Consider the following 102,131-nt stretch of genomic DNA (forward strand, 5'->3'; position numbering starts at 1 on the left):
CATCGTCCCCGAACTCCCCAAAACCCGCAGCGGCAAAATCATGCGCCGCCTCCTGCGAGACGTCGCCGAAGGACGCGAACTCGGCGACACCTCCACCCTCGTCGACCCGAGCGTCTTCGAAGCGATCCGGGCGAGCAAGGACTGACCGCGCGGCGCTGGGCACGGCTGGTGGCGGGCTCCGTCACCAGCCGTGCCCGTTAAGATTGCGTCAGGTGTGCCGGGAAGTCTGGTCGGCGAGCGGTCGCGCACGCGTACGCCGGCTCCGGCCGAGTGCAGCGTCCACTCGGCCCGACCACCGCCCGAAAGGTTTCCCGTGATCATCCAAGTGCGCTCGGAACTGTCTCGCTACCTGCGCACGGAAACCGTCGGAGGCACACTGCTTCTGATCGCCGCGGCGACGGCGTTGCTGTGGGTGAACTCGCCGTGGGGAGCGAGCTACCTGACGATGACCGAGACGGTCGTCGCGATCCCACGACTGCATTTGGAACTGACCCTGGCCGACTGGACCAAGGACGGTCTGCTCGCGGTCTTCTTCTTCGTCGCGGGCCTTGAACTCAAACGCGAACTGGTCGTCGGCGAACTCGCCGACCGCAGGCGCGCCGCGCTGCCGGTCATCGCGGCGATCGGCGGTGTGGTGACCCCCGCCCTGATCGCGGCCGTCGTCGGCTTCGGCGTCCCCGGCATGGAGCGCGGCTGGGCCATCCCGGTCGCCACCGACATCGCGTTCGCGCTCGCCGTGCTCGCGCTGACCGGTTCGCGCATCCCGGCGGGCGCGCGCGTGTTCCTGCTGAGCCTCGCGGTGGTCGACGACCTGATGGCGATCATCCTGATCGCGGTCCTGTTCACCACGACGGTGTCGCTGCTGTGGCTGCTCGCCGCGGCCGGATGCTTCGCAGGCTGGGCGCTGGGGCAGCGCGCTCGAATCGGTACACCGTTGCTCTATGTTCCGCTGGCGCTGGTGTCCTGGTACGCGCTGCACGAGGCGGGCATCCATCCCACCTTGGCCGGCGTCACGCTCGGCCTGCTCACCCGGGTGCGCCCGGATCCCGGAGAACGACAAGCGCCCGCCACCCGGCTGGAGCACCTCTTCCAGCCGGTCTCCGCCGGGCTGTGCGTTCCGCTGTTCGCCCTGTTCGCCTCCGGAGTCCCGTTGAATCCCACGGTGTTCGGCGAGTTGTTCACCGACCGGCTCGCCCTCGCCGTGATTCTCGGGCTCCTGATCGGCAAACCGCTCGGCATCTTCGGGATGAGCTGGATGGCAATCCGGTTGGGCATCGCGACCCGCCCCAGCGGGCTCGGCTGGCGGGACATGTTCGCCCTGTCGGTGCTCGGCGCGATCGGGTTCACGGTTAGCCTTCTCGTGGCGGAACTCGCGCTCGCCGATGTCGCGGACGGATCCGCCGTCGAGTTGGCGAAAGCCGCTGTGTTGGTCACATCAATGGCGGCGTCGCTCGCCGGTTCGGCGCTACTGTTGCGGCGTGGGCGTGTCCACCAGGCTCGGCGGGACGCCCGTGCGCTACAACGTGAACAATACGGCGGCGCGAGCGATTCGCCCGGAGGCGGTAGCCTGCGTGACCACGGAGGGCACCGGGAGCGCCGCCCATCGAACGGGAGTTTCAGCAGTGCCGGGACAGGGAGAAGGGTCGACCAAGTGAGTTTCAACCACGGCGGTAACGGGAGCGACGCGGAGCGCGGTCGTACGGTCACCTCCATTCCTCTCACGGACGCCGATCCGCTCGGCTCCGCGAGTTTCGGAACCCTGGTCCGTGACGCAGCCGAGCAGATGTCGACCCTGGTCCGCGCCGAGGTCGAGCTGGCCAAGGCCGAGGTCACCGGCGAGATCAAGAAGGGCCTGCAGGGCAGCGTCTTCTTCATCCTCGCGCTCACCGTGCTGTTGTTCAGCACCTTCTTCTTTTTCTTCTTCCTCGGCGAGCTGCTCGACGTGTGGCTGGCGCGCTGGGCGGCCTTCCTGATCGTCTTCCTGCTGATGATCGCGGCGACCGCGGTGCTGGCGTTCCTCGGGTACCGGCGGGTGAAGAAACTGCGCGCGCCGGAGAAGACGATCGACTCGCTCAAGCAGGCGCGCACGGTACTGCCGCACGGGCTGGGCGCTTCCGCGCACGAGGATCGCCTCGTGCTGGAGAAGCGGACTTCCTAGGCGCGTTCACGAGCCGATACGGCGGCTACTAGGCTCGATCGGCGTGTCGGCGAACTTGCTTCCGGATCCGTCCAGCGTCCGTTACGACGGACGGTGGACCCATCGGGACGTGCACGCCAACGGCATTCGATTCCACGTCGTGGACGCGGCGCCCGAGCGCTCCGATGCCCCGCTGGTCGTGCTGCTGCACGGCTTCGCCGACTTCTGGTGGTCCTGGCGTCACCAATTGACCGGCCTGGCCGAGCTCGGCTACCGAAGCGTGGCCGTCGACCTGCGCGGCTACGGCGACAGCGACAAGCCGCCGCGCGGTTACGACGGCTGGACGCTCGCCGGTGACGTCGCCGGGCTCATCCGGGCGCTCGGCTACACCGAGGCGACGCTGGTCGGGCACGCCGAAGGCGGATTGGTCTGCTGGACCACCGCGGTGCTGCATCCGCGACTGGTGCGTTCCATCGCGCTGGTCGGCTCGCCGCATCCGTCGGCGCTCAAGAGCGCCGTGCTGCGCAACCGCCGCCAGCGCGCGGCCTGGCTGCCGAACTTCCTTCGCTACCAGTTGCCCCGCTACGGCGAGCATCTACTGACCACCGCCGACGGCTTCGAAGTGGAACGACTGCTACGGCAGCGGGTGAGCGCGGGATGGGCGGGCACCGCCGAGTTCGTCGACACCGCACGACGCATGCGGTCGGCGATTCGCGTTCCCGGGGCCGCGCATTGCGCGCTGGAATACCAGCGCTGGGCCTTCCGCAGTCAATGGCGTCCGGACGGCCGCCGGTTCATGGCGACCATGCGCGAACCCATCCACATTCCGGTACTGGCGATGCGCGGCGAGCTGGACGCGTACGTGCTGCCGGGGACCTTCCGCCGCGACCTCCATCTCTCGCCGGAACGGCGGCTGGCCGGTATCCCGGCGGCGGGCCACTTCGCTCACCAGGAGAACCCGGACGCCGTGACCACGGAGCTGGCCAAGCTTCTCGCCTGAGCCGCTGACACCCGCCCCGGCCACGCGGATGCGTGGCCAGGGCCAGCGATTCAGCTGAGTACGCAGGCGCCGGTATCCACCGGGGCGCCGACTCGTTCGGCCGCGTCGAGCTGGGCGCGGACCTCCGCCAGCGTGAGCACGTACCCGGTGTCGTCGTCGGTGACGGCGGCTCCGAACACAACGCCGAGCACCTGCCCTTCCGTATCCACCAGCGGGCCACCGGAATTGCCCGCCCTGACCTGGCCGCGAACGGTGTAGACCTCACGCTCGACGGTGCCGTTGCGGTAGATGGTCGGGCCGGTGAGATCCAGCGTCTCGCGTACCCGGGCCGCGCTCGCGGTGTACGGTCCGCCGCCCGGGTACCCGAGCACGACCGCGCTGTCACCCGAGCGGGCGGGTGCGGGCGCACGCGGCACCACCGGGGCGGTGAGACCGGGCACGGCGAGCACCGCGACGTCCTTGGACGGATCGAACAGCACGACGTTGGCGTCCAGCGGGCCGCGCGGGGTGTCCACCGCGACGCTCGTGGTGCCCGCGACGACGTGGGCGTTGGTCATCACGCGCTCCGGCGCGATCACGAAGCCCGAACCTTCCAGCGCCCGCTGGCAACTCGGCGCGACGCCCCGGATGCGCAGCACGCTCTGCTGCAGGGACGCGGCGACAGGGCTGGCCAGCACGCTCGGATCCGGCGGTTCGACGGCCGCGATCGGCGCCCGCCCGAACGGCCCGATCACGTCCGGCAGGCCGGAGGTGTTGAGCAGCTTGGAGAACTCGTTGGGCAGCTTGCGCAGCCAGTTCGGCGCGACGTCGTTGACGTCGGCGAGCACCCGCGAGCCGTTGATCGCGGTCGCGATGGCCGGCTGCGAGGAGGTGGCCAGCGGCAGCGCCAGCAGCCACGCGGTGACCAGCACGGCGACCGCCTGCAGCACCGCGCCGACCACGCTGTCCACGCTGCGCGTGAACGGATGACGCATGCCGCTGCGCGCGGCGCGTCCCAGCACCATGCCCGCGACTTCACCGACGATCACCAGCACCACGATGAGCAGCACACCGGTGAGCACCCTGGTGCGGCCCTCGTCGACGTGCAGCAGGATGTGCGGCGCGATCAGGATGCCGGCGACCGCGCCCAGCACCACGCCGAGAAAGGCCAGCGCCGAGGCCACCGCGCCCTGCCGCCACCCCGAGGAGGCGGCCAGCAGCGCGAGCAGCACGACGGCGATGTCGAGCCACGCCGATGAGCTCATAACGTCATCCCCACGGCGGCCAAGGCGGTCTCCAAATCACGAACGTCGTCGTGGTCCCACTCGCGGTCCCAACCGGAGGCCTTGCTGATCCCGGCGAGGATCCCGCCGGTCAGGCCCCAGACCAGCATCCCGTCCACCTGGAACGCCGGGCTCTGGTAGCCGAGGGTGCTGCGGACCAGGAAGCGGTTGGCGGGATCGAGCAGCTGCGCCAACGGGACGCGCACGACCCGCTCGGTCTCGCCCTGATCGACGACCCGCACCGCGCCCGGCGTGCGCCAGTACGCGAGGACCGGCGAAACGTCGAAACGGGACGGCGGCACGAACAGCTTCGGCAGCACCGCGTACGGCTCCACGCCGAACCGGTCGAGACCGGTCTCCTCGCAGGCCTCGCGCAGCGCGGTGTCTATCGGCCCGGCGTCGTCCGGGTCCACCGCACCGCCGGGGAAGGCGACCTGCCCGCGATGCTGGCGCATGGTGGAGGCGCGCTGGGTGAGCAGCACTTCCGCGTCGGCGGGCAATCCGCCGGGTGCGGCCGGGTCCGGCTCGGGCGAGCCGCCGAACAGCACGAGCACCGCGGCTTGACGCGGCTTCGAAGTCAGGGTCATGGCGCGGCGCAGCGCCCGCGCCCTGGTCAGGGTGTCAGCGCTGTCGGCGACCGGCTCGGCCGAGCGGGTCAGCCATTTCGGGATGTCGGGCGGCATTTCGATGCTCATCGCACACCTCCCCCGCGCATTCGCCCACCGAGCCGCGTGCTCGCCCGCACCGTCACCTCCACCATCGATTCGTCCACCCGCGTTGTCATGCGGCCACTCCGAGCTTGCCCGCCACCGTGTTCGCGATGTCATCCACCCCGTCGAACGCCCGCACCACGACGTCGGCGACCGAGCCGTCGGCCCGCACCAGCACCGAAATCGGTAACACCGCGGGAGCGCCGACGGCCGTGCGTACCCGCGCGTCGGCGTCGAGCACGCCGGGCAACTGAACGTCCAGTCCGCGCAGCCGCGACAGGGCCTTGGCCTCATCAGGGTCGCTGTGCACGGTCAGCACGGTAATCGCGTTCCCGGCGCGTCGCGCGTATTGCTGCAAATACGGCAACTCCTCAGCGCACGGTGCGCACCAGTAGGCCCACAGGTTCAGCAGGGCGGGCTTGCCCGCCAGCGCGGCGGCCAGGTCGACGGGCCTGCCGTCCGCCAGGCAGTCCAGAGTCATCCCGGCCAGCGGACCGGTTCCGGTGGCGGCGCCGCTCGGGCAGGCGGGCAGACCGGCGGCGGCGCGCACGTCATCGGAAACGCCGGGGGTGCTGGGAGGCGACTGCCGCCCCGTCGTCTCGTCGTCGTCGCCGCGCGGCCACACCGCGACCGCCAGCGCCACCACCACGATCAGACCGGCCAGTGCCCACCGCCACGCATGCCCCGCACTCCTTCGGCCCGAGGGCTCCGGGCTCACCGGCCCACCAGCTCGAGCAGATGCTCCCGCTCCGGCCCTTTCACCAGCTTGGCCGCCGCATCCGGATCGGTCGGCCCGATCCCGAACGACGGGCAGTCTTTGGCCAGGACGCACGCGCCGCACGCGGGCTTGCGGGAATGGCACACGCGCCTGCCGTGGAAGATCACCCGGTGGGAGAGCATCGTCCATTCCTTGCGCTCGATCAGCGCGCCGACGATGTGCTCGACCTTCACCGGATCTTCCTCGTCGGTCCATCCCCAGCGGCGCACCAGGCGGCCGAAATGAGTGTCGACCGTGATGCCGGGCACCCCGAACGCGTTGCCGAGGATGACGTTGGCCGTCTTGCGCCCGATGCCCGGCAACCGCACCAGTTCGGTCAGGGTGTGAGGCAATTCACCGTCGTACTGCTCCAGCAGTGCTTGGCCGAGGCCGATCAGCGAGGCGGCCTTGTTCCGGAAGAACCCGGTGGGCCGGATGTATTCCTCCAGCTCCGCGCGGTTTGCCTCGGCGTATGCGCGGGCGTCCGGGTAGCGGGCGAACAACGCGGGCGTGGTGAGATTCACGCGCTCGTCGGTGCACTGGGCGGAAAGTATTGTCGCCACCGCCAATTCGAGCGGTGTGGTGAAATCCAGCTCACAGTGCGCGTCGGGGAAAGCGGTCGCCAGTTCGCGGTTCATCCGGCGCGCGCGGCGGACCAGCCCGAGCCGGGTTTCCGCCTGTCGCGCCCTGATTTTCCGTTTCGGAGCCGCGGCGGTGGCCGGCGGCGTTTCGGAGGGCTCGGAGCCGGGCGGAAGCCCGTTCCCGGCGGCGGTGGAGGGGGAGACGCGCACGCGTCCACCATACGGAACCGCCGGACAACGTTGCCCTTCCAGTTCAGTTGCCGTGTTCCATCTGAGACCTCGACGGTGTTTACTGCTCGTCATGCAAGGACTCGCTGTGGTGCTCTTCCCAGTGGTGCTGATGCTGTTCGCACTGGGTATGGAGCGGGTCGAGAACCGGCTCCGCAAGCTTCTCGAACCCGACGAAGAGGTTCAGCAGTACCTGGACAAGGCAAGCAATGCCGAGGTGAAGGAGCTGACGAAGCTCGGTTTGCCTGCCGCTGTGGCGCGGATGCGCAAGCGTCGCTCTCGCGGCGAGGAGCTGGACGTGGCCCGCGCGAGCTGACGTGGCGCGAGCGTCGCGCAATCCACTCGTTACGTGGTGTCCGTCACTACGCTGTAGTGACGCCGCGTAGACTGCGCTGTTGGCCGAGTCGCTTCGGTCCAGTACAGAGCCATTTCCCATAAGGAGCACATTCGTGGACGAGGCCCTCGCCAGAGCAGGCATCTTCCAGGGCGTCGAGCCCACTGCGGTGGCCGCCCTCGCCAAGCAACTTCAGCCGGTGGATTTCCCGCGCGGCCACGTCATCTTCAACGAGGGCGAGCCGGGCGACCGGCTGTACATCATCACGGCGGGCAAGGTGAAGATCGGACGCCGCTCGCCGGATGGCCGCGAGAACCTGCTGACCATCATGGGCCCGTCCGACATGTTCGGCGAGCTGTCGATCTTCGACCCGGGCCCGCGTACCTCCACCGCCACCACGGTGACCGAGGTGCGCGCGGTGACGATGGACCGCGACGCCCTCAAGACCTGGATCGATCAGCGGCCCGAGATCGCCGAGCAACTGCTGCGCGTTCTCGCCCGCCGCCTGCGCCGCACCAACAACAACCTGGCCGACCTGATCTTCACCGACGTCCCGGGCCGGGTCGCCAAGGCGCTGCTGCAGCTCGCGCAGCGCTTCGGCACCCAGGAGGCGGGTGCGCTGCGGGTCACCCACGACCTGACCCAGGAGGAGATCGCCCAACTGGTGGGCGCCTCCCGCGAGACCGTGAACAAGGCGCTCGCCGACTTCGCGCATCGCGGCTGGCTGCGTCTGGAGGGCAAGAGCGTGCTCATCTCCGACTCCGAGCGCCTCGCGCGCCGCGCACGGTAACGCACGGAACCTATACGGCGACGCCGGGTTCAGCGCTCCACTGAACCCGGCGTTCTGTCGTTCTGCTATCCCTGCGCGCGCAGGTAATTCAGCTGAGCCTGCACCGAACTGCGCGCGGCAGGCCACAGCCGCTTGTCCACGTCCGAGTACACCCGCCGCACCACCGCCATCGCACCCGCATCCGGGCCGAGCGTCCGCAGCGCCTCCCGCACCTGATCGAGGCGCTCGTGCCGATGAGCGATGTAGTAGCGGGCGACCGGCTCCAGATCCGGGTGATCCGGACCGTGGGCGGGCAGCAACGCCTTGCCCTTGCCCGCCTCGACCAGCCGGTCCAGCGAGGACAGATAGTCGGCCAGGGTGCCGTCGCTGGAGTCCAGCACGGTGGTTCCCGCGCCGAGGATGGTATCGCCGGTCAGCACCGCGTCGTCGAGGAGGAAACTCACCGAGTCGGCGGTGTGGCCCGGCGTGTGCAGCACGGTGATCCGCAAGCCCGCCGCCTCGATCACCTCACCGTCCTCGAGGCGGGCGTCCGAGCCCCGCAGGAAGGCGGGATCCTTGGCTCGCACCGGCGTGCCGGTCAGCGAGACCAGCCGATCTATACCGCCGGTGTGGTCGTGATGGCGGTGGGTGATCAAGGTGAGGGCGATCCGGCCACCGGTGGCGTCGGTGATCGCGGCGCTGTGCGCTTTGTCTTTCGGCCCCGGGTCCACGACCACACAATCCGACCGTCCGGGGGCGCGAAGGATCCAGGTGTTGGTTCCCTCCAGGGTCATCTGCCCCGGATTGTCGGCGAGCAGCACCGCCGCCGTTTCGGTGACCTGCCGGAGCTGCCCGTAGGCGGGGTGTGTCAACGTCATCGCAAACCTCGGATAGAGATGGAGCCGGTAGTTCCGGTCTAGCGCACCTCGGCGATGAGTTCGACTTCGACCGGGGTGTCGCGCGGAAGTTCGGCGACGCCGACGGCCGAGCGCGCGTGCTTGCCCGCGTCACCGAAGACCTGCCCCAGGAACTCCGACGCGCCGTTGATCACCACCGGCTGATCGCCGAAGCCCGGCGCCGATGCGACGAACCCGACCACCTTCACGATCCGCACCACCGCGTCCAGCCCGACCAGGTCGTGCACCGCCGCCAGCGCGTTCAGCGCGCACAACCGCGCGGCCTCCTTGGCCGCCTCGACCGAAACCTCCGCGCCGACCTTGCCGACCGCGGACAATCGACCGTCTACGAACGGCAGCTGGCCGGAGGTGTAGACGAGCGACCCGGTACGGATCGCGGGAATGTAGGCCGCGACCGGGGCCACGACCGGAGGCAGGGTGAGTCCGAGTTCGGCGAGATTTTTCTCCCACTGGGTCACTGCGTCACCCTCCTCTACTTGGGCCGCTTGAGGTAGGCGACGTGCTGCTCACCGGTCGGGCCGGGCAGCACCGTGACCAGCTCCCAGCCGTCGGCTCCCCACTGGTCGAGGATCTGCTTCGTCGCGTGCGTCAGCAGCGGCACGGTCGCGTACTCCCACAAGGTCGTATCACTCATGTGCGAGAGCGTAGCTCTGTTGAATTGCGGCGACTGCGTCGCGGCGTGTTCGCGGCCTTCGTGTGGCTGGAGGCACAGGTGGGAGCCGGATTCTGTCTGGTACAGCGGCGCGCCGGGACCGGGGAGTAGCTGGAGCCCTCGGACGGCATCGGGTAACGAGTTATAGGCTCGCGATCGTGGGAGTACCAACAGCAGTGCCGCTTTCGGCGGAGCCGGGACTGGACACAAGGTGGCCGAAGCGCGCTGAGCAGGCCCGCTTGCACTACGTCTCCGGCAAGGGAGGCACGGGCAAGTCGACGGTGGCCGGGGCCCTGGCCCTGGCGCTCGCCGCGGGCGGACGGCGCGTGCTGTTGGTCGAGGTGGAGAGCAGACAATCGATCGCGCAGCTGTTCGACCTGCCGCCGCTGCCACCGACCGAGACACGAATCGCCACCGCGGACGGCGGCGGTGAGGTGGTCGCACTGGCGCTGGACATCGAGCACGCGTTTCTCGAATACCTCGACATGTTCTACAACCTCGGCTTCGCGGGGCGGGCGATGCGCAGGATGGGCGCCATCGAGTTCGTCACCACGATCGCGCCCGGTCTACGCGACGTCATCCTGACCGGCAAGATCAAGGAATGCGCGGTTCGCGTGGACAAGTCCGGCAGGCGGGTCTACGACGAGATCGTGGTCGATGCCCCGCCCACCGGCCGGATCGCCGGGTTCCTCGACGTCACCAAGGCGATGGCCGAAGTAGCCAAGGGCGGGCCGATCGCCTCGCAGGCCGAGGGCGTGTCCAAACTGCTGCACTCCGACCAGACCATGATTCATCTGGTCACGCTGCTGGAAGCGCTGCCGGTGCAGGAAACCACGGACGCCATCGCCGAGCTCACCGCCGCCGACCTACGCATCGGCACCGTCATCGTAAACCGGGCGACCGAAGGCCAGCTCCCAGCGGACCTGCGCGCCCGGGCCGCTCGGGGTGAGCTGGACGCCGACGCCGTCCGCGCGGGCTTGGCCGCCGCGGGGATCGACCTCTCCGACAGCGATTTCCAGGGCCTGCTCACCGAGACGTTCGAGCACTCCGCCACTCTGCAAGCACAGGACGACAGCGCCGAGGAACTGGCCAAGGTCGACATCTCCCGGCTCTACCTGCCCGCCCTTCCCGACGGAATGGATCTGGGCGGACTCTACGAACTAGCCGAACACCTCACCGCACAGGGAGTCCGATGAGCACGCCGACCCACCCCCCGGCTGCCTCGCTCGATGTTTCGCGGATCCTGGCCGACCCCTCCGCCCGCGTGGTGGTCTGCTGCGGCTCCGGTGGCGTCGGCAAGACGACCACCGCCGCCGCCATCGCGCTGCGCGCCGCCGAGCAGGGACGCAAGGTCGTGGTGCTCACCATCGACCCCGCGCGCAGGCTGGCCCAGTCACTGGGCGTCGCCGACCTGGGCAACAACCCCCAACGGGTGGCGCTGGGTCCCGAGGCCAAGGGCGAGTTGTACGCGATGATGCTCAACATGCGCCGCACGTTCGACGACATGGTGCTCGAGCACACCAGCGGGGAGAAAGCGGAGCAGATCTTCGCCAACCCCTTCTATCAGACGGTCGCTTCCTCCTTCGGCGGCACACAGGAATACATGGCGATGGAGAAGCTGGGCCAGCTGGCCCACCGAGGCGAGTGGGACCTGATCGTGGTCGACACCCCGCCCTCGCGCAATGCCCTCGACTTCCTGGACGCTCCCAAGCGACTGGGCAATTTCCTCAACGGCCGGATGATCCGGGTGATCATGGCTCCCGGCCGCGGCGTCACCCGGTTGGTGACCGGCGCGATGAGCTTGGCGGTGCGCGGTGTGTCCACCGTCGTCGGTGGTCAGATGCTCAAGGACGCGTCCAACTTCCTGCAATCGCTGGAGTCGCTGTTCGGTGGCTTCCAGGAACGGGCGGAGCGGACCTTCGCGATGCTGTCGAAGCCGGGCACGCACTTTCTCGTGGTGGCGGCGCCGGAACCGGACGCGCTGCGGGAGGCCTCGTTCTTCGTCGATCGCCTCTCGACCGAGAGAATGCCGCTGGCGGGTCTGGTGCTCAACCGCACGCATCCGGCGCTGAGCACGCTGCCGGCCGATCACGCCCTCACCGCCGCCGACCAGGTGGCGGACTCCGATCCGCTCACCGCGGCGGTGCTGCGTGTGCACGCCCGCCGGGTCGCCACCGACAAGCGGGAGCAACACCTGCTCCACCGCTTCACGGGCGCGCACCCGCGCGTGCCGATCGTCTCGGTCACCGCGCTTCCGTTCGAGGTGTCCGACCTCGACGCGCTGCGCGTCGTCGGCGATCAGCTCACCGGCACGACCCGCGCGACCGCCTGATACTTAGGCGAATCCGCTATTGCTCCGAACGAAAATAGTGGTCCTGAAACGAAACTGAGCCCGCTCGCGCGGGCTCCGTTTCGGTTTTGCCGGTCTACATCGACCTCCATCGACCTACATCGCCACTTGATGCTGACGCTGGGCCTGGAAGAAATCGGCCCACGAGGTCACTTCCGGATGCTGCTTCAACAGGGCGCGGCGCTGCCGCTCCGTCATGCCGCCCCACACACCGAACTCGACGCGGTTGTCGAGCGCGTCGGCACCGCACTGCATGAGCACTGGGCAGTGCCTGCAGATCGTCGCCGCTTTGCGCTGCGCCGCGCCGCGGACGAACAACTGATCGGGATCCACTTCCTTGCATCGGGCCTGGGCTACCCAGGCGATCCTTGCTTCGGCCTGCTCCACGTCCAATCGAGCGATGGGGGTTGTCATGTGCATTTGGTGTGCCCCTTTGCAGTCCGAACACCGGGTCAACGGCGCTCCAGAATCGCGTTGTCACCACGCAGCACCCAAACCCCGCTGCGAAGTGCACCACATTCCACTTTGAGTGTTAGCTCTATCACACTGGGTTCTCAATCTAGGTAAAGGTATGGCGCTTGCGCAAGACCACCTCGAGATTTTTTGGTACGTCCGTCCCTGCAAAGCCGGGCCCGCACTGGACGGGCAGGCAGATTGCCCATGGGCCGTCGTACGACACGCCGAGCGCGATCGCGCGACACGCCCATTCCGGTTCGCGAACAAGCAGTTCCGGGCTCCGGACAAACGCCGCCAAGAACGCTCGAATGGCAACCCGTAGTCTTGTTTCGTGCCGATCACACATACGCTCGCGCGGCTGGCCGGCAGCTGCGTGCTGGCCTCCGTGCTCGTCGCCGGGTTGTTGTTCCCGCTCGCCGGCGGCTTCGGGTTCGTCTCCAACCGTGCCGCCGACGCCGTCGACAACGTCTCCGCGGAGCTGGTCGAGGGAACGGTGCCCGCGGTCTCGACCATGGTCGACGCGGCGGGCAATCCGATCGCCTGGCTGTACGAGCAGCGCCGATTCGAGGTCCCCAGCGACCGGATCTCCAACGACATGAAACTGGCGATCGTGTCCATCGAGGACCGCCGCTTCGCCGAGCACGAGGGCGTCGACTGGCAGGGCACGCTGCGCGCATTCCTCACCAACACCACCAGCGGCGAGGTCCAGCAAGGCGCCTCGACACTGGATCAGCAGTATGTGAAGAATTTCCAGCTACTGGTGGTCGCCAAAACCGACGCCGAGCGCCGGGCCGCCATCGAGACCACTCCGGCCCGCAAGATCCGGGAGATCCGGATGGCCCTGACGCTGGACCGCGAGCTGACCAAGGACGAGATCTTGACCAGGTACCTCAACCTGGTCCCGTTCGGTAACTCCTCCTACGGCATCCAGGACGCCGCGAAGACCTACTTCGGCATCGACGCGGCCGAGCTGAACGTGTCGCAGGCCGCGATGCTGGCGGGCATGGTGCAGAGCTCGTCCAAGCTCAACCCCTACACCAACCCGGACGGCGTGCTGGCCAGGCGCAACACGGTGCTGGACACGATGATCCAGAACATCCCCAGCCGCGCCGAGGAGTTCCGCGAGGCCAAGACCAAGCCGCTGGGCGTGCTGCCGGAGCCCAAGGGCCTGCCGCGCGGCTGCATCGCGGCCAACGACCGTGGCTTCTTCTGCGACTACGCGCTGCAGTATCTGGCCAATTCGGGCATCAGTCGCGAGCAGATCGAAAAGGGCGGCTACCTGATCAGGACGACCCTCGACCCGGCCGTGCAGGACTCGGTGAAGCGAGCGGTGACCGACGCGGCGAACCCCGATCTGGACAACATCGCAGAGGTCATGTCCGTGGTCGCGCCGGGGCAGGACTCGCATCCGGTGCTCGCGATGGCCAGCAGTCGCACCTACGGCCTCAACCGGGACGCGAGCGAGACCGTGCAGCCGCAGCCGTACTCGATGGTCGGTGACGGCGCGGGCTCGATCTTCAAGGTGTTCACGACCGCCGCGGCCATGGAGAAAGGGCTCGGCATCGACGCCCAGCTGGAGGTGCCCGGCCGGTTCGAGGCCAAGGGCATGGGTAACGGTGGTGCGCGCGGATGCCCGCCCGCCACCTACTGCGTCGAGAACGCGGGCCGGTACAAGTCGCCCATGTCGGTGACCGAAGCGCTGGCAACCTCGCCGAACACCGCCTTCGTCAAGCTGATCCAGGCCGTCGGCGTCACCCCGACCGTGGACATGGCGGTCCGGCTCGGTATGCGCTCGTTCACCGAAGCGGGCAGCTCGGGCCACGGCAACCAGAGCCTGGCCGACATGATCAAGGACCAGAACCTCGGCTCGTTCACCCTGGGCCCGGTCGCGATCAACCCGCTCGAGCTGTCCAACGTCGCCGCGACGCTGGGTTCCGGCGGCCGATGGTGCCCGCCGAACCCGATCAAGGAGGTCATCGACCGCCAGGGCAAGCAGGTGCCGCTGACGCAGCAGGCTTGCGAACAGGTCGTCGAGCCCGGTCTGGCGAACACCCTCGCCAACGCCATGAGCAAGGACGACACCTCGGGTACGGCGGCGGCCGCGGCCCAGTCGGTGGGCTGGAACCTTCCGATGGCGGGCAAGACCGGTACCACCGAGAGTCACCGCTCCTCGGCCTTCCTCGGGTTCACGAACTCGCTCGCCGCCGCGGTGTACGTCTACGGTGACAGCCCGACTCCCGGTGAGATCTGCTCCTTCCCGCTGCGCAACTGCGGCGACGGCAACCTGTTCGGCGGTAACGAACCGGCGCGCACCTGGTTCAACGCGGTCAAACCGGTGATACCGCTGTTCCCGCCGCCCGCACTGCCGCCGCTGGACGACAAGTACGTGCGCGGCGCGAACAACGCCCAGGTGCCCGACGTCGTCGGCATGCCCCAGGGTGAGGCGACCGCCAAGCTGGTCGCGGCGGGCTTCCAGGTGTCGCCGGTGACCGGCGCGGGCGATCGTCCCAAGGGCACCGTGATGGGTACCGCGCCGAACGGGTCGGCGATTCCCGGCTCGGTGATCACGCTGTACATCAGCGACGGCACCGTCCGGGCCGCGCCGCCGCCGGGCCCGCCGCCACCGCCGCCGGGATTGCCGGGGCTGCCGCTACCGCCGCGGCTGCCGCCGATCCCGATCCCGATCCCGATTCCGCGCTGAGCATGAGAAAGGGGCCGCGAACCACATGGTTCGCGGCCCCTTTCTCGCTGTTGTCCTACAGCCGCGCTTTCACTGCGGCCGAAACGCGTGAGCCGTCGGCCTTGCCCGCGGCGAGCCCGGTGGCGATCTTCATGACCTGGCCCATCTGGCGCATCCCGGGACGCTCACCGATCTCCTCGGCGACCTGCGCGATGGCGGTGTCGGCGAGATCGGCCACCTCGGCGTCGGTCAGCTGGGTGGGCAGATACTCTTCGATGATGCGCGACTCGGCATGCTCGTTCGCCGCCAGTTCGCCGCGCCCGGCCTGCGTGTACACCTCGGCGGATTCGTTGCGCTTCTTCGCCTCCTTCTGCAGCACGGAGACGACCTCGGCGTCGGTGAGTTCACGCGCCTGAGCGCCGGCGACCTCAGCGGTCTGGATCGCCGACAGCAGCATCCGCAATGTGGAAAGGCGCAGCGTGTCCTTGGCTTTCATCGCGGCGGTCAAGTCCGCGCGCAGCTGCGATTTGAGTTCCGACATGCCGCTCACGGTAGCCGCTGCGGCGCGGCGGTCCCACTACATTTGCCGCGTCGCGCGAATTCCCGTCGCGAACGGGGCGCTTGTGCGTAAACACACTCGGCGCTCCCGCGTGAGGTCACCTATGCTGGGCAAATGCCCGTGATCTCGACCTCTGCTGTCCGCACGACCGCGCTGGGAGCCGCCGGGGCCGCGGTGGCCGGAATCGGCTACGCCTCGCTGGTCGAACGCAACGCCTTCGTCCTACGGGAGGCGACCATGCCCGTGCTGGCGCCGGGGTCGTCGTCGCTGCGGATGCTCCACCTCAGTGACCTGCACATGATGCCGGGGCAGAAGCTCAAGCAGCAGTGGCTGCGGGAGCTGGACCGGCTGGAACCCGACCTGGTGGTCAACACCGGCGACAACCTCTCGCACCAGAAGTCGGTGCCCGCGGTGGTCCAGGCCCTCGGCGGATTGCTCTCCCGCCCAGGCCTTTTCGTTTTCGGCAGCAACGATTACTTCGCGCCGGTGGCGAAGAACCCGCTGAAGTACTTCAAGAAGGATCACCGCCGCACCTACGGCGCGCCGCTGCCCTGGAAAGACCTGCGCGCGGCCTTCACCGAGCGCGGTTGGCTCGATCTCACGCACGTGCGCCGCGATCTGGAGGTGGCGGGCATCCGCATCGCCACCGCCGGTGTCGATGATCCGCACTTGCAACGCGACCGCTACGACACCGTCGCGGGCGCCCCGAACCCGCTGGCCGATCTGCGGATCGGCCTCACCCACTCCCCCGAGCCCCGAGTGCTGGATCGCTTCGCCGAGGACGGCTACGACCTGGTGCTGGCCGGGCACACCCACGGCGGCCAGCTGTGCCTGCCCGGCTACGGCGCACTGGTCACCAACTGCGGGATCGACCGGTCCCGGGTGAAGGGTCCGTCGAAGTGGGGTGCGCACACCCAGCTGCACGTCTCCGCGGGCGTCGGCACCTCCCCGTGGGCGCCGTACCGATTCTGCTGCCGCCCGGAGGCGACCTTGTTGACGCTGGTGGCCGCGCCTCCGAAGCGGCCGGTGGCCGACACGGGCCACGGGGTGTCGGCATCGGAGGCCGTGGCCCGCTAAGGTCCCCTGCCGAGACGTGTGGCAGGTAGGGGACAACTGTGAGTGGATTCGACGACCGGCGCGGCCCGACGAACCCGGGGCGGCCCGCCGGGCCACCCACGGCAGGGCAGCAACCCATCGACCGCCCGCATCTCGTGCCCGTACCCGCCCCGGACGACGCCGATGCCACGTGGCGGCCGAACCTCGTGACGCCTCCGATCGCACCGGACCGATCCGACGTCCCGCCACCGTCGTCGCAGTGGCAGCCGGGCGGGTACGACGAACCCCCGCACCCCGCTGTCACGCCCTGGCAGCGTGGTGGGCAGGAACAATCCTCCGGCCATGATGCTGGGCAGCGTCCTGTGGATCCGAACGAGCATGCCCCGACGTCCCGGTGGCAGCCGGAAGCCGGAGGCGCGCCGTCTCATCCTCGGCAGCCCGACCCCACCATGCAGTGGCCACCGAACGACGAGACCGCGCCCACCCTTCAGTGGCGACCCGGCGGGCAGAGTGACCCCGCCACGTCATGGGCAGGTGGTCCGGCGTCGAACACTTCCGGACAGGCCGATCCGACCATGCTCTCCCAGTCACTGGAGGGCCCGCAGCCCGGACGCGACGACCCGACCGTGCTCCGCCCGTCTCTCCGACCGGCCGGGCAGTGGCCGCCGCAGTCCGAGCCGACTCCCGTCGCGCCCGGGCGCGACGATCCGACCATGCTCGGGCAGCCGCTCGGCGCGCTCGACCAGCCCGCTCCGTTCGGGGGGCGGGGGCCGAGTCCCGGCGACGCCGCGCCGACCCTGCTCGGCTATCCGAGCGCCGACCGGTTCGGCCGACCGGCGCAGACCTTGCAGTGGCAACCACCGGGAGGACCAGGGCAGTACGGCGCCGCGCCAGGTGGTCGGTATCAGCCCTACGGCCCCCATGACGGCTTCGGCGGACCGCCGCCACAGCCGAACCGTCCGGGCGGGAGCGGCAAGGGGAAGATCGTTCTGTCGGCCGGTCTGGCCGTACTGCTGGTGGCGGGTCTCGTCGCCGGCGCGGTGGCCTTGACCACTATGAAGACAGACGATCCCGCACAGGCCGGCTCGCCCTCGATGGTGAACGCGCTCACCACTACGGCGGGCTCGCCCGCCCGGACGACGACGACCAAACCAGCCCCGACGACGACCGCGCGGGGGCAAGGCGACAAAACCCCGCTCATACCCGGCTACCAGGTCGTACGAGCGCCCGACAGCGGCGCCGCCTACGACGTGCCCGCCGACTGGACGATCGCCCCGCAGAACACCATCGGCGGCTTCGGTGAACCGCCGAACGCCGTCGTGGGTAAGGGCTTGGCCAGCGAAGGCAAGGGCTACTGCCCCGGCTCCACGCGAACCGTCGCTTTCCTCACCGGCTCCGACACCTCCGACCCGGGTCGAGCGGCAACCGAGCTCGGCACGCGGACCGCCACGCTCGCCTACAAGGCCACGCCCGGCGGCACACCGGGCCTGCCCATGCCGTTGGCGTCGCTGGACGGATCCCAGCACGGCATGTTCGTGGAAACCAAAGGCACCGTCGCCGACGCCAAGCCGGGTTGCGCGAAGGCGTACTCCGTCTACACCGCCGCGTTCCCCAACGACAACGGCACCTTCGTCATGGTGATCGCCGCCGACACCGGCGTCCCGAACGCACTCGACGCCGAGACCGCCAAGCGCATCTTCACCAGCATCCGCCCCCTCGCAGGCTGACTGACCTGCCGGTTTAACGTCTCGCGTCCCCCTGTTGTAAGCTACTCCAGGTTCGCATCACGGGGTGTGGCGCAGCTTGGTAGCGCGCTTCGTTCGGGACGAAGAGGTCGCAGGTTCAAATCCTGTCACCCCGACTCGTGGTTGAGACGACGGGAAGGCCCCTGACCAGTACGCATGGTCAGGGGCCTTCTCCGTTGCCAGGGACACCCGGAGTGATGCCGATGCCGGTAGGCAGCGAAAAGGCAGCATCAGCCCGGAATCAGCTCACCAGGACGCCATCGGAGCCCTTCTGTGGACGGACGGTGCGGAGGCAGCGAACTCGCGGCACTCCGCGCGGCGTGGATCGACCGGTGCAGACCGGCCGCCGCTGTGGCCGCCGAACCGCTCCCGCTTCCCTTGAACGCCGGTTAGCCTCGGAGCACGATCGACCCAGAACCGAAGGGCAGCAACAGCTATGAACGGACCCAGCCGTCCATCCGCCGCAGTCGAGGGTCTGCTCACCGGCAAGACCGCCGTGATCACCGGCGCCAGCCGAGGTATCGGCCTGGCGATCGCGATCAGGTTCGCGGCGGAGGGCGCGAACGTCGCGATGGTCGCCCGCACGCAGGAGCCGCACCCAAAACTGCCCGGCACCATCCACACCGCCGCGGCTCGGGTCGAGGCCGCCGGCGGCGACGTACTGCCGCTGGTGGCGGACGTCCGCGACGACAGGGCGATGACCGAGGTGGTCGACCAGGTCGTCGATCGGTTCGGCGGCATCGACATCTTGGTCAACAACGCCGGATCGGTCGATCTGACCAACGCCGAGCAGATCGGCATGCAGCGCTACGACCACATGCAAGCCGTGAACCTTCGCGCCCCGTTCCTGCTGTCGAAGCTGGCTCTCCCGCATCTGCGCGTCTCGGCCGGGGCCGGTCGGAACCCGCATATCGTCACGCTCTCCCCGCCGCTCAACATGAATCCCGAATGGGTCGGCAACGGCGTCGCCTACACCGTCTCCAAATACGGTGTCAGCATCGCCACCATCGGTTTGGCGCACGAATTCCGGCCATACGGCATCGCCGTCAACTCGCTGTGGCCACGCACGAAGATCGACACCGCCGCGGTGCGCAATCTGCTCGGCGGCGAGGAAGCCGTCGCCGCGTCCCGCACCGCCCACATCTGCGCCGACGCCGCCCTGCTCATGGTGACCAGCCCCGCCGCGACACATACCGGTCAGCTTCTGCTCGATGAGGACGTCCTCACTGCCAACGGCATCACCGATCTCGACCGTTACCGCGTGGTTCCCGGTGACGGTGCGCTGGCCAACGACCTTTTCGTCGACGCGTAGGCAATACGGCGGCGATCGCGGCCGCCGGTTCTGCTCTCGAAACCGAGAAAGTACCGACGACACGAAGAGGATCAATGGTCGTCCGGAGGGGTCATCGGTCCGTGAGCGGGAATACCATCGCTGAAACAGGATTCCCCGCAATCGACGAAAGGTCGGCAGATGAGCAAGCCCGTCGATAGCCTGCCCGCGGACAAACCGCTGTCCGGGAAAACCGCGCTGGTTACGGCGGCCTACACCGGAATCGGCAGGTCGATCGCGAAAACGCTTGCCGCGCAAGGCGCTGTGGTAGTGATTCACCATCCACACTTCCCGGAGCCTGCCGCGGAGGTGGTCGGCGAGATCACCGAAGCCGGCGGCAAGGCGCTGGCCCTCGCGGCGGACGTCGCCGATCGCGGCGAGTACGAGGAGCTGGTGCAGGCGCTGCTCGACGAATGCGGCGGCTGGCACCTGCTGGTCAACACCGCGGCGGTGCCGGAGTCCGAGCCGTTCCCCAAGCTGACCTCGGAAGCATTCGACAGCGGCTTCGCGGCGACGGTGAAGGGCGTGTTCCACGGCTTGCAGGTGGCCTCGCAGCACCTGGCCGACGAAGGCCGGATCATCAACGTCTGTGATCCCGCCGACCCGGGCGGCGCGGTGCACGACGCGACGCGCGGCGCGGTCGAGCAACTCGGCCAGGCCGTGGCCCCGGACTTCGTGCCGCGGCGGATCACCGTCAACACGGTCAGCTACGGCGTCGGCACGACCGACAACGCGGAACTCGAGACCGCACTCGCCGCGCTGAGCCCGGCCGATCCGGCGGCGGTGGTCGCCTACCTGGCCGGAGACGGGGCGAGCACCGTGAACGCGCAAGTCATCCGGATCAACGAGACCGGCTCGCCGCGATAGACCCCCGCCTACGCGCCCGCCGCCGACAGCGGGCGCGTAGGCACACGATCACGCCGTGACCGTACCGCCGTAGGAAGTGAACCCGCGGCCCATCGCCGTACAGCCGAAGCTCCCGTGGAAGCCGACTTGGCAGGACACTCCCGCGTGCTCGATGATCGGACCCCACTGCCCCGAGCCGGTCTTCAGGTCGTGGATGCTGGGATTGCCGCCCGGCAGCGTGTAGGGCGTGCCCGGGTCGAAGGTGGGATGCGCGGGCAGCCAGGGCTGGTCGATCACCATCTCGCTGACGCGCACCGGCACCGGAATGTAGGTGTTGCCGACGTAGTAGCTCAGGTGCAGGGGATAACCGAAATCACACCCGACGGAGCCGTTCCCGAAAATGGCGCAGTTCGTGCTGCCCGTAGCGAAGTAGACCGTGCCGGGGTCGGCTTGCGCGTTACCGGCCGCGATGACCGGCGCGACTGCCACGGCGGCGAGTGCTCCGGCGAACTTCGTGCTGCGCTTCATACCGTCTCCTTGGTGCTTCACTGATCGATGACCGGTTCGACAACTCTGTCGGTCCGGCACCGGATTCCGTTTCGCGGCGCCCCGCCCGCCGGGCACAGCGCTGCGACCTGCGCGGTGAGCAGACCCTAACGCGGCGATAACTTCCGGACACGTCACCGAAATTCGAGGTCAATAGCGTATACAGCCATGTCGACACGGATAGCCACTCTGGCGGACGCGGCGGGCAGACCGCTGCGCGACGTGGTGTACGCGGCCCTGCGCAGCGAGCTCATGAACGGGGACATCAAGTTCGGTGAGCGGCTGACCGAGCCGAAACTCTCGGCCAGATTCGGCATCTCGCGCACGCCGATCCGCGAAGCGCTGACCGTCCTGTGCTCGGATGGACTACTACAGCGAGAAGAATACGGCTTCAGCCCCGTGCGGCCCAGCATTCCACTGATCCGCGACCTGTACGAGCTGCGAATCACGTTGGAGCTGGGCGGTCTTCAGCGCGTGATGACCAATCCCGCGGTCACGCACGATCGGGAGCTGCTGGAGTCCGAGCGCGCCGCGTGGCTGGAGCTGCGCGCCGACCCGCCCGAACAGGAGCCCGGTTTCGTGGTTCGCGACGAGGAATTCCACGTCACGCTGCTCACCGCGGCGGGCAACACCGAGATGGTGCGGGCGCTGAAAGCGGTGAACTCCCGCATTCGTCACGTGCGCATGTACGACTTCATGGTCAACAACCGGATCGAGACCACCATCGCCGAGCATCTGGGCATCCTGGAGGCCGTTCTGGCCGACGACCTCCCGCTCGCCTATCGGCTGCTGCACACGCACATCGGTGAATCGCTGGATGTGGTGCTCGAACGGGTCACCCGCGCGATCGCGGCCATGTCGCTGGCCACGGACTAGCAAGGAGCGGTTGTGGGGCTCAGCTTCGATACGGTGCTCGTCGCCAACCGCGGCGAGATCGCCTGCCGCGTCATGCGGACGGCCCAGGCGCTCGGCCTGAAGACGGTCGCCGTGTACTCCGATGCCGACGTCGGTGGCGCGCACGTCGAAATGGCCGACGTCGCGGTGCATCTGGGTCCGGGCCCGGCGGCGGAGTCCTATCTGCGGGCCGACCTGGTGGTCGAGGCGGCGCTGGCGACCGGAGCGGGCGCCATTCACCCCGGCTACGGTTTTCTCTCGGAGAACGCGGATTTCGCCGCCGCGGTGTCCGGCGCGGGAATCGCGTTCGTCGGACCGACGCCCCAGCAACTGCGCGTTTTCGGTGACAAGCACACCGCCCGAGCGGCCGCACGCGCCGTCGGCGTGCCGCTGGTGCCGGGCAGCGACCTGCTCGATTCGGCCGATCACGCGGTGGCGCAGGCGCATCGGATCGGGTTCCCGGTGATGCTCAAGGCGGTCGGCGGCGGTGGCGGCATCGGTATGCGGGCGTGCTTCGGCGCGGACGAGGTGCGCGCGGCCTACGAGCGCGTGCGGCGCATCGCGGCGGCCAACTTCGGTTCGACCGGTGTCTTCCTGGAACGTTTCGTCGCACGGGCCAGACACGTCGAGGTGCAACTGTTCGGCGACGGGCACGGCCGCGTCATCAGCCTCGGCACCCGGGACTGCTCGCTGCAACGCCGCAACCAGAAGGTGATCGAGGAGGCGCCCGCGCCGGGACTGCCCGCGGAACTGTCCGAGCACCTGCTCTCCGTGTCCCGGGAACTCGCCCGTTCGGTCGGGTACCGCTCGGCCGGAACGGTGGAGTTCGTCTACGACGCCGACGACGGCACCGCCTCGTTCCTGGAGATGAACACCCGCCTTCAGGTCGAGCACCCGGTCACCGAGGCGGTCACCGGCGTCGACCTGGTGGAATGGATGCTGCGCCTGGCCGGTGGCGACACTTCGATGGTGGACGAACAGCCCGACAGCGGGCCGCCGATCACCGGCCATGCCGTGGAGGCGCGCGTCTACGCGGAAGATCCCGGCCACGATTACCGCCCGAGCGCGGGTCTGGTCACGGCAGCGCGGTTCCCGGACGACGTCCGGGTCGACACGTGGATCGCCACCGGCTCGGATGTCAGTCCGTATTACGATCCGCTCCTGGCCAAGGTGATCAGCTCCGGCGCGAGCCGCACGGACGCCTTCGCGGCGTTACGCACCGCGCTCACCGCGACCCGTGTCTACGGCGTGCAGACGAATCTGCCGCAACTGCGCCGAGCCGCCCGCGACGGCCGGGTGCTGCGTATCGAGCACACCACCACCACACTCGCCGACATCCGCCCGGTCGGCCGCCGCATCGACGTGCTCCGCGGCGGAACCATGACCACGGTGCAGGACTACCCCGGCCGAATCGGACTGTGGCAGGTCGGCATTCCGCCGTCCGGTCCGATGGACGATCTCTCCTTCACCCTCGCCAACAGCGCGGTCGGCAATCCGATCGGTGTCCCAGCACTCGAATGCACTCTGCAGGGGCCGCGATTGCACTTTTCCGACACCACCGTCGTGTGCGTCACCGGTGCGCCGACGCCCGTCACGGTGGACGGCCATCCGGTGGCCATGTGGGAGCCCGTCACCGTGGCCGCGGGCGCGGTGCTGGATATCGGCGCACCCACCGACACCGGTCTGCGCACCTATCTGGCGGTGCGCGGCGGCATCGATGCGCCGCTCTATCACGGCAGTGCGGCCACCTTCACCCTCGGCGGCTTCGGCGGTGTGACCGGCAAAGCGGTGGCCACCGGCGACGTACTCGGCATCGACCCGACCGACGCACTCGGCACTCCCGCCGCCGTGCCGCCGGGTGACCGGCCGCGATTCACCCACGACTGGCAGCTGGCGGTCGGTGTCGGTCCGCAGACCTCGCCCGCGTACTTCACCGACGCCGACATGACTCAGTTCTGCACGCACCCGTGGCGGGTCGGCAGCCATGCCAACCGCACCGGCATCCGGCTGGAAGGCCCGAAGCCGGCCTGGTCGCGCACCGACGGCGGCGAAGCCGGGCTGCACCCGTCCAATCTGCACGACAACCCCTACAGCGTGGGCGCGCTGAACGTCTCCGGCGACACGCCCATCCTGCTCGGACCCGACGGCCCCAGCCTCGGTGGCTTCGCCTGCCCGCTGACCGTGGTGTCCGCGCATCGCTGGCGGATGGGCCAGTTGCGTCCCGGCGACTCGGTGCGCTTCGTACCGGTCGACGACGAGAAGGCGGCGGCGTTGCGGGCGTCCGGCAGCAGCCGCGTGCCGGATCTGGTCACCGACTCCCGCGCGGCCCTGCGTGACCGAGGCATTCTCGGCGGCGTCGAAGCGCGACAGGACCGTCCACGGGTGCGGTACCTGCGCGGCGGGGACGACAACATCCTGGTCGAATACGGCGAGATGGTGCTCGATCTCGGGCTGCGCATGCGGGTGCACGCGCTGGCCGAAGCCCTCGCGGGCGCCCGGCTGCCCGGCATACTCGACGTGACCCCCGGCGTCCGCTCCCTGCACATCCACTTCGACCCCGAGGTGCTGCCGCGGTATCGCTTGCTCGGTGCGTTGGCCGAACTCGAACTCGCGCTGCCCGCCACGACCGATCTGGTGGTGCCGAGCCGCACCATCCGGCTACCGCTGTCGTTCGACGACCCGTCCATCGCCGAAGCGATCGACCGCTACCGCAGCGGTGTGCGCGACACGGCGCCCTGGCTGCCGTCCAACATCGAATTCATCCGGCGCGTCAACGGGCTCGACAGCGTCGAGGACGTGCGTACCGCCGTGTTCGACGCCGAATATCTGGTGCTGGGGCTGGGTGACGTGTATCTCGGTGCGCCGCTGGCGATTCCACTCGATCCGCGACACCGCCTGGTCACCACGAAATACAACCCGGCGCGCACCTGGACCCCGTCCGACGCCGTCGGCATCGGCGGCAAGTACCTGTGCGTCTACGGCATGGCCTCCCCGGGCGGTTACCAGCTGATCGGCCGCACGGTGCCGATCTGGTCCAGCTACCGGCAGTCCGCGCCGTTCGAAGCGGGCACGCCCTGGCTGTTCCGATTCTTCGATCGCGTCGTATGGGAGCCGGTCGGCGCGGATCAGTTACTCGAATATCGCGCGGCGGCCGAGGCGGGCAGGTTCGACGCCGAGGTGAGCGAGGGCAATTTCGCGCTCGCCGACCATATGCGGCTGCTGCGGAACGAGGCCGACTCCATCGCCGAGTTCGAGACCAGGCAGGCCGCCGCGTTCGAGGCGGAGAAGGCCGCGTGGCGGGCAGCGGGAGAATTCGAACGCACCACCGTCGCACCCGTCGCCGCACCGATCGATGACCCTTTGGCCGACCTGCCCGCCGACGCGACCGTGGTGACCGCGCCGATGATCGGCAATGTCTGGCGGGTGGAAGTGCGGCCGGGGCAAAAGGTCACGGCCGGTGCGCCGGTCGCGGTCCTGGAGGCGATGAAACTCGAACTACCAGTGCACAGTCCCCGCGCGGGCACCGTGCTGAAGGTTTTGACCGCCCCCGGGGCCAAGGTGGAGCCGGGGACGCCACTAGTGATGATCGGAGTCGACTGAATGGCCGCAGGCGTCCTGGGCAGCACGTCAACCGACCCCGTCGCACGCGTCGCGGCCGCCTATCGGCGGATCGCCGAAGTCGATCGGCCGGAGGTGTGGATCACGCTGCGACCGCAAGCCGAGGTCGCCGCCGAAGCGGCCGCCCTCGCCCGGCGGCTCGCCGCCGGAGATTCCTTGCCGCTGGCCGGACTCCTGGTGGCGGTCAAGGACAACATCGATGTGGCAGGCCTGCCCACCACCGCGGCCTGCCCGGAGTTCGCCTACCTGCCGGAGGTCACCGCGGCGGCGATCGAACGGCTGACCGCGGCGGGCGCGCTGGTGCTGGGCAAGACGAACCTGGACCAGTTCGCCACCGGGCTGGTCGGCACGCGCAGCCCGTACGGCGCGGTTCGCAACGCCCTCGACCCGGAACTGGTGTCGGGCGGGTCGAGTTCCGGTTCCGCCGCGGCGGTGGCGCTCGGCGTCGCCGACATCGGAATCGGCACCGACACGGCGGGTTCCGGCCGCGTGCCGGCCGCATTGCACGGGATAGTCGGCATCAAGGCCACGCTGGGGGTGATCCCCGCGCACGGAACCGTGCCCGCCTGTGCGGATTTCGACGCCGTGACAGTCTTCGCGGCCGATCTCGACCTGGCAGTGGCCGCGGCCGCGGTGATGGTGGGACCGGAACCGCGCGACCCGCGCAGCCGGACCTGGCCCGCCGACGTCCTGCTGGCCGCCCCGCTCGCGCCGCGCATCGCCGTACCGCGTGCCGACGATCTGGTCACGCTCAGCGCGCCGTATCGGGATGCGTTCGCCCGCACCGTCGCCGCGGTAGCCGACACCGGCGCGAAAGCCGAGGAAATCGACATCTCCGTCCTGCTCGATGCGGCGCTGATGCTCTACGACGGCGCGATCGTCGCCGAACGCTACGCCGCGGTCGGCGCGTTCCTGGATACCGGACCCGCGGGAGCCGATCCCACGGTTGCCGCCATCATCGGCGCGGCGCGGAACAAGACCGGCCCGTCATTCGCCGCCGACCTCGATACGCTGGCCCGCGCGAAGGCGGCGGCGGCCGAACTGCTGCACGGCTTCGACGCACTGCTGTTGCCGACGACCACCGAGCATCCGAGTATCGCCGCGGTGCGAGCCGATCCGATCGGGATCAACCGCCGGATGGGCACCTATACCAACTTCTGCAATCTGCTGGACATGGCCGCCGTCGCCGTGCCCGGCGCACCGACCGCCGACGCCGCGCCGTTCGGAGTCATGGTGGTCACCCCCGCCTTCGCCGATCAGGTCGCCGTCGACCTCGCCGCCCGCCTGGTGGGCCTCGAGAGCGCGCCGCTGCTGGTCGAGCGGGGCGTCGACCTGGCCGTCTTCGGGGCGCACTTGAGGGGGCAGCCACTGCACTGGCAGCTCGAGCGACTCGGGGCCCGCTTCCTCGGCGGCATCCGAACCACCGACGCCTACCGCCTGACCGCGTTGGACACCAGCCCGCCCAAGCCCGGACTGGTGCGGCACGGGCCGGGCCGGGGCGCTGCGATCGAGGGCGAACTCTTCCGCCTCTCCACCGCCGGATTGGGCGCCTTCCTCGCCGAGCTTCCCGCACCCATGGCGCTGACCAGCATCGAACTCGCCGACGGCCGCGACGTGGTCGGTTTCACCTGCACCCACGATGCCGCCGGCGCCGCCACCGACATCACCCACTACGCGAGCTGGCGGAGGTATTTGCGGCAGAGCGCGTAGTTTCCGCGCCGCGCCATGGCCCATGGTCGCGAGGAGTTTCCTCGCCACCATGGGCCATTTTTCGGTCCGCCTGATTAGACATTTGTACTAGACATTTGTGCCAGTTCATGTTAGACATATGTCTGAGACATTCGGTCAACCCAGTGGGAGTCGAGGAAGCCATGAGCCCCAAGTCCGTAAGCAGCCAGCTCCGCGTGCTCGTCGCAGGCGGTGGCATCGGCGGCAATGCCGTTGCGCTGCAACTGCTCCGGTCCGGTATCACGGCCACCGTGGTGGAGCGGGCCGCGGCGCCGCGGCCCGGTGGACAGGCCGTCGACCTGCGCGGGCCGAGCCGGGAGGTGGCCGAGCGGATGGGCATGATGCCCGGCATCCGCGGATATCAGCTCGACGAGCGCGGCATGAGGTACGTCGACGACGAGGGCCGCGAGATCCTCCGCATGTCCGCCGAGTTGTTCGAGGGCAAAGGCGGGGTCGCCGAAATCGAGATCACCCGCGGGGATCTCAGCCAGGTGCTGCTCGACCTGCTCGCCGCCGAGGGCGGGGTGGACTACCGGTACGGCGAGTGGATCACCGCGCTGCGGCAGGACGACGCGGGTGTCGACGTGACATTCGCCTCCGGCGCCGTCGAGCGGTTCGACGTCGTGATCGGCGCGGACGGTCTGCACTCCGCCACCCGCCGGATGGCTTTCGGGCCCGAGGAGCAGTTCTCGACGTATCTCGGCGGATACATGTCGTTCTTCACGCTGCCGCGGCCGGAAGATTTGGAGCCGCACTGGTTCACGATGCATTCGCTGCTAGGGGCCACCGGCGTGGGTATGCGCCCTGACGCCGACACGGCCACTTGCAAAGCTCTCGTCGTGATCCGCGCCGCGGCGAACCCGGCGCTGCGCCGAGACGTCGCAGCCCAGCAGAGGTTCATCCGCGACCGCTTGGCCGGCGGCGGCTGGGAGTCCGCTCGCATCGCGGCGGCGATGTCCGAGGCGCCCGACTTCTACTTCGACGAACTGGCCCGGATCGACATGCCGAGCTGGTCCCGTGGCCGGGTGGTCCTGCTCGGCGACGCGGGATACTGCGGTTCACCGCTCACCGGGCAGGGAACAGCGATGGCGCTGGTGGGCGCGTATGTTCTCGCCGGTGAACTCGCCGCGCGCGCCGACAATCCCGGAGCGGGCCTGGCACGCTACGAAGAGGTGCTGCGCCCCTTCGTGACGACGGCCCAGCAGTTGCCGCCCGGCGGCCTGAGGGCGATGACGCCCAAGTCCCGCCTGGGCATTCGCGCGGGCTACACCCTCAGCAGGCTGATGATGTCCAAGGCGATGCGACCGGTCATGATGCGAATGCTGAGCAAGACCGAGAGCTACGATCTGCCCGACTACGCGGTGGTGACCGCAGGCAGCTGAGTCCCGCGAGCAGTCGGGCTCGTGTTTCGACCGGAGTTCCGCGCGGCTCCGGTCGATGACGTTACCGGGATCCACACTGTGGACGCGAAGGTCCGAGCCCCAGGAGCGGAGAATCGTGCGGCGCGACCGATCAGTCGACAACGGTCCGCTCATCCAGCAGGAACGGCAGCACGAAGCTGCGCAGCATCGCTCGTTCCTCGTCCTCGTCCGCGCCGGGCAGCGTCAGCAGCGAGACCATCGCCCGCACCACCCACTGACCGACCCTTCTGGCGGAGAGCGCGGGCAGCCCGGGACGGAACCCGGCGACGAAGTCCGTGGCGAGCGCGTCGACCACCCCAGGCGAATTCGCCAGCCGAGCCACGATCCCCGCGTTGGACGGCTCGAACCAGACCGCCAAGTGCGGCGTCTTGCGAACCTCTGCCAGCAGCGCGGTCAACACGTCGAGCAACCGCTCCCCCGGCTCCGCGCTGGTCGGGACCGCCTGAGCGCGCCACACCCACTCGACCAGCTGACGCGCCTCCCGGCCCGCGAAGGCCAGGTAGAGCGCCTGCCGATTTTCGAAGTAGCGATACAGCGTCGCCCTGGAACAGCCCGCGGCGTCGGCGACTTCGGCCATGCCGACTCCGCTGACGCCCCTGTCGATGAACAACGCGCGCACCGCGTCGAGGATGCGCTCACCGGCCAACTCGGCGCGGCCGTCGGCCAGCCAATCGCCCCTCATGCGGGTGGTCACGCCGTGCACCGGAACGGCACAGTGGTCGGCCTGCGAACGTAGGGGCCGTTCGCGTACTCGACCGCGTCGATGTCGACCACGTACTCGGGGAACCGATCGAGCAGTTCCTCCAATGCCACCCGGGCCTGCATCCGCGCGGCGGCCGCGCCGAGACAGTGGTGCGGTCCGTGCCCGAAGGTGAGGATGCGCTGCGGATACCGATCGATGTCCAGGTGGGCGGCGTCGGCGCCGAACGCCTCTTCGTCCCGGTTGGCCGACCCGAACACCAGCAGCACCTTGCGCCCGGCGGGCACCGTCCTTCCGGCCAGTTCGACATCGCGCGTCGCGGTGCGCGCGAGCCCTTGCACCGGCGATGTGAGCCGGGCGAACTCCTCCACCGCGACGCGAATCCGGTCCGGTTCCGCGGCGAGCGCGGCACGCTGGTCCGGATGTTGCTGCAGCAGTTGCACGGCGCCGCCCAGCAAGCCGGTCGTAGTGTCGTTTCCGCCCGCGACCATGGTCCAGGTGTAGGCGAGAATCTGCACCAGCCCGCGCACGTCCTCGTCGTCGGCGGCCATCCCCGCCTGGACCAGCAGTGACACGGTGTCCTCGCCCGGTTCGGCGCGCCTGCGTTTGATCAGCTCGGCGAAGTAACCCATCATCTCCGCCGATGCCGCCTGCGCTGTGGCGTTCGTCCGCTCGATGCTGCCTGCGACGACGGCGTCGGTCCACCCGTCGAACCTCGCCCGATCCCGCTCGGGCACTCCGAGGTAGTAGGCCACCACCATGCTCGGCAGCGGCTTGAACAGCAGCTCGACGATGTCACCGCCGCCTCGGGCCGCGATGTCGTCCAGCCGTTCGCGGACGAATCGGCGCACGACCGGTTCCACCTCCTCGACCTGGCGCGGCGTGAACCCGCGAGCGACCAACCGGCGAAAGTCGGTGTGCTGCGGCGGATCCTGCATCACGAGCGGAGGATTGTCGGTCAGGCCGAGTTCGTCGAGTTCGCCGTATTCCACCGTCAGCCCGTCGCGCGAGGAATACGTCTCGCTGTCGCGCGCCGCCGCGTACACGTGCTCGTGCCGGGTGAGCACCCAGTAGTCGTTCTCCGGTCGCGCGGCCGGTACCACGTGCTGCACCGGATCGTGCGCACGCAGCGCCGCGTACATCTCCCACGGCGATACCCAGGTGGGTCCGGAACGAAGTTCGAAAACCGGAGCCGTCCGATACGCCACGTTAACCATGTATCGACAATAAGACAAAATACGACAACTGTCTAGAACAGGTTTCAGATGGGCCCGGCCGATGCCCTCCAGTCGGCCCAGCTGATTCCATACCCCTTCGGACCCGGTGCCGCCCGCTCGTGGGTTACCTTCGGCAGCGGCAACTCGTTGCCGGTCAGCTCCAGGAAGAGCCGGCGTGAGCGACCGCTCCGCGACCCGGGCCCGCCGGGCCGGCCACCCCTCGTAGACCGGCCCGGCGGACACCGCCCCCGAAGTCCGACCTGTCACCCCTCGAGACAGGTCGTTCCCCGGTTCGCACCTGTGGTGCTGGGCATGTCCCGCCCGTGGGACAAACAATGCAGGCGCGGGCTTAGCGCGCACTTAAAAACACCTTGCAAGATCAAATCCGCAGGTGAGAGAGCTTTACCAACTGGTGACCCGCCCAACGCCTACCGCACGGCCCCGGATCACGGGATGATGGTGACAAGTGCGCCAAGGAGATTGGGAGCGACGATGGAAACCGTGGTGGTCTGGATTCTGGCCAGCCTGCTCTACTGGTGGGGCCTGCTGTAGGTGAGCGAACCTGGCCGCCGGTCCGGCCAGGTCCACTACATAAGGTCGTAGAAATTCTCGCTCGACTGCGCGCCGTGACGGAATCCGTCATGTCGACCGCGTTGCGTGCCGGATCCCGGCGTATTCCCCGGCAGCAAGGCCCACACGCACGGGGGTGGCTCCATACTCGGTCCCGAGTGTTCCGAGAAGGAGTGGTGAAGATGCTCAGGGTCCTGCCCATCAGGTACGTCGCGGACGTGGAAGCGTGTCGGAAGTTCTACGCCGGTCTCGGACTGGCGCTCGATCCGGACGCGAGCCTCGACGTCTGGGCTGAACTCTCGGGCGACGCCGGCGCGGTCGGGTTGCACGATTTCAGGGTGTCGAAGGGGCGACCGGCCGGATCCGTCGAACTCGGATTCGCGACCGACGAGAAGCTGGAAGTGGTCGCGAAACGCCTGCACGATCGAGGCTACGACTACGAGATCCATGACGAGGACTTCGGTCGCAGCGTGCGGGTCGTCGATCCGGACGGCGTGACACTCCAGATTCAGGAGATCGACATGGAGGTCGCCAAGGCGTCCGAGTCCGCCTTGGCGGCGCCCACGCACAACGCGTGACACCGCGGCTGGGCCCGATCGGCAAGGCGGATGCGGGCGCGACGCCGAGTCGCGGTTTCGGTCGGGCGATTCACCGGAGATTGTCTACGGCTATCTCCGGTCCGGCCGGACACGCCGAAGGCAGGTGCACGCTTCGGCGCACCTGCCTTCGGTGGATGGATCAGCCCTTCGAGCTCTCGAGCCCGGCGCGCACGCCCTCCTCGACGCGCTTGCCGAGGTCGGTGTCCACGTTTTTCCAGTATTCGAAGACCCGGCTGAGCACCGGTTCCCGCACACCGCCGAGTACGTGGCCGACGATGTTGTTCACCAGCCGCTCGCGCTGCGCCTCGTCGAGCACCTCGCGCACGAGGGTGCCCGCCTGGGTGAAGTCACCGTCCTCGGCGTGCTGGATGTAGCCCGCCCGCACGATGGTCGGATCGAAGTCCCAGATGCCGCCGTCGGGGGCGCGCTCGGGGTCGGCGTGCGGGCCGCCGAACGAATTCGGCGCGTACACCGGCACATTCGGGTCGTTGTAGTGATACCGCATGGCGCCCTCCTTGGAGTAGGAGTTCACCTCCGCCGCCCTGGCCTGGTTCGGCGGCAGCTGCGCGTAATTGGTGCCGATGCGGTAACGGTGCGCGTCGGCGTAGGCGAAGACCCGGCCGAGCAGCATCTTGTCCGGCGAGAAACCGATGCCCGGCACGACATTCGACGGCTCGAACGCGGCCTGCTCGATGTCGACGAAGTAGTTGGCCGGGTTGCGGTTCAGCGTCCACTTGCCGACCTCGATCAGCGGGTAATCCTTGTGCGACCACACCTTCGTCAGGTCGAAGGGGTTGAACCGGTAACCCTCGGCCTCCGCCACCGGCATGACCTGCACGTACACCGTCCAGCTCGGGAAGTCGCCGCGCTCGATCGCCTCCCACAGATCCTTGCGGTGGTAGTCGGCGTCCTCGCCCGCGATCCGGTCGGCGTCGGCCTGGGTCAGGAATTCGATGCCCTGGTCGGTCTTGAAGTGGTACTTGACCCAGAAGCGCTGACCGGCGGCGTTGATCCACTGGTAGGTGTGCGAACCGTAGCCGTTCATGTGCCGGTAGGTCTTCGGGATGCCGCGATCGCCCATCAGCCAGGTGACCTGGTGGGCGCTCTCCGGACGCAGGGTCCAGAAATCCCACTGCATGTTGTGGTCGCGAAGACCGTTGCCGGGCAGGCGCTTCTGCGACCGGATGAAGTCGGGAAACTTGATCGGGTCTTTGATGAAGAAGATCGGGGTGTTGTTGCCGACGAGGTCGTAGTTGCCGTCCTCGGTGTAGAACTTCACCGCGAAACCGCGCGGGTCCCGCCAGGTGTCCGGGCTGCCCTGCTCACCGGCCACCGTGGAGAAGCGCGCCAGCGACTCCGTGCGCGCACCGGGCTGGAACAGCTTGGCCTTGGTGTACCGGCTGACGTCGTTGGTCACGACCAGCTCACCGTAGGCGCCCGAGCCCTTCGCGTGCACGATGCGCTCCGGCACCCGCTCGCGGTTGAAGTGTGCCAGCTTCTCGATGAGGTAGTGATCATGCAGCAGGATGGGGCCTTGCGCTCCCGCGGTGAGTGATTCGTTGTCGCTCTCCACCGGAATTCCGGTGTTCGTGGTGGTCGGCTTGGTCATACGGACTCCTCGGCTGGTGAACATCGTCCCGGGAGGGCTGCCCGGGGCGTCAAGGTGTGGACCGCTACTCGGAACGGCAGGTCGGGCATAGTCCCCAGAACACGACCTCGGCTTCATCGAGCACGAATCCGTGAGCGTCCGAAGGGGCCAGACATGGGGCTGATCCCACGGCGCAGTCGATGTCGGCGACCGCACCGCAGCTTCGGCACACCAGATGGTGGTGGTTGTCACCGATCCGGGTCTCGTACAGCGCGGACGAGCCCGCTGGCTCTATCCGCCGCAGGATCCCGGCGCGCACGCATGCGTGCAAGACGTCGTAGACGGCCTGCGTGGAGACCGATCCCAGCGCTTCCCGGACGGTGGCAGCCACCGTGTCGGCATCCGAATGCGGCCGCTGCGCGACCACGTTCAGTACCGCCAAGCGCGGGGCGGTGACCCGCAAACCCGCTGCGCGCAGCCACTCGCGTGGGGCGGTGCCGTTGGTGTGCATGCTTCGATTCTGATCCTATTCTGGAATAAGTCAAGAAAATAGTCTGGAACCACTCAAGAAAAGTGCGGAGCCAGGATCGCGCCGACAGGCCGCAACGGGAGGCGCAACCTCGAACGATGACGACGCGAAGTGGCGAGCATCACAAATTCGCACTGGAATAGGTTCGGAGACCTCGTGGTTGAACCCCCTGTCGGCGTCCGGACAGCCCCGGGCCGCACCCCTTCGTCGCTACGAGCGACCACCCGCCGAGAGGCGCTTGTGGGACGTCGACGCCCATCGTGACGCCGGACACGGCGTCCGAGCTTCCAGCGCCGCCAGGACCTCTCCGACCTGGCGGCGCTGTCATTTCTTCGCATCCCGCACACTCGTCGAATCTCGCCCGCCGCGCGTCAGTCAGTGAGGTCGAAGCCGACTCGAATGCGACGCCTGCCTCTGAACCCGATCCGCCGCATGGGAACTCCTACAGTGGCTATGACCGATATATGGGCAATGAGGGGAATCGATCATGAAACGCACGTTGTTCAGTACCGCCGTCGCCGCGTTCGTCGGCGCGGGTATGGCCGTCGCGGCGCCCGCCACGGCCGACGCCGGTGAACCATGCCAGCTGGGGTGGTCGAATGTGGGACCGCGCACCTGCGCCAAGACCGACTTCAACCTCAATCCGGTCTTGACACTCGGGAACGGCGTGTGCGCCGCCATCCTGTCGACGGGCGCGACCGCCTTCGACGGCCCCCTCTACCAGTACTCCGAAGCTCCCGGGGCCGTGCATTCGGTGGTATTGCGCATCACGCAGGGCTTTTCACCCGTAGGCGAGTGGGGACCGCAGCTGCTCGCCTGCGACGTGACGGCGATCGTGGATTGGCACAACCTCGACACCGGCCAGACCGGCAGCATCAGCCGCTTCATCCCGGCAGGCCAGCGCTTGTCACCGGCGATCGTGCTCGCCGACACCGGGCCTGGACGGGTCCGGCTCACCGTGCGAACCGACAAGCCGAATCTCCCGGCCTCCACGGAAATCGTCGTACCGTAAGGCGATCGACACGCACGCCGGTCACCGAACTCGAAGGCTGGCCGACAACCGCTGGATGGGTCGGTGACGGGCTTGTCGAGCCTGCCGCGTCCGGAAGAATGTGCGGGTCAGGAGTGGAGCGATTCGACCCTGCGGTGGACGTATCGGCACGGGCACGCAGGGGCGCCGTCGGAGTCTTCGTCGAGGTGGACCAGCACGCGGGCGCCGTCGGATCGGGTCAGTGTCCACAACCATGGTTGCGGCTCGTCGCCGAAGCCGCACAGGATCTCGCTGCCGAGTTGTGCGGCGAGCAGGTCGACCAGCTCCCAGTTGTCCAGCGCGGCCCGGTCGGATGTGGAGGGGTCCGCACTGATCGAAAACGACGCAGCGAAGTCGCCGCCGACCGGGCGATAAGTGCAGAAGACCGCGAAGGGGCCATCTCGGGGGTCGTTCCGGAGCGCCTCGTCTACGAGGTCGTCGCTGCTGACGAAGATCTCCGAGTCGGGGATCGCGAAGCATCGCCGCAGGAACTCGCGCAGTTCTTTCGCGTCGAGAGGTCCAGTGGACAGACCGTCGCACGCAATCATCCGACGAGCGTACTGAGCCGAGACCACCCGGCGGCGACTCGTTTCGGCCGAGCACGGTGCGGTCTTCATCGAGCCGAGTTCGCTCTGCGGTGGCGCGCGTGATGCGGAAGGATGCTGCTCATGGCGTCGCAGGATGGAACCTTGCATCGGCGGCTCGGGCTCACCGATTCGGTGGTCATCGGGTTGGGGTCGATGATCGGGGCGGGTATCTTCGCGGCGCTGGCGCCGGCGGCGGCTTCGGCCGGGAGCTGGTTGCTGGTGGCGCTCGCGGTGGCGGCGGTGCTGGCCTACTGCAACGCGATGTCGTCGGCGCGGCTGGCTGCACGGTATCCCGTCTCCGGGGGGACGTATGTGTATGGGCGGGAGCGGCTGGGACCGTTCTGGGGATATCTCGCGGGCTGGGGATTCGTCGCGGGGAAGACTGCCTCGTGTGCGGCGATGGCGCTGACCGTCGGTAGCTACGCATGGCCCGATCAGGCGCATGCCGTGGCGGTTGGCGCGGTGGTGGCGATTACCGCCCTCAACTACACGGGGGTGCAGAAATCGGCGGTCGCGACTCGGGTGATAGTCGCGGCGGTACTCGCCGTGCTCGCCGGGGTGATCGTGATCGGGCTGTCCGGAACGCACTCGGCAGCAACGGCGTTGCCCGACCGGATCGGTCCCCGCGACGTCCTCACGGCGGCGGGACTGCTGTTCTTCGCGTTCGCGGGATACGCCCGCATCGCCACGCTCGGTGAAGAGGTGCGCGAACCGCAGCGCACGATTCCCCGCGCCGTCATGATCGCGCTCGGACTCGCCCTCGCGGTCTACGCGCTGGTGGCGGTGGCGGCGCTGAGTGTGCTCGGCTCCGCGGGCCTGGCACAGGCAACCGATCCGCTGGCAAGACTGGTCGGCGAGGCGGGCGTTCCCGCGGCCGCACCGGTGGTGCGGATCGGCGCGGTGCTCGCGGCGGCCGGTTCGCTGCTCGCGTTGATCCTCGGTGTGTCCCGCACGGTGCTCGCGATGGCACGAGACCGTTATCTGCCGAGTGCGCTCGCGGCCGTGCATCCGCGATTCGGGGTGCCACACCACGCGGAGCTGGTGGTCGGCGCGATCGTCGCCGTGGTCGCGGCGCTCTTCGATCTGCGCGCGGCAATCGGCTTTTCCTCGTTCACGGTGCTGTTCTACTACTTGATCGCCAACATCTGCGCCGCCACGCTGACTGTGGAGGAGAATCGCCCACCCCGATGGATCCCAGCGGTCGGCGCGGTGGGTTGCGTCGTGGTCGGGTTCTCACTGCCCGTCAGCTCCGTCCTCTCCGGTCTGGGTGCGCTCGTCATCGGCGCTGCGTTGTACGTATCGGGCAAGCGCTACGGTCGAGAAGCCCCATCATCCCCCTGACCGCTCATGCCGATCGGCAAGCGATGGAGTCCGTTTCCGGACCGATGCGCGAATCGGATGTCCAGTTTCCCGCCACGAACCCCGCCTGTTGACCGCGCGAATGCGCCGCAGAGCGCTAGCCTTTGCGCATGGGGCGTTTCGGTGGATTCCTGGCGGGAATCGCGGCGGTTTCGCTGGTGGCGGGCAATCTCTTCGCCGTGAACGCGGTCGCCGCGCCTGACGACCATATGCGGTGCGCGATCACCTCGGGACGCGATCTGGAACGCGCGGCACCGGAACAAGTGGGGCTGGATTCCACGAAGGTGCGCGACGCGATGACGTTCGCGGCCGGACGAAACCGATTCAACGTGCAGGTGTTCCGGCACAACTGTCTCATCGGCGAGGGGCCGACCAACGCCCAGACCGGCAATGTGGCGTGGAACATCTGGAGCTCGACCAAGAGCGTCGTCTCCCTGCTCGCCGGAATCGCCTGGGATCAGGGCAAACTCGATCTCGACGCACCAATAGACCGGTACCTCCCCGCGCGGCTCGGCGACGCGGAGCACCGGTCGATCACCGCCGAAAATCTGCTCACCGAAACCTCCGGCATGCGGGTGGGTGTGCTGACCGAGGGCATCACCGGCGTGATCCCGATCGACCCGGACAGCGCGGTGCAGGCGCTCGGCGTGCCGCTGGACAATCCGCCAGGCACCGTCTTCACCTACAGCCAGCGCAACGTCGACCTGCTGGCCTACGTGCTGGAACTGGCCGTCGGCGAACCACTGCAACAATTCGCGCAGCGGGAGCTGTTCGATCCGCTCGGCATCCCCCGCGGCGACTACTTCTGGGCGAAGGACCGCTCGGGGCACACCTACGGCTACGCGCACCTGATGATTCCGCCGAACGACTTCGCCAAGCTCGGACTCCTGGTCGGCAATGACGGGCGCTGGGGCGAAGAGCGGATCGTCTCCGCCGACTATCTGCGAATGGCCCGCACGCCCTCACCCACGAACGAATGCTACGGATACCTGTTCTGGCTCGGAGCGGGCTGCGCCGAGATCGCCGACTCCTGCCCGACGATGTGTACGCGATGGCGGGACTGGGGATGCAGAACGTCTTCGTCATCCCGAGTCTCGATCTCACGGTGGTCTGGACCGGCGTCTTCGGAAACGTCAGCAGCCAGGGCCTGTCGGGCGTCGTGCAGAACACGCAGGAACTGCCCTACGAGTTCTTCCGCAGGTTGTTCGACGCGTTCGACGAGCGGCCCGTGCCCGACCCGGGCCCCTACGTCGAGCCGCCGCTGCGCCTCGACCCCCGCCGCTTCATCGACACGGACATCTTGATCGCGGTGTTCGGCATCGGGCCCGCCGCCTATCCGGGCTGCAACGTCTTCGCCTGCCTGAATCAGCCGCTGGACCCGCCGTTCGCCAACACCCCGCCGGGCTGCGCCATCCTGGTGTGTCTCGGACCCGATCCGCGCACCCCGGGCATTCGCTGAGCCGCCTCGCCGTGGACTACCCGGCCGCGGACAGCCTCGTGACCCAGCCGTGCATCTCGTCGGTGCGCAATGCCGCATGGTGGCGTTTGCGCAGCGCCTGGGAGATCGGGCCGGGCACGCCGTTCGCGACCACACGGCCGTCCACCTCGACGACCGGCGCCGCGCCTGCCGACGTTCCGGTGACGAAGACTTCGTCGGCGATGTACAACTCGGTGAGATCGACGGTGCGTTCCACCACCGGAATGCCGTCTTCGGCCGCCAAAGTGAGCACGGTCCTGCGATTGATACCGTCGAGAATGTCGCAGGAGACATCGGGGGTGATCAGCGTGCCGCCGCGGACGAGGAAGATATTGGCCGCGCTGAGTTCGCAGACGTGTCCGTTGCCATCGAGGAATACGCAGTCGTCGTAGCCGCTGTCGATCGCGTCCTGCTTGGCCAGAACCGAATTCACATATGCCCCGTTGACCTTCGCTCGGGACGGAATCGCGTTGTCCGGAATGCGCCGCCACGGACTGGACTTCAACCGCATGCCGTTCTGCGGGACGATGGGCACGGCGTCGTAGACGAACATGCTCATCCGAATCGCGCACCCGCGCACCCGCGTGCCCGGAATGGACTCGACGACGTGGACGGTAGCCCGGACGAAGACGTCCTCACGGGGAGCGTTGGCCGCGATCAGCTCCACAACCGCCGCGCGGAACCGCTCGTAATCCCACTCCGCCGCGAACCGATCGATCCCGATGATCTTGCAGGATTCCTCGAGCCGACGGAAGTGATCGTCCAGACGGAACGCGGTACGCGCTGCCCCATCCACGTGCACGGGGAAGACGGTGTAGACACTGAGTCCGTACAACACCGCCGACGATGCGACGCCGACCGTGGCCGCGTCAGCCGCGACAATCCGGTCGCCGAGATACACGTGAGGATGAGGGTAAGCCATCGGCGCAGGCTAACAGCCGCGCTACGCGACGAGCGAGACGTTTTCGGCGGGGACCATACAGGCGTCAGTCGTAGTGCTTGCCGACCTTGGCAATCCATATCGCATCGTCGACGACCCGGTAGACGATGCGATGCTCCTGCGTGATCCGGCGTGACCAATAGCCCGACAGGTCGTGCTTCAACGGCTCGGGCTTACCGATGCCTTCGAAGGGGTCGCTCAGAATGGCTTTGATCAGCACATTGACCTTCTTCAGAACAAGCCGGTCGCGCTGCAGCCACGCCGAATATTCCTCCCAAGCGGACTCGGAGAAAACGACCTTCATTCGATGAGGTCGCGTACGACGCCGCCACCACCCTCGAGTTCCTGAATCGATCGGCGTAGCCGCGCCCCGTCACGCCCGCTCAACAACTCCACGGTCGTCATCAGCGAGTCGTAGTCTTCCTTGGATATCAACACGGCGTTCCCCCCCTTGGACACGATCTCGATTGTGTCGTGATCCTCGTTGACCTTCCTGATCAAGGGGAATAGATTCTTGCGCGCCTCACTAGCGGTAATCGCGGCAGCCATGATCCCTCCTGGCCAGTAGTACGAAATATGGTACCACTGTTGCTAGGTCTACTGCGACAGACGCGGCCACGAGCGCCGTTCGGCCGACCAGGTCCACAACGACGAACGGGCCGCGGGAATCCCGCGGCCCGTTCGATCGAGGAATTCTCAGCGCTCGCTGAGCAGCACTTCGGCGATCTGGATGGTATTGAGGGCAGCGCCTTTTCGCAGGTTGTCGCCCGAGATGAACAGCGCGAGCCCGCGACCGTCCGGCACACCCGGGTCTTGGCGGATGCGGCCGACGAGCGAATCGTCGATGCCCGCCGCGGCGAGCGGGGTCGGCACGTCCACCAGCTTCACGCCGGGCGCCTTGGCCAGGATCTCCTTGGCGTGCTCGACCGACAGCGGCTCGGCGAATTCGGCGTTCACCGACAGCGAGTGGCCGGTGAAGACCGGTACGCGCACGCAGGTGCCGCTCACCGCCAGATCCGGGATGCCGAGGATCTTGCGGCTCTCGTTGCGCAGCTTCTGGTCCTCGTCGGTCTCGCCGGAGCCGTCGTCGACCAGCGAACCGGCCAGCGGAAGCACGTTGAACGCGATCGGCGCGACGTACTTGTGCGGGGCGGGGAAGTCGACGGCGCGACCGTCGTGGGTCAACTGCTCGGCGTCCGCGATCACCGCGCGGGCCTGTCCGGCCAGCTCCTCGACACCGGCCAAGCCGCTGCCGGAGACCGCCTGGTAGCTGGAAACGATCAGGCGGCGCAGGCCGGCGATGTCGTGCAGCGGCTTGAGCACCGGCATGGCCGCCATGGTGGTGCAGTTCGGATTGGCGATGATGCCCTTGACCAAGTTGCGGGTCTGCTCCGGGTTGACCTCGCTCACCACCAGCGGAACCTCGGGGTCCTTGCGCCACGCCGAGGAATTGTCGATCACCGTGACGCCCGCCGCGGCGAACCGCGGCGCCTGCACGCGCGACATGGTGGCGCCCGCCGAGAACAACGCGATGTCCAGCCCGGACGGATCGGCTGTCTCGGTGTCCTCGACCACGATCTCGCGGCCGCGCCACGGCAGCGTCTTGCCCGCCGAACGGGCGGAGGCGAAGAACCGCAGCTCGTCGGCCGGGAAATTGCGCTCGTCCAGCAGTTTCCGCATGACGGCGCCGACCTGTCCGGTCGCGCCGACGACTCCTACGCGCACTCCCATGACTTATCGCCCCGTTCCGGCGTGGACGACCGCGACCTCGTCGCCGCCCAGGTCGAATGCCTTGTGCAGCACCTGCACCGCCTCGTCCAGTTCGGTGTCCTTGACCAGGACGGAGATCCGGATCTCCGAGGTGGAGATCAAGTCGATGTTCACGCCCGCCTCGGCCAGCGCCTCACAGAAGGTGGCGGTGACGCCCGGGTGACTCTTCATGCCCGCACCGACCAGCGACACCTTGCCGATGTGGTCGTCGTAGAGCACCTGGGAGAAGCCGATCTCGGACTGACGCTTGGTCAGCATCTCCACCGCGCGGGCGCCCTCGGTCTTGGGCAGCGTGAAGGTGATGTCGGTCTTGCCGGTCTCGACCTTCGAGATGTTCTGCAGGACCATGTCGATGTTGATCTCCGCGTCGGCGACGGCGCGGAACACCTTGGCCGCGTAACCCGGCTCGTCCGGCAGCCCGACCACGGTCACCTTGGCCTCGCTGCGGTCGTGCGCGACGCCAGTGAGGATTGCTTGCTCCAAGGGGATCTCCTCCATCGATCCGTAAACGTAGGTGCCCTGCTTGTCGGTGTAGGACGAGCGCACGTGCACGGGCACGTTGTAGCGGCGGGCGTATTCGACGCAACGCAGCATCAGCACCTTGGCGCCGCAGGCCGCCAATTCCAGCATCTCCTCGTAGGAGACCTGCTCGAGCCGCTGCGCGTCGGGCACGATCCGCGGATCGGCGGTGAAGACGCCGTCCACGTCGGTGTAGATCTCGCAGACGTCCGCCTGCAGGGCGGCGGCCAACGCGACCGCGGTGGTGTCGGAGCCGCCACGGCCCAGCGTGGTGACGTCCCTACTGTCCTGGCTCACGCCCTGGAAACCGGCGACCAGCACGACCAGCCCCTCGTCCAGGGCGGCGCGGACGCGGCCTGGGGTCACGTCGATGATCTTCGCGTTGCCGTGCGCGCCCGTGGTGATCACGCCCGCCTGCGAGCCGGTGAACGAGCGGGCCTCGGCGCCGAGGGAGTGGATGGCCATGGCGACCAGCGCGTTGGAGATGCGTTCACCGGAGGTGAGCAGCATGTCCATCTCGCGGGCTGGCGGCGACGGCGCCACCTGCTGAGCGAGATCGAGCAGCTCGTCGGTGGTGTCACCCATGGCGGAGCAGACGACCACCACATCGTGGCCCTGCTTCTTGGTCTCCACGATCCGTTCAGCGACGCGCCGGATACGCTCGGCGGTCGCCACCGAGGATCCTCCGTACTTCTGAACCACGAGAGCCACGACAGGGTCCTCCAAGATCGACAACAAACTGGTAACAGTCATTCAGACTACCGGCCCGGGGCCAGGGGTTTTGCCGCTACCTACCCGGCTTGTGGAAAACCCCACAGCCGCATCCCATCCCGGTCGCCCCGCACGGCCCGCCTCGGATGAGGGACGATGGGCGCATGAAGAGCACGCTGCTCGAGGTGAGAACGGGCCACAGAGAAGTGGTACAGGACATCACGCCGCAGTGCGCGACTTTCGCGCGCGCAGCGGGCGGCGACGGGCTGCTGCACGTCTTCGTACCGCACGCCACCGCCGGGATCGCGGTCATGGAACTCGGCGCGCGCAGCGACGACGACCTGCTGGCCGCACTGCGCGATCTCCTGCCCGCCGACGACCGCTGGCGGCACGCGCACGGCTCGCGTGGGCACGGGCGCTCGCATGTTCTGCCCGCCCTGATCGCGCCGTACGCCACCGTCCCTGTCCTGGACGGAAAGCTCGCCCTGGGCACTTGGCAGTCGATCGCGCTGGTCGATCTCAATGTCGACAACCCGGACCGGCAGGTGCGGCTGTCGTTCCTCTCCGACGCGGGCTGACCTCGACCGGTGTCCGTGCAACCACGGAGGCCCACACCCCGCATTCATCCGGACGTCAGGCGCGGGTCAGCCAGCTGACCTGAACACCGTTGCCGAACTCGATGCGCTCGGTCGGCCGGAACATCGTCGGATGGAACTCGCCGGCGAAGCCGGGCACACCGGCGCCCGCGACGACCGGATAGCTCTTGATCACGAGTTCATCGATCTCCTCGAGCAGCGCGGCGGCGAGTTTGCCGCCGCCCGCCAGCCAGATGTCCATCCCGTCCCGTTGCTTCAGCTCGCGGACCAGCCCCAGCGGGTCGCGCTCGACCAGTTCTACGGCCGGGTCATCGATCCGGCCCAGCGTGCTGGACACCACGTACTGCTTCATGTGGGCATAGGGGCTGGTCACACCGATGGCCAAGGCCGGATCGTAGGTGCCGCGCCCCATGACCAGCGTGTCGAACTTCTGATTGGGCGCGTCCACGGCGAGGCCGACATGCGGCCGCACGTGGGTGGGCAGCGTCTCGGGGTACTCCGCGCGCAGCCATGCCCACATGTCATCGACGAGCGGGTAGAAGTCGACCTCACCATTCGGCCCAGCGATATAGCCGTCGAGTGAGAGCCCGACGAAGTAGACGAGTTTTCGCATGAGAATCCTTATCGAATAGGAAGCCGGAGGGTCAGGCCCGCGTGAACCGAACGACCTGCGCGCCGTTGCCGAACTCCTTGCGCTGCACCGGGGTGAACAAGGTAGGACGGAACGCGCCGGAGAAGACAGGTACGCCGGCGCCCGCGACGACCGGGTAGCACTTGAGGATCATTTCATCGATCTCGCCGAGCAGTCCGGCGGCGAGTTTGCCGCCACCCGCGAGCCAGATGTCCCCGCCTTCGGCCCGCTTCAACTCCCGCACGAACTCGACGGGGTCGCCGTCGACCAGCTCGACGGCCGGGTCATCGATCCGCCCGAGCGTGCTGGACACCACGTACTGCTTCAGGTGCGCGTACGGGCTGGTCACGCCGATGGCCAAGGCCGGAGCGTAGGTGCCGCGACCCATCACGACGCTGTCGCAGCGCTTGTTCGGTTCGTCCACCGGCATCCCCGCCTGCGGGCGGACATGGCTCGGCACGAATTCCGGGTACGAGGCGTTGATCCAGGCCGCCATCTCGTCGTCGTACGGATAGAAGTCGTACTCCCCCGCAGGGCCGGCGATGTAACCGTCCACGGACATACCTATGTAGTAGACAAGCTTTCGCATACCCATACCGCCTAACTCGTTGTACTCTGTCCGTAGTGATCTGAAATGTAGTACTACGAATGGAGTGGTGTCAAGTGCGGACCAACCCGGAACGACGACAGGCGCTCGTCGACGCCGCGATCGAAATCCTCGCGCGCGACGGCGCACGGGGACTGACCTTCCGCGCGGTGGACAAGGAGGCCCAGGTACCGGTGGGCACGGCATCCAACTACTTCGCCAACCGCGACGACCTGCTCACCCATGCGGGCAGGCGGTTCTACGAGCGGCTACAGCCGAGCGAAGCGACCATCGCCCAGCTGACCGAGGGTCCCAAGACCCGGGCGAACATCCTGGAATTGATGAAAGAGACGGCCGGACGTATCGAGGCCTTCCGCACCGGCTACCTGGCGCTGCTCGAACTGCGCCTGGAGGCGACGCGGCGACCGGAGTTGCGCGAGGTGCTGACCGCCCGGGTGCGCGAGGACATCGAGTACAACGTGCGCAACCACCTGGAGGCGGGGCTGCCCGGCGACGAGAAATCGGTGTTGCTGCTCTACCTCGCGCTGAACTGGCTGATCGTCGATCGGCTCACACTGCCGGGAGTGTTCACCGAGGAACAGGGCCTGGAATTGATCGAAGCCGCGGTCGAGCGCGTCATCGGCGCGGAGGACTGAATCGGATCGGGCGCACCTTGCGCGAACGGTTGTGACGCACACCACTGGCGTTCGATAATGGGGCGATGATGGCACATGTAGGAGATCGACTCTGCGTGCACGGACACGTGGTGGGAGAAGTGGATCACCTGGCCGAGATCATCGAGGTCCGCGGGCCGGACGGGACGCCACCCTACGTGGTGCGTTACTCGGACGGTCACGAGTCGCTGGTGTATCCAGGGCCCGACGCCATCGTCGAGCCCGCCACGTCGGAATGAACGCGCCCTGAGATGAACGCCGCCCCGAGATGAACGTCGCGCCGGGCCGAGCGTCGGCGGCTGCCTTCGCTCGGCCCGGCGCGGGCTTCGTCCGGTCGCCCGCTAGGCCCGTCGCCTGCCCAAGCGCGTCAGCGCCAGGGCGATGAGCGCCGCGACCAGCACCTTGCCTGCCGTTTCGATGATCGCGTTGACGTCCACGGCGGGGTGCCAGGTCAGTTGACCGTCGCGTAGCACGTACGCGCCGACGGGCTTGGCGCTCACCCCGAAGCCCACGCCTTCACCTTCGCCCTCTCCGTCCGCGCCGTTCGAGCCGCCCCCACCGCCACCACCGCCGCCCCGGACCGAGGCGGCGGGAATGACGATCGCCCCGCCGGATTCGTAGGGGTCTCCGTAGACCCGGCGCACCGTGATCACATCCCGCGCCTGTGCCAGCAGTTCGGCGTATTTCATCACAACCTCCCGCCCGGACCGAGGACGCCGGAAACCGGCGTCCATTCGGGCTCGATGGTAGGCGCACGAGCCCCGATCGGCCGCATCCTTCCACTCGGAAGTTGTTCCCCGGGTTGCCGATCCCCGATCTCGACCTGATAACGGCACGTTATCCGGTTAGCCGAGAATCGGTCTGGCGCAGTCAGGTTGACGAAACCGTCAAAGCGCGGAGACAATCGGCCGACTTGTCCAACCGGGGGTCGGGAGTATGCCATGCGCACCAAAACGGATATCCGATTCTTCGTCGACACCGATCCCGAACAGGTCATGGACGCTCTGACGGCCGTCGAATCGCTCCCGGAATGGTCGACCTCCTACAGTGATGTCCGGGTCGCGACACGCGACGCGCTTCGCAGGCCCAGGCGCGTCTTCGTCAAGGCGGAGCTGCTCGGCAGCTCGGATCTGCAAGTGCTGGAATACGATTGGACCGACGACCGGTCCTCCTGGATCGTCGCCGACAGCACCAGGGGCGTGCGTGGCGGCGGCTTTTTCGAAGTGTCCGACAGCGTCGACGGCACGCACGTCTGGTACCACGTCGAACTCTATCTGCCCCTCCCGGTTCCCGGATTTCTCGTCAAACGCACTTTCCGCAAGGCCAACGAAGTGGTCGTGGAGTGCTTCATCGATTTCGCCGAGCGGTTCCCCGAAACGGAGACCTATCAACCCGTATAGGCGACCGCGACGCTGCGCTCTGCGCGAAACCGGTGGCCGGGCGACGCAGCCACCCGGCGCCGGACTGGCCGGGGTGCGACGATGAGCGTCATGATCGGTTCCAAACGGGCGCGCTTCCAGCCGATGGCCGAAGGCGGCTCGGTGACCCAGCTCGAGTTGTTCTTCGACTTGGTGCTCGTCTTCGCGTTCACCATGGTCACCGCCTCGGCCGCCGAGGAGACCAGCGCGAAGAACATGGTGCGTGCGCTGCTGGTGCTCGCGGTGATGTGGTGGCTGTGGATCGCGTATTCCTGGCTCGGCAATGTGGTCCGAGCCGACGAGGGCATCGCACGGGTCGCGATGTTCGCCGCGATGGGCGGGGCGTTCCTCGCCGCGCTCACCATCCCCGAGGCATTCCAGGACGCGCCGGGCGGATGGTTCGGCCCGCTGGTCTTCGCCATCGCGTACCTGATCGTGCGATTGGTGCACCTGGGCATGTTCTGGCTGGCCAGTTCCGGAGACTCGCAATTGCGCAACCAGCTGCTGCGCTGGGCGCTCGGTTCGATCACCCTCGGCACGACGCTACTGGTCGTCGCGGCGCTGACCACCGGTCGCGTGCAGATCGCGCTGTGGATCGCCGCGATCGTGGGCGACTACCTCTGGACGCTGTTCGCGGGGACCGATTGGCGGTTGAAATCGGCCACTCATTTCGTCGAGCGATACGGGCTGATCATCATCGTCGCCCTCGGCGAATCGATCGTCTCGATCGGCATCGGGGTGGCCGGCCTCCCGATTTCCTGGCCGATCGCGCTCGGCTCCATGCTCGGCCTCGCCATTTCCGGCTTGCTGTGGTGGGCGTATTTCGACGTCGCCGCCCTCGCGGTGGAGCACGAACTCATCCGCGCCAAGGGCAAACGGCAGATCGAGATCGCGCAGGCCTCCTACACCTTCTGGCATTTCCCGATGATCGTCGGGATCATCGCGCTGTCGCTGGGACTGAAGAAGGTTCTCTACTACGTCGGGGACTCCTCACATCACACCCTGACGGACGCGCTGTACGGAATTCCGCTCTACGCCCTGTACGGCGGCGTCGCCCTCTATCTGATCGCACTGGTGGGGTTCAAGCACTACGCGACGGGGCACATCACGGCGCCCCGGGTCGTCGCGGTGGCGGTGGTGCTCGCGCTGATCCCGTTGGCCTGCGCCCTGCCCGCGCTGGCTTCGCTGTCCCTGCTGTGCGCCGTCCTGATCGCGCTGATCGCCTGGGAGACCGTGCGTTTGGCGCAGCCACGAGACGAGATCAGGCACGCGGTACCCGAGTGACGTGGTGGCGCACGCAGTCCTCGTCGGGTGTCCGCCCGTACGCGGACGGCGGCACCCGGACACCGTCGCGGACCGCGTCGCGGATCTGATCGATGTTCTCCCGCAACATGTCCGCGACGAGTTCGTCGGTGCGCGGGTCCTCCAGCACCTGGAACACGATGCGGAACGTGGTGTCGGCGATCAACCGGATGATCTCGTCGTGGAACGGGATGTAGCGCACCCGGCCCGCCTGCGGGTCCTTCTTGATCAACTCGAGGATCATCTCGTCGAGTTCGGCGCGGTTCTCCTCCAGCGCGGCCGCGATGTTGCGGGTGTAGTGGCCGGTGCGCAGCACATGCGCCACCTCGTCCATCACCGCGATCGTCATCGGACGGCGAATGGTGTCGACGATGGTCGCCACGAACCGGTTCACCACCGCGGCCGTCACCCGGTCGCCGAACACGCGGTCGGCCACCCGGGCGAGCCGGACGAGGATCACCACGATCCGCAACAACCGGAAGCCGCGGAAGAACGGGCTGGTCACCGGGATCATGCCGAGGACTTCGTACCAGTAGACCAGCGGGAAGGTCCACGGCCAGCCCGCGCGGCGCCAGCGCCACAGGAACTCGGCCGCGAACACCGCGCACAACGCCCAATCGACGACCACGATCACGCGGTAGGTGTGCCCCGACACCGGGAAGAAGGTGATCCAGGCCACCAGCGCCACGGAGACGATGGCCAGCGCCAGCATCAGGAAGTCGGTCCACAGCATCGGCGGCTTGCGCGGATAGTCCTGCGGCTGCGCCGGTTCCCGCAGACCGTATCTGTCGACGGGCGAACTCTCGCTGCCCGAGCTGGTGGTGGGAGCGGACACTGCGGATCCCTTCGACGCCGAACGGTGCCGCCGACATTAGTACGCGCAGAGCATGCCCGGCACGGTTGGCGATACCCCGGAAGCGGAGCCGGAGGAACTCTCCGCCCGGCGCCCGCGAATCAGCGACCGGCGCGGACGATCGCCTCGATATTGCGTTCGGCCAGTGCGGCGATGGTCAGCGACGGGTTGACCGTTCCGGTGCTGCCAGGGATCGCCGCGCCGTCCATCACGTACAGGCCGGGGTGGCCGTGTACCCGGCCGTGGCCGTCGGTGGCACGTCCCAGCACCGCTCCCCCGAGCGGATGCGCGGTGAACAGCGCGTTCGCGTCGTAGCCGAGAGCGCTGTACTCGACGAGGGCGTCCGCCCGCTCGGCGATCCGGCGGTCGACCGCCCTGGCCGCCGCCACGGTGTCGTCGCGGTTCTTGACCGACCAGCTCAGCCCGACCCGGTTCGAAGCCCGGTCGTAGCCGAACCGGGTGCGGGTCGGATCCAGCACCATGCCGAGCGAGGCGAGCGCGCCGGTTTCGAACGGGATACCCGGGATGTACCAGCTCTCCAGGGTCAGCGGCACGCCGGACTCGTCGAAGATCCGGCTCGCGCTCGGCACGCCCTGGCCCTGACCGGCCACCGCGCTGGCTCCGCGGGCGAGCACCACGTCACCGTTGGTTCCCCAGCCGTCGCCGATGTGCTCGTTCAGTTTCGGCAACGCACCGGTGGCCTGGGCGCGCACCAGCAGTTCGGAGGTGCCGATCGACCCCGCGCCGAGGAAGAGCCGATCACAGGTGAGGGTCCGGGTGGCCAGCACGTCACCGGTCGGCGACAGCTTCGTCACGGTGACCGCGTAGCGGCCGCCGGATTCCTGCGCGATGGCGTCGACCCGGTGGCCGGGGAAGACTCCGCACCGGCCGGTGCCCTGCGCGTACGCCAGGTAATTCTGGTTCAGGTCGAACTTGGCGCCGTTGGAGTTGCCCAGATTGCTCCTGGCCGCCGTGGCCGAAGCCCTTGTGGCGCCGGCGAGTTCACCACGCAGGATGTCCCAGTTGAAGATCGAGTCGTTCGCCCTCGGCTGGTAGCCGGCCTTGCGCACCTGGTCGTCCCAGGCGCGGGAATGCGCGAACGGCGAGGAGTTGTAGATGTCCGCGGGCATCGGGCTCAGCCGCAGCATCTCCCGCACGCGCGGGTAGTAGACGCGCTCCATCTCGCCGTACTCGACCGTACCGCCGAAGACGTGGTCGAAGAAGCGGCGTTCCGGGGCGATCATGGCTCCGCTGAAGATCACCGAGCCGCCGCCGACCGCGGCCGCGCGCCAGACATCTATGCCCGGATACTCGGTGCAGTCCAGCACGCCGCCGAAACTGGCGAAATGCATCGGCACCTTGGTGACGCCGGTGAAGTGGGTGCGGTGCCAGAAGCCGCGGCCGTCGGGCAGGTCGTCGCCGGTGAAGATCTCCCGCCACGGGTCGTTCGGCCAGCGCGAACCACGTTCGAGCACAGTGGTGCCGATCCCCGCCTCGGCCAGACGCAACGCGGTCACCGCGGCGCCGAAACCCGAGCCGATGACGATCGCTGGGGAGTGCTCCGGCGGGTCGGGGATCGGGGCGAAGATCTCCGGCACCCAGGTACGGAACAGGGCCTCCCAGGCCGGATCCGCGGACGCCGCGCTCCTACCCGCCAACGTTCCTACAGCACCGAGCAGGGCGGCCGTGCCTGCCGCCTTGAACAGGGCACGTCTACGCACCGGTCACCTTCCATCATCAGGCTTAGCGTGCGCAGATTACCGGTATTCCCGATTTGTGAATAGATATCCGTTTTTGCTATCAGTCGAACGGCAGCTCATCCACGCGGCAGGTCGCGCCGGGAGCAGGTAACTGCAAGTCGATGAGATAACGCTCGCGAAGCTTCCGGGCGCAGTCGCCGAGCGGTGTGTGCCCGTAGCCGTCGTCGACGACGACCAACCGGGCGTTGACCAGTTCCTGCTGCGCGCGCCGCGCGGCGCTGAGCGGGGTAACGGGGTCGAATCGATTGTTGACCAACAGAGCTGGGGTGTCCGACCGCAGGATCCACGGCCCGGTATAGCGCTGGGCATAGCCCTCGGGCGGCGACGGCCAGGAAGCGCACGGCTGGCGCAGCGACAGCCAGAAAGGGCCGTAAGCCGGACTGATGCCCGCGAGTTCCCTTGCCAGCGCGGACCATTGACCCGGATCGCGCGGGAAGGTGTTGTCCGCGCAGGAAATCGCGATGAATGACTCCAGGAAGTCGTACGGTTCCTCGGTGGCCGAGAGGATCTCGCCAACAGCGTCCGGGTCGCCCGCGGGTCCGCGCTCCAGTTCGGCGAGCAGTTGGGCCAGGGCGGGCCAGCCCTGTTCCGGGTCGTACAGCAACAGCGCGTGCGACGACACCACCTCGGCGTAGGTGACCGTACGCGCCCGCTCGCCGGTCCCCACCACCACCGGCTGCGCGCGAAGCCGTTGTAGCACAGCATCATTGCGAGCCCGCAGATCGTCAGGGCGGACGGGGTCGTCCGCAGCGCGCCGCACCACGGCATCGCTCCGGCCGTCCGCCGCGAAGGCGCAGCGCGCCCGGCCCGCCTCCGCGCACAGCCGCAGGAATTCACCGAGTACTTCTTCGGTCCCGGCCGCGGTGGTCTCGATGGAGCTGCGAGTGTCGTTGGTGTAGGTCTCCGGGTCGATCATCGACGCCAGGTGCAGCCCACGCACCCGGTCGCCGAACAGCGCGCCGTATACCTGACCGAGATAGCTCGCGTAGGAACCGCCTGTGTAGGTCAGCCGCGGGTCGTCGACCGCGCGGCGCAGCAGGTCGAGATCGCGCGCGACGTCGACGGTGGTCAAGTGCCCGAGCAGGGCGCCGCCGTGCGCCGCGCACCCGGCGGCCAGCTCTCGGCTCGCCGCGTCGGCCACACGCTCCTGCTCCGGATTCACCGGCGGCAGCAACACGCCGGACCAGAACCGTCGCTGCCGCTCGGCGTCCGGGAAACACCGCACCTGCCCGCTGCGGCCGACTCCGCGCTGATCGAAGGTGATCACGTCGAAGCGGCGCGCGAGCTCGCCACCGAGCAATTCCCCCTGCGCCGCCCAGCGCAGTCCGGAACCTCCCGGCCCGCCGACGGCGGAGAACAAAGTGCCGATCCGCCGTTGCGGGTCGGTAGCCTGCTGACGCACGACCGCCAGCCCGAGGGTCGGCCCGTCGGGGTGCGCGTAGTCCACCGGCACCTGCGCGGTCGCGCACTGGTACCCGCTCATCCCCGGCTCGGTGCACGGCACCCAGTCCAGCCGCGGCGTCGGCGCGGCGTCGGCCTGCGCGACCAGGTCCGCGACCGCTGACTCGTGTCGGCTCGGCGGTCCGCCGCAGCCGCTCACCGCGGGAAGCAGCCCGGCGAGCACGGCGACGATGACGATCTTCCAGCTAGGCACGGCATTCATCCTGTGCCCCCGTGCGGGCGGGCGTCGTCACCCTGAGGATTGACATCCGACCCTGAGATCGCGGCGCGGCTCACCGCGACAGTCCGGGCAGCCGCCGTCGATTCGGCGTCCCACCGCCCGCACCGCGCCATCGCCACCGAGAGTCGGCGTCAGCCCGATGGGTACGGGCACATGCGCGCGGGGCCGTCCCCCGCGACTCCGGCGTGCGCGTTTCCGGTGCCATGAGCGGCCTCCTAGGACGTCAGAAGGCGGGTCACCGCGATCAGGCCGACCACGACGATGACCGCGCGCAGCACGGTCGGCGGCATTCGCCTGCCCATCCGCGCGCCGAGCTGTCCGCCGATGATCGAGCCGAGCGCGATCAGCGCCGCCGCGCGCCAGTCCACCTCCGCCACGACGATGAAGATCAGCGCCGACACCGCGTTCACGATCAGGGCGAGCGCGTTCTTCGCCCCGTTGAGGCGCTGGATGTCGTCGTGCACGAAAACACCGAGCAACCCGATCAGCAGCACGCCTTGGGCAGCGCCGAAGTAGCCGCCGTAGACGCCGGCGGCGAAGATCGCGGCGAACAGGATGGGGCCACCGTGCACGGGCGCGGGAGCGCCGTCGTTCTCCCTGCGGCGCTTCACCCAGCTCGCCAGTCGCGGCTGCACGACGACCAGCACCAGCGCCACGATGATCAGAATGGGCACGATCGCCTTGAACGCGCCGGCCGGCAATACCAGCAGCAGCACGGCACCCGTAATGCCCCCGAGCAGTGACGCGGTGCCCAAGCGCATCAGCCGGTCGCGCTGACCTGCTAGTTCGCGGCGGTAACCGTGGACGCCGCTGATCGAGCCGGGGACCAGCCCGATGGTGTTGGAGACGTTCGCGGTCACCGGCGGCAGGCCGAACGCCAGGAGCGCGGGAAACGTGATCAGTGTGCCGGAGCCGACGATGGTGTTGATGCCGCCCGCCGCGATACCCGCACCGAAGACGGCCAGTTGCTCCAGCCAGGTCATACCAATCCTTAGACGTCCCGTAGGGCAAGGCCCGTACCAGCGTTGTCCACTGCGGACCGACGGTAGTGGTGTCGTCGGATCACCCGACGACGGGACCTCCCTTCCCGACGGTAGGGAGGCACGGTAAACTCGCGGACATCATGCAGCGGGCACTTCTTCTCGACCGCCGCGACGGGGTCTGATCGGACCGGCTCCCGTCGCGGGGTATTGCCGCGCCGGTCGACCCAGCCCATTGGGAAAAACGACATCCTCGGGAGAACCGCCCATGTCCCCTGCTGACGCCTTCGTATCCGGCGCCCGCACCATCACCGCGCCGAGCAAACCCGCCCCCGCCGATCAACCCGGCTGGAACAAGCAGAAGAACTCCTCGATGCCGACGTTCCGCTATCGGCCGTTCGCCGAGGAGGTCGAGCCGATCACGCTGCCCGACCGCACCTGGCCGGACAAGGTCATCGACCGGGCGCCCGGCTGGTGCGCGGTCGACCTGCGCGATGGCAACCAAGCGTTGATCGACCCGATGAGCCCGGCCCGCAAGCGCCGCATGTTCGATCTGCTGGTGCGGATGGGTTACAAGGAGATCGAGGTCGGCTTCCCCTCGGCGAGCCAGACCGATTTCGACTTCGTCCGCGAGATCATCGAGGACGGCGCGATCCCCGACGACGTGTCGATCCAGGTACTGACCCAGTGCCGTCCGGAGCTGATCGAACGGACCTTCGAGGCCTGCGCGGGCGCGCAGAACGTCATCGTGCACTTCTACAACTCCACCTCGATCCTGCAGCGGAAGGTGGTGTTCCGCGCCGACCGCGAATCGGTGAAGAAGATCGCCACCGACGCCGCGACGCTGTGCCTGGAGATCGAGAAGCGCTACCCGGACACCAACTGGCGTTACGAGTACAGCCCGGAGTCCTACACCGGCACCGAGCTGGAATACGCCAGGGACGTCTGCGACGCGGTCTCGGCGATCATCGCCCCTTCGCCGGAGAAGCCGCTGATCATCAACCTGCCCGCCACCGTGGAGATGGCGACCCCGAACGTGTACGCCGACTCGATCGAGTGGATGAGCCGCAATCTGGCCCGCCGGGACTCGATCGTGCTGTCGCTGCACCCGCACAACGACCGCGGCACCGCCGTCGCCGCCGCCGAGCTGGGCTACCAGGCCGGCGCCGACCGGATCGAGGGCTGCCTGTTCGGCAACGGCGAGCGCACCGGCAATGTCTGCCTGGTCACGCTGGGGATGAACATGTTCTCCCGCGGCATCGACCCACAGATCAACTTCTCCGATATCGATGAGATCCGCCGCACCGTCGAGTACTGCAACCAGCTGCCGGTCCACGAGCGTCACCCCTACGGTGGCGACCTGGTCTACACCGCGTTCTCCGGCAGCCACCAGGACGCCATCAACAAGGGCCTGGACGCGATGAAGACGGCGGCCGACGCCGCCGAGTCCGATGTCGACGACATCGTCTGGGAGGTGCCCTACCTGCCGATCGACCCGAAGGACGTCGGCCGCACCTACGAGGCGGTCATCCGGGTCAACTCGCAGTCCGGCAAGGGCGGGGTCGCCTACATCATGAAGACCGACCACGGGTTGGCGTTGCCGCGCCGGCTGCAGATCGAGTTCTCCCAGGCGATCCAGAAGATCACCGACGGCGAGGGCGGCGAGGTGACGCCCAAGGAGATGTGGGATGTCTTCCACCAGGAGTATCTGAGCCCGATCCGCCCGCTGGAGCGGATGCGCCAGAAGGTCACCGCGTCGGAGACCGACGGCGGGGTCGACTCGATCGTGGCCGTGGTGAAGGTCGAGGGCGTCGAACAGGAGATCACCGGCAAAGGCAACGGGCCGCTCGCCGCGTTCGTCGACGCGATCGCCACGGTCGGCTTCGACGTCGAGGTCCTGGACTACTCCGAGCACGCCATGTCCGCGGGCGACGACGCGCAGGCCGCCGCCTACGTGGAGTGCGCGATCGGCGACCGGGTGGTGTGGGGCGTCGGCATCGCCACCTCGATCACGACCGCGTCGCTGCGCGCGGTGGTGTCGGCGGTGAATCGGGCGCACTGACAGCGCCTCGGCGACACATCCGATCGGGCGTCGTGACGGTTCTGCCGCGCGGCGCCCGATCGTGCTGGCGCAGACCACTTGTCGGTGGCCGGTCGCTCCCCACGTCCGGCACGCCTACCGCAGGGCGGCGTAGCGAACCCCGTGCTAGCGTTGGATTCGCACTCCAAGCGCCGAGCTCTCTGCTCGAATTCCCGAGCAGATGGGGGAACCGTGACAACAAACGACCACAATCCGACCTCTCCGCCCTGGCTGCAGAGTCATTCCGTGGATACGGCCGAAGTCAGCGACGCGGAGTCATCGGCCACCGTCCCATCGGCCGAGGCGATCGGCGGCGCGGAAGCGAAGGAACCCGACGTGGCGGATGGGCCGGCCCAGCCGGACGCACAGCCCGAACAGCCGGAGCCGCAAGGCTCGACGGAACAGACCACGGTCTACCCGCAAGCGGCCGTGCCGCCGCAGTCCTGGGCTCCCCCCCAGGCCGGGCCTGCCGAACCCTACGGTTCGTACGCCCCGCCGAGCCCTGGCGCGTACCCGCCACCGTCGCCCTTTCCCGGGGAGACGTTCCCTACCGGCGCATTTCAGCCACCGTCGAGTCACAGCGGTAACCACCCCGTAGCCACGCCGCCGGACGGGCCCAATCCCGGTTACGGCGAGTACCGCCAGGAGATCGGCGGCGACGGCTTGGTCCGGCGTGTGCCCATGGACTCCGCGCAGCCCGAACCCGCTGCGCCGCAGCCCGATCAGCCCAGCGGCCCGATCTACAGCTGGGCGCCGCCGCCCCCGCCGGTGACGCATCAGCCTCCGCCGCCTGCCTACCAGCATCAACCGCCGCCGCCCCCGATCGGGCAACCGCAGGTGCCGAGCTGGCAGGGCGGGCCTGCCCCGCATCAGTCCGCACCGCCGTTCCAACCGCAGCATGTGCCGCAGCCCGGCCAGCCGGGACATTCGGTGAACGACCTGAATCTGCTCAGACGGGCTCGCAGGGCGCCGCGCAGTGGTTGGCGCCGTGCGGTGCACAAGGCGTCCGGCGGCATGATCAACCCGGGCGAGTCGGCGGCCGACATCGTCTACCAGGACCTCGTCGACCGGGTGAACCAGCCGGTGCGCGGCGACTACCGGATCGCGATCCTCTCGCTGAAAGGCGGCGTCGGAAAGACCACCACCACGGTCGGTCTCGGCTCCACCTTCGCCTCGCAGCGCGGTGACCGGGTGATCGCGATCGACGCCAATCCCGATCTGGGCACGCTCGCGCACCGGGTGCCGCGGCAGACCCGCTCCACCGTGCGCAATCTGCTCGAGGATCAGCACATCACCAGGTACTCCGACGTGCGGGCGCACACCTCGCAGGCGCCGAGCCGCTTGGAAGTGCTTGCCAGTGAACAGGATCCGGCGGTCTCCGAGGCCTTCAGCGAAGCGGACTACCGCAAGGCGATCAGCATCCTGCAGTCGTTCTACAACATCATCCTGACCGACTGCGGTACCGGCTTGATGCACTCCGCGATGGCGGGCGTGCTGGATATGGCGAGCTCGCTGGTGCTGGTCACCTCACCTGCCATCGACGGCGCGCGCAGCGCGTCGGCCACGCTGGACTGGCTCGACCACCACGGCTACGGCAAGCTGGTGGAGCGAACGGTGGTGGTGGTCAACGCCTCCCGGCGCGGCGCGTCCACCGTCGATCTCGACCAGCTGCGCAAGCTGTTCCTCGACCGCACCCGCGCGGTGCAGGTGGTGCCGTTCGACGACCACCTCGCCGAAGGCGCGGAGATCGATCTGGAACTGGTGAGCAAGCCGACGCGGCGGGCGCTGCTGGAATTGGCGGCGATGGTCGCCGACGACTTCGGCTACGTCAGCGCGCAGGCCCAGCACCCCTACCGGAATCAGCCACCGCACGGGTTCTGATCGGCTCGGCACCGCCGCCGGTGATCATCCTCGTGTGGCGGTGTCCTTTCCGTTCCTCGTCTCAGGGTCGGCGGTCGCCAGCGCGGCGGCGGACTCGAACGCCGCGAGCACGGCCGCGATCGCCGGACGGGCGTCGGCCCGCGGACGGGTGGCCAGTTCGTACAACCGGGCGGCACGCACGCCGGACAGCCGCAGCACCGCCAGCGCGGGGTGGCCGACGGCGTAGCGCGGCATGAGCGCAACGCCGTAGCCGGTGGCGACCAACGTCTCGATGACGCGGAAATCGTTGAGCCGCTGCGCGATGCGCGGCTGCACACCGGTCACGGTGGCGATGGAGCGCAGCACGTCGTCGACGGGGAAACCGCCCCGCACACTCAGCCAGGTCTCGTCGGCCAATTCCTCCGGTGCGACCGACGAGCGGCCCGCGAGACGATGGGTCGGTGCGGCCACGACATCGATGGGCTCGCGCATGAGCACCTGGGTCGCGACGCGCGGGTCGGTGATCGGCGCGGCGCGTTCGTCGCGGTGGGTCAGGACCACGTCGTAGTCGGCGAGCAGTCGCGCCACTTCCGAGGGTGGCACGTCCTCGTCCCGCGCGATCACCTCGACACCGCTGTCCACCATGCCGGGCAACACGTGCGGCAGCAGCAACGCACCGCCCGAGGGGAACACCGCGACGCGGACCCGCCCGCGCGGCGAGCCGCGGTAGTAGGCCATCTCGGCGACCGCGCGATCCATGGCCGCGAGCACCTCGTCGGCGCGCACCACCAGGGCGCGGCCCGCGTCGGTCAGCCGGACCCGCCTGCCGTCGGGTTCGAGCAGGGCCACGCCCGCTTCCCTGGCCAGCACCTTGAGCTGTTGGGAGACGGCGGAGGGCGTCATGGACAGCGCCGCGGCCACGGCGGCGACGGTGCCGCGGTCGGCGAGCTCACGCAGCACACGCAGTCTTTCCAGAGCCATGGGCGGGCCGGGCGCGGCGATTGCATCCTTCAACTCCATTAAGAAAAGCTACATCATTGATCCATAATTATTCGATTGTTCTGATTGTTAGCGGGCCGCACGATGAATGGCGTGACCAACCGTGACCGCCTGCTCGGCTTGACCGTCGTCCTGCTCTGGGGATTGAACTTCCTCGCCATCCGGGTGGGGCTCGACCACTTCCCACCGTTCTTCTTCGCGGCGCTGCGCTTCGCGGTGCTCGCGGTTCCCGCGCTGCTGTTCATTCCGCGCCCTCCGGTGCGGATGCGCTGGATTCTGCTGTACGGCACCGGTTTCGGCATCCTGCAGTTCGCGTTCCTGTTCACCGCCATGCGGGTGGGCATGCCGACCGGACTGGCCTCGCTGGTGCTGCAATCCTCCGCGCCGTTCACCGTGCTGCTCGGCACGCTGCTGCTGGGTGAGCGGATGCACCGGGCCCAGGTCGCGGGCATCGCCGTCGCGGTGGCAGGCATGGCGGTGATCGGCTGGGACCGGCTGGCACACGCCACACTGCTGCCGGTGCTACTGACGCTGGCGGGCGGCCTGGGCTGGGCCTTCGGCAATATCGGCGCGCGCCTGGCCGGGACCGAGACCCCTGGTGTCAACCCGCTGCACCTGATGCTGTGGACCACCGCGATCCCGCCGGTGCCTCTGTTCGCGCTCTCCGCGCTCGTGGAGGGGCCGACCACGGGGGCTCGCGCCCTGGTCGAGGCGTTCGCACCGGCGGGCAGGCCCGCCCTGCTGGCACTCGCCTACATCGCGGTCCTCGCCACCGTGGTGGGGACGGGGTTGTGGACCTACCTGCTCGGTCGCTATCCGGCCGGCTTGGTCGCGCCGTTCTCCCTGCTCGTTCCGATCGTCGGGATCGCGGCGGCGTGGACTTTCCTGGGCGAGACCCCGACCCCGTTGTCGCTGGTCGGTGGAGTAGTGGTGCTGGCGGGCGCGTTCGCGGCCACGTCGAGCAGGCCCCGTGCGGTCAGGGCGGACGCCTGCCTCGAGACACCGAGAACGGTCGCTATCACCGGGCAACCGGCCTGAGCGGGCGGTCACACCTCCCCGCCGGGTGCTCGACCGCACAGTCGCCGCGATCCGCACGGGCGCTTCACGGGGTCGGTGCTCGGTGATCGGTTTGCCGCTTTAAGGTAGTGCCCGGCGTGGAAGTTGGTCCCTAGGCTAGGCAGCAGAGCGGCGCATGGCAGACAATCAGTGGACCGTATCGCGAAGAGCATTGCTTCGTAACACGGTCGCAGCGGGGGTGGCTACGGCGGGGGTACTGGCGGCGGGTGCGCTGCGGCCGACGCCGGCCGCGGCGGATCACGGCGGCAGACGAGTCGCGGTACTCGGTGGCGGTGTCGCGGGCCTGACCGCGGCGCATGAACTGGCCGAACGCGGATTCCGGGTCACCGTCTACGAAAAACGCGCGTGGGGCGGTAAAGCCCGCAGCGTCGGCGTGCCGGGCACCGGAGCGGACGGGCGCCCGGACCTGCCCGGGGAACACGGCTTCCGCTTCTTCCCCGGCTTCTACCAGCACGTGCCGGACACGATGCGCCGAATCCCGTTCCCGAACAATGCCAACGGCGTCTGGGACAACCTCGTCGCGGTGCCGGAAGCGCGCTTCGCCCGGCGCGGCGGCGACGACTTCCGCGTTCCGCTGGGTCCGCGCGCCCGCACGGCATTCGATCCCGATGGCTTCCGTGAAACGCTCGGCGCGGCGCTGTCGACCACGTTGAAATTGCCGCCGGCGGAGGGCGTCTACTTCGCCGGACGGCTGCTGGTCTTCAACACCAGCTGCGACGCGCGCCGCCTCGGCCAGTGGGAGGCCACCTCCTGGCACGACTTCGTCGGCGGCCACGTGCGCTCGCACGAGTTCCGCGCACTGCTCTCGCGCACGCTGACCAGCATCATGGTCGCCGCGAAGGAGAACGTGGCCAGCGTGCGCACCATCGGCACGATGGGCGAGCAGTTCCTCGGCAATCCCTTGGGGATCGGCAACGACGGCGGCCTGGACCGCGTACTGAACGGCCCGACCAACGTGGTCTGGATCGACCCGTGGATGCGGCGGATCCGCGAACTGGGCGCGGAGTTCGTGCTCGGAGCCGAGGTGCGCGAGCTGGAGGTGCGCGACCGCAGGATCACCGCGGCGCGCGTCGTGGACGAGACCGGCGTCCAGCGCACGATCGAGGCCGACTACTTCGTCGTGGCGCTGCCCGCCGAACGGGCGCGCACCTTGTGGTCGCCGCAAGTGCTCGCCGCCTGGCCCGAACTGGCGGGAATGGACAACCTGTCCACCGACTGGATGAACGGCATCCAGTTCTATCTGCGCAGACCGGCAGACATCTCGCGCGGCCACACCGCCTACATCGACGCGCCTTGGTCGCTCACCTCGATCACCCAGAACCAGCTGTGGTGCCGCAAGCTGACCGAGTTCGGCGACGGCAGTGTGCAGGACTGCCTGTCGGTGGACATCTCCGACTGGAACACCCCCGGCATCTTGTTCGGCAAACCGGCCAAGGAGTGCACCCACGAGGAGATCGCTCGCGAAGCGTGGGCCCAGATCAGGGCCCACCTGGACGATCGCGGCGAGGTGCTGAGCGACGCCGACCTGCACTCCTGGTTCCTCGACCCGGGCATCACCTGGCAGGAGGGGCAGCGGCGCAACGCCAACGCCGACCCGCTGCTGATCAACACCGCCGGGTCGTGGGAGTACCGTCCGCAGGCGCACGGGACGTTGGAAAACCTGTTTCTGGCGGGTGATTACGTGCGCACGAATGTGGACTTGGCCACCATGGAGGGCGCCAACGAGTCCGCGCGAGCCGCGGTGAACGCGCTGCTGGACGTGGCCGGCTCCAACGCGGAGCGCTGCCGGATGTACACCCTCTACCGCGCGCCCGAACTGGAACCGCTGCGCCGGATCGACGCCGACCGCTACGCGGCCGGACAGCCGAACATGTTCGACGCCCCTGCGTGAACGGCACGTGGTCGGACTCCCTTCGCCCGAATCGAATTCGATCGCCAACGGCCCGGGACGATGCTTGAATCGAGATATGCGCGAGAGCACCGTCCCGAACGAGATCACCGACGCGGCAGACCTGCGGGAATTGCTCGGCGAGGTGGCGCCGCGCGCCGCCACCAAGGAGCGGACCGCACTGCATGCCAGGGACCGGGAGTGGATCGCGACCTCTCCGTTCCTGGTGATGAGCACCAGCGACGCGAACGGCAACTGCGACGCCTCCCCGAAAGGCGATCCGGCGGGGTTCGTGCGGGTACTCGACGACACCACCCTCGCCATCCCGGAGCGCCCCGGTAACCGGCGCGCCGACGGCTACCTCAACATCCTGGCCAACCCGCACGTCGGCCTGCTGTTCGTGATCCCGGGCCGCCGGGAGACGCTGCGGATCAACGGCCGCGCCCGCTTGGTGCGCGACGCGCCGTACTTCGACGACATGCTAGTGCGCGGTCACCGCCCGATCCTCGCGGTCGAGGTGGACATCGACCAGATCTTTTTCCATTGCGCCAAGGCGTTCATACGCAGCCACCTGTGGGAGCCCGAACAGTGGCCGCAGGACACCTTGCCGAGCGCTGCCTGCCTGGTCAAAGAGGTACATACGAACGTCACCGAGACGGTGGAGGAGCTGGAGCGCTACTACTCGCCGGAGAACTACGAGGCCAAGCTCTACCGCGACTGAGCCGCGTGGCCCACGCCACCCGACCGCGGCGCGCCCGGATCGCGGGGCGAACATAGACTCGCGACGTGGCAGACATATCGGTGCGCGGACGGCTCGCGCTCGCGGCGGCCGCCGCGGCGTCCTGGGCCTCGCAGAAGGCGGGTCGCGGCAAGGGCTCGATGATCGGCGGCCTGATCGCGTTGAAGATCGATCCGACCGTGATGGACCAGCTGGGACGCCGGCGGCGCACCGTGCTGGTGACCGGCACGAACGGCAAGTCCACCACCACGCGGATGACCACCGCCGCGCTCAGCACGCTGGGCGCGGTCGCGACCCAGGCCGACGGCGCGAATATGGACGCCGGCATCGTCGCCGCGCTCAACGCGCACCGGCGCGCGCCGCTGGCCGCGATCGAGGTGGACGAACTGCACCTGCCGCACGTCACCGATTCGTTGAACCCCTCGGCGGTGATCCTGCTGAACCTCAGCCGCGACCAGCTCGACCGGGTCGGCGAGATCAACATGATCGAGCGCAGGTTGCGCGCGGGCTTGGCGAAGCACCCGGCGACCGTCGTGATCGCCAACTGTGACGACGTGCTGGTCACCTCGATCGCCTACGACCATCCCAACGTGGTGTGGGTGTCGGCAGGCAGCGGCTGGGCGATGGACGCGACCAGCTGCCCGCGCAGCGGCGAGCCGATCATCTGGGAGGGCGCGCACTGGCGCAGTACCGGTGCGGACTTCCAACGCCCCGAACCGGATTGGTGGCTCGACGGGGACGATCTGGTCGCCCCGGAGAGCGCGCGCTACCCGTTGCGGCTCGCGCTGCCCGGACGGGCCAATCGCGGCAACGCCGCACAGGCGGTGGCGGCGGCCGTCGCACTGGGCGCCGACGCGCGGGAGGCCGTCGCGGCCGCGGGCACGGTCCGTGAGATCGCGGGCCGCTACCGCACCGTGCAGGTCGGCGAGCACGACGCGCGTCTGCTGCTGGCCAAGAACCCGGCCGGGTGGCAGGAGGCGCTGTCGATGATCGAGCCGACCTCGGCGGGCCTGGTGATCGCGGTGAACGGCCAGGTGCCCGACGGCGAGGACCTGTCGTGGCTGTGGGACGTGCGCTTCGAGCACTTCGAAGGCGTGCAGGTGGTGGCGGCGGGCGAGCGCGCCACCGATCTCGCGGTGCGCCTGACCTACGCGGGCGTGGAGCACACGACGGTGCCCGATCCGGTGCACGCCATCGCGTCGTGTCCGGCGGGCCATGTGGAAGTGCTCGCGAACTACACCGCCTTCCGTGATCTCAACCGTGACCTCGAGGAGCGGGCATCATGAGTGAGTCGACCATTCGCATCGGCTTGGTGCTGCCGGACGTGATGGGCACCTACGGCGACGGCGGCAACGCCCTCGTACTGCGCCAGCGGCTGCGCATGCGCGGCTACGACGCCGAGATCGTCGAGATCACGCTGCCGGAACCGGTGCCGGATTCCCTGGACATCTATACCCTCGGCGGCGCGGAGGATTCCGCTCAGCGTCTGGCCACCCGGCACCTGCAGCGCTACCCCGGTTTGCAGCGCGCCGCCGCGAAAGGCGCTCCCGTCCTGGCGATCTGCGCGGCCATCCAGGTGCTCGGCCAGTGGTACGAGACCTCCGCGGGCGAGCGGGTGGACGGCGTCGGCCTGATCGACGTCACCACGTCGCCGCAGCACAAGCGCGCCATCGGCGAGGTGACGACCACACCCCTGCTCGACGGGCTCACCGCGGCGCTCACCGGCTTCGAGAACCACCGGGGCGGCACCAAACTCGGCGGCGAGGCGCACGGCTTGGCCCGCGTCACCCGAGGCGTCGGCAACGGCGTCGGCGACGGGCTCGAGGGCGTCGTCCAGGAGTCGGTGATCGGCACCTACATGCACGGCCCTGTGCTGGCCCGCAATCCCGAACTCGCCGACCTGCTGCTGATGCGCGCACTCGGCGTCAGCGAGCTGGCTCCGCTCGACCTCCCCGAGGTCGACCAGTTGCGCAGGGAGCGGCTGCGCGCCTGAATCGGCCGGACCGCGATCTCGGCGTCCTCCCTCCGGGGCCGGCCCGGCGAACACGGTGGACGCGGCCGGTGAGCAACGGTGTCTACCCCCGCGCGACGATCGTCCGAGTCGTCGCATGCGGCTGCGAGTCGGCGGCCTGCGTCGGACCCCGGTTCGATAAGTCGGTCGCCGCCACCGAGTTCTGGGACACGGATGTGCCGCGCGCCGGACCGTCTCTCGGAACTCGGCGGCAGCTCGATCGTGATCAGCCGGCCGCGCCGAGCGTCGCCGATCAGCCGCCGACCTCCGTGACATCGACGGAAACGGTGATCGCACTGTCCTTCGCGTCGGTGTAGATGATGCCGCGCAGCGGAGGGACGTCGGCGTAGTCCCGGCCCCAGGCGGCGGTGATGTACCGCTCGTCGCCGAACTGGTCGTTGGTGGGGTCCAGGTCGATCCAGTGGCCCGCGCGATCGTCCTCGTCCGCACCGGGCATCCACACCGCCGCCCAGGCATGTGTGGCGTCCGCGCCGACCATCCGCTCCTTCCCCGGCGGCGGATCGGTGGCCAGATAGCCGGACACGTACCTGGCGGCGAGGCCGTGCGAGCGCAGGCAGGCGACGGCCAGGCGGGCGAAGTCCTGGCACACGCCCGCACGGGCCGCGAACACGTCGGCCACTCGGGTGGACACGGTCGTGGCGCCGGACCGGTAGGCGAAGTCGGTGTAGATGCGGGTGTTCAGCTCGGCCACCGCGTCCAGCAGCGGCCTGCCCGGCAGAAAGGATTCGGCCGCGTACCCGGTGATCTCCGCGGCGATCTCGGGCGGATGCAGGTCGAGGGCGAACTCCCGCGCGAACGGCCCCGTCGCGCTGGTCGGGCGCGCTTTCTCCCATCGCTCGGCGGCCGGTCCCGTGCGATCGTGGCCGGGAGCATCGACTTCCACCAGGGATTCGCCGACGACCGTCAGGGCGCGATGCACGCTGGTGACGTGGAAATAGGAGGTGGTGTTGCCGTACACGTCCCCGCCGACCGACCGGTCCGACGGTGCGGGGTCGATCCGGATGTCGTGGGCGAGCAGTCGCTGGCCCGGCAGATCGCGCGGCGTCAAGTACGCGCGACCGTAGGAGCTGGTGACCTCCCCGGAGTACGCGTACTTGGTGCGATGCTCCACCCGGTAGCGCCGGGCCGCAGCGCCGGGGCCGCTCATCCGACGACCTGGGCGCTGCCCCACAGCGGCTGGATGCCCACCGGGAGCGACAGCGTGGTGGTCTCGAACGATTCGGAAACCTTGCGCAGGCGCAGATGCACTCCCTCCAGCAACTCGGCCAGTTCGGTGCGCCGGTCGTCGGCATCGGTCACCTCGAGATCGTCGGAGTCGAGGCGGCGCAGCATGCGTCGCGCGTCCGCGAGCAGCCGCTGCGGACGCGACGAGCCCGACGCTCCGGGCAGCGCGTGGAAATCGGCGTGGAGCCGGTCGAGTTGATAGGCCAGCGATCGCGGGTTGGCGGTGTCGAAAAGCAGGAGTTCGGCGACGTTCGCGGTCCGCACCGAATCGCGGTGGCGTCGACGGTAACTCACCGAGGACTCGGTGACCCGCAGCACCCAATCGGTGACCTCCCGCTCGGTCTCGTCCGGATACTGCTTGGTGAGCGCGGCCGACAGCAACGCGGTCAGGGCGAGACCGCGCTCGATTCGCTTGCCGATGTCTCTGACGTACCACCCGGTGTCGCGCAGCAGCGACTCTCCATCGATCCCGGACAGCGCGAGCAGCCCGGCCAGGGTTCGCGAATGCACCTCCGACAGCTCCGCCTCCAGGTCGTCGGTCGCGGCCGGATAGCCGGCCAGCGCACGGTCGACCGCGCCGAGGATCATCCAGGTGTCCACCGGCAATTGGTCGCGTACCGCGCGCGCGGCGCTGCCGTACCGATCGATCGCGAAGGCCAGCGATCCGGGCAGCTCCCGATCGATCGTCAGGGTGACGAGGTAGTCGTGGCCCTCGCGGGACGCGCCGGGCACCGGTGCGTCCACCTCCCCTCCCGCGGTTTTGCCCGACCCTGGCGCCGCAACGGCACTCGACTCCTGAGCGTGATGCGCGGTGGATCCGGCCGAGGCGTGCGATCGATCGTCGCCGTAATGCGCGACGCCCGCCTCACCTTCCACGCGGCCCGACAGCGAGAGCATGCCGCGATCGACCGAACTCTGCTGCGGCGCAAGGGCTCGCACCTCCGGACCGAACAGGCCCTCCGTCGGCGCCGCGGTGGCGGTGGCGCGGCCGAGGGCGGCCAAGAGGATCGGCATCGCCTGCGCGCCCTCCAGCCATGGGCGATACCGGAACTCCTGGTAGCGCTCGTGGGTGGCGATCAGGAGGCGGACGGTGTCCTCCGCGCGCTCGCCGTAGCGGCCCATCCAGAAGAAATCGTTGAGCACGCGCGGAGAGCTGATCGCTTCCACCGGCGGTGCGGTGCGCCGTTCGCGCTCCGGGCGCGGCGGCTCGATGCCGATCGCGGCGGCGGCCGTCGGCGCGGCCCGCACCCATATGTCCTTGGCGGCGATCTTGATCGCGGCGCGCTCGGTCGTGCGCTGACGCAACTGGCCGAGTCCGCCGGACATCACGGTGTAGCCGCCGCGATGGGCGAGCGAGAACAGTCGCATGCCGACCGGAGCGGCGGCGAGTCCGTCGTGATCACGAACGGCGGGCGCGACGGAGAACTGCGCCGGTTCCTGGCCTACCCACTGCCACCCGTGCGCCTCGATCCTGGCCTTCACCTCGTCGCGCTGTTCCCGGCTCAGCTCGGGGCCGAACAGCGTGCCCCCGTCGACCGCCGAGCGGAGGATCAACTTTTCCAGATTCGCGATCAGATGCTCGCGCTCCCGGTCGTGACCGCCCCAGTACGACGGCGCACTCTCCAGCAACAGGTCCTCATCGAGGAGCGCACGCGACAGCCCGGGCAGGAAGCCGGCCAGCGCGGGGTTCTCCAACAGCCCGCTGCCGAGGGTGTTCACCACCGTCACCGCGCCGCGGCGCAGCACTTCGACCAGTCCGACCACACCCAGCCGCGAATCCGGCCGCAAGTCCAGCGGATCGGAGAGCTCGGCGTCCACCCGGCGCAACACTACGTCCACCCGTTCCAGCGTGCCGAGCGAGCGCATCCACAGCGAACCGTCCCGCACCACCAGGTCGGCGCTCTCCACCAGCGGAAAGCCGAGCGTGGAGGCCAGCGTCGCCTGATCGAAAGCGGTCTCGGATCGAACGCCGGGGCTGAGCACCACGACCACCGGCTCGTCGTCGGCCTGCGCCGATTCGATCAGCATCGATCGCATCGCCCTGGCAAAGGGCGTCAGCGGACGCGGATTGGCGTGCTCGAACGACTCCGGGATAGCGGTCGACACCACTCTGCGGTCCGCCAGCGCGTATCCGGCGCCGGAGGGCGCCTGCGTCCAGTCGGCGAGCGCCCGGAACTGCCCGTCGCTCCAGCGGCTGAGATCACAGGCGTGCAGGAAGAGCTGATGCCGTCCCGGCACGGTGATGCCGTGCGCGGCCCGGACGTAGCCGCGGTTGCCGAATACGACTTCCGGTGCGAGCAGCCCGGAGCCGAGCGTCCTGCGTGGACCGTAGACATCGGTGAGCACTTCGTCGAGCACGCGGGAGCGCTGTTCCAACCCGGTCTCCAGCCGGGTCCAATCGTCCGCTGCGACCAGCAAGGGAATCGGGTCGAGCCGCCACGGCGCCGGCGCCGTGATCTCGGCCGAAGGGCCGGTCTCGAGATAGGTGATGCCGTCGTCATCGATCAGCCTGCGCACCCGGCCGTCCAGCCTGTCGAGGCCCGCACCGCCGAGTTCGGCGAAGTCGGCGGACAATGCCGACCACATTCGGCGCACTGTGCCGTTGGCGTCGATCAATTCGTCGTAGTAGCCCGCCACGGGCGCACCGCATTCGTCGTACGCGGCGGTGTCGGCGCCCTCTCTGCGGTAGCGCGTGATCTGCTCGCGCACGGTCGTGCCGGGCGCGGTTTCCCGCGGCTCATCGCGCAACGTCACTGCGCCGACCTCACTTCCGCCGCCAGGTGTGCCCAACGGTCGCCGAATGCTTCGCACCCGAATAGGAACGATCACCTCCACCGCTCCACATTTGTGGGCTGTGTGGACATTTTCGCATGTAGTACCGCATTTGATAGGCGAACCGCAGCCCTCCCCACACTGTTGGCCACAGGGTTGCAGTGAAATTGCGCAAACGCGAGCACGCGACACACGGGCTCCAGGTCCCCCCGCATCGGCCGGGCCGGTGGTATCACCGAATCACGACTCAGATCTCGTCAGGAGGTCCCATGCGTACACCAGGTTGTTCATCCTGCGAATCCGCGTTCGACCACTGCCACGGAACTTTGATCGTCCACGCGAGCCAGATCGCCGAATGCACCGACGAACACTGCCTCGATTTCAGCCATGTCCGGCACACGTTCGTCCTCGATTGCCGCGCCCTCGCAGGCGGTTGCCGGTGCACCGAGGACGACGCGGTCACCCGGCGCGCCTGAGCGGTTCCGTACCCTGGCCCGGTGAGCTATGACCACGTGTTGCTGCCGTCCGGTGTCGCGTCGTCGATCGCGGAGGTCGACGCCTACCTGAGCACCCAGCAGGGCGTCCCCGAGTCGGGCGCGGTCGCGCGGATCGCGGCCGAGTTGAACAGACGCAACGCGGAACTGCCGGATGAGGACAGCTTTCTCAGCACCGTTCCGGTCGGCGGGGCGGCCACAGGTGCCGCGCTCTACGTGCCGTGTCCCTACGACGCGATCGGCTTCGTGCGGCACCTGCTGTTCGAACTCGCCACACCGCTGAACTACGCCGTCTACGACCCGCAACTGGCTTGGCTGATCGATCCCGCCGGGCACGTCAGGGCCACCGTCACCCACGGCGGCGCGGGCGAGTTCCCCTACCTGACCAAAGCGCTGATCGAGCAGTGGATTCCGGAGCTCAGCCCACCCAACCCGTACCTCGTCGTCGAACGCGGTGAGCAGTTCTACATCCAGACCTACCGGGAGAACTCCGGCGCTTACACCCTGGAATACCGGGACGGCGCACCCGACAAGCATTTCGGTACCACGGTCCCCGACCCCGCCACCGTCGCCGCCCTCATCTGGGACTGGGCCAACGACGACCGCACCCGCTTCCCCGGCCTGCCCTGGTCCCGCGTCGACGTCTGAGCCCGGTCACTGGTTCTGGGCGGCCAGCCTGCCCGCGAGCGCGAGGAACGAGGCGCCGAAGGCACGGCGCATCCAGGTGACGACTCCGGGGCGGGAGACAACCTGGTCGCGGACGGCGGCGGCGCAAGCGCCGTAGACCGCGAACACCACGAAGGTGGCGAGCATGAATATGCCGCTCAGCTCGAGCATGCGAGCCAACGCGTTCGGCGCGCCGGTGGGCACGAATTGCGGGAGGAACGCGAAGAAGAAGATGGTCAGCTTCGGGTTGAGCAGGTTGAGCAGCACCGCCGAGGTGATCACTTTCCGCGCCGAGGGGGCCGTCGGCTCGGTGGGCTCCGGCATCGCGAGCACGCCCTTGTCCCGGAACGTCGTCCAAGCCATGTACACCAGATAGGCGACGCCGAGGTACTTCAGCGTCTGGAAGGCGACCGCGCTCGCGTTGAGCAGCGCGGCCAGGCCGGTGATCGCCGCGACCATGTGCGGGACGGTTCCGAGCGCACAGCCGAGAGCCGCGATCACGCTGGCCCGCGCGCCGCGGGACAGTCCGGCGGCCAACGTGAACAGCACGCCGGTGCCGGGAGTGGCGACGATGACGAGCGTCGTCAGCAGGAATTCGATGCTCATCCACGACACGGTAACCCACCCGCGGCAGGGCGCAATACCGCTCGCCGGACTCGCTTTCACCGAGTTCGGACGCGTTGTCTTCCCGCGGGCCGAACGGGCGAGGCCGCTACAGCGCGCGCCGCCCGGACAGCGCGCGTCCGAGGGTCAGTTCGTCGGCGAACTCCAGGTCGCCACCCATGGGCAGGCCCGACGCCAGCCTGGTGACGCTCAGGCCGGGGAAGTCGCGCAGCATCCGGACCAGGTAGGTGGCGGTGGCCTCCCCCTCGGTGTTCGGATCGGTCGCGATGATCACCTCGCTGACGTCGACGCCGTCCTCCTGGTTTCCGATGCGCGCCAGCAGTTCCCGGATCCGCAACTGGTCGGGACCGATACCGCTGAGCGGGTCGAGCGCGCCACCGAGCACGTGGTAGCGGCCGCGGAACTCCCTGGTGCGCTCGATCGCCTGCACGTCCTTGGGCTCCTCGACCACGCAGATCATGGTCCGGTCCCGGCGCGGATCGGCGCAGATGCGGCACAGCTGCCCGTCGGAGACCGTTCCGCACGTCACGCAGAACTGCACACCGTCGCGCACCTTCTGCAACGCGGCCTGCAACCGGTCGATCTCCGGCGGTTCCACCCCGAGCAGATGAAAGGCGATGCGCTGCGCGCTCTTCGGACCGACGCCGGGCAGCTTGCCCAATTCGTCGATCAGATCCTGGACCGGACCCTCGTACAACTGCTACCTCGGCTCAGAAACCGGGCAGCGAACCGCCACCCAGGCCGCCGGACAGCGGTCCGAGCCGTTCGGCGGCGATGCGCTGGGCGTTGGACATCGCGTCGTTGACCGCGCCGATGACCAGATCCTGCAGGGTCTCGACGTCGTCGGGATCCACGGCCTTCGGGTCGATGGTCAGCGACAGCACCTCGCCGCTGGCCTTGATGGTGACCTTGACCAGCCCACCACCCGCCGCGCCTTCCACTTCGGTCGCCGCGATATCGGCCTGGGCTTCCATCACCGCCTGCTGCATCTGCTGCGCCTGAGCGAGCAACTGTTGCATGTCGAACTGACCACCTGGCTGCACGGGAGGGTCCTCTCTGGAGAAGGTGTCATCGGCCAGCCTAGTCCTGCCGCACCGCGCCCCCGGCGCGGCCCGACAGTCCTGATGTGCGTGGCGCATGGTCGATAACAGGTTGGGTAGTTCCGGTGGAGATCGACCCACAGCGCCCTACCATCGACACCGGATCGAGACCGGTGTGCCAAATCTGGAGACGAAGATGATCGCAGCCCGTGCACGTTTGCTGAGCGCCCTGGTGCTCACGCTCGGTGTTCCCAGTGTCTTTCTCGGCGCCGCCGGGCCGGCAGCCACCGCCGACACGGGGATCGTCGAGGCTGAGATCGTCGAGTCGACAGGGATCGTCGAGTCGACAGAGATCGTCGAGTCGACAGAGATCGTCGAGTCGACAGAGGTGATCGACGGGCAAGAGGCCATCGAGGCCGAGACCACCCCCGCCGTCGCCGACTACGGGAACGGCTGCGTCCTCTACCCGGACGACAAGGCCGCGACTCTCGATTCACTGCGCTCGCGGTGCTCGGCGCAGCAGCAGGACGCCATCTTCCGCGCCGCGCCGCTGGGCGCGGTTCCGACCGGTGTGAAGTCGGGCTGGGTGACCCGCCCGCCGGTCATGCAGGCCATCGCACCCCCGTTGTGGATCGGCAAGACCTTCTACACCGGCCCGGACGGCGGCTACCTGATGAACCGCCTCACCGGCGCGGGCATCGAGGGCTGGCGCGCCGACGTCTACGTGGCCCCCGCTCTCACCGACGGGCAGCCGACCTGGGCGCTGAACTACACCCCCTCCCCGTCGCCGCAGGTCTACGACGAGATCCGGGAAGTCACCCCGGGTGTGTGGTTCGGCTACTCCTGGTGGCGCGGCGCGTTGCAGACCACGCTCCTGCTGACCTTCGCGCTCGCCTGAACACCGGGCGCCGTTGACCCTCCCGCCGCTGGAGGGTGTTGGCTGGTGCCATGACGGCAACCGTCCCCATCGGGGAGTTCTCCAGGCTGAGCCACCTCAGCGTGAAGACGTTGCGCTACTACCACGAGATCGACCTGCTCGCTCCGGTCGGCGTCGACGCGAGGTCGGGCTATCGGCGGTACTCGACGGCGCAGGTGGCGCAGGCACAGCTGATCCGGCGATTGCGCGAACTGGACATGCCGGTACCGGAGATTCGCGCCGTGCTCGCCGCGCCGGACGAGGACGCCCGCGACACCGCGCTGCGTAAGCATCTGGAGCGCATGGAGGCGGAGCTGATGCGTACCCGCGCGGTCGTGGCATCGCTGCGTTCGCTGCTGACCCCCTCGGCCCCGATCGCCGTGGAATATCGCGTAATTCCGGCGTTCCCGGCTGCGGCCCTGCGCGCGGTGGTGGCCCGGGAACACATCGGCGCATGGTGCGAAGTGGCATTCCGAACCTTGTACGAGGCGCTGGCCACCGCCGGGATCGCGCCCGCCGGTGTCGGCGGGGCGACCTACGGCACCGGCTTCTTCGAAGAGGACGAGGGCGAGGTCGTCGCGTTCGTTCCGGTCGCCGACGCAGGCATCGTCCTGCCCTCAGGGGTTTGCGCCGTCGAACTGCCCGAGCGCCGGTTCGCCGTCACCGTGCACGAGGGTTCGTTCGACGAGTTGGACCGCACCTACGGCGCACTGGGCAGTCATGTCGCCGAACACGATGTGGCGTTGCCCGAACCGATCCGCGAGCTGTACCTGCTCGGCCCGGACGTGTCCGACGATCCCGCCGCCTACCGAACCGAACTGTGCTGGCCCATCGCCCAACCGTGAACAAGGAGATATCCATGACGCTCTCGATCGCCCACGTCACCGTCGACTGCGACGATGCGGGCGCCCTTGCCGAATTCTGGGCACGACTACTCGAGGCTCCCGTCGACCCTGACGCCAGCCGGGAGTTCGCCACCGTCGGCCGGACCGCGGGCGCCACCCCGGTGCTGATGTTCATCCGGGTGCCCGACAAGAACCCGGGCAAGAACGTGATCCACCTGGATCTGCACGCTCCCGACGGAGACGAGCAGGTGCGCCGCGCGATCGACCTCGGCGCGAAGCACATCGGCGACTTCGACGAGTGGGGCACGAAGTGGACGACACTGGCCGACCCGGAAGGCAATCTCTTCGATATCGCCGCCGAATAGAACCGGCGCCGAATGGAACGCCCGATCCCGGCGGCGACGACGGGCCGAACCGGACCGTCGTCGCCGCCGCGTGATCAGGCCAGTTCGCGCTGCAAGTTCGCGAGTACCTCGGCCTGGATCTTCTTCAGGCCCAGCGGCGCGAAGATGCCCTCGAAAATGCCCTTGACGCCGCCCGCACCCTTCCAGGTGGTCCGCAGCGTAACCCGCGCGCCCGCGCCCTCCGGGGTGACGGTCCAGGTGTTCACCAAGGTCGAATTCGAGTCACGCTCGGTGACAATGGAATCCGATACCGAGACGACCGCGTGCACGTTACGCGAGCGCTTCTCGGTGGCCTGCAAAGTCCATTCCGCGACGGTTCCCGCGCCCTTGCCGCCTTCGACCACCTTGTAGTCGCGGTAGTGCGACGAGAGAATGCGCGGACGCACCGTGTCGTAGTCTGCGATGGCCTCCAGCGCGCGCTGCGGATCCGCTGCCACGTCGATCGAACTACTGGCGCTGACCTGTCCCACAATGAGCTCCTTGTCCGGATGCGGTGTCTCGACAGACCCATCCTGCCCTGTCCGGGTCGGGGGAAAACGCCGAGGGCAGACCGTGTGGCGAACTTCTTCGGACAATTCGGTATTCCCTTTCGCAACATATGCGTGACATTTCTCCACGACCGTGGCCGCGCGGTGGCCTCGCCGTATCGTCCGTACTAGCGTCGAGGGGTGGCAGTGAGTCTGTTGGGGAAGGCCGGACACGCACCGGCCGCACGCGAATCAGGATTTGCCGCGCATCGAGCGGGCGTCGACCGCCTATTGGCGAGTTACCGCGCGATACCCGAGCACGCCAACGTCCGGTTGGCGAAGAAGACCTCGAACCTCTTCCGCGCCAGGGCCGCGAACCCCGCGCCCGGTCTCGATGTCTCCGGGCTGACCCGGGTCATCGCGGTGGACCCGGTCGCCGAGACCGCCGACGTCGCCGGCGTGACCACCTACGAGGAGCTGGTCGCCGCCACCCTCCCGTACGGGCTCGTGCCGCTGGTCGTTCCACAGCTCAAGACGATCACGCTGGGCGGCGCGGTCACCGGCCTCGGCATCGAGTCGACCTCCTTCCGCAGCGGTCTACCCCACGAGTCGGTGCTGGAGATGGACGTGCTCACCGGCGCGGGCGAGATCCTCACCGCGACGCCGGACAACGAGCACGCCGATCTGTTCCGCGGCTTCCCGAACTCCTACGGCACGCTGGGCTACACGGTCCGGCTGAAGATCGAACTGGAACGGGTGCAGCCGTACGTCGCGCTGCGGCACGTGCGTTTTCGTGATCTGCGCGCACTGGAGGCCACCCTCGCGACGATCGTCGCGGACCGGACCTACGAGGGCGAGCGAGTCGACTACCTCGACGGCGTCGTGTTCTCCGCCGAGGAGAGCTACCTGACACTGGGCCGCGGGACCGACGAGCCGGGCCCGGTCGGCGACTACACCGGGATGGACATCTACTACCGGTCCATCCAGCACGACGGCGACACGCCCAAACGCGACCGCCTGACCATCCACGACTACCTGTGGCGCTGGGACACCGACTGGTTCTGGTGCTCGCGCGCCTTCGGCGCGCAGAACCCCAAGATCCGCCGGTTCTGGCCGAAACGCTACCGGCGCAGCAGCTTCTACTGGAAGCTCGTGGCGCTGGACCACAAGTACCACATCGGTGACAGGCTGGAAGCCCGCAAGGGCAACCCTCCGCGCGAACGGGTGGTGCAGGACGTCGAAGTGCCGGTGGAACGCACCGCCGACTTCGTGGAATGGTTCCTGCGCGAGGTCCCGATCGAGCCGATCTGGCTGTGCCCGCTGCGTTTGCGCGAGACCGGCGCCACGAATCTGCCGGGCGAACGGACCTGGCCGCTATATCCCTTGGAGCCGGACCGGACCTACGTGAATGTCGGATTCTGGTCGGCCGTGCCCACCGTCCCCGGGCAGCAAGAAGGCGCGGCCAACCGCGCCATCGAACGCACGGTGACCGAGTTCGACGGTCATAAGTCGCTGTACTCGGATTCCTTCTACGGCAAGGATGAGTTCGCGGCGCTCTACGGCGGAACCACCTACACCGAACTCAAGAAACGCTATGACCCGGACCAGCGCCTGCTGGATTTGTATTCGAAGGCGGTGCAACGCAAATGACGACTTTCAAGGACCGTTCCGATGTCTTCGCCGATCTCGGGACCAAGCTCAGCATTGCCGAGATCTTCGAGACCCTCGTCGAGGGCCCGGTGCCGATCCGGCTGACGGCCTACGACGGCAGCGCGACCGGCCCGGAGGACTCGCAGTACACACTGGAGATCCGGACCCCGCGCGGCATCAACTATCTGGCGACGGCTCCCGGCGACCTGGGCATGGCCCGCGCCTACATCGCCGGCGACATGACCATCACCGGCGTGCACCCCGGTGATCCGTACGAGATCCTGAAGGCGCTGGACGGGCTGAAGTTCCGGCGGCCTTCCGCGCTGGCTCTGGTGACCATCGCGCGCTCCCTCGGCTGGGAGCGGCTCAAGCCGGTCGCCCCGCCGCCCCAGGAGACCCTGCCGCGCTGGCGCCGCATCGCCTTCGAAGGCCTGCGCCACTCCAAGACCCGCGACGCCGAAGCCATCCATCATCACTACGACGTCTCGAACACCTTCTACGAGTACGTACTCGGCCCGTCGATGACCTACACCTGCGCGGTCTACGGCGAGGAGAACTGGACGCTGGAGCAAGCGCAGGAGAACAAATACCGCCTGGTGTTCGAGAAGCTGCGGTTGAAGGAGGGCGACCGACTGCTCGACATCGGCTGCGGGTGGGGCGGCATGGTGCGCTATGCCGCCAAGCGCGGCGTCAAGGTGATCGGTGCGACGCTCTCGGCCGAGCAGGCGGACTGGGCGCAGAAGAAGATCGCCGAGGAAGGCCTGAGCGACCTGGCGGAAGTGCGTCATTCCGACTACCGCGACGTGCCGGAGGGCGAATTCGACGCGGTGTCCTCGATCGGGCTCACCGAGCACATCGGGGTGCACAACTACCCGTTCTACTTCGACTACATCAAGAGCAAGCTGCGCGACGGCGGCCTGTTCCTCAATCACTGCATCACCCGCCCGGACAACACCCGCACCACCAAGGCGGGTGATTTCATCGACCGCTACGTGTTCCCGGACGGCGAGTTGATCGGTTCGGGCCGGATCATCTCCGAGATCCAGAACATCGGGCTGGAAGTGCTGCACGAGGAGAACCTGCGCGAGCACTACGCCTTCACGCTGCACGAATGGTGCAAGAATCTGGTCGCCGACTGGGACGCCTGCGTCGCGGAGGTCGGCGAGGGCACCGCGAAGGTGTGGGGCCTGTACATGGCGGGCTGCCGGCTCGGCTTCCAGCGCAACGTGGTTCAGCTGCACCAGGTGCTCGGCGTCAAACTGCCCGCCGATGGCGACTGGACCGTACCGCTGCGCCCGTGGTGGCAGCCGTAACCCGCTTCGTTCAGTAGGTCTGGCTGCCCGCCTCGTTCAGGAGTTCGGCCAAAAACGGGGCGGGTAGCTCGATGTCACCGACCTGCGCCGACGCGGGCAGGTCGGCGTGCAGCACGCGCAGGATGCCGACCACGCCGGGGCCCGCGTCCAGCAGCGGCCTGGTCCAGCCGAGGTCGGCGCAGGTCGCGACGGAGGGCAGTAGCAGGTTGGTGGCCTCGCCCACCCAGCCCGAGGCGGCCAGGCATTCCGCGAGTAGTAGCGCGGCGTCCAATTGCGCGCGCGGGCGGTCCTTCTCGAGCGTGTGGCCGTACAGCGCGCGGGCACGGCGCACCGCCCGGTCGTCGGAACCCATCCGATGTTCGACGAGCAGCACGCGGATCGCGGCGAGTTCCTCCGCCTCGGCGGTGAGCAGGGCGGCGCCGGTCAGCCGATGACCCGCTTGCAGCGGCGTGTGCTCGCTGGGATCGGTGTATCGGCGATCCGCGGCCTCCAGTGGCATGCCCAGCCGCAGACGTTCCGCCCGGATGTGCGCGGCCAGCCGCGGCAGCCTGTTGTCGGCGGCGATACGCGCGCCCTCGTCCAGCCGCGTGGCGGCGGTGAACAGATCGCCGCGGACCGCTTTGACCCGGGCGCCGACGACGAAGGTCGAGATCAGGAAGTCCACCGGTCCGACCCGGGTGACCAGTTCGTGGCTCTCGTCGAGCAGCCGGTCGGCGGTCTCCAGATCCCCGCGGCGGTAGCTCATCTCGCCGAGCAGCGCGGCGGTCACGCGCACCGCGTGCGAGCGCGGACCCGAGCGCTCGTGCGCGGAATCCCAGGCCTGCTGGAAGCAGCGGGTGGCGGTGGCGACGTCGAGTTGCTCGTAGGCGGCCGCGCCTTCGCCGCAGCGGCCGAAGACCAGGCCCAGCGGATCCTTCGAGCGTTCGTGGTACTCCTGCGCCCAAGCCTGTGTCTGCCTGGCGCCCTCGAAGTCGAACCCGCACAGGTGCACGAACGTCGTCAGGTTCGCCGCGGTCGAGACCGTCCATGCGGGTAGGTCGTCCGGATGCTGGAGACAGTCGGCGACCCGATCCAGGACGCCCTCGGTGTGGTCGCGCGCGATCTGGTCGGAAGCGGCCAGCACCGCGGCCTGACAGCGCTGCAGGCGCACGTCGGCGTCACCGGTGGAGCCCCGGGCCAGGATGTTCGACAGCCTGCCGAGCGCGTTGCGCGCCGCGCCGGACTGCTGCAAGTTGACGTTCGCCCTGGCCACCGCGATCAACAGCTTGGAGCGCGACGCGACCTGTTGCATGGGCAGTTTCGAAACGCTGCCCAGCAGCGTGGCCAGCCGGGAACCGTCGATCAGGTCCATCCCGCCGCTCTCGAGCAGGTCCAACGCCATCTTCAGGTCGGTCGCGGCGAGCGCGTGATCGACCGACTTGCGCAGCAGCTGATGCTCGGCGTACCAGCGCGAAGCCTTGCGGTGCAGCGACTTCAGTTTCCCGGGGTGGACGCGGTCGAGCCGGGTGCGCAGATGCTCGGCGAACAGCGGCTGCAGCCGGAACCACTCCGGGTCGTGCTCGATGCGCCGCAGGAACAGCTCGCGTTGCTCCGCCTGCTCGAGCAGCTGTTCGGCGTCCGACTCCCCGGACAGCGCCGCGGCGAGCGAACCGCATACCCGCTCGGTCACCGCGATCGACATCAGGAACTCGAGCATCCTCGGTTCCAAGGTGTCCAGCACGTTCTCGGCGAGGTATTCGCGGATGCCGTGATTGCCCTCGGAGAGTGTGGCGATCAGCTGGGCGGGGTCGGCGTTGCCGCGCAGGGACAACCCGACCAGCTGGATGGCAGCGGGCCAGCCATCGGTGGCGGTGTGGATTTCGGTCACCTGGTCCGGGGTCAGATCGAACCCGTTGCGGTCGACCAGGATCTGCCGGGTCTCCGCCTCGGTCAGGCGCAATGCGGCCGAGCCGATCTCGACGAGTTCGTCGTGCACCCGCATCCGCCCCGTCGGCAGGCCGGACTGCTCCCGGCTGGTCACGACGAAACGCAGGTGGTGGCAGCCGTTGTCCAGGAGGGCTTCCATCGCGCGATGCGCGCCCGCGTCGGTGATCCGATGCCAGTCCTCCACGATCACCACGACCGTCTTGCCGGCGGCGTGGATCTCGTCGATGAGCGTGGGGACGACGAACGCGACGGCGTCGGCGGGCCGCTCCTCCAGTACCTGGTCCAGACCGGCGCCGACGTCCGGATGCACCCGGCGGATCGCCTGGATGAGGTGGGCGAGCAGCCAGATCTCGTTGTCGTCGTCGCGGTCGATGCCGATCCAGGCGACCGCGGCTGAGCCTTCGGCGAGTTCGGCGCGCCACTGCGCGGCCAGCGTGCTCTTGCCGAATCCCGCGGGAGCGTGGATCACCGCCAGCCTGCGCCGCCCGCCTCCGCGCAGGATGTCCAGCAGACGCGGCCGCGGTATCGGCTCCCGTGTCGGTGTGGGGGGACGGAATTTGGTGACGGCCGTCGGCGGCGTCGTGGTCGCGCCCGAATGCTGCGAGACGACTGGCCGCAGCGTCAGCGGCCAGCTGCGCCGCGCGGTGACAGCGGGGCGGGAGCCGGTCCACGCCACGGTCGGACCGCCGACAGCGGTATGGGTCGTCGGTTCGGGCTCTTGCGTGGTGTCCAGCAGCGCCATATCGTCCGGCAACTGGTCGTGGCTGCGCTGCACCGCGCGCAGCATCTCGCCGAACTCGTAGGCGCTGGCCGGGCGATCCCGCGGATTCGGGGACATGGCCTGTTCGATGACGTCGGCCACATCCGGCGGAATGTCCTGTTCGCGCAGGTCGGGCACCGGCTGCGTGGTGATGCGCAGAAACTGCGCGACCACCCGCTCACCCGCCTGCCGTTCGAAGGCCGCGTGCCCGGTGAGCAAGGCGAACAACGTCGAGCCCAGGCCGTAGACATCGGAGCGGATGGTCGGCTCGTCGCCCTTGAGGACCTCCGGCGCGGTGAACGCGGGCGAACCGGTGATCATGCTGCTCGAGGTGCGGAACCCGCCGGGGATGCGGGCGATGCCGAAATCGGTCAACTGCGGCTCGCCGTAGCCGCTGAGCAGGACGTTGGCCGGTTTCACGTCCCGGTGCAGGATTCGGGCGCGGTGCGCGCTCTCGATCGCGCCCGCAAGCTTGACACCGGCTCGCAGAGAGTCGGCCCAGGTCAAGGGGCCTTGATCGCGGATCAGTTTCTCCAGCGACCCGTGAGTGCAGTACGGCATGACGATCAGCGGCATTCCGGTCAGCGTGACGTCCACCTGGAGGATGTCGACGATATTCGGGTGGCCGGACAGCTTGCCCATGGCTTGTTCCTCGCGCAGGAACCGCTCCCGGCTCTCCGCGTCGATCTCCGAAGAGAGGACCTTGACCGCGACCACCCGGTCCAACGCGGTCTGAACGCAGCGATACACCACCCCGAACCCGCCGCGGCCGATTTCCACCGCACCGGACAGGCCCATCGCCTCCAGTTCGTCGGCGATCGCGAGAGGCGGCTGCCGCTGTGTGTTCGCTTCGGCCGCAGTCGCATCGGGACCCACCCGGCCCGAACGCGTCTGTGGATTCATGTGATCACCTCGCACTCACCTCGAATCGGCGACATCGGCGACCAACTCCGCGCCGACCCCCGGACGCGGTGTCCGATATGTCTGCGCATACTCCAACGTAGCGCGGTGCGCGAGCACGCGGGAGGTGTTTCCGAACAGGACAGCGCGTGTCCCCCCACTCCGCCTGTTCGCACGCCGCTCGACGCTCGATCGTGGAATCGGCGCTCGTAGCGGCCGGCCCGCAGCGTCACCGCCGCATGTCAGGCCGCCTCGAGCAGCCCCGGCCTAGGCGAGGGCGAGGGCGATGACCTGGGTGACCTGGCGGCTGTCGAAATTGTCGTCGCTGACCAGAACGAGGGTTCGCTCGCCGGAGGGCAGGCGGGGACCCCAGGTCATGCCCTCCACATTGTCGATGGCGGCGAGTCCGACGTGGTCGAGGTCGACGACCAGCCGCTTGGCCACCGGGCGGGCGGGACCGATCGGGGCATCGAGAATATTGGTCGCGGCACTCAGATCGGCCTCGTAGAGGCGAACCTTGTTTCCTGCGTCAGGAGCGTAGGAGCGTTCCAGCACAAGGACTTTCGCCGGATCCAGCGGATCGGCCGCAAGGAGGGAAACGATCCCGTTCCCGCCACGGGCGGGCTCGGGACTCGCCCCGGCGAAGGCCGGCTCCATCGGATACGCGTACTGGGCGAGCAGAGGTCCGGATCGAGCCTGGACGGTGATCCGCGCGAGCGCTCCGTTCGTGGTGGTAGCCGCCGGTCCGTCCGGCAACAGCGGCCCTTCCGTGGCGGTCACGAACAGCGTGCCCGCGGCGAGGAAGGTCGCCGCCTCCAGCGCCTGGTTCTGCCGGGGACCCGAGCCTGCCCGCATCCGTTCGTTCTCCGGAATCGGCAGCTCACCGGCATACGAGCCGTCCGGGTGCGCGATCCGCACCGACGGGTCCGCGAGCACGGCGCCGTCCCGCTCGCCTTCCTGCGTCCAGTAGTAGTCGCCGGTCCACGAATCGACCCGGATCTCTTCCGGGTCCACCGACATCGGCGGGTAGTGGGCGCCCGTAACGGTCAGCAGCGGTCGCGTGCCGGTGAACGTGACCGGGCCGACCCCGCGATCGCCGACCTCGATACGCGCGGTGTAGTACCGGGCGGGGTCCTTGTTCGACCGATCGTCGCTGATCAGCACGAATGCACCGGTGTGTGCCGAGTAATCGATCCCGGAGAGCCCACCGACGGTGGTGCCCTCGAATTCCAGGCCCGGTGCGATCACCTGCTCGCCCAGCAACCGCACCGAGTGGCCGCCCGCGAGATCGGCGGCAGCCGACGGCGCCGAGGCGAGCGCTAGGGCACAACTGGCGATCAGAACACGGTGACTACGTCTCGGCACGGCTGCCAACATATCCGGCCGAAAGGGCGCGCGGGTGAACGGGCGGGGAAACGACGGAAGCCCGCCACCGCGAAAAGCGGTGGCGGGCTTCGCCGATGCGTACGGCGCGAGACTACTTGCGCAGCGAGGCCGGGACCTCGAAGCGATCGCCGTAGGTCTTGGCGAGGTAGTCGGCGCGTTCCACGAAGGCCTCTTGGCCACCGGGGTAACCGACGATGAACTGGTGCACACCACCGGTCCAGGCCGGGAAGCCGATGCCGAAGATGGAGCCGATGTTGGCGTCGGCGGTCGAGGTGAGCACGCCCTCGTCGAAGCACTTCTGGGTCTCGATCGCCTCCGCGAACAGCATGCGGTCGATCAGATCCTGGATCGGGACGCCGAAGTCGGTCGTGGTCTTGAAGTGCTCACGCAGGCCCGGCCACAGACCGGTGCGCTTGCCGTTCTCGTCGTACTCGTAGAAGCCCGCCTTCTCCAAGCGGCCCGGACGACCCTCGGACACCATGTAGTCGATGACGTCCTGCGCCGGGTGCCGCTTGACGCCCAGGGTGGTGTCGCCCGCCTGAGCGGCCTCCAGGGTCTCCTTCGCGATCTTCTGCATGAGCTTCATGTTCAGCTCGTCCGACAGCTGCAGCGGCGCGGCGGGGTAGCCCGCCTGCAGACCGGCCTGCTCGATGGTGGCGGGCTCGATGCCCTCCTTCAGCATGGCGATCGCCTCGTTGACGAAGGTGCCGATCACGCGCGAGGTGAAGAAGCCGCGGCTGTCGTTGACGACGATCGGGGTCTTCTTGATCGCGAGGGTGTAGTCGAACACCCGGGCCAGCGCCTCGTCCGAGGTCTTCTCACCCCTGATGATCTCCACCAGCGGCATCTTGTCGACCGGCGAGAAGAAGTGGATGCCGATGAAGTCCTCCTGGCGCTTCACGCCGGTCGCCAGACCGGTGATCGGCAGGGTGGAGGTGTTCGAGCCGAGCAGCGCGTCGGGGGTGACGACGTCCTCGATCTCCTGGAACACCTTGTGCTTCAGCTCGGTGTTCTCGAAGACGGCCTCGATGACGAAGTCGACGCCGGCGAAGTCGGCCGCGTCCGCGGTCGGCTTGATCCGGTCCAGCAGCGCCTTGGACTTCTCCTCGGTGGTCTTGCCCCGCGAGAGCGCCTTGGCCTCGATCTTCTCGGAGTAGTTCTTGCCGCGCTCGGCCGCCTCGATCGAGACGTCCTTGAGCACGACCTCGTAGCCGGCCTTGGCCGAGACGTAGGCGATGCCCGCGCCCATCATGCCCGCGCCGAGCACGCCGACCTTCTTGATCTCCTTCTTCGGCACGTCCTTCGGACGCGAACCGCCGTTGTTGATCGTCTGCAGGTCGAAGAAGAACGCCTGGATCATGTTCTTCGCGACCGGCCCGGTGAGCAGATGCACGAAGTAGCGGGACTCGATCAGCGACGCGTTGTCGATGTCGACCTGCGAGCCCTCGACCGCGGCCGACATGATCGCGCGCGGCGCGGGCATGTTCGCGCCCTTGATCTGCTTGCGCAGGTTGGCCGGGAAGGCGGGCAGGTTCGCCGCGAAGGCCGGCGAGGACGGGGTGCCGCCGGGGATCTTGAAGCCCTTCTTGTCCCACGGCTGCACACAGGCCTCGGGGTTGGCCTTGATCCACGCCTTGGCGGCGGGGACCAGCTCCTCGACCGAGCCGACGAGCTCGTCGATCAGGCCGATCTCCTTGGCCTTGGCCGGCTTGTTGCGCTGGCCCTGCAGCAGCACCTGCATCAGGGCGTTCTGCAGGCCCAGCATGCGTACGGTGCGGATGACGCCGCCGCCCGCGGGCAGCAGGCCGAGGGTGGCCTCCGGCAGACCGATCTGCGAACCGGGCACGTCCGCCGCGATGCGGTGGTGGGTGGCCAGCGCGATCTCCAGACCGCCGCCGAGCGCGGCGCCGTTGATGGCGGCGACGACCGGCTTGCCCAGCTGCTCCAAGCGGCGCAGCGCGCCCTTGATCTCGGCCAGCTCGTCCATCAGCGCCTGGGCGTCCTCCGGACCGACCTTCATCATGTTCTTCAGGTCGCCGCCGGCGAAGAAGGTCTTCTTCGCGGAGGTCAGGACGACACCGGTGATGTTGTCCTTTTCCGCCTCGAGCCGGTCGACGGTGGCGGTCATCGACTTCTTGTACAGCTCGTTCATCGTGTTGGCGCCCTGGTTCGGGTCGTCCATCGTCAGCACGACGATGCCGTCCGAATCCTGCTCCCAACCGATCATGTTGGTTTCGCTCACAGCTTTATGTCTCCTAGGTGAATTAGCGGCGTTCGCGGCCCTACGTGGTCACGCAGGCTGCCGCCTCCGGGGGTGACGCTCACGCCGCCGTAAATCTTCAGCTGTCGGTTGGGGTCAGACCCGCTCGATGATGGTGGCCACGCCCATGCCGCCGCCGATGCACAGGGTGATCAGCGCGTAGCGGCCACCCCGGCGCTCCAACTCGTCGACCATGGTGCCGGTGATCATCGCGCCGGTAGCACCCAGCGGGTGGCCCATCGCGATCGCACCGCCGTTGACGTTCAGCTTCTCGTCCGGGACGTTGAGATCCTTCTGGAACTTCAGCACCACCGAGGCGAACGCCTCGTTGATCTCGACCAGGTCGATGTCGTCGAGGGTCAGACCCGCCTTGGCCAGCACCTTCTTGGCGGCCGGCGTCGGACCGGTGAGCATGATGGTGGAGTCGGCGCCGCTGGTGGCGGTCGCGACGACGCGCGCACGCGGGGTCAGGCCGGAGGCCTTGCCCGCCTCTTCCGTACCGACGAGCACGAGCGCGGCGCCGTCGACGATGCCGGAGCTGTTGCCGCCGTGGTGCACGTGGTTGATCTTCTCGACGAAGTGGAACTTCTGCAGCGCCACCGCGTCGAAGCCACCCATCTCACCGATCACGGCGAAGGACGGCTGCAACTTGGCCAGGTCCTCGGCGGTGGTGCCGGGACGCATGTGCTCGTCCTTGTCCAGCACGACGATGCCGTTCTGGTCCTTGACCGGGACGATCGACTTGGCGAAGTAGCCGCCGGTGGTGGCCTTGGCGGCCAGCTCCTGCGAGCGCACCGCGTAGGCGTCGACATCGTCGCGGCTGAAGCCCTCGATGGTGGCGATCAGGTCGGCGGAGACGCCCTGCGGGACGAAGTAGGTGTCGTAGTTGGTGGCCGGGTCCAGCGCCCAGGCGCCGCCGTCGGAGCCCATCGGCACGCGCGACATGGACTCGACGCCACCGGCGATGACCAGGTCGTCGAAGCCGGAGCGGACCTTCTGGGCGGCCAGGTTGACGGCCTCGAGGCCGGAGGCGCAGAAGCGGTTGAGCTGGAATCCGCCGACGGTGTCGGGCAGGCCTGCCACGGTGACCGCGGTGCGGGCGATGTCGGCGCCCTGGTCGCCGACCGGCGCCACCACGCCGAGGATCAGGTCGGAGATCCGGTCCTCGTCGAGGTTCGGAAAGCGGCCGCGCAGCTCCTGGATCAGACCAACAGTCAGGTCGATCGGCTTGACCGAGTGCAGCGAGCCGTTCTTCTTGCCACGGCCGCGCGGGGTGCGGATGGCCTCGTAAATGTAGGCCTCTGTGGTCATATCGGAGTGTTCCTTCCTCAATGTGCGGCGGCCGGACCCTCGTCCGTCCGAGCGCTGGTGTGCGGCGACACCGCGGGTGCGGCGTGGCTGCGGCTGACCTCGCCGACCGGCCTTGCGGCCGACCGTTCCTAACGCTGTACAAAACCAGGCAAGCAACAGCGGACGCACGTTCCGGTCGTCCGTACGCCTGGGCATACCATAGAACGTCGGTGTACCGAAGCTCACGGCTACCCGTTCATACTACCGTGGGGTGCGAACTCCGGTTAACTTAACGTCGTAGGAGCGGTGGTTGTCAACCATCCAGCCGTGTGGCACCCAGCTCACTCTTCAGCAATTCGAGGGCGACCTCGTCCGGGTCGCGCCGATCGCCGGGAGCCACCGGATCGGCCGCGGCGGCCAGCATCTCCTGCTCCTCTTCCGGCGTCGGGGCGGGAATCACACCATCCCCGTCCCAGCTCTTGGCCGCGCTGCTGTTTCCGCCCGGCTCGGCGTCGTACCGCGGATAATCCGCGGGACCCGGGTCGTCCGGTAGGTCGGGGTAGTCGGGCGGCGGGATGTCGTCGTCCGCGGGATACGGGCGCGGCTCGGCGCCGCTCGCGCGCGCACGGCCCCCGTTCCCCGGCTTGTCGGCGCTCGCGTTCTTCGCCTGGCTCGGGCGCGAGAACCGCGGCGGGGCGGCGTCCGAAGCCCGGCCGGCCGCGTTGCCGGATTCACGTCCAGGCTGATTGCCCGCCTGTCCGCGCGTGCGATTCCCCGCACCGCCGGACCGTGGCGCCGCCGCGGGCCGTGGCGCCGCGCCGCCCGCTTCCCAGCGCACCTCATGGTCACGGCCGAGCACCGCCCGCACCGCCGAGCGGACCGCTTCCAGATTGCGCGGATCGGACAATCGCTGGGCAAGCGGCGCGTGCTGATGCGCGAAGACGATGACCTCGCCCTCCACCCGGGCAACCGAGGCACCGGCGAGCATTGCCTGCACCGCCGCGCCGAACTCGCGCACCTTGGCGCGGATGTCCACCCAAGCGGCTTCCACTTCGCGCAGCAGATCACCGCTCGGCGCGACCGAGGACGATCGATCGGCTCCGGACTCCTGCGGCCCCGTCTCCGGCGCGCGACGATCGCGCGCCACGGATCGATCCTGGTCGCCGGGCACACTCTTGGCGGCGGAAGGATCGGCGACCTCGCCGCGTTCTTCGACCGGTTCGGCGGAGGGTGACGCCACCGGTCCGCCCGACCTCGCGGGACCCGCCGTCGACGGGGCGGCGCCGGGACTCGCCTCGTCTCCGGAGAACGCCTGTGCGCCTGCGGAGGAGAAACCGGGGGCTTCACCACGCGCAGCAGCGATATCCGTCGATCCGGACCTTGCGGAACCGGACGCATCACTCCGCGACGCCGCCGATCCCTCCGCCGTGCCCGGCGGCTTACCGCCGGAGACGGCAGCCGGTTCCCCGGCAGGCGCAGGCCGATCGGCACTCTCGGGCGACGCGACCGAAGATTCGGCATCGGCGCGCGCTGCGCGGTGTGGGTCTCCGGCACCGGCGTCGTTCTCATCTCCACCGGAAGGGCCGCCCGGCCCGGTGGCCGCGGAACCGGCCGCACCGGGAAGTCGACTTACCGCTGGTTCGGCACTGGCGACAGGTCCGGCGATTTCGGCAGGCGCGGCAACAGCGGCTTCGGGGCCTCTTCCCGAACCCGCCTCCGCACTGCCACCTCCACGGGTCTCGCGACGAATCGCCGCCAGCGCCTCCGCACCCCGGCGGCGGGGCGGATCGGACGGTGATCCGGCCGCTGTCGCGGGTTGGGCGGAAGCAGGCGACGAGGACACGGAGGGGGCGGCGGCGAAGGAGCCACCGGCCAGGCCGCGCTCCAGCCGTTCCAACCGCTGCAGCGTGGCCGATTCCGCATCGGACACCGAGGGCAGCAACATGCGCGCGCAGACGACTTCGAGCAGCAGCCGCGGCGCTGTGGCGCCGCGCATCTCCCCGAGACCTTCGTGCAACAACTCTGCATACCGGGTCAGGGTGGCCGGGCCCAATCGCGCGGCCTGATCGCGCATCCGGTCGAGCACGTCGCCGGGGCCGGTGACCAGCCCGCGCTCGGTGGCGTCGGGCACCGCGCGCAACAGGATCAAGTCGCGGAAGCGATCGAGCAGGTCGACCGCGAAACGGCGCGGGTCGTGGCCCGCCTCCATCACCCGGTCGACGGTGCCGAACAACGCGGCGCCGTCGTCGGCGGCCAGCGCCTCGACCGCGTCATCGATCAGTGCCACGTCGGTGACGCCGAGCAGCGAGACCGCGCGGGTATACGTGACGCCCTCGGGGCCCGCCCCCGCCAGCAGCTGGTCGAGCACGCTCAGACTATCGCGCGGCGAACCGCCGCCCGCGCGAATCACCAAGGGATACACCGCTTCTTCGACCGGCACGTGCTCCTGTTCGCAGATCCGGCCGAGCAGCCCGCGCATCGTGGCGGGCGGCAGCAACCGGAACGGGTAGTGATGCGTGCGCGAACGGATGGTGGGCAGCACCTTGTCGGGCTCGGTGGTCGCGAAGATGAAGATCAGATGCGCCGGCGGCTCCTCGACGATCTTGAGCAGCGCGTTGAACCCGGCGGTGGTGACCATGTGCGCTTCGTCGACGATGAACACCCGGTATCTGGACTCGGCGGGTGCGTAGAAGGCGCGGTCGCGCAGTTCCCTGGTGTCGTCGACGCCGCCGTGGCTCGCGGCGTCGAGTTCGATGACATCCAGGTTGCCCGGCCCACCGGGGCCGAGGGCCACGCAGGACGGGCAGGTGCCGCACGGCGTCGAAGTGGGCCCTTGCGCGCAGTTCAACGACCTCGCGAGGATGCGCGCCGAGGAGGTCTTGCCGCAGCCGCGCGGACCGGAGAACAGATAGGCGTGACTGATCCGCCCCGTGTCGAGCGCGATACTCAGCGGGTCGGTGACGTGCTCCTGACCCACCACCTCAGCGAACGTTGCCGGTCGGTACTTTCGGTACAGAGCCACGGCCAGAGGTTACCGGCGCGCACCGACAAAGGACATTCCCGCCTGGTGCGCCGGTCGCCGCCGAGCCGATGAGCCAATATGTGATCCAAGTCACAACATGCGCGCCGCCTTCTTCGGAAGCCCGCCATGGCATCCAAGGTGGCAACATTTGAGCTATCACTCATGCTGCTCGGGCGAAGACCGGACCGGGCCGCCGCCACACCCCTCATGCGCCGGAAAATATGAACTCACACCCCGGTTTACCTCGACTTTTTGGATATAACGAAACCGTCACCATGGGTGACACCGATGCAATCGTCTGGCTAACGTGGCAGTCGGCAACTTCGGTAGCCAAACCTTCATCAGGTTGGTGACCCCGGCCGGTCCCTCATCCCGACCGGGGCACAACCAACAAAGCTCGGCCCACGGGTGACCAGCGCCAATTCCCCCACTTCCACCGGAGGACCGTCCACCGTGTCGTGTGACGACATCGCCGCCGCCTGGCTGTCCAGCACCGATTTCGCGGGCGACCGCTCCGCCGTCGCCCTCTTGAGCCGCGCCATCAGCCCGCAGGAGTTCGCGATCAAGCGCGACTCGCTGCCGGTCACCGCGGCAGCCGATCCGGCCACCGCCGCCGCCATCCTGGAACTGCTCGAGCGCGGCCAGGTGCCCACCATGGCCGCCATCCGCACTCTGACCGCGCAGAACGAGATGCGCCGCGAGGCCGAGCGCATCGAACGCCTCGGACGCCGCGCCCAGCGCAGCATCGATGATTTCGGCCGGGCCCTGGCCAAACTGGCCGACGCGCACTGGACCGCGCACGGCTATGGGCCCACCCGCCGCGACGTGCTGTGCAGCGAGCAGATCATGACGCTGATCCGCACCCGCGTCGGCAATATCGCGCCGTCGGCGGTCAAACACCTCTGGCTGATCGAGCGTGCCCAGCGCGCCGGGTGGATCGCCTCCAACGCCAACCCTCGATCGCTGTGCGCCGGACGGCGTTTCTACGCGGCCCAGTACGGCAACCGGGTGTCGTTGCGCCCGGTGAACATGATCGGCACCGCGATCGCGACGTACCTGGCGGACTACCTGGACGAGCACGGCCGCGCGCCGCGCTGGTCGGTGGTCGCGCAAGAACTGCGCGACGACCGGGGCCGCCGCATTTTCCACAACACCGCCGACGCCCGCGTCCAGCAGCTCTGGTTGACCACCGCCGAATGGGTGGAGATGCGCGACGACCTCCCCGTGCCCGGGCGGCGGGGGTTGCGGGCGATCCGCAAGTTCCGCGGCTGACCTCCGGCGCGTCGCGAGGGCTCGACACCAATAGGTTAACAGCGTTACTCTAACGCCGTTAACCCCTTGAGCGGAGCCGCGATGCTGACCCGGATTGCCCGATTCACCACACGATCTCCGCGCGCCGTACTGGCGGCGGCCCTGGCCATCGCCGTGCTGTGCGGCATCTTCGGCGCCACCGCGCCCGCCCACTTGAAGTCCGGCGGGTTCACCTCGGACAATGCCGAATCCGCCCGCGTCAACCAATTGATCGCGGACAACTTCGCCGGCGCGGCCCCCAACTTCGTCCTGTTGGTCAGCTCGGACGCGGGCGCGGACGATCCGGCCACCAAGGCGGTCGGCACCGGGTTGGCGGACGCGCTGAAGGCGCGCTCGGATGTGCAGGGCGTCCAGTCCTACTGGACCGCGCAGCAGCCGTTGGCGAACGCGTTGCGCAGCACCGATGGCAACAGCGCCCTGGTCGTCGCCTACCTCGACGGCGACGAGACGCAAGTCCAGCACACCGCGGGCGAACTCGAGGAGCAGTTCGCGGGCGTCTCCGACGGCGTCACGGTCCGCCAAGGCGGCATCGCCGCGATCTACCACGACGTCACCGAGCAGACCACTCGCGACCTCGCCTTGGCCGAGGGCGTCGCGGTGCCGCTGTCGATGATCGTGCTGATCCTGGTGTTCGGCAGCTTGATCGCCGCCGCCCTCCCGCTGACCATCGGGGTCTTCGCCATCCTGGCGACCCTGGCGATCCTGCGCCTGTTCACACTGTTCACCGACGTCTCGATCTACGCGCTGAACATGACGACGGCGATGGGTCTGGCGCTGGCCATCGACTCCAGCCTGTTCATCGTCAGCCGCTTCCGGGAGGAACTCGCCAACGGGCTGGATCCGGCCGCGGCCACCATCCGCTCCGTGCAGACCGCGGGACGCACCGTGCTGTTCTCCGCGCTCACCGTCGCACTCTCGATGGCCGTGCTGAGCGTGTTCGACCTGTACTTCCTGAAGAGCTTCGCCTACGCCGGCGTCGCGGTCGTCGCCGCGGCGGCGGCCGCCTCCATCGTCGTCCTGCCCGCGGCGCTCGTCCTGCTCGGACACCGGGTGAACTCCCTCGATCTGCGGGCTCCGTTGCGGCGCCTGTTCCGCCGCGGCGCGCCCGCACCCGGCCCGCAAGCGCCGGAGGACAGCGGCTGGTATCGGCTGGCCGGTGGCGTGATGCGGCACGCCGCGCCGGTCGCCATCGTGATCATCGCGCTGCTGCTGGCACTCGGCGCTCCGTTCCTCTCGGTGAAGTTCGGCTATCCCGACGACCGGGTACTGCCCGACAGCGCCGCCAGCCGCCAGGTCGGCGACGCCTTGCGCACCGAGTTCCCCCAAGCCGACCCGGTCGCCAACACCACGATCGTGCTGGACGGCTACCACGGCGACTACGCGGCGCTCGGGGGGTACGCCGCCGAGCTGTCCAAGGTCGAAGGCGTGCCCGCCGTGCTCTCCGCAGCCGGGATCTACGTGACCGGAGCGCGAATCGCGCCGCCTCCGACCGGAATGGTCAACGACACCGGGACCTACCTGAGCGTCGCGACCAAGGTCGATCCCTTCTCGCCCGCCGGGGACCGGCAGCTAGCCGAGATCCGGGCGATCCCGGCGCCGGGCGAGGCCCTCTACGGCGGCGCCGCGGCGGCCAACGCGGATTCGCTGAAGGCGCTGGCCGACCGGCTTCCACTCGCGGCCGCGCTGATCGCGCTGACGACGTTCGTCGTGTTGTTCCTGTTCACCGGCAGCGTCGTGCTGCCGATCAAAGCGCTCGTGCTGAACACACTGTCGCTGGCCGCCGCCTTCGGCGCGATGGTGTGGGTGTTCCAGGACGGCCACCTGTCCGGGCTGCTCGGTTTCACCCCGGTGGGCTACTTGGTGCCGACCATGCCGATCCTGATGTTCTGCCTGGCCTTCGGCCTGTCCATGGACTACGAGGTCTTCCTGCTGTCACGGGTGCGCGAGGAGTGGCTGGCCACCCACGACAACACCCGCGCGGTGGCGGTCGGCCTGGCCCGCACGGGCCGGATCTTCACCGCGGCCGCCGTGTTGATGGCCATCGTGCTCGGCGCCTTGGTAACCGCGAAGGTCTCCTTCATGCAGCTGCTCGGCCTCGGCCTCACGCTGACCGTGCTCGCCGACGCCACGATCATCCGCGGCCTGCTCGCGCCCGCGCTCATGCGCCTGCTCGGTCCGGCCAACTGGTGGGCGCCCGCCCCGCTGGCCCGCCTGCACGCCAAGATCGGGCTGACCGAGGACGAGCAGGACCCCGCGGCCCGCCCGCTGGAAACCGCGGGACGGGCATGATCGGTGGCAGGCGTCCGCGGTCACCGCGGGGTTCCGGAGCCCAGCTGCGCGAGGAGATCCTGCGCGCCACGGCCGAATTGCTCACCAGTACCGGGCATGCCGACGCCGTCTCGATCCGCGCGGTGAGCAAGCTGGTCGGGGTGAGCGCGCCGTCGATCTACCGGCATTTCGCTGACAAGGACGAGCTCATCGAGGCCGTCGTCGCCCAGGTCTTCGAAGACCTCGCCGACGCGATGCGCGCGGCCACCGACCCCGCGGCCTCCCCGGTCGCGCAGCTGCACGACCAAGGCATGGCTTACGTCCGCTTCGCACTCGAGCATCCCGAGCAGTACCGGCTGGCGACCGCGCCCGCCGAGACCGGAGGCGCGGTGGACCAGGTGCTCACCAGCGGGGCTTTCCAGCATTTCGCGGCCACCGTGCGCAAGTGCATGGACGCCGGGACGATGGCGCCGCGCGATCCGCTGCCCATCGTGCTGGAACTGTGGTCGGTCGCCCACGGCATCGCCTCACTGCTGATCGCCAAGCCCTTCCTGCCCTGGGGCGACGCGGAAGCCGTCGCATCGCGCGTGATGGGCGCCGCCTGCCTGGGCTACGGCGTGCTCGACCAGATCGGCGCGGACCCGCCCACACCGGACACGGTCACGGCGTGGCTGCGGAAGGTTCGGACAGATCAGTCCCCGGACTGAGAGGTGGCACCCTTTCACCGATCGACTGCCGGGCGGCCACGTCCTCGCCTCAGCTCACCGAGCTCGCCGACGCGGTGAACGTATTGCACTGGGCGGCACGATTATTGTCCAAACCAGTCTCGAACCACTGCCCACCGTTCTCCGACGAGCCGTGGTCGCGCATGTCCCCCGCCTGATCGCCGCGCCCGTAGGCGTCCTTGCGTGCCACGGCCAGCTGCGAGTCGCTCAGCGAGCCGCCCTCCGATGAGGAGGAGAGGTACATGCCGTCGAAGCAATTGGCCTGCAACTCGACGCGACGCGACAACTCCAGCCCCCTGGCGCTGCGCGGCCCCGCGTCGGCGCGCTCGCTGTTGGCCTTGCGCAGGATGCCGGAAATCGCCTGCACGTGGTGTCCGTACTCGTGCGCGAAGACCGACAGGTAGACCACCCAATTGTCCTTGAAATAATCGGTCTGCAACTGGCTGATCGGCATGTAGATGGTCTTGTTCGCCGGGCAGTAGAAGGCAGCGAAGTTGCTGGTCGAGCCGGTGCAGGGCGTGGTGATGCCCGCCGTGGTCGCGCTGACGTTCAGCGACGGCGGCTGGAACGGCAGATTCGCCTTGCGCAGCACGGGTTTCCACGCCGTCTCCAGGCACGACGCGGCGCTTTCGAAGAATTTACGGGCGGCGTCCACCTGGGTGCCCCACGGCGAGTAATCGCACCGCGCGGGAAGCAGCGTCGCGTTCGGGTCGGTCAGCAGCGGGTTGTTTCCGGTAGCCGCCGGTGCGGAGCCATCCGGCTGGGCGTCGAACGTGAAACTCGGTTGCGGGCCGGACGCGTCGCTGTCGCGTCCCACCGCGATCGCGTTGCGCACCAGCCCCGCCGCGACGAGGAACACAACGACGACCAGCAGCACCACCCATCCGCCGCCACCCTTTTTGCGCGGTGGCGGGTAGGGCGGGCGCCCGGGCGGGCCATAGGGCATCGGCGGTGGGACCGGCGGGCCGTAACCCGGCGGCGGACCGTAGGCGGGCGGGGCGTATCCCGGCGGCGGACCGTATCCGGGAGGAGGGCCGTATCCAGGTGGCGGACCGTACCCCGGTCGCGAACCATAGGGCGCACCGTAGCCGGGCGGCGGAGGAACCGGACGCCCCCCGTGCGGGACCGGTCCGTGTCCGTACGGTGGTTGAGTCACGCCCCCGTACCCCCTCGTCTCGATGATCGCCGACAGCCGCTGACGCAGGATAGCAAGCTGTCTAGAGTAGGCAGCCATGCTGACTTTTCGGGGGGCCGCCCTAGGCGCGCTGCTTCTCGCCATCGCGGGATTGTTCGCGACGGCCCCGGTCACCCACGCCCAGCCCGCGCCGGGCGTGACCATCACCGCCGATCTGAAGCTGAGCCGCGAGGGCATCCTCGAAGTGGTCGAAAAGGTCTCGGTACCGCCGGACGGCTCGTTCCGGATGTCGCTTCCGCTGCGGTTGAAGGTCGGTGACGACGCCGAGCGCCTCTTCCGGGTCACCGAGGTGAACACGGAGGGCGCGGGCACCGCGACGGTCGCGAACGACCAGTTCACAATCGAGGCCCGGCCGGGCGAATCCACCTTCGAGTACTCCGTGCAGAACACCGTCAGCGACGCCCCGGGCACCCAGGTGTTCCATTGGCTGGGTGTGCTGAACACCGATATCGCGTCCATCAGCGCTTCGCTCATCAGCCCGAGCTTCGAAATGGGCATCGTCGACTGCAAACTCGGCCCGCCCGGCAACAGCCGCCCGTGTGCCGACGTCAAGATCGAGGCCGACGGCGTCCTCTTCCTCGAGCAGACCGACTTGCGCAAAGGCGACGCGATCGACCTGACACTGCAACTGCCACCCGGCACCGTGCCGAGCAACGCGGACGTGCGCGACAGCGGCGACGCGGGCCCCTTCGCGATCACCACTCCGGCGCTCGTCGCGTTCGGCGTCCTGCTGCTCGCGCTGGCGGGCCTGGTCGCCTTCGTGCTGCGCGCCCGTCGCGAGGAGGCGGCGATCGGCGGCGGTTCGGAAACGATCGACCCTTTGCTGCGCGAGGGCGATCGGGTGCAGTTCACCTCGCCCGACGGCACGCTGCCCGGCGAGGCGGGTCTGCTGCTGGACGGGTACGTCGATCCGGTCGACATCGCGGCTACCGTGGTGGATCTCGCGGTGCGCCGGTACATCCGGATCATCCCGCTCAGCGACAGCGACTGGCGGATCACCCGGGTCAACGCCCCCGATGATCAGTTGCGCGACTATGAGAAGGCGGTCTACCAGGCGCTGCTGCCCGAAGGCGCCGACGCGGTGACGGTAGGCGAGTTGCGCAAGCCGGGTCGCGTGGCCGCCGGTCCGGTACGCACCGCCTTGGTCGCCGACGCCGTCGGCCGAGGCAACTTCCTCGATCGCCGCCGCCCCGGCCTCCCGGTGTGGCTCGGTGGTGCGCTGGTGGTGGCGGGTGTCGCCGCGACGGTCGTGCTCGCGCTCACGTCCGGACATGCGCTGGTCGGTGTCGCCATCGCGCTCGGTGGCGTCGCTACCCTGCTCGTGCCGAAGTACCTGCCGATGCGGACGGCGCGCGGCCTGGAGCTCGCCCGGCAGATCCGCGCCCTGCAACGTGGGCTGGAAACGACTCGGCGCGAACATATCCCGCCGATCGACCAGGAGACCGTGTTCTCCCGCGCCCTGCCGTTCACGGTGCTCGGCGCCCGCGCCGACAACTGGATCCGCGTCTTCCGCGACCTCGATCCCTCGGCCGACGCGCAACCGGGCCTCTACTGGTTCGGCGGCTTCGAACGCGACCGCAACCTCCAGCGCTTCGCGAGCCACTTCCCGTTCTTCATCACGGCGCTGGAAGGACTTTTCACCACCGCGGGCGACCCGCACAGGTAGCGTCACGCACACGAGAAGGGCGACCGGCCGCTCGGCGGCCGGTCGCCCTTCGTCGTATCGCTCAGTCGCTCAGTGCCGTTCGCCGGACCGCGGCCAGCGGATCGGCGTAGAGGACACTCAGCGAGGTCACCACAGCGGCGTATTCCTGCACCTTGCCGCCGAATCCACTGATCCGGATGTCGGTGGGCGGCAAGGTGGAACCCTGGTTGAACGCCCGCGCCACATGGGCGACCGCGGGGCGGTAGCCGGTGAAGGCCTGGCCACCGAGGATCACCCGGTCGGGGTTGAGCATGTCGCGCACCATCGCCACGGTGTGGCCGAGGATCGTGGCCCGCTCGGCGAGCAGCTCGCGCGCGGGTTCCGAACCGGCCTCCGCGCCCCGGTACAGGTCGGCGATGGTCGAGCCCGCGGTGCCGTTGTACGCCGGGATGATGCCGAGGCCGACAGCCCTGGAGTGCAGCGACCGATCGCCGACGGTCACCTCCAAGCAGCCACGCCGTCCGCAGGTGCATTCGACGTTCGAACCGGTGGGCAGATGCGCGATCGAACCGGGGCCGTTGCTCGGCGTGTGCACGCGCCCGTCCAGCGTCACCGCGACACCGGCGGTCTCACGCACGTAGAAGTACAGGCTGCTGCCCCGCTCCACGCGGGCTTGGTCCTTCGGTTCGCCGGTGGGCAGCAACAGCTCCGAGCCGGCCATCGCCTCGACGTGCGGCGCCACCGAAACGGGCAACTCCAGCACCTCACCGAGGACCGAACCGACCTGGGCGCCACGCCATTCCAGTTTGGGGTGGTCGACGACGCCGGTCAGCGGGTCGACCCGGCCGCCGATCGCGACGCCCGCCCACAGGGCCTTGCGCCGGTGCCAGCGCTGCAGGAACGCCTTCGCGCTGCGGGCGACGGTGGTGGTGGCGAACTCCTGGCCGGTCTGCGGGGTGGCGATGGCCAGACCACCGAGGATGCGGCCGCGCAGATCGGCGGCGACGATCTTCGTGACCGCGGCGCCGATGTGGACGCCGATGGTCAGGTAGGCGTCGTGGTTGATTTCGAACGGGACGCGGGGACGTCCGACCGCACCCGAGGCCGTCAGGTCGGGGCGTTCCCGCAGCAGACCGGCCGCCAGCAGTGCGGAAACCTGGCGATTGACGGTGGCGATGCTCAAACCGGTTGTGCGCGCGGCATTGTCGCGGGAGACAGGACCGCCGGTGGCGGCGCGCAGGACCGCGGCCGCCGGATTGTCGGCGATGCGCAGTTCGGGAGCGACAACCGGACGCGGGACGCGGGTACGGCTGCCCGCAACCCTGGAGACGGATCGTTCGAGGGTGGGAAGGGACATTGTGCAGATCCTTGCTGAAGTCCCGTAATCGAACGGGACGTGCCTACATGGGCGGCGAGGCAGCAAATGAGCAGGAAAACCAGCTCAGCTGCAGCAAGAGAGGCGACACAGTTCGCGGGTCAACGGCAGCCGCAGACCCAGCGCGGCGGTCACGTAAGTGACCCGCAGGTGGTTCCATCGGCTGGCGGACATGTCATTGAAATTAACACCGATTTCCGCGACGCACCAACCCCCGACGCGCCGTTGTGTGTACACCCACATTGTTTCCCCAGGTCGCGAGGACACGAAAAAGACCCCGCTCCCCGGAGAGGTCCACGGGGCGAGGTCTTTTCACGCGGAAGGATTACTTCGGAGCGTTGAACGGCTGATTGACCGTCGTGAAGTACTGGATCGCCGCGCCGATCGCGACCGGGGCGGTGATCAGGATCTGGCCCGCGACGGTGCCCAGCGCGCCGATCCCGGCGATGCCGACGAGGCAGCCGACGCCCGCGGCCGGGATGAACGGACCGAACAGGCCCGCGATGGTCCCCGCCGCGATGGTCGCGCCGGCGATGCCGCCGAGCACGCAGCCGACCGCAGCGCCACCGATGCCGCCGACCAGGGTGCCGATCGCGGCGCCCATGGTGATGGTGCTGGTCAGGCGGGTCCAAGCGGCGACCTCACGGTCGTACTCCGTCTTCCACGGCGCCTTGTCCTCGTACGGCAGCGCCACCGGCTTGTAGACCGCGTGTTCCCGGTCGAACAGCGGGGTCAGCGTCGCGCTGCGGCCGGAAATCTGCGCGGCGATGGGGAATTCGAAATCGTCGAGCTGAAACCGCAGCGGATGGCCCGCCAGGACGGTACCGTTGGATGCCTTAACTTTGAACACCCCGTCCTCCACAACCAGCGAACCCGAGTCGGTTTCGATGATCGACTGGGTATCAGTGGCATACGCGGTGAAATTGACTGCGCTTTCGGGGCCTCCTTCCTCCGGCGCGGCACCGGACGTCCCCGCGGCCACTCCGGTCGCGATGGTGACCAGCGCGGCCACCACGGCAAACTTCCTCATCCTCATGTCCTGCAATCCCTCATCTCAGGTGGAGCTGTTCGAGGCAAAGCATCCGGCACAAACTCCGGGGAAACGAGGAAAAAAAGCACCCAGATTTCAAATAGGCAACAAGAGAGTTACGGTAGCCGGGCTACTCGGCTTTGGCCGCCGCTTTCGCCTGCTTCTTGAATTCCCTTACCTGTGTCAGGGATTCGGCGTCGGTCACGTCGGCAACCGAACGGCGCGAGCCTTCTTCGCCGTACGCGCCGACGGCCGTGCGCCAACCCTCCGGCCGCACGCCGCGCTGCTTGCCGAGCAGGGCAAGGAAGATCTTCGCCTTCTGCTCGCCGTAGCCGGGAAGGTCCTTCAGGCGGCGCAGCACCTCTTTGCCGTCCGGGTCGCCCGCGGTCCAGATGTTCTCGGCCTTGCCGTCGTAGTGCTCGATGACGTAGCGGGCCAGCTCCTGCGCGCGGCGGGCCATCGACCGGCCGTAGCGGTGGATCGCGGGCGGGGTCGCGGCCAAGTCCTCGAACTCCTGGGGGTCGGCCTCGGCGATGCGCTGGATGTCGAAGCCGCCCATCCGGTCGGCGATCTTCTTCGGGCCGCGGAAGGCGTGCTCCATCGGGTACTGCTGGTCCAGGAGCATTCCGAGCAGTATGGCGAAGTGGTCCTCGGTCAGTAGCTTGTCCGCCTCGGCGTCCTGCGCCAGGCATAGCGTGCGAGTCACTGTCCCGCCTCTCCGGGTGTTCGGGCCAACTCAGTAGGCGTCGTAGGACCCGCGCTCGGGTCCCGCGTTCGGTGCCACATCCGTTTCGGGCGCGCCCGACAATTTACCAGTGTGCTTCCAGAACGCATCGCTACTGGTCATGGCGCCAGCAGCACCGCGTGCTGTGTGGCAAATTGCCATCTGGTCGTCAAGAATCCGGCCGACGTGTGTAGGGCGGTACTGAAATGACGCCGTGCACTGGTCTCGCCCGGTCAGGCCGGGCTGGTGGCGGTATGCGGTGTCGCCGGAACGCACCCGAGGTTCATCGCCACGCCTGTGGTTGCTCCAAGGTCGCCCACGTCGCCGAACGGCAGGCCGTGGTACCCGCCTCTGCCGGGGTGGGTGCGTTGGCGGTCAGCCGTCGCCGCTGTGCCGGTCGTGCGGCATCGCCGCCGGGGCGTGCACGCGATGACGCGCGGGTGCTGGCGACGCTACGGCAGCGCCCGCTGAGTCTCTCACCGTTCGCCGTCGAGTGCCCGGTCGTCCCACCCAGCGAGTACCCGCTGGGCGTCCTCGAGGAGGACGATAAGGTCCTCGAGCTCGATCGAGCGGTCGATGTGACTGCATTCGCCTGGGTCAGGGATCTGGCAACGGCGCGGTGTTGATCGAGTGGGTTGATACCGCGCGACGGGCGGGTCTTCTCGACCGCGCTGCGCTGCAAATGCCTGCCGCAGCCGATCCCGGGCTGAGTCGCAATCCGCACCGAGTGATGTCACTGGCGCTATGCCGGACTGGGCCGCTGCCGACGGCGTGGCCGCAGTCGCGGCTGAGGGCCCGGAGACGGTCCGATACGAATTCTGCCTGCTGCTCAGCTCTCAGTGCTGGGGGGTCTTCTCGGGCTGTGTTCTCCGGCGTCGACATACCGTTGTCAGTACGTCATAGGTTTGATCCGACGGGGTGCAGGAAGGGCACACGTTGAAATGTTCCGCAGCGGGCGTGCCAGGTCGTTCCGGCAGCCTCGACGGTGATCGGACGGACCGGTTCTGCGGTGACGGGCTCCGGCCGATCTGCGGTCGCGCGGGCGGCTTGCCGTGGACGGACATCGACGATGACGACGGACCTGCCGGATCGCTGAGCGGATGCCGAGGGGGCGTCCCGGTGAGCGGAGCGCTGTGGATCGATCCGAAGGACCTCGGGGGGCGGGGTGCGGCGTGGCAAGAGATCGGCGTCGAGGTCGGTCAGGTGGCGGTGCGGCCTTGGGCCGTGCTTGCCGACGAAGGCCGGTGGTGGGGTGACGACGAGGCCGGTGAGGCGGTCGCGAAGACCTACGAACCGGATGCCGGGCAGGGGCTGGTGGCGCTGCAGAACTTCGCCGAATCCGGGCAGGGCTTCGGCACCGAGGTGAAGGCTGCCGCCGAAACCTTCCGATCCACCGATCACGAGGGCGGCAGGCGTGTCGAGCGGACTCTAGAGCCGGAAGGTACGTCCGGTTCGGTCGGTGACATGTCCGCCGAGCCCGCTCGCACACCGGCTGCGGCCAAGCCGAATTCCTACGCTGCGCCGAGCTCCTACCTGGTATCGCGACCGGTGGAATTCGTGCCGATCGGAACCGAGGCGGCACCCGCTCGACACATCGGCGCTCCCGATGACATACCGGATTCCGGCGGTGAAACCAATAGTCCCGGAGTTGTTGGCTCGCAAACAGCTTCGGGAAGTGCCGCGAACAGCGGTGATCGCATTGCCGGCCCGGATGGACGCCAATCGGCCGACTCCGCCCGGACATCCAGCGCGACTACCCCGGGTACCCGCCGCCGACCCATCGGGCCCTCTGGCGACGAGAACAGGGTAGCGACACCGCCCACGCGGGGCCCGCCGAGCAGTGCGACCGAGCCTGCGCGGGGCGGGCCGAGCAGGGCGGCAGGCCCCGCGCGGGCCAGCGCGCCTCCTGCCGCTGTCAGTGCGCCGATGGGCCGCAAACCGCCGGGTACGCCGTGGTCGGACACGATCTGCGCCGCGCCACCCGCTGGGCGGCCCGACCGCATCTCCGCCGGAAAGTCTGCGGCAGACAGAAGTTCCGCGCCGGGCGCGAAACGCTCCGACCGCGACCGGCCGGAGCGAACACCGCAACCGGTGAACCGGTCGAACACCGACAGCGACCCCGTGCGGCTCGTACGAGAATTGGCCGATCGGCACCGCGTCGAGGTGACCGGACTCGATGCGCCCGGAATCGATGAGGACGCCGTCGGTGGGTTCCTCGCGGATACCGACGACGTGCTCACGAAGTCTCCGGTCATCGAAGTGCGGCGCGTCGGGATCGCTGAGCTGGAGCAGCGGAAGATCGTGCGCGTCGAGCAGCAGTCGGCTTTTGGTGCACAGGAACAGGCGCTCACCTGGTCGGCGGTCGTCGATATTGTTCAGCTCACGGATCCTGCACGGCTACCCGACGGGATTCCAGCGAGCGGACACCCGGCAGCGGTTGTGACGCAAGCGGATACGCGCCCAATCTACGCGGCGACGCTCCGCGAACTCGCGTGGGCCATCGATCGCGCCGGCGCGCGGCAGGCGCGAGCTCGCGCGCAACGTGCCCTGATCGCGGAATACTTCGGCGACCACGGCGCGTACCGCCGCGTGAGTCCGGCTCGGGTGGTGCACGGCTACCAATACGGGCGAGATCGGTTGAGCGGCGGCTGTGTCGACATGGGACGGTTCGATCCCGCCGCGGCGCTCCCCGACGCGTTCACCGACGTCGTGCTCAACGCCGAGGGCGCCACCGAACCGGTGAAGACACTGTGCCGACTGCACGTCGACACCGCGCGACGACCGGCGACGCGAGACGAGGCGTGACGGCTCGGAACAGGATTTCGCGGACCAGGGCAGCAAGGGGATATCGAATGCAGAGTGCGGGCACGGTCAATCCGGCCGACGACGAGGTGACGCGGCTGGCGCGTCAGATTGCCGCGGAGATCTCGGCAGCGGGGCCGCCGGGGTGGCGGTCGTGGGATGCCGCCTTCGCGTCGACCGTCACCGAAGACGTGGCGGACATCGCCTACCTCGTTGCGGCGCAACCGGTGTGGACGCAACCATCGGAGTCGGTGCGAGCACTGGTTCGGCAGCACCGCGAGCTGGCGGCGCGTCGAGACCGAGGGCCGTGGTGGCGGCTGCTGATGTCGTCGACCTCCGACGGCGAGGTGGAGTTCGACTACGACTACGGTGACGAGCCGTTCCCGGACGGCCAATTGTTCTCCCCCGAGGCATATCGGGCCGATCTCGCGGAGCATCCGAGGGACCGGTTGCCGATCTGGCTGGCGGCGTATCTCGAGCATGCCGATCGGCAGACGCGCAGCCCGCAGCAGGCCGTCGCCGGGGTGCGTGCCGATCGGGACGCGGGGGTGCGGCCGGTGCCGATCGTGGATGAACTGCCGGATCTGCCTGTGCTGTGGGCGAGATGGGCGGTGCTGTCGGCCGCCTTCGTCGCGGTGCGCTCCGAGCGCGGTCCCAGAATCCTGCCGTCGCTCGGGTGGTTCGAAAGTTCCCGTCGGACCGGGTCCACGCTGTTCGTGCTGCCCGGGGGGCGGGCCGTGCTGTCGGGCGGTGTCTGGAACCCGCCCGCGCTGGACGGGGTGTACAACGACGGTGCCGAAATGCCGAATTTCTATGCCGGGGCACCGGATTGGGTAGCCGACCCGGTCCTGAATCCGCGCGCGGCAGCGGGTCTGCTCTCGTTCTGCTACTGGTGGGATTCCGGAGGATGGTATCGGGGTGAGTCGCCCTCGGCGGAGCGGTCCGCTTCGGCGATTCCCGGCGTATGGACCGCGGATACGGTGATCGATATCGTGGTGAGCCTGCTGCCCGATCGGCCGGCCGAACCAGTGCGCGCGGCGGCGGACGCGCTGGTGTCGGCGGCGCACGCCGGTGTCGTCACGCGCGACCTGATGGCCGAGATCTTCGACGACCCGGCGCGTTTCGATATCGACGGTGCGCTGTACCAGTTCTCGATCGCCGGTTCGATCGGGCAACAGACCCGGCAGACGATCACGGCGCCGGACGCCATCGCCCGCGTCGTCGAGTACATCACCGATCGGCAGCTAAATACGACGGGTTATCCGCTCGACCAGTTGCGCGCCGATCGAATCAGCGCGGGCTGGATGGTATACGTGCCGGTGCCGCGCGGCGAGATCGTGATCGGGCGGGCCATATTCTACGTCGCCGATGACGGTGTGGTGGAGCAATCTTCGTCTTCGACGCCGCCCTCGATATACGCGGCCGATTTCGAACGGCGCTATCGGCAGCGGCAGGGTGCGCCCACCTGAGCCGGTCATGGTGGGCGATGCGGTACCTCCAGGATTGGGGACGGATGGCGCCGCCGAGGTCGTGTCGCGCTTTTATCCTTCGGCACAGACAACGTCGACGGGCAGCCTCTTCGATGTGAGCGGGGCTCTCGGCGCCGCGTTCGCCGATGTCGTGGTGCGCGGCGAGGAGGCGGGCGTGCAGGCGCGGGCACTGCACGCGGTGCTGGTCGACGCGACGTCGCGGCAGAAGTAGGCGGTGGCGGTGGACGGTTCGTGGGCGCTGGACTCGGTCGTGGAGCTGCGTGCCTTGTTCGAGGGCTT

The 102,131-nt window shown here is 68.6% G+C and carries 88 protein-coding genes, 1 tRNA gene and 1 pseudogene; 47 read left to right on the forward strand and 43 right to left on the reverse strand.

All coding sequences use genetic code 11. The features are described from left to right. Window positions 1-313 precede the first annotated feature (313 nt). The 3 genes and pseudogenes from nhaA to M8859_RS31610 all read left to right on the forward strand — a co-directional run. Window positions 314-1,522, forward strand: a pseudogene (gene nhaA / locus M8859_RS31600) (Na+/H+ antiporter NhaA); the annotation flags it as partial. Window positions 1,523-1,651: 129 nt separating this feature from the next. After that, window positions 1,652-2,158 carry a phage holin family protein gene (locus M8859_RS31605; RefSeq protein ID WP_255466246.1) on the forward strand — a complete coding sequence of 169 codons (507 nt, stop codon included), beginning with the start codon at window positions 1,652-1,654 and terminating at the stop codon, window positions 2,156-2,158. Between the two features lie 43 nt (window positions 2,159-2,201). Continuing rightward, window positions 2,202-3,137 (forward strand): alpha/beta fold hydrolase, encoded by a 936-nt coding sequence (locus M8859_RS31610; protein ID WP_159927955.1) that lies wholly within the window; start codon window positions 2,202-2,204, stop codon window positions 3,135-3,137. Window positions 3,138-3,187: 50 nt separating this feature from the next. Here M8859_RS31610 and M8859_RS31615 read toward each other — a convergent pair whose 3' ends face one another. The 4 genes from M8859_RS31615 to nth all read right to left on the reverse strand — a co-directional run bounded on the left by M8859_RS31615 (window position 3,188) and on the right by nth (window position 6,558). Further along, window positions 3,188-4,381: a MarP family serine protease gene (locus M8859_RS31615; RefSeq protein WP_195072043.1), complete on the reverse strand. Its 1,194-nt coding sequence runs from the start codon at window positions 4,379-4,381 to the stop codon at window positions 3,188-3,190. Continuing rightward, window positions 4,378-5,094, reverse strand: a complete 717-nt coding sequence (locus M8859_RS31620; protein ID WP_195072042.1) for an NUDIX hydrolase — start codon at window positions 5,092-5,094, stop codon at window positions 4,378-4,380. Before M8859_RS31620 ends, M8859_RS31615 begins: the two co-directional genes overlap by 4 nt. A gap of 85 nt (window positions 5,095-5,179) precedes the next feature. Continuing rightward, window positions 5,180-5,827 carry a TlpA family protein disulfide reductase gene (locus M8859_RS31625; RefSeq protein ID WP_249645371.1) on the reverse strand — a complete coding sequence of 216 codons (648 nt, stop codon included), beginning with the start codon at window positions 5,825-5,827 and terminating at the stop codon, window positions 5,180-5,182. Further along, window positions 5,824-6,558: an endonuclease III gene (gene nth / locus M8859_RS31630; protein ID WP_159927980.1), complete on the reverse strand. Its 735-nt coding sequence runs from the start codon at window positions 6,556-6,558 to the stop codon at window positions 5,824-5,826. Before nth ends, M8859_RS31625 begins: the two co-directional genes overlap by 4 nt. Before the next feature lie 190 nt (window positions 6,559-6,748). On the opposite strand from nth, the gene M8859_RS31635 reads away from it, so the two are divergent. Beyond that, window positions 6,749-6,991 carry a hypothetical protein gene (locus M8859_RS31635; protein ID WP_062980679.1) on the forward strand — a complete coding sequence of 81 codons (243 nt, stop codon included), beginning with the start codon at window positions 6,749-6,751 and terminating at the stop codon, window positions 6,989-6,991. A gap of 133 nt (window positions 6,992-7,124) precedes the next feature. Continuing rightward, a complete protein-coding gene (locus tag M8859_RS31640; protein WP_195072041.1) occupies window positions 7,125-7,799 on the forward strand; it encodes a Crp/Fnr family transcriptional regulator in 675 nt (224 codons plus the stop codon). Window positions 7,800-7,864: 65 nt separating this feature from the next. Here the strand turns inward: M8859_RS31640 and M8859_RS31645 are convergent, their stop codons facing one another. Genes M8859_RS31645 through sp36 form a run of 3 tightly spaced genes read right to left on the reverse strand, consistent with a single transcriptional unit; the run spans window position 7,865 to window position 9,329 of the window. Beyond that, window positions 7,865-8,656: an MBL fold metallo-hydrolase gene (locus tag M8859_RS31645; protein WP_159927949.1), complete on the reverse strand. Its 792-nt coding sequence runs from the start codon at window positions 8,654-8,656 to the stop codon at window positions 7,865-7,867. 38 nt (window positions 8,657-8,694) lie between these two features. Then, window positions 8,695-9,153 carry a RidA family protein gene (locus M8859_RS31650; RefSeq protein ID WP_159927947.1) on the reverse strand — a complete coding sequence of 153 codons (459 nt, stop codon included), beginning with the start codon at window positions 9,151-9,153 and terminating at the stop codon, window positions 8,695-8,697. 14 nt (window positions 9,154-9,167) lie between these two features. Continuing rightward, window positions 9,168-9,329 carry a Sp36 family protein gene (sp36, locus tag M8859_RS31655; RefSeq protein ID WP_085994820.1) on the reverse strand — a complete coding sequence of 54 codons (162 nt, stop codon included), beginning with the start codon at window positions 9,327-9,329 and terminating at the stop codon, window positions 9,168-9,170. A gap of 194 nt (window positions 9,330-9,523) precedes the next feature. Between sp36 and bagA the strand changes: the two genes are divergently transcribed. Then, window positions 9,524-10,543: an ATPase BagA gene (bagA, locus tag M8859_RS31660; RefSeq protein ID WP_159927978.1), complete on the forward strand. Its 1,020-nt coding sequence runs from the start codon at window positions 9,524-9,526 to the stop codon at window positions 10,541-10,543. Further along, complete coding sequence (gene bagB / locus M8859_RS31665; RefSeq protein WP_159927945.1) at window positions 10,540-11,679, forward strand: ATPase BagB; 1,140 nt, start codon at window positions 10,540-10,542, stop codon at window positions 11,677-11,679. Before bagA ends, bagB begins: the two co-directional genes overlap by 4 nt. 114 nt (window positions 11,680-11,793) lie before the next feature. Here the strand turns inward: bagB and M8859_RS31670 are convergent, their stop codons facing one another. Beyond that, window positions 11,794-12,117, reverse strand: a complete 324-nt coding sequence (locus M8859_RS31670) for a WhiB family transcriptional regulator (protein WP_014981178.1) — start codon at window positions 12,115-12,117, stop codon at window positions 11,794-11,796. A gap of 367 nt (window positions 12,118-12,484) precedes the next feature. On the opposite strand from M8859_RS31670, the gene M8859_RS31675 reads away from it, so the two are divergent. Continuing rightward, the gene (locus M8859_RS31675) at window positions 12,485-14,854 is read left to right on the forward strand and encodes a penicillin-binding protein (protein WP_159927942.1); all 2,370 of its coding nucleotides are present in this window, start codon (window positions 12,485-12,487) and stop codon (window positions 14,852-14,854) included. 55 nt (window positions 14,855-14,909) lie between these two features. On the opposite strand, the gene M8859_RS31680 is transcribed toward M8859_RS31675, so the two are convergent. Continuing rightward, complete coding sequence (locus tag M8859_RS31680) at window positions 14,910-15,374, reverse strand: GatB/YqeY domain-containing protein (RefSeq protein ID WP_159927940.1); 465 nt, start codon at window positions 15,372-15,374, stop codon at window positions 14,910-14,912. 132 nt (window positions 15,375-15,506) lie between these two features. On the opposite strand from M8859_RS31680, the gene M8859_RS31685 reads away from it, so the two are divergent. From M8859_RS31685 to M8859_RS31705, 5 genes are all read left to right on the forward strand, one after another. After that, window positions 15,507-16,469 (forward strand): metallophosphoesterase, encoded by a 963-nt coding sequence (locus M8859_RS31685; RefSeq protein ID WP_159927938.1) that lies wholly within the window; start codon window positions 15,507-15,509, stop codon window positions 16,467-16,469. A gap of 38 nt (window positions 16,470-16,507) precedes the next feature. After that, window positions 16,508-18,175: a DUF8017 domain-containing protein gene (locus tag M8859_RS31690; protein ID WP_249645372.1), complete on the forward strand. Its 1,668-nt coding sequence runs from the start codon at window positions 16,508-16,510 to the stop codon at window positions 18,173-18,175. A 60-nt stretch (window positions 18,176-18,235) separates the two neighbouring features. After that, a tRNA-Pro gene (locus M8859_RS31695) sits at window positions 18,236-18,309 on the forward strand. Window positions 18,310-18,629: 320 nt separating this feature from the next. Beyond that, a complete protein-coding gene (locus M8859_RS31700) occupies window positions 18,630-19,505 on the forward strand; it encodes an SDR family oxidoreductase (RefSeq protein ID WP_249645373.1) in 876 nt (291 codons plus the stop codon). Window positions 19,506-19,664: 159 nt separating this feature from the next. After that, window positions 19,665-20,390, forward strand: coding sequence for an SDR family NAD(P)-dependent oxidoreductase (locus tag M8859_RS31705; RefSeq protein WP_249645374.1), 726 nt, complete (start codon window positions 19,665-19,667; stop codon window positions 20,388-20,390). A gap of 48 nt (window positions 20,391-20,438) precedes the next feature. Here the strand turns inward: M8859_RS31705 and M8859_RS31710 are convergent, their stop codons facing one another. Beyond that, the gene (locus M8859_RS31710) at window positions 20,439-20,897 is read right to left on the reverse strand and encodes a hypothetical protein (RefSeq protein ID WP_159927930.1); all 459 of its coding nucleotides are present in this window, start codon (window positions 20,895-20,897) and stop codon (window positions 20,439-20,441) included. Window positions 20,898-21,083: 186 nt separating this feature from the next. Between M8859_RS31710 and M8859_RS31715 the strand changes: the two genes are divergently transcribed. The 4 genes from M8859_RS31715 to M8859_RS31730 all read left to right on the forward strand — a co-directional run bounded on the left by M8859_RS31715 (window position 21,084) and on the right by M8859_RS31730 (window position 28,537). Beyond that, window positions 21,084-21,791: a GntR family transcriptional regulator gene (locus tag M8859_RS31715; RefSeq protein ID WP_159927928.1), complete on the forward strand. Its 708-nt coding sequence runs from the start codon at window positions 21,084-21,086 to the stop codon at window positions 21,789-21,791. A gap of 12 nt (window positions 21,792-21,803) precedes the next feature. After that, complete coding sequence (gene uca, locus M8859_RS31720; RefSeq protein ID WP_308221247.1) at window positions 21,804-25,409, forward strand: urea carboxylase; 3,606 nt, start codon at window positions 21,804-21,806, stop codon at window positions 25,407-25,409. Next, window positions 25,410-27,137 carry an allophanate hydrolase gene (atzF, locus tag M8859_RS31725; protein WP_159927924.1) on the forward strand — a complete coding sequence of 576 codons (1,728 nt, stop codon included), beginning with the start codon at window positions 25,410-25,412 and terminating at the stop codon, window positions 27,135-27,137. A 161-nt stretch (window positions 27,138-27,298) separates the two neighbouring features. Further along, window positions 27,299-28,537 carry an FAD-dependent monooxygenase gene (locus M8859_RS31730; RefSeq protein WP_195072035.1) on the forward strand — a complete coding sequence of 413 codons (1,239 nt, stop codon included), beginning with the start codon at window positions 27,299-27,301 and terminating at the stop codon, window positions 28,535-28,537. A gap of 130 nt (window positions 28,538-28,667) precedes the next feature. On the opposite strand, the gene M8859_RS31735 is transcribed toward M8859_RS31730, so the two are convergent. Both M8859_RS31735 and M8859_RS31740 read right to left on the reverse strand, forming a co-directional pair. Continuing rightward, window positions 28,668-29,270, reverse strand: a complete 603-nt coding sequence (locus M8859_RS31735) for a TetR/AcrR family transcriptional regulator (protein WP_249645375.1) — start codon at window positions 29,268-29,270, stop codon at window positions 28,668-28,670. After that, complete coding sequence (locus tag M8859_RS31740; protein WP_195072034.1) at window positions 29,267-30,493, reverse strand: cytochrome P450; 1,227 nt, start codon at window positions 30,491-30,493, stop codon at window positions 29,267-29,269. The genes M8859_RS31735 and M8859_RS31740 overlap by 4 nt, the downstream gene beginning before the upstream one ends. Before the next feature lie 752 nt (window positions 30,494-31,245). Here M8859_RS31740 and M8859_RS31745 point away from each other — a divergent pair. Then, entirely contained in the window at window positions 31,246-31,641 is a 396-nt protein-coding gene (locus M8859_RS31745; protein WP_159927918.1) for a VOC family protein, read from the forward strand. 160 nt (window positions 31,642-31,801) lie between these two features. Here the strand turns inward: M8859_RS31745 and M8859_RS31750 are convergent, their stop codons facing one another. Continuing rightward, complete coding sequence (locus M8859_RS31750) at window positions 31,802-33,271, reverse strand: catalase (RefSeq protein WP_195072033.1); 1,470 nt, start codon at window positions 33,269-33,271, stop codon at window positions 31,802-31,804. Window positions 33,272-33,335: 64 nt separating this feature from the next. After that, window positions 33,336-33,761 carry a Fur family transcriptional regulator gene (locus M8859_RS31755; RefSeq protein ID WP_159927914.1) on the reverse strand — a complete coding sequence of 142 codons (426 nt, stop codon included), beginning with the start codon at window positions 33,759-33,761 and terminating at the stop codon, window positions 33,336-33,338. A 505-nt stretch (window positions 33,762-34,266) separates the two neighbouring features. Here M8859_RS31755 and M8859_RS31760 point away from each other — a divergent pair. Beyond that, window positions 34,267-34,791: a hypothetical protein gene (locus M8859_RS31760; protein WP_236565611.1), complete on the forward strand. Its 525-nt coding sequence runs from the start codon at window positions 34,267-34,269 to the stop codon at window positions 34,789-34,791. A gap of 107 nt (window positions 34,792-34,898) precedes the next feature. Here M8859_RS31760 and M8859_RS31765 read toward each other — a convergent pair whose 3' ends face one another. Then, entirely contained in the window at window positions 34,899-35,357 is a 459-nt protein-coding gene (locus M8859_RS31765; RefSeq protein WP_249645376.1) for a hypothetical protein, read from the reverse strand. Window positions 35,358-35,477: 120 nt separating this feature from the next. Here M8859_RS31765 and M8859_RS31770 point away from each other — a divergent pair, with 120 nt between their 5' ends. The 3 genes from M8859_RS31770 to M8859_RS31780 all read left to right on the forward strand — a co-directional run bounded on the left by M8859_RS31770 (window position 35,478) and on the right by M8859_RS31780 (window position 38,214). Further along, a complete protein-coding gene (locus M8859_RS31770) occupies window positions 35,478-36,737 on the forward strand; it encodes an APC family permease (RefSeq protein WP_159927910.1) in 1,260 nt (419 codons plus the stop codon). A gap of 128 nt (window positions 36,738-36,865) precedes the next feature. After that, window positions 36,866-38,059 (forward strand): serine hydrolase domain-containing protein, encoded by a 1,194-nt coding sequence (locus tag M8859_RS31775; RefSeq protein ID WP_249645377.1) that lies wholly within the window; start codon window positions 36,866-36,868, stop codon window positions 38,057-38,059. Then, window positions 38,056-38,214, forward strand: a complete 159-nt coding sequence (locus M8859_RS31780; RefSeq protein ID WP_249645378.1) for a hypothetical protein — start codon at window positions 38,056-38,058, stop codon at window positions 38,212-38,214. Before M8859_RS31775 ends, M8859_RS31780 begins: the two co-directional genes overlap by 4 nt. A gap of 16 nt (window positions 38,215-38,230) precedes the next feature. On the opposite strand, the gene M8859_RS31785 is transcribed toward M8859_RS31780, so the two are convergent. The 5 genes from M8859_RS31785 to M8859_RS31805 form a co-directional block, all read right to left on the reverse strand. Then, a complete protein-coding gene (locus M8859_RS31785; protein WP_195072032.1) occupies window positions 38,231-39,154 on the reverse strand; it encodes an aminotransferase class IV in 924 nt (307 codons plus the stop codon). Window positions 39,155-39,218: 64 nt separating this feature from the next. Next, window positions 39,219-39,476, reverse strand: a complete 258-nt coding sequence (locus tag M8859_RS31790) for a Txe/YoeB family addiction module toxin (protein WP_195072031.1) — start codon at window positions 39,474-39,476, stop codon at window positions 39,219-39,221. After that, complete coding sequence (locus tag M8859_RS31795; protein ID WP_159927894.1) at window positions 39,473-39,721, reverse strand: type II toxin-antitoxin system Phd/YefM family antitoxin; 249 nt, start codon at window positions 39,719-39,721, stop codon at window positions 39,473-39,475. Before M8859_RS31795 ends, M8859_RS31790 begins: the two co-directional genes overlap by 4 nt. A 147-nt stretch (window positions 39,722-39,868) precedes the next feature. After that, window positions 39,869-40,903 carry an aspartate-semialdehyde dehydrogenase gene (locus M8859_RS31800; RefSeq protein WP_159927892.1) on the reverse strand — a complete coding sequence of 345 codons (1,035 nt, stop codon included), beginning with the start codon at window positions 40,901-40,903 and terminating at the stop codon, window positions 39,869-39,871. Window positions 40,904-40,906: 3 nt separating this feature from the next. Next, window positions 40,907-42,172, reverse strand: coding sequence for an aspartate kinase (locus M8859_RS31805; RefSeq protein ID WP_159927881.1), 1,266 nt, complete (start codon window positions 42,170-42,172; stop codon window positions 40,907-40,909). Window positions 42,173-42,336: 164 nt separating this feature from the next. Between M8859_RS31805 and M8859_RS31810 the strand changes: the two genes are divergently transcribed. Then, window positions 42,337-42,750 (forward strand): secondary thiamine-phosphate synthase enzyme YjbQ, encoded by a 414-nt coding sequence (locus M8859_RS31810; protein ID WP_159927879.1) that lies wholly within the window; start codon window positions 42,337-42,339, stop codon window positions 42,748-42,750. Window positions 42,751-42,805: 55 nt separating this feature from the next. Here the strand turns inward: M8859_RS31810 and M8859_RS31815 are convergent, their stop codons facing one another. Beyond that, window positions 42,806-43,381 (reverse strand): dihydrofolate reductase family protein, encoded by a 576-nt coding sequence (locus M8859_RS31815; protein ID WP_159927877.1) that lies wholly within the window; start codon window positions 43,379-43,381, stop codon window positions 42,806-42,808. A gap of 31 nt (window positions 43,382-43,412) precedes the next feature. Beyond that, window positions 43,413-43,988 carry a dihydrofolate reductase family protein gene (locus M8859_RS31820; protein ID WP_159927875.1) on the reverse strand — a complete coding sequence of 192 codons (576 nt, stop codon included), beginning with the start codon at window positions 43,986-43,988 and terminating at the stop codon, window positions 43,413-43,415. Between the two features lie 74 nt (window positions 43,989-44,062). Here M8859_RS31820 and M8859_RS31825 point away from each other — a divergent pair, with 74 nt between their 5' ends. Beyond that, the gene (locus tag M8859_RS31825) at window positions 44,063-44,641 is read left to right on the forward strand and encodes a TetR/AcrR family transcriptional regulator (RefSeq protein WP_370523814.1); all 579 of its coding nucleotides are present in this window, start codon (window positions 44,063-44,065) and stop codon (window positions 44,639-44,641) included. Window positions 44,642-44,706: 65 nt separating this feature from the next. After that, window positions 44,707-44,898 (forward strand): DUF1918 domain-containing protein, encoded by a 192-nt coding sequence (locus tag M8859_RS31830; protein WP_159927871.1) that lies wholly within the window; start codon window positions 44,707-44,709, stop codon window positions 44,896-44,898. 102 nt (window positions 44,899-45,000) lie between these two features. On the opposite strand, the gene M8859_RS31835 is transcribed toward M8859_RS31830, so the two are convergent. Continuing rightward, window positions 45,001-45,348, reverse strand: coding sequence for a spore germination protein GerW family protein (locus M8859_RS31835; protein ID WP_249645379.1), 348 nt, complete (start codon window positions 45,346-45,348; stop codon window positions 45,001-45,003). A gap of 252 nt (window positions 45,349-45,600) precedes the next feature. Here M8859_RS31835 and M8859_RS31840 point away from each other — a divergent pair, with 252 nt between their 5' ends. Together M8859_RS31840 and M8859_RS31845 are read left to right on the forward strand one after the other, a co-directional pair. Beyond that, window positions 45,601-46,059 (forward strand): SRPBCC family protein, encoded by a 459-nt coding sequence (locus M8859_RS31840; RefSeq protein ID WP_195072027.1) that lies wholly within the window; start codon window positions 45,601-45,603, stop codon window positions 46,057-46,059. A gap of 90 nt (window positions 46,060-46,149) precedes the next feature. Further along, window positions 46,150-47,361, forward strand: a complete 1,212-nt coding sequence (locus M8859_RS31845) for a low temperature requirement protein A (RefSeq protein WP_159927970.1) — start codon at window positions 46,150-46,152, stop codon at window positions 47,359-47,361. Here the strand turns inward: M8859_RS31845 and M8859_RS31850 are convergent. From M8859_RS31850 to M8859_RS31865, 4 genes are all read right to left on the reverse strand, one after another. Continuing rightward, the gene (locus tag M8859_RS31850) at window positions 47,339-48,214 is read right to left on the reverse strand and encodes an ion transporter (protein WP_223520116.1); all 876 of its coding nucleotides are present in this window, start codon (window positions 48,212-48,214) and stop codon (window positions 47,339-47,341) included. The genes M8859_RS31845 and M8859_RS31850 overlap by 23 nt on opposite strands. 119 nt (window positions 48,215-48,333) lie before the next feature. Then, window positions 48,334-49,953: a GMC oxidoreductase gene (locus M8859_RS31855; protein WP_195140593.1), complete on the reverse strand. Its 1,620-nt coding sequence runs from the start codon at window positions 49,951-49,953 to the stop codon at window positions 48,334-48,336. Window positions 49,954-50,032: 79 nt separating this feature from the next. Next, window positions 50,033-51,646, reverse strand: a complete 1,614-nt coding sequence (locus tag M8859_RS31860; protein WP_249645380.1) for an alpha/beta hydrolase — start codon at window positions 51,644-51,646, stop codon at window positions 50,033-50,035. 242 nt (window positions 51,647-51,888) lie between these two features. Further along, window positions 51,889-52,656 carry a sulfite exporter TauE/SafE family protein gene (locus M8859_RS31865; protein WP_159927861.1) on the reverse strand — a complete coding sequence of 256 codons (768 nt, stop codon included), beginning with the start codon at window positions 52,654-52,656 and terminating at the stop codon, window positions 51,889-51,891. Between the two features lie 265 nt (window positions 52,657-52,921). Between M8859_RS31865 and leuA the strand changes: the two genes are divergently transcribed. Both leuA and M8859_RS31875 read left to right on the forward strand, forming a co-directional pair. After that, window positions 52,922-54,715, forward strand: a complete 1,794-nt coding sequence (gene leuA / locus M8859_RS31870; RefSeq protein WP_159927859.1) for a 2-isopropylmalate synthase — start codon at window positions 52,922-52,924, stop codon at window positions 54,713-54,715. Between the two features lie 264 nt (window positions 54,716-54,979). Continuing rightward, window positions 54,980-56,614: a MinD/ParA family ATP-binding protein gene (locus M8859_RS31875; protein WP_159927857.1), complete on the forward strand. Its 1,635-nt coding sequence runs from the start codon at window positions 54,980-54,982 to the stop codon at window positions 56,612-56,614. A gap of 24 nt (window positions 56,615-56,638) precedes the next feature. On the opposite strand, the gene M8859_RS31880 is transcribed toward M8859_RS31875, so the two are convergent. Then, on the reverse strand, window positions 56,639-57,574 hold the full coding sequence (locus tag M8859_RS31880; protein ID WP_159927968.1) for a LysR family transcriptional regulator: 936 nt from the start codon (window positions 57,572-57,574) through the stop codon (window positions 56,639-56,641). Between the two features lie 111 nt (window positions 57,575-57,685). Here M8859_RS31880 and M8859_RS31885 point away from each other — a divergent pair, with 111 nt between their 5' ends. From M8859_RS31885 to M8859_RS31905, 5 genes are all read left to right on the forward strand, one after another. Further along, complete coding sequence (locus M8859_RS31885) at window positions 57,686-58,630, forward strand: EamA family transporter (RefSeq protein ID WP_159927855.1); 945 nt, start codon at window positions 57,686-57,688, stop codon at window positions 58,628-58,630. A gap of 154 nt (window positions 58,631-58,784) precedes the next feature. Next, a complete protein-coding gene (locus M8859_RS31890) occupies window positions 58,785-60,560 on the forward strand; it encodes a hydroxysqualene dehydroxylase (RefSeq protein WP_249645381.1) in 1,776 nt (591 codons plus the stop codon). Between the two features lie 76 nt (window positions 60,561-60,636). Next, complete coding sequence (locus M8859_RS31895; protein ID WP_159927851.1) at window positions 60,637-61,278, forward strand: pyridoxamine 5'-phosphate oxidase family protein; 642 nt, start codon at window positions 60,637-60,639, stop codon at window positions 61,276-61,278. 65 nt (window positions 61,279-61,343) lie between these two features. Next, on the forward strand, window positions 61,344-62,582 hold the full coding sequence (locus M8859_RS31900) for a MurT ligase domain-containing protein (RefSeq protein WP_159927849.1): 1,239 nt from the start codon (window positions 61,344-61,346) through the stop codon (window positions 62,580-62,582). Further along, a complete protein-coding gene (locus tag M8859_RS31905) occupies window positions 62,579-63,289 on the forward strand; it encodes a type 1 glutamine amidotransferase (protein ID WP_159927847.1) in 711 nt (236 codons plus the stop codon). The genes M8859_RS31900 and M8859_RS31905 overlap by 4 nt, the downstream gene beginning before the upstream one ends. A 271-nt stretch (window positions 63,290-63,560) precedes the next feature. Here M8859_RS31905 and M8859_RS31910 read toward each other — a convergent pair whose 3' ends face one another. Continuing rightward, window positions 63,561-64,475 (reverse strand): transglutaminase family protein, encoded by a 915-nt coding sequence (locus M8859_RS31910; protein ID WP_195072019.1) that lies wholly within the window; start codon window positions 64,473-64,475, stop codon window positions 63,561-63,563. Next, window positions 64,472-67,306 (reverse strand): circularly permuted type 2 ATP-grasp protein, encoded by a 2,835-nt coding sequence (locus tag M8859_RS31915; RefSeq protein ID WP_249645382.1) that lies wholly within the window; start codon window positions 67,304-67,306, stop codon window positions 64,472-64,474. The genes M8859_RS31910 and M8859_RS31915 overlap by 4 nt, the downstream gene beginning before the upstream one ends. Window positions 67,307-67,593: 287 nt before the next feature. On the opposite strand from M8859_RS31915, the gene M8859_RS31920 reads away from it, so the two are divergent. Both M8859_RS31920 and M8859_RS31925 read left to right on the forward strand, forming a co-directional pair. Beyond that, window positions 67,594-67,800, forward strand: coding sequence for a hypothetical protein (locus M8859_RS31920; RefSeq protein WP_195072018.1), 207 nt, complete (start codon window positions 67,594-67,596; stop codon window positions 67,798-67,800). A 21-nt stretch (window positions 67,801-67,821) separates the two neighbouring features. Next, the gene (locus M8859_RS31925; protein WP_159927841.1) at window positions 67,822-68,466 is read left to right on the forward strand and encodes a hypothetical protein; all 645 of its coding nucleotides are present in this window, start codon (window positions 67,822-67,824) and stop codon (window positions 68,464-68,466) included. A 6-nt stretch (window positions 68,467-68,472) separates the two neighbouring features. Here M8859_RS31925 and M8859_RS31930 read toward each other — a convergent pair whose 3' ends face one another. The 3 genes from M8859_RS31930 to M8859_RS31940 all read right to left on the reverse strand — a co-directional run bounded on the left by M8859_RS31930 (window position 68,473) and on the right by M8859_RS31940 (window position 70,151). Next, on the reverse strand, window positions 68,473-69,090 hold the full coding sequence (locus M8859_RS31930; protein WP_195072017.1) for a LysE family translocator: 618 nt from the start codon (window positions 69,088-69,090) through the stop codon (window positions 68,473-68,475). A gap of 106 nt (window positions 69,091-69,196) precedes the next feature. Beyond that, window positions 69,197-69,805 (reverse strand): recombination mediator RecR, encoded by a 609-nt coding sequence (gene recR, locus M8859_RS31935; RefSeq protein WP_159927837.1) that lies wholly within the window; start codon window positions 69,803-69,805, stop codon window positions 69,197-69,199. Window positions 69,806-69,818: 13 nt separating this feature from the next. After that, window positions 69,819-70,151, reverse strand: coding sequence for a YbaB/EbfC family nucleoid-associated protein (locus tag M8859_RS31940; RefSeq protein WP_159927835.1), 333 nt, complete (start codon window positions 70,149-70,151; stop codon window positions 69,819-69,821). Between the two features lie 193 nt (window positions 70,152-70,344). On the opposite strand from M8859_RS31940, the gene M8859_RS31945 reads away from it, so the two are divergent. The 3 genes from M8859_RS31945 to M8859_RS31955 are packed head-to-tail and all read left to right on the forward strand — an operon-like array spanning window position 70,345 to window position 72,274. Then, entirely contained in the window at window positions 70,345-71,046 is a 702-nt protein-coding gene (locus tag M8859_RS31945) for a hypothetical protein (protein ID WP_249645383.1), read from the forward strand. A gap of 50 nt (window positions 71,047-71,096) precedes the next feature. Further along, window positions 71,097-71,909 (forward strand): MerR family transcriptional regulator, encoded by an 813-nt coding sequence (locus tag M8859_RS31950; RefSeq protein ID WP_159927833.1) that lies wholly within the window; start codon window positions 71,097-71,099, stop codon window positions 71,907-71,909. Between the two features lie 14 nt (window positions 71,910-71,923). After that, window positions 71,924-72,274 (forward strand): VOC family protein, encoded by a 351-nt coding sequence (locus tag M8859_RS31955; protein ID WP_195072015.1) that lies wholly within the window; start codon window positions 71,924-71,926, stop codon window positions 72,272-72,274. A gap of 74 nt (window positions 72,275-72,348) precedes the next feature. On the opposite strand, the gene M8859_RS31960 is transcribed toward M8859_RS31955, so the two are convergent. Beyond that, the gene (locus M8859_RS31960; protein ID WP_159927829.1) at window positions 72,349-72,783 is read right to left on the reverse strand and encodes an SRPBCC family protein; all 435 of its coding nucleotides are present in this window, start codon (window positions 72,781-72,783) and stop codon (window positions 72,349-72,351) included. Window positions 72,784-72,987: 204 nt separating this feature from the next. On the opposite strand from M8859_RS31960, the gene M8859_RS31965 reads away from it, so the two are divergent. Further along, window positions 72,988-74,430 carry an FAD-binding oxidoreductase gene (locus M8859_RS31965; protein WP_159927963.1) on the forward strand — a complete coding sequence of 481 codons (1,443 nt, stop codon included), beginning with the start codon at window positions 72,988-72,990 and terminating at the stop codon, window positions 74,428-74,430. Further along, complete coding sequence (locus tag M8859_RS31970) at window positions 74,427-75,743, forward strand: class I SAM-dependent methyltransferase (protein ID WP_159927827.1); 1,317 nt, start codon at window positions 74,427-74,429, stop codon at window positions 75,741-75,743. Before M8859_RS31965 ends, M8859_RS31970 begins: the two co-directional genes overlap by 4 nt. Window positions 75,744-75,753: 10 nt before the next feature. Here M8859_RS31970 and M8859_RS31975 read toward each other — a convergent pair whose 3' ends face one another. The 5 genes from M8859_RS31975 to M8859_RS31995 all read right to left on the reverse strand — a co-directional run bounded on the left by M8859_RS31975 (window position 75,754) and on the right by M8859_RS31995 (window position 87,287). Continuing rightward, the gene (locus tag M8859_RS31975) at window positions 75,754-79,332 is read right to left on the reverse strand and encodes a serine/threonine-protein kinase (RefSeq protein ID WP_249645384.1); all 3,579 of its coding nucleotides are present in this window, start codon (window positions 79,330-79,332) and stop codon (window positions 75,754-75,756) included. A gap of 264 nt (window positions 79,333-79,596) precedes the next feature. Next, complete coding sequence (locus M8859_RS31980; protein ID WP_236565609.1) at window positions 79,597-80,694, reverse strand: esterase-like activity of phytase family protein; 1,098 nt, start codon at window positions 80,692-80,694, stop codon at window positions 79,597-79,599. Between the two features lie 112 nt (window positions 80,695-80,806). Then, complete coding sequence (locus M8859_RS31985) at window positions 80,807-82,957, reverse strand: 3-hydroxyacyl-CoA dehydrogenase NAD-binding domain-containing protein (RefSeq protein WP_159927821.1); 2,151 nt, start codon at window positions 82,955-82,957, stop codon at window positions 80,807-80,809. A 114-nt stretch (window positions 82,958-83,071) separates the two neighbouring features. Continuing rightward, window positions 83,072-84,286: an acetyl-CoA C-acetyltransferase gene (locus M8859_RS31990; RefSeq protein WP_159927961.1), complete on the reverse strand. Its 1,215-nt coding sequence runs from the start codon at window positions 84,284-84,286 to the stop codon at window positions 83,072-83,074. A gap of 292 nt (window positions 84,287-84,578) precedes the next feature. Beyond that, window positions 84,579-87,287 carry a DNA polymerase III subunit gamma and tau gene (locus M8859_RS31995; RefSeq protein ID WP_249645385.1) on the reverse strand — a complete coding sequence of 903 codons (2,709 nt, stop codon included), beginning with the start codon at window positions 87,285-87,287 and terminating at the stop codon, window positions 84,579-84,581. Between the two features lie 408 nt (window positions 87,288-87,695). On the opposite strand from M8859_RS31995, the gene M8859_RS32000 reads away from it, so the two are divergent. The 3 genes from M8859_RS32000 (at window position 87,696) to M8859_RS32010 (ending at window position 91,573) form a co-directional block, all read left to right on the forward strand. Continuing rightward, window positions 87,696-88,559, forward strand: a complete 864-nt coding sequence (locus M8859_RS32000) for a hypothetical protein (protein ID WP_223520080.1) — start codon at window positions 87,696-87,698, stop codon at window positions 88,557-88,559. A gap of 81 nt (window positions 88,560-88,640) precedes the next feature. Then, window positions 88,641-90,887: an MMPL family transporter gene (locus M8859_RS32005; protein ID WP_195072230.1), complete on the forward strand. Its 2,247-nt coding sequence runs from the start codon at window positions 88,641-88,643 to the stop codon at window positions 90,885-90,887. After that, the gene (locus tag M8859_RS32010) at window positions 90,884-91,573 is read left to right on the forward strand and encodes a TetR/AcrR family transcriptional regulator (RefSeq protein WP_195072231.1); all 690 of its coding nucleotides are present in this window, start codon (window positions 90,884-90,886) and stop codon (window positions 91,571-91,573) included. Before M8859_RS32005 ends, M8859_RS32010 begins: the two co-directional genes overlap by 4 nt. Before the next feature lie 49 nt (window positions 91,574-91,622). Here M8859_RS32010 and M8859_RS32015 read toward each other — a convergent pair whose 3' ends face one another. Continuing rightward, the gene (locus M8859_RS32015; RefSeq protein ID WP_263291474.1) at window positions 91,623-92,747 is read right to left on the reverse strand and encodes a neutral zinc metallopeptidase; all 1,125 of its coding nucleotides are present in this window, start codon (window positions 92,745-92,747) and stop codon (window positions 91,623-91,625) included. Between the two features lie 76 nt (window positions 92,748-92,823). On the opposite strand from M8859_RS32015, the gene M8859_RS32020 reads away from it, so the two are divergent. Next, entirely contained in the window at window positions 92,824-94,452 is a 1,629-nt protein-coding gene (locus M8859_RS32020) for a DUF2207 family protein (RefSeq protein ID WP_195140599.1), read from the forward strand. 61 nt (window positions 94,453-94,513) lie between these two features. On the opposite strand, the gene M8859_RS32025 is transcribed toward M8859_RS32020, so the two are convergent. The 3 genes from M8859_RS32025 to M8859_RS32035 form a co-directional block, all read right to left on the reverse strand. Beyond that, window positions 94,514-95,788: an ROK family transcriptional regulator gene (locus M8859_RS32025; RefSeq protein WP_195072234.1), complete on the reverse strand. Its 1,275-nt coding sequence runs from the start codon at window positions 95,786-95,788 to the stop codon at window positions 94,514-94,516. A 343-nt stretch (window positions 95,789-96,131) separates the two neighbouring features. After that, a complete protein-coding gene (locus M8859_RS32030; RefSeq protein WP_195072235.1) occupies window positions 96,132-96,842 on the reverse strand; it encodes a DUF8020 domain-containing protein in 711 nt (236 codons plus the stop codon). Between the two features lie 124 nt (window positions 96,843-96,966). Beyond that, entirely contained in the window at window positions 96,967-97,542 is a 576-nt protein-coding gene (locus M8859_RS32035; protein WP_195072236.1) for an HhH-GPD-type base excision DNA repair protein, read from the reverse strand. A 975-nt stretch (window positions 97,543-98,517) separates the two neighbouring features. Between M8859_RS32035 and M8859_RS32040 the strand changes: the two genes are divergently transcribed. Next, the gene (locus tag M8859_RS32040) at window positions 98,518-100,365 is read left to right on the forward strand and encodes a hypothetical protein (RefSeq protein ID WP_249645386.1); all 1,848 of its coding nucleotides are present in this window, start codon (window positions 98,518-98,520) and stop codon (window positions 100,363-100,365) included. A gap of 47 nt (window positions 100,366-100,412) precedes the next feature. Then, window positions 100,413-101,831 carry a hypothetical protein gene (locus M8859_RS32045; protein ID WP_249645387.1) on the forward strand — a complete coding sequence of 473 codons (1,419 nt, stop codon included), beginning with the start codon at window positions 100,413-100,415 and terminating at the stop codon, window positions 101,829-101,831. Window positions 101,832-102,131: the final 300 nt, after the last annotated feature.

It is taken from the genome of Nocardia sputi (assembly GCF_023501985.1).

Excerpts from the sequence above, each read along its gene's own strand:
- M8859_RS31750 (WP_195072033.1), bottom strand. The coding sequence starts at position 33,271 with ATGACCAAGCCGACCACCACGAACACCGGAATTCCGGTGGAGAGCGAC.
- M8859_RS31705 (WP_249645374.1), top strand. The coding sequence starts at position 19,665 with ATGAGCAAGCCCGTCGATAGCCTGCCCGCGGACAAACCGCTGTCCGGG.
- M8859_RS31730 (WP_195072035.1), top strand. The coding sequence starts at position 27,299 with ATGAGCCCCAAGTCCGTAAGCAGCCAGCTCCGCGTGCTCGTCGCAGGC.
- M8859_RS31770 (WP_159927910.1), top strand. The coding sequence starts at position 35,478 with ATGGCGTCGCAGGATGGAACCTTGCATCGGCGGCTCGGGCTCACCGAT.
- M8859_RS31895 (WP_159927851.1), top strand. The coding sequence starts at position 60,637 with ATGCGCGAGAGCACCGTCCCGAACGAGATCACCGACGCGGCAGACCTG.
- M8859_RS31990 (WP_159927961.1), bottom strand. The coding sequence starts at position 84,286 with ATGACCACAGAGGCCTACATTTACGAGGCCATCCGCACCCCGCGCGGC.
- M8859_RS31700 (WP_249645373.1), top strand. The coding sequence starts at position 18,630 with ATGAACGGACCCAGCCGTCCATCCGCCGCAGTCGAGGGTCTGCTCACC.
- M8859_RS31755 (WP_159927914.1), bottom strand. The coding sequence starts at position 33,761 with ATGCACACCAACGGCACCGCCCCACGCGAGTGGCTGCGCGCAGCGGGT.
- M8859_RS31710 (WP_159927930.1), bottom strand. The coding sequence starts at position 20,897 with ATGAAGCGCAGCACGAAGTTCGCCGGAGCACTCGCCGCCGTGGCAGTC.
- M8859_RS31975 (WP_249645384.1), bottom strand. The coding sequence starts at position 79,332 with ATGAATCCACAGACGCGTTCGGGCCGGGTGGGTCCCGATGCGACTGCG.
- M8859_RS32045 (WP_249645387.1), top strand. The coding sequence starts at position 100,413 with ATGCAGAGTGCGGGCACGGTCAATCCGGCCGACGACGAGGTGACGCGG.
- M8859_RS31845 (WP_159927970.1), top strand. The coding sequence starts at position 46,150 with ATGATCGGTTCCAAACGGGCGCGCTTCCAGCCGATGGCCGAAGGCGGC.
- M8859_RS31880 (WP_159927968.1), bottom strand. The coding sequence starts at position 57,574 with ATGGCTCTGGAAAGACTGCGTGTGCTGCGTGAGCTCGCCGACCGCGGC.
- sp36 (WP_085994820.1), bottom strand. The coding sequence starts at position 9,329 with ATGAGTGATACGACCTTGTGGGAGTACGCGACCGTGCCGCTGCTGACG.
- M8859_RS31765 (WP_249645376.1), bottom strand. The coding sequence starts at position 35,357 with ATGATTGCGTGCGACGGTCTGTCCACTGGACCTCTCGACGCGAAAGAA.
- M8859_RS31685 (WP_159927938.1), top strand. The coding sequence starts at position 15,507 with ATGCCCGTGATCTCGACCTCTGCTGTCCGCACGACCGCGCTGGGAGCC.
- M8859_RS31840 (WP_195072027.1), top strand. The coding sequence starts at position 45,601 with ATGCGCACCAAAACGGATATCCGATTCTTCGTCGACACCGATCCCGAA.
- M8859_RS31835 (WP_249645379.1), bottom strand. The coding sequence starts at position 45,348 with ATGAAATACGCCGAACTGCTGGCACAGGCGCGGGATGTGATCACGGTG.
- M8859_RS31645 (WP_159927949.1), bottom strand. The coding sequence starts at position 8,656 with ATGACGTTGACACACCCCGCCTACGGGCAGCTCCGGCAGGTCACCGAA.
- M8859_RS31970 (WP_159927827.1), top strand. The coding sequence starts at position 74,427 with ATGACGACTTTCAAGGACCGTTCCGATGTCTTCGCCGATCTCGGGACC.
- M8859_RS32020 (WP_195140599.1), top strand. The coding sequence starts at position 92,824 with ATGCTGACTTTTCGGGGGGCCGCCCTAGGCGCGCTGCTTCTCGCCATC.
- M8859_RS31810 (WP_159927879.1), top strand. The coding sequence starts at position 42,337 with ATGAAGAGCACGCTGCTCGAGGTGAGAACGGGCCACAGAGAAGTGGTA.
- atzF (WP_159927924.1), top strand. The coding sequence starts at position 25,410 with ATGGCCGCAGGCGTCCTGGGCAGCACGTCAACCGACCCCGTCGCACGC.
- M8859_RS31945 (WP_249645383.1), top strand. The coding sequence starts at position 70,345 with ATGATCGCAGCCCGTGCACGTTTGCTGAGCGCCCTGGTGCTCACGCTC.
- M8859_RS31620 (WP_195072042.1), bottom strand. The coding sequence starts at position 5,094 with ATGAGCATCGAAATGCCGCCCGACATCCCGAAATGGCTGACCCGCTCG.
- M8859_RS31815 (WP_159927877.1), bottom strand. The coding sequence starts at position 43,381 with ATGCGAAAACTCGTCTACTTCGTCGGGCTCTCACTCGACGGCTATATC.
- M8859_RS31905 (WP_159927847.1), top strand. The coding sequence starts at position 62,579 with ATGAGTGAGTCGACCATTCGCATCGGCTTGGTGCTGCCGGACGTGATG.
- M8859_RS31785 (WP_195072032.1), bottom strand. The coding sequence starts at position 39,154 with ATGGCTTACCCTCATCCTCACGTGTATCTCGGCGACCGGATTGTCGCG.
- M8859_RS31635 (WP_062980679.1), top strand. The coding sequence starts at position 6,749 with ATGCAAGGACTCGCTGTGGTGCTCTTCCCAGTGGTGCTGATGCTGTTC.
- M8859_RS31820 (WP_159927875.1), bottom strand. The coding sequence starts at position 43,988 with ATGCGAAAGCTTGTCTACTACATAGGTATGTCCGTGGACGGTTACATC.
- M8859_RS32030 (WP_195072235.1), bottom strand. The coding sequence starts at position 96,842 with ATGAGGATGAGGAAGTTTGCCGTGGTGGCCGCGCTGGTCACCATCGCG.
- M8859_RS31890 (WP_249645381.1), top strand. The coding sequence starts at position 58,785 with ATGGCAGACAATCAGTGGACCGTATCGCGAAGAGCATTGCTTCGTAAC.
- M8859_RS32010 (WP_195072231.1), top strand. The coding sequence starts at position 90,884 with ATGATCGGTGGCAGGCGTCCGCGGTCACCGCGGGGTTCCGGAGCCCAG.
- M8859_RS31670 (WP_014981178.1), bottom strand. The coding sequence starts at position 12,117 with ATGCACATGACAACCCCCATCGCTCGATTGGACGTGGAGCAGGCCGAA.
- M8859_RS31680 (WP_159927940.1), bottom strand. The coding sequence starts at position 15,374 with ATGTCGGAACTCAAATCGCAGCTGCGCGCGGACTTGACCGCCGCGATG.
- M8859_RS31740 (WP_195072034.1), bottom strand. The coding sequence starts at position 30,493 with ATGGTTAACGTGGCGTATCGGACGGCTCCGGTTTTCGAACTTCGTTCC.
- M8859_RS31930 (WP_195072017.1), bottom strand. The coding sequence starts at position 69,090 with ATGAGCATCGAATTCCTGCTGACGACGCTCGTCATCGTCGCCACTCCC.
- M8859_RS31615 (WP_195072043.1), bottom strand. The coding sequence starts at position 4,381 with ATGAGCTCATCGGCGTGGCTCGACATCGCCGTCGTGCTGCTCGCGCTG.
- M8859_RS31920 (WP_195072018.1), top strand. The coding sequence starts at position 67,594 with ATGCGTACACCAGGTTGTTCATCCTGCGAATCCGCGTTCGACCACTGC.
- M8859_RS32025 (WP_195072234.1), bottom strand. The coding sequence starts at position 95,788 with ATGTCCCTTCCCACCCTCGAACGATCCGTCTCCAGGGTTGCGGGCAGC.
- M8859_RS31795 (WP_159927894.1), bottom strand. The coding sequence starts at position 39,721 with ATGGCTGCCGCGATTACCGCTAGTGAGGCGCGCAAGAATCTATTCCCC.
- M8859_RS31745 (WP_159927918.1), top strand. The coding sequence starts at position 31,246 with ATGCTCAGGGTCCTGCCCATCAGGTACGTCGCGGACGTGGAAGCGTGT.
- M8859_RS31775 (WP_249645377.1), top strand. The coding sequence starts at position 36,866 with ATGGGGCGTTTCGGTGGATTCCTGGCGGGAATCGCGGCGGTTTCGCTG.
- M8859_RS31950 (WP_159927833.1), top strand. The coding sequence starts at position 71,097 with ATGACGGCAACCGTCCCCATCGGGGAGTTCTCCAGGCTGAGCCACCTC.
- M8859_RS31790 (WP_195072031.1), bottom strand. The coding sequence starts at position 39,476 with ATGAAGGTCGTTTTCTCCGAGTCCGCTTGGGAGGAATATTCGGCGTGG.
- M8859_RS31830 (WP_159927871.1), top strand. The coding sequence starts at position 44,707 with ATGATGGCACATGTAGGAGATCGACTCTGCGTGCACGGACACGTGGTG.
- M8859_RS31715 (WP_159927928.1), top strand. The coding sequence starts at position 21,084 with ATGTCGACACGGATAGCCACTCTGGCGGACGCGGCGGGCAGACCGCTG.
- leuA (WP_159927859.1), top strand. The coding sequence starts at position 52,922 with ATGTCCCCTGCTGACGCCTTCGTATCCGGCGCCCGCACCATCACCGCG.
- M8859_RS31910 (WP_195072019.1), bottom strand. The coding sequence starts at position 64,475 with ATGAGCGGCCCCGGCGCTGCGGCCCGGCGCTACCGGGTGGAGCATCGC.
- M8859_RS31760 (WP_236565611.1), top strand. The coding sequence starts at position 34,267 with ATGAAACGCACGTTGTTCAGTACCGCCGTCGCCGCGTTCGTCGGCGCG.
- M8859_RS32005 (WP_195072230.1), top strand. The coding sequence starts at position 88,641 with ATGCTGACCCGGATTGCCCGATTCACCACACGATCTCCGCGCGCCGTA.
- M8859_RS31800 (WP_159927892.1), bottom strand. The coding sequence starts at position 40,903 with ATGGGAGTGCGCGTAGGAGTCGTCGGCGCGACCGGACAGGTCGGCGCC.
- M8859_RS31865 (WP_159927861.1), bottom strand. The coding sequence starts at position 52,656 with ATGACCTGGCTGGAGCAACTGGCCGTCTTCGGTGCGGGTATCGCGGCG.
- M8859_RS31955 (WP_195072015.1), top strand. The coding sequence starts at position 71,924 with ATGACGCTCTCGATCGCCCACGTCACCGTCGACTGCGACGATGCGGGC.
- bagB (WP_159927945.1), top strand. The coding sequence starts at position 10,540 with ATGAGCACGCCGACCCACCCCCCGGCTGCCTCGCTCGATGTTTCGCGG.